The sequence below is a fragment of the Serratia sarumanii genome, assembly GCF_029962605.1.
Classification (GTDB): Bacteria; Pseudomonadota; Gammaproteobacteria; order Enterobacterales; family Enterobacteriaceae; genus Serratia; species Serratia sarumanii.
On record NZ_CP124750.1, the window covers coordinates 3,917,433 to 4,032,775 of the forward strand.

General features: G+C 60.1%; 91 protein-coding genes, 5 tRNA genes and 3 rRNA genes (2 of these 99 cut by a window edge). 33 read left to right on the forward strand and 66 right to left on the reverse strand.

Translation table 11 applies throughout. From position 1 onward, the window contains the following. Nucleotides 1–58: the end of a CDP-diacylglycerol--serine O-phosphatidyltransferase gene (gene pssA / locus SSARUM_RS18645; protein WP_033649759.1), read on the forward strand. Its footprint begins 1,298 nt before the window's first position; the window shows 58 of its 1,356 coding nt (coding positions 1,299–1,356); the start codon falls outside the window, past its left edge; its stop codon occupies nt 56–58. 36 nt (nt 59–94) lie between these two features. On the opposite strand, the gene SSARUM_RS18650 is transcribed toward pssA, so the two are convergent. The 7 genes from SSARUM_RS18650 to gmhB all read right to left on the reverse strand — a co-directional run bounded on the left by SSARUM_RS18650 (nt 95) and on the right by gmhB (nt 8,016). Continuing rightward, nucleotides 95–1,405 carry an MFS family transporter gene (locus SSARUM_RS18650; RefSeq protein WP_033649758.1) on the reverse strand — a complete coding sequence of 437 codons (1,311 nt, stop codon included), beginning with the start codon at nt 1,403–1,405 and terminating at the stop codon, nt 95–97. Nucleotides 1,406–1,917: 512 nt separating this feature from the next. Next, nucleotides 1,918–2,033: ribosomal RNA gene (gene rrf / locus SSARUM_RS18655) — 5S ribosomal RNA — on the reverse strand. Nucleotides 2,034–2,136: 103 nt separating this feature from the next. Continuing rightward, nucleotides 2,137–5,044 (reverse strand): 23S ribosomal RNA (locus tag SSARUM_RS18660). Nucleotides 5,045–5,251: 207 nt separating this feature from the next. Beyond that, nucleotides 5,252–5,327: transfer RNA gene (locus SSARUM_RS18665), tRNA-Ala, on the reverse strand. A gap of 38 nt (nt 5,328–5,365) precedes the next feature. Then, a tRNA-Ile gene (locus SSARUM_RS18670) sits at nt 5,366–5,442 on the reverse strand. A 75-nt stretch (nt 5,443–5,517) separates the two neighbouring features. Beyond that, nucleotides 5,518–7,059 (reverse strand): 16S ribosomal RNA (locus SSARUM_RS18675). The 16S, 23S and 5S rRNA genes sit together here with 2 tRNA genes alongside, the layout of an rRNA operon. 393 nt (nt 7,060–7,452) lie before the next feature. Beyond that, nucleotides 7,453–8,016: a D-glycero-beta-D-manno-heptose 1,7-bisphosphate 7-phosphatase gene (gmhB, locus tag SSARUM_RS18680; protein ID WP_033635715.1), complete on the reverse strand. Its 564-nt coding sequence runs from the start codon at nt 8,014–8,016 to the stop codon at nt 7,453–7,455. Between the two features lie 188 nt (nt 8,017–8,204). On the opposite strand from gmhB, the gene metN reads away from it, so the two are divergent. The 6 genes from metN to proS all read left to right on the forward strand — a co-directional run bounded on the left by metN (nt 8,205) and on the right by proS (nt 13,799). Next, nucleotides 8,205–9,236 (forward strand): methionine ABC transporter ATP-binding protein MetN, encoded by a 1,032-nt coding sequence (gene metN, locus SSARUM_RS18685; RefSeq protein WP_004932012.1) that lies wholly within the window; start codon nt 8,205–8,207, stop codon nt 9,234–9,236. Beyond that, the gene (locus SSARUM_RS18690) at nt 9,229–9,882 is read left to right on the forward strand and encodes a methionine ABC transporter permease MetI (protein WP_004932010.1); all 654 of its coding nucleotides are present in this window, start codon (nt 9,229–9,231) and stop codon (nt 9,880–9,882) included. Before metN ends, SSARUM_RS18690 begins: the two co-directional genes overlap by 8 nt. 39 nt (nt 9,883–9,921) lie before the next feature. Next, nucleotides 9,922–10,737: a MetQ/NlpA family lipoprotein gene (locus SSARUM_RS18695; RefSeq protein WP_049213629.1), complete on the forward strand. Its 816-nt coding sequence runs from the start codon at nt 9,922–9,924 to the stop codon at nt 10,735–10,737. 114 nt (nt 10,738–10,851) lie between these two features. Then, on the forward strand, nt 10,852–11,256 hold the full coding sequence (gene rcsF / locus SSARUM_RS18700) for an Rcs stress response system protein RcsF (RefSeq protein ID WP_033649823.1): 405 nt from the start codon (nt 10,852–10,854) through the stop codon (nt 11,254–11,256). Continuing rightward, complete coding sequence (tsaA, locus tag SSARUM_RS18705) at nt 11,253–11,960, forward strand: tRNA (N6-threonylcarbamoyladenosine(37)-N6)-methyltransferase TrmO (RefSeq protein WP_033649822.1); 708 nt, start codon at nt 11,253–11,255, stop codon at nt 11,958–11,960. Before rcsF ends, tsaA begins: the two co-directional genes overlap by 4 nt. 120 nt (nt 11,961–12,080) lie before the next feature. Then, nucleotides 12,081–13,799, forward strand: coding sequence for a proline--tRNA ligase (proS, locus tag SSARUM_RS18710; protein ID WP_033649821.1), 1,719 nt, complete (start codon nt 12,081–12,083; stop codon nt 13,797–13,799). Between the two features lie 60 nt (nt 13,800–13,859). Here proS and nlpE read toward each other — a convergent pair whose 3' ends face one another. The 3 genes from nlpE to SSARUM_RS18725 are packed head-to-tail and all read right to left on the reverse strand — an operon-like array spanning nt 13,860 to nt 15,538. Further along, nucleotides 13,860–14,543, reverse strand: a complete 684-nt coding sequence (gene nlpE, locus SSARUM_RS18715; RefSeq protein ID WP_033649820.1) for an envelope stress response activation lipoprotein NlpE — start codon at nt 14,541–14,543, stop codon at nt 13,860–13,862. A 29-nt stretch (nt 14,544–14,572) separates the two neighbouring features. Continuing rightward, nucleotides 14,573–14,986 carry an alternative ribosome rescue aminoacyl-tRNA hydrolase ArfB gene (arfB, locus tag SSARUM_RS18720; RefSeq protein WP_028127523.1) on the reverse strand — a complete coding sequence of 138 codons (414 nt, stop codon included), beginning with the start codon at nt 14,984–14,986 and terminating at the stop codon, nt 14,573–14,575. Between the two features lie 3 nt (nt 14,987–14,989). After that, entirely contained in the window at nt 14,990–15,538 is a 549-nt protein-coding gene (locus tag SSARUM_RS18725) for a YaeQ family protein (RefSeq protein WP_033649819.1), read from the reverse strand. Between the two features lie 213 nt (nt 15,539–15,751). On the opposite strand from SSARUM_RS18725, the gene SSARUM_RS18730 reads away from it, so the two are divergent. Together SSARUM_RS18730 and rof are read left to right on the forward strand one after the other, a co-directional pair. Further along, on the forward strand, nt 15,752–15,952 hold the full coding sequence (locus SSARUM_RS18730) for a YaeP family protein (RefSeq protein ID WP_004931993.1): 201 nt from the start codon (nt 15,752–15,754) through the stop codon (nt 15,950–15,952). Then, nucleotides 15,939–16,202: a Rho-binding antiterminator gene (gene rof / locus SSARUM_RS18735; RefSeq protein ID WP_004931991.1), complete on the forward strand. Its 264-nt coding sequence runs from the start codon at nt 15,939–15,941 to the stop codon at nt 16,200–16,202. Before SSARUM_RS18730 ends, rof begins: the two co-directional genes overlap by 14 nt. Nucleotides 16,203–16,252: 50 nt before the next feature. Here rof and SSARUM_RS18740 read toward each other — a convergent pair whose 3' ends face one another. The 25 genes from SSARUM_RS18740 to rpsB all read right to left on the reverse strand — a co-directional run bounded on the left by SSARUM_RS18740 (nt 16,253) and on the right by rpsB (nt 47,533). Next, nucleotides 16,253–16,567, reverse strand: a complete 315-nt coding sequence (locus SSARUM_RS18740) for a c-type cytochrome (protein ID WP_033635721.1) — start codon at nt 16,565–16,567, stop codon at nt 16,253–16,255. Next, entirely contained in the window at nt 16,567–17,898 is a 1,332-nt protein-coding gene (tilS, locus tag SSARUM_RS18745; protein ID WP_060431007.1) for a tRNA lysidine(34) synthetase TilS, read from the reverse strand. Before tilS ends, SSARUM_RS18740 begins: the two co-directional genes overlap by 1 nt. A 56-nt stretch (nt 17,899–17,954) precedes the next feature. After that, the gene (gene dtpD, locus SSARUM_RS18750; RefSeq protein ID WP_060431009.1) at nt 17,955–19,406 is read right to left on the reverse strand and encodes a dipeptide permease DtpD; all 1,452 of its coding nucleotides are present in this window, start codon (nt 19,404–19,406) and stop codon (nt 17,955–17,957) included. Between the two features lie 68 nt (nt 19,407–19,474). Further along, nucleotides 19,475–21,613: a lysine decarboxylase CadA gene (gene cadA / locus SSARUM_RS18755; protein ID WP_038878804.1), complete on the reverse strand. Its 2,139-nt coding sequence runs from the start codon at nt 21,611–21,613 to the stop codon at nt 19,475–19,477. 95 nt (nt 21,614–21,708) lie between these two features. Then, nucleotides 21,709–23,052 carry a cadaverine/lysine antiporter gene (gene cadB / locus SSARUM_RS18760; RefSeq protein ID WP_041036471.1) on the reverse strand — a complete coding sequence of 448 codons (1,344 nt, stop codon included), beginning with the start codon at nt 23,050–23,052 and terminating at the stop codon, nt 21,709–21,711. Between the two features lie 369 nt (nt 23,053–23,421). Beyond that, a complete protein-coding gene (gene cadC, locus SSARUM_RS18765; protein ID WP_060431011.1) occupies nt 23,422–24,975 on the reverse strand; it encodes a lysine decarboxylation/transport transcriptional activator CadC in 1,554 nt (517 codons plus the stop codon). Between the two features lie 89 nt (nt 24,976–25,064). Further along, on the reverse strand, nt 25,065–25,454 hold the full coding sequence (locus SSARUM_RS18770; protein ID WP_033635730.1) for a VOC family protein: 390 nt from the start codon (nt 25,452–25,454) through the stop codon (nt 25,065–25,067). A 105-nt stretch (nt 25,455–25,559) separates the two neighbouring features. After that, complete coding sequence (locus SSARUM_RS18775) at nt 25,560–27,704, reverse strand: lysine decarboxylase LdcC (protein WP_060431013.1); 2,145 nt, start codon at nt 27,702–27,704, stop codon at nt 25,560–25,562. 111 nt (nt 27,705–27,815) lie between these two features. Next, complete coding sequence (accA, locus tag SSARUM_RS18780; RefSeq protein WP_004931972.1) at nt 27,816–28,775, reverse strand: acetyl-CoA carboxylase carboxyl transferase subunit alpha; 960 nt, start codon at nt 28,773–28,775, stop codon at nt 27,816–27,818. A 12-nt stretch (nt 28,776–28,787) separates the two neighbouring features. Beyond that, on the reverse strand, nt 28,788–32,276 hold the full coding sequence (gene dnaE / locus SSARUM_RS18785) for a DNA polymerase III subunit alpha (protein WP_060431015.1): 3,489 nt from the start codon (nt 32,274–32,276) through the stop codon (nt 28,788–28,790). An 82-nt stretch (nt 32,277–32,358) separates the two neighbouring features. Next, nucleotides 32,359–32,952: a ribonuclease HII gene (rnhB, locus tag SSARUM_RS18790; RefSeq protein ID WP_033635733.1), complete on the reverse strand. Its 594-nt coding sequence runs from the start codon at nt 32,950–32,952 to the stop codon at nt 32,359–32,361. Further along, entirely contained in the window at nt 32,949–34,097 is a 1,149-nt protein-coding gene (gene lpxB, locus SSARUM_RS18795) for a lipid-A-disaccharide synthase (protein ID WP_039567417.1), read from the reverse strand. Before lpxB ends, rnhB begins: the two co-directional genes overlap by 4 nt. 3 nt (nt 34,098–34,100) lie before the next feature. Beyond that, entirely contained in the window at nt 34,101–34,889 is a 789-nt protein-coding gene (lpxA, locus tag SSARUM_RS18800; RefSeq protein WP_060388403.1) for an acyl-ACP--UDP-N-acetylglucosamine O-acyltransferase, read from the reverse strand. 3 nt (nt 34,890–34,892) lie between these two features. After that, entirely contained in the window at nt 34,893–35,348 is a 456-nt protein-coding gene (gene fabZ / locus SSARUM_RS18805; RefSeq protein WP_004931962.1) for a 3-hydroxyacyl-ACP dehydratase FabZ, read from the reverse strand. 160 nt (nt 35,349–35,508) lie between these two features. Then, nucleotides 35,509–36,531 carry a UDP-3-O-(3-hydroxymyristoyl)glucosamine N-acyltransferase gene (lpxD, locus tag SSARUM_RS18810; RefSeq protein ID WP_033635735.1) on the reverse strand — a complete coding sequence of 341 codons (1,023 nt, stop codon included), beginning with the start codon at nt 36,529–36,531 and terminating at the stop codon, nt 35,509–35,511. A gap of 3 nt (nt 36,532–36,534) precedes the next feature. Then, nucleotides 36,535–37,032 carry a molecular chaperone Skp gene (gene skp / locus SSARUM_RS18815; protein ID WP_004931958.1) on the reverse strand — a complete coding sequence of 166 codons (498 nt, stop codon included), beginning with the start codon at nt 37,030–37,032 and terminating at the stop codon, nt 36,535–36,537. 156 nt (nt 37,033–37,188) lie between these two features. After that, nucleotides 37,189–39,615, reverse strand: coding sequence for an outer membrane protein assembly factor BamA (bamA, locus tag SSARUM_RS18820; protein ID WP_033649807.1), 2,427 nt, complete (start codon nt 39,613–39,615; stop codon nt 37,189–37,191). A gap of 35 nt (nt 39,616–39,650) precedes the next feature. After that, nucleotides 39,651–41,006, reverse strand: a complete 1,356-nt coding sequence (rseP, locus tag SSARUM_RS18825) for a sigma E protease regulator RseP (protein WP_004931952.1) — start codon at nt 41,004–41,006, stop codon at nt 39,651–39,653. Nucleotides 41,007–41,033: 27 nt separating this feature from the next. Further along, on the reverse strand, nt 41,034–41,876 hold the full coding sequence (cdsA, locus tag SSARUM_RS18830) for a phosphatidate cytidylyltransferase (protein WP_004931949.1): 843 nt from the start codon (nt 41,874–41,876) through the stop codon (nt 41,034–41,036). A 9-nt stretch (nt 41,877–41,885) separates the two neighbouring features. Continuing rightward, complete coding sequence (gene ispU, locus SSARUM_RS18835; RefSeq protein WP_033635737.1) at nt 41,886–42,644, reverse strand: (2E,6E)-farnesyl-diphosphate-specific ditrans,polycis-undecaprenyl-diphosphate synthase; 759 nt, start codon at nt 42,642–42,644, stop codon at nt 41,886–41,888. A 277-nt stretch (nt 42,645–42,921) separates the two neighbouring features. Beyond that, the gene (ispC, locus tag SSARUM_RS18840; RefSeq protein ID WP_033635738.1) at nt 42,922–44,118 is read right to left on the reverse strand and encodes a 1-deoxy-D-xylulose-5-phosphate reductoisomerase; all 1,197 of its coding nucleotides are present in this window, start codon (nt 44,116–44,118) and stop codon (nt 42,922–42,924) included. 157 nt (nt 44,119–44,275) lie between these two features. Further along, nucleotides 44,276–44,833 carry a ribosome recycling factor gene (gene frr / locus SSARUM_RS18845; RefSeq protein WP_004931943.1) on the reverse strand — a complete coding sequence of 186 codons (558 nt, stop codon included), beginning with the start codon at nt 44,831–44,833 and terminating at the stop codon, nt 44,276–44,278. A 119-nt stretch (nt 44,834–44,952) separates the two neighbouring features. After that, nucleotides 44,953–45,678 (reverse strand): UMP kinase, encoded by a 726-nt coding sequence (gene pyrH, locus SSARUM_RS18850; protein WP_004931940.1) that lies wholly within the window; start codon nt 45,676–45,678, stop codon nt 44,953–44,955. 148 nt (nt 45,679–45,826) lie between these two features. After that, nucleotides 45,827–46,678, reverse strand: coding sequence for a translation elongation factor Ts (tsf, locus tag SSARUM_RS18855; RefSeq protein ID WP_033635739.1), 852 nt, complete (start codon nt 46,676–46,678; stop codon nt 45,827–45,829). Between the two features lie 129 nt (nt 46,679–46,807). Next, the gene (gene rpsB / locus SSARUM_RS18860; protein ID WP_016929891.1) at nt 46,808–47,533 is read right to left on the reverse strand and encodes a 30S ribosomal protein S2; all 726 of its coding nucleotides are present in this window, start codon (nt 47,531–47,533) and stop codon (nt 46,808–46,810) included. A gap of 345 nt (nt 47,534–47,878) precedes the next feature. Here rpsB and map point away from each other — a divergent pair, with 345 nt between their 5' ends. The 4 genes from map to SSARUM_RS18880 all read left to right on the forward strand — a co-directional run bounded on the left by map (nt 47,879) and on the right by SSARUM_RS18880 (nt 52,796). Further along, entirely contained in the window at nt 47,879–48,673 is a 795-nt protein-coding gene (gene map, locus SSARUM_RS18865; RefSeq protein ID WP_004931936.1) for a type I methionyl aminopeptidase, read from the forward strand. 73 nt (nt 48,674–48,746) lie between these two features. Continuing rightward, nucleotides 48,747–51,410 (forward strand): bifunctional uridylyltransferase/uridylyl-removing protein GlnD, encoded by a 2,664-nt coding sequence (glnD, locus tag SSARUM_RS18870; RefSeq protein WP_033649826.1) that lies wholly within the window; start codon nt 48,747–48,749, stop codon nt 51,408–51,410. Nucleotides 51,411–51,452: 42 nt separating this feature from the next. Further along, the gene (gene dapD, locus SSARUM_RS18875; protein WP_004931932.1) at nt 51,453–52,277 is read left to right on the forward strand and encodes a 2,3,4,5-tetrahydropyridine-2,6-dicarboxylate N-succinyltransferase; all 825 of its coding nucleotides are present in this window, start codon (nt 51,453–51,455) and stop codon (nt 52,275–52,277) included. A 129-nt stretch (nt 52,278–52,406) separates the two neighbouring features. Beyond that, complete coding sequence (locus SSARUM_RS18880) at nt 52,407–52,796, forward strand: DUF3461 family protein (RefSeq protein ID WP_004931929.1); 390 nt, start codon at nt 52,407–52,409, stop codon at nt 52,794–52,796. A 57-nt stretch (nt 52,797–52,853) separates the two neighbouring features. Here the strand turns inward: SSARUM_RS18880 and SSARUM_RS18885 are convergent, their stop codons facing one another. The 5 genes from SSARUM_RS18885 to SSARUM_RS18905 form a co-directional block, all read right to left on the reverse strand. Beyond that, on the reverse strand, nt 52,854–53,306 hold the full coding sequence (locus tag SSARUM_RS18885; RefSeq protein WP_016929894.1) for a flavodoxin: 453 nt from the start codon (nt 53,304–53,306) through the stop codon (nt 52,854–52,856). 33 nt (nt 53,307–53,339) lie between these two features. Beyond that, nucleotides 53,340–54,110 (reverse strand): tRNA pseudouridine(65) synthase TruC, encoded by a 771-nt coding sequence (truC, locus tag SSARUM_RS18890; RefSeq protein ID WP_060419417.1) that lies wholly within the window; start codon nt 54,108–54,110, stop codon nt 53,340–53,342. Between the two features lie 60 nt (nt 54,111–54,170). Next, nucleotides 54,171–56,519, reverse strand: a complete 2,349-nt coding sequence (pbpC, locus tag SSARUM_RS18895; protein WP_060431016.1) for a penicillin-binding protein 1C — start codon at nt 56,517–56,519, stop codon at nt 54,171–54,173. Between the two features lie 49 nt (nt 56,520–56,568). Next, nucleotides 56,569–62,544, reverse strand: coding sequence for an alpha-2-macroglobulin family protein (locus SSARUM_RS18900; RefSeq protein WP_060431019.1), 5,976 nt, complete (start codon nt 62,542–62,544; stop codon nt 56,569–56,571). 146 nt (nt 62,545–62,690) lie between these two features. Further along, the gene (locus SSARUM_RS18905) at nt 62,691–63,017 is read right to left on the reverse strand and encodes a YqcC family protein (RefSeq protein WP_033638567.1); all 327 of its coding nucleotides are present in this window, start codon (nt 63,015–63,017) and stop codon (nt 62,691–62,693) included. Between the two features lie 178 nt (nt 63,018–63,195). On the opposite strand from SSARUM_RS18905, the gene SSARUM_RS18910 reads away from it, so the two are divergent. Continuing rightward, nucleotides 63,196–64,434, forward strand: a complete 1,239-nt coding sequence (locus SSARUM_RS18910; protein ID WP_039567400.1) for an MFS transporter — start codon at nt 63,196–63,198, stop codon at nt 64,432–64,434. Between the two features lie 610 nt (nt 64,435–65,044). Here the strand turns inward: SSARUM_RS18910 and syd are convergent. Then, on the reverse strand, nt 65,045–65,593 hold the full coding sequence (gene syd / locus SSARUM_RS18915; protein ID WP_060388399.1) for a SecY-interacting protein: 549 nt from the start codon (nt 65,591–65,593) through the stop codon (nt 65,045–65,047). Between the two features lie 63 nt (nt 65,594–65,656). Between syd and queF the strand changes: the two genes are divergently transcribed. The 3 genes from queF (at nt 65,657) to xni (ending at nt 68,870) form a co-directional block, all read left to right on the forward strand. Next, nucleotides 65,657–66,502 (forward strand): NADPH-dependent 7-cyano-7-deazaguanine reductase QueF, encoded by an 846-nt coding sequence (gene queF / locus SSARUM_RS18920; RefSeq protein WP_060426859.1) that lies wholly within the window; start codon nt 65,657–65,659, stop codon nt 66,500–66,502. 192 nt (nt 66,503–66,694) lie between these two features. Further along, nucleotides 66,695–68,059: a nucleotide 5'-monophosphate nucleosidase PpnN gene (gene ppnN, locus SSARUM_RS18925; RefSeq protein WP_019455737.1), complete on the forward strand. Its 1,365-nt coding sequence runs from the start codon at nt 66,695–66,697 to the stop codon at nt 68,057–68,059. A gap of 52 nt (nt 68,060–68,111) precedes the next feature. Further along, entirely contained in the window at nt 68,112–68,870 is a 759-nt protein-coding gene (xni, locus tag SSARUM_RS18930) for a flap endonuclease Xni (RefSeq protein WP_060429304.1), read from the forward strand. A 39-nt stretch (nt 68,871–68,909) separates the two neighbouring features. Here the strand turns inward: xni and rlmM are convergent, their stop codons facing one another. From rlmM to SSARUM_RS18950, 4 genes are all read right to left on the reverse strand, one after another. Beyond that, nucleotides 68,910–70,013, reverse strand: a complete 1,104-nt coding sequence (gene rlmM / locus SSARUM_RS18935; RefSeq protein WP_060429303.1) for a 23S rRNA (cytidine(2498)-2'-O)-methyltransferase RlmM — start codon at nt 70,011–70,013, stop codon at nt 68,910–68,912. Continuing rightward, nucleotides 70,006–70,401: a DUF423 domain-containing protein gene (locus tag SSARUM_RS18940; protein ID WP_086556952.1), complete on the reverse strand. Its 396-nt coding sequence runs from the start codon at nt 70,399–70,401 to the stop codon at nt 70,006–70,008. Before SSARUM_RS18940 ends, rlmM begins: the two co-directional genes overlap by 8 nt. Before the next feature lie 51 nt (nt 70,402–70,452). Continuing rightward, nucleotides 70,453–71,370 carry a transcriptional regulator GcvA gene (locus tag SSARUM_RS18945; protein ID WP_025304049.1) on the reverse strand — a complete coding sequence of 306 codons (918 nt, stop codon included), beginning with the start codon at nt 71,368–71,370 and terminating at the stop codon, nt 70,453–70,455. A 385-nt stretch (nt 71,371–71,755) separates the two neighbouring features. After that, nucleotides 71,756–71,980: a YgdI/YgdR family lipoprotein gene (locus SSARUM_RS18950; protein ID WP_025304050.1), complete on the reverse strand. Its 225-nt coding sequence runs from the start codon at nt 71,978–71,980 to the stop codon at nt 71,756–71,758. Nucleotides 71,981–72,176: 196 nt separating this feature from the next. Between SSARUM_RS18950 and csdA the strand changes: the two genes are divergently transcribed. Continuing rightward, nucleotides 72,177–73,382, forward strand: coding sequence for a cysteine desulfurase CsdA (gene csdA / locus SSARUM_RS18955; RefSeq protein WP_060431021.1), 1,206 nt, complete (start codon nt 72,177–72,179; stop codon nt 73,380–73,382). A 19-nt stretch (nt 73,383–73,401) separates the two neighbouring features. After that, on the forward strand, nt 73,402–73,836 hold the full coding sequence (gene csdE, locus SSARUM_RS18960; RefSeq protein WP_033649797.1) for a cysteine desulfurase sulfur acceptor subunit CsdE: 435 nt from the start codon (nt 73,402–73,404) through the stop codon (nt 73,834–73,836). Here csdE and tcdA read toward each other — a convergent pair. Further along, on the reverse strand, nt 73,827–74,633 hold the full coding sequence (gene tcdA, locus SSARUM_RS18965; RefSeq protein WP_004931886.1) for a tRNA cyclic N6-threonylcarbamoyladenosine(37) synthase TcdA: 807 nt from the start codon (nt 74,631–74,633) through the stop codon (nt 73,827–73,829). The two genes, csdE and tcdA, sit on opposite strands and share 10 nt — an antisense overlap. Before the next feature lie 84 nt (nt 74,634–74,717). Continuing rightward, nucleotides 74,718–75,854, reverse strand: coding sequence for a murein transglycosylase A (gene mltA / locus SSARUM_RS18970; RefSeq protein ID WP_033635751.1), 1,137 nt, complete (start codon nt 75,852–75,854; stop codon nt 74,718–74,720). 216 nt (nt 75,855–76,070) lie between these two features. Here mltA and SSARUM_RS18975 point away from each other — a divergent pair. From SSARUM_RS18975 to SSARUM_RS18985, 3 genes are all read left to right on the forward strand, one after another. Continuing rightward, nucleotides 76,071–76,147: transfer RNA gene (locus SSARUM_RS18975), tRNA-Met, on the forward strand. Nucleotides 76,148–76,205: 58 nt separating this feature from the next. Beyond that, nucleotides 76,206–76,282, forward strand: a tRNA-Met gene (locus SSARUM_RS18980). Nucleotides 76,283–76,346: 64 nt separating this feature from the next. Next, nucleotides 76,347–76,423, forward strand: a tRNA-Met gene (locus SSARUM_RS18985). Nucleotides 76,424–76,513: 90 nt separating this feature from the next. Here SSARUM_RS18985 and amiC read toward each other — a convergent pair. After that, entirely contained in the window at nt 76,514–77,767 is a 1,254-nt protein-coding gene (amiC, locus tag SSARUM_RS18990) for an N-acetylmuramoyl-L-alanine amidase AmiC (protein WP_033635752.1), read from the reverse strand. A gap of 221 nt (nt 77,768–77,988) precedes the next feature. Between amiC and argA the strand changes: the two genes are divergently transcribed. Beyond that, complete coding sequence (gene argA / locus SSARUM_RS18995) at nt 77,989–79,332, forward strand: amino-acid N-acetyltransferase (RefSeq protein ID WP_049232224.1); 1,344 nt, start codon at nt 77,989–77,991, stop codon at nt 79,330–79,332. A gap of 37 nt (nt 79,333–79,369) precedes the next feature. Here the strand turns inward: argA and recD are convergent, their stop codons facing one another. The 12 genes from recD to rppH all read right to left on the reverse strand — a co-directional run bounded on the left by recD (nt 79,370) and on the right by rppH (nt 98,011). Further along, the gene (gene recD / locus SSARUM_RS19000; RefSeq protein WP_041036497.1) at nt 79,370–81,220 is read right to left on the reverse strand and encodes an exodeoxyribonuclease V subunit alpha; all 1,851 of its coding nucleotides are present in this window, start codon (nt 81,218–81,220) and stop codon (nt 79,370–79,372) included. Beyond that, entirely contained in the window at nt 81,217–84,768 is a 3,552-nt protein-coding gene (gene recB, locus SSARUM_RS19005; protein ID WP_060431023.1) for an exodeoxyribonuclease V subunit beta, read from the reverse strand. Before recB ends, recD begins: the two co-directional genes overlap by 4 nt. After that, nucleotides 84,765–87,653: a pitrilysin gene (gene ptrA, locus SSARUM_RS19010; RefSeq protein WP_060388412.1), complete on the reverse strand. Its 2,889-nt coding sequence runs from the start codon at nt 87,651–87,653 to the stop codon at nt 84,765–84,767. The genes recB and ptrA overlap by 4 nt, the downstream gene beginning before the upstream one ends. A gap of 231 nt (nt 87,654–87,884) precedes the next feature. Beyond that, nucleotides 87,885–91,256, reverse strand: a complete 3,372-nt coding sequence (gene recC, locus SSARUM_RS19015; RefSeq protein ID WP_060431026.1) for an exodeoxyribonuclease V subunit gamma — start codon at nt 91,254–91,256, stop codon at nt 87,885–87,887. A gap of 32 nt (nt 91,257–91,288) precedes the next feature. Then, nucleotides 91,289–91,645: a prepilin-type N-terminal cleavage/methylation domain-containing protein gene (locus SSARUM_RS19020; RefSeq protein ID WP_033649504.1), complete on the reverse strand. Its 357-nt coding sequence runs from the start codon at nt 91,643–91,645 to the stop codon at nt 91,289–91,291. After that, complete coding sequence (locus tag SSARUM_RS19025; RefSeq protein WP_033649503.1) at nt 91,635–92,081, reverse strand: YgdB family protein; 447 nt, start codon at nt 92,079–92,081, stop codon at nt 91,635–91,637. Before SSARUM_RS19025 ends, SSARUM_RS19020 begins: the two co-directional genes overlap by 11 nt. After that, the gene (locus SSARUM_RS19030; RefSeq protein ID WP_048321902.1) at nt 92,078–92,656 is read right to left on the reverse strand and encodes a prepilin peptidase-dependent protein; all 579 of its coding nucleotides are present in this window, start codon (nt 92,654–92,656) and stop codon (nt 92,078–92,080) included. The genes SSARUM_RS19025 and SSARUM_RS19030 overlap by 4 nt, the downstream gene beginning before the upstream one ends. Continuing rightward, nucleotides 92,650–93,153 (reverse strand): prepilin peptidase-dependent protein, encoded by a 504-nt coding sequence (locus SSARUM_RS19035; protein WP_048321903.1) that lies wholly within the window; start codon nt 93,151–93,153, stop codon nt 92,650–92,652. Before SSARUM_RS19035 ends, SSARUM_RS19030 begins: the two co-directional genes overlap by 7 nt. Nucleotides 93,154–93,327: 174 nt before the next feature. After that, entirely contained in the window at nt 93,328–94,122 is a 795-nt protein-coding gene (gene thyA / locus SSARUM_RS19040; protein ID WP_048321904.1) for a thymidylate synthase, read from the reverse strand. Nucleotides 94,123–94,129: 7 nt separating this feature from the next. Continuing rightward, entirely contained in the window at nt 94,130–95,002 is an 873-nt protein-coding gene (lgt, locus tag SSARUM_RS19045; protein WP_033635761.1) for a prolipoprotein diacylglyceryl transferase, read from the reverse strand. Nucleotides 95,003–95,224: 222 nt separating this feature from the next. Continuing rightward, nucleotides 95,225–97,471 (reverse strand): phosphoenolpyruvate--protein phosphotransferase, encoded by a 2,247-nt coding sequence (ptsP, locus tag SSARUM_RS19050; protein ID WP_033649500.1) that lies wholly within the window; start codon nt 97,469–97,471, stop codon nt 95,225–95,227. A 12-nt stretch (nt 97,472–97,483) separates the two neighbouring features. Continuing rightward, complete coding sequence (gene rppH, locus SSARUM_RS19055) at nt 97,484–98,011, reverse strand: RNA pyrophosphohydrolase (protein ID WP_004931849.1); 528 nt, start codon at nt 98,009–98,011, stop codon at nt 97,484–97,486. A gap of 696 nt (nt 98,012–98,707) precedes the next feature. Here rppH and mutH point away from each other — a divergent pair. From mutH to SSARUM_RS19075, 4 genes are all read left to right on the forward strand, one after another. After that, nucleotides 98,708–99,394: a DNA mismatch repair endonuclease MutH gene (mutH, locus tag SSARUM_RS19060; protein WP_033635764.1), complete on the forward strand. Its 687-nt coding sequence runs from the start codon at nt 98,708–98,710 to the stop codon at nt 99,392–99,394. A 103-nt stretch (nt 99,395–99,497) separates the two neighbouring features. Further along, nucleotides 99,498–100,214 carry a TerC family protein gene (locus SSARUM_RS19065; protein ID WP_033635765.1) on the forward strand — a complete coding sequence of 239 codons (717 nt, stop codon included), beginning with the start codon at nt 99,498–99,500 and terminating at the stop codon, nt 100,212–100,214. Nucleotides 100,215–100,373: 159 nt separating this feature from the next. Further along, nucleotides 100,374–100,592, forward strand: a complete 219-nt coding sequence (locus SSARUM_RS19070; protein WP_033635766.1) for a YgdI/YgdR family lipoprotein — start codon at nt 100,374–100,376, stop codon at nt 100,590–100,592. A gap of 206 nt (nt 100,593–100,798) precedes the next feature. Continuing rightward, entirely contained in the window at nt 100,799–101,839 is a 1,041-nt protein-coding gene (locus SSARUM_RS19075; protein ID WP_060431031.1) for an NADP(H)-dependent aldo-keto reductase, read from the forward strand. Between the two features lie 33 nt (nt 101,840–101,872). Here the strand turns inward: SSARUM_RS19075 and lplT are convergent, their stop codons facing one another. The 3 genes from lplT to SSARUM_RS19090 form a co-directional block, all read right to left on the reverse strand. Beyond that, nucleotides 101,873–103,057: a lysophospholipid transporter LplT gene (gene lplT / locus SSARUM_RS19080; RefSeq protein ID WP_033635770.1), complete on the reverse strand. Its 1,185-nt coding sequence runs from the start codon at nt 103,055–103,057 to the stop codon at nt 101,873–101,875. After that, nucleotides 103,054–105,210: a bifunctional acyl-ACP--phospholipid O-acyltransferase/long-chain-fatty-acid--ACP ligase gene (gene aas / locus SSARUM_RS19085; RefSeq protein WP_033635771.1), complete on the reverse strand. Its 2,157-nt coding sequence runs from the start codon at nt 105,208–105,210 to the stop codon at nt 103,054–103,056. Before aas ends, lplT begins: the two co-directional genes overlap by 4 nt. 348 nt (nt 105,211–105,558) lie before the next feature. Beyond that, nucleotides 105,559–107,817, reverse strand: coding sequence for a molybdopterin guanine dinucleotide-containing S/N-oxide reductase (locus tag SSARUM_RS19090; protein WP_048321906.1), 2,259 nt, complete (start codon nt 107,815–107,817; stop codon nt 105,559–105,561). Nucleotides 107,818–108,037: 220 nt separating this feature from the next. Between SSARUM_RS19090 and galR the strand changes: the two genes are divergently transcribed. The 3 genes from galR to SSARUM_RS19105 all read left to right on the forward strand — a co-directional run bounded on the left by galR (nt 108,038) and on the right by SSARUM_RS19105 (nt 109,869). Beyond that, the gene (gene galR, locus SSARUM_RS19095; protein ID WP_033649496.1) at nt 108,038–109,057 is read left to right on the forward strand and encodes an HTH-type transcriptional regulator GalR; all 1,020 of its coding nucleotides are present in this window, start codon (nt 108,038–108,040) and stop codon (nt 109,055–109,057) included. Nucleotides 109,058–109,216: 159 nt separating this feature from the next. Then, the gene (locus tag SSARUM_RS19100; RefSeq protein WP_033635775.1) at nt 109,217–109,561 is read left to right on the forward strand and encodes a type II toxin-antitoxin system RelE/ParE family toxin; all 345 of its coding nucleotides are present in this window, start codon (nt 109,217–109,219) and stop codon (nt 109,559–109,561) included. 5 nt (nt 109,562–109,566) lie between these two features. Beyond that, nucleotides 109,567–109,869, forward strand: coding sequence for a helix-turn-helix domain-containing protein (locus SSARUM_RS19105; protein WP_004931828.1), 303 nt, complete (start codon nt 109,567–109,569; stop codon nt 109,867–109,869). A 27-nt stretch (nt 109,870–109,896) separates the two neighbouring features. Here SSARUM_RS19105 and lysA read toward each other — a convergent pair whose 3' ends face one another. Then, nucleotides 109,897–111,159: a diaminopimelate decarboxylase gene (lysA, locus tag SSARUM_RS19110; protein WP_033649495.1), complete on the reverse strand. Its 1,263-nt coding sequence runs from the start codon at nt 111,157–111,159 to the stop codon at nt 109,897–109,899. Between the two features lie 133 nt (nt 111,160–111,292). On the opposite strand from lysA, the gene SSARUM_RS19115 reads away from it, so the two are divergent. After that, a complete protein-coding gene (locus SSARUM_RS19115) occupies nt 111,293–112,216 on the forward strand; it encodes a LysR family transcriptional regulator (RefSeq protein ID WP_033649494.1) in 924 nt (307 codons plus the stop codon). A 27-nt stretch (nt 112,217–112,243) separates the two neighbouring features. Here the strand turns inward: SSARUM_RS19115 and SSARUM_RS19120 are convergent, their stop codons facing one another. Beyond that, complete coding sequence (locus tag SSARUM_RS19120; protein WP_015378928.1) at nt 112,244–113,152, reverse strand: LysR family transcriptional regulator; 909 nt, start codon at nt 113,150–113,152, stop codon at nt 112,244–112,246. 108 nt (nt 113,153–113,260) lie between these two features. Between SSARUM_RS19120 and SSARUM_RS19125 the strand changes: the two genes are divergently transcribed. Further along, nucleotides 113,261–114,145 (forward strand): MBL fold metallo-hydrolase, encoded by an 885-nt coding sequence (locus SSARUM_RS19125; protein ID WP_033635778.1) that lies wholly within the window; start codon nt 113,261–113,263, stop codon nt 114,143–114,145. A 68-nt stretch (nt 114,146–114,213) separates the two neighbouring features. Then, nucleotides 114,214–114,861: a DsbA family protein gene (locus SSARUM_RS19130; protein ID WP_033649493.1), complete on the forward strand. Its 648-nt coding sequence runs from the start codon at nt 114,214–114,216 to the stop codon at nt 114,859–114,861. A 32-nt stretch (nt 114,862–114,893) separates the two neighbouring features. Here the strand turns inward: SSARUM_RS19130 and SSARUM_RS19135 are convergent, their stop codons facing one another. Further along, a protein-coding gene (locus SSARUM_RS19135) for a hypothetical protein (RefSeq protein WP_033635780.1) crosses the window boundary here: on the reverse strand, nt 114,894–115,343 show its 3' portion. Its footprint extends 258 nt past the window's final position; the window shows 450 of its 708 coding nt (coding positions 259–708); its start codon lies off the right edge, out of view; its stop codon occupies nt 114,894–114,896.

Sequence of the window (115,343 nt, forward strand, 5' to 3'; positions counted from 1 at the left end):
GCTGATTCGCCGTCTGCGGCGTATCCGCATCGATCGGTTGATTAGCCGTATCCTGTAAGATCTACTCTGACCCCGGCCAAGGCCGGGGTTTTTATTACAGCTGTATTTCCTTGCCTTTACGATGCAGCCGGAGCGAGACCAGCAACGCCAGCAGGCACATGCCGGAAACATACCAGAAGAAGGCATTTTCCACGCCGAACGATTTAAGCGACAGCGCGACATATTCCGCCGAACCGCCGAACAGGGCATTCGCTACCGCATAAGACAAGCCTACCCCTAACGCACGCACCTCCGGCGGGAACATCTCGGCTTTAAGCAGCCCGCTGATCGAGGTGTAAAAGCTGACAACGAACAGCGCCAGTACGATCAGGCCGAACGCCATAAAGGGGTTGCTCACCCCTTTCAGGGCGAACAGGATCGGCACCGTCAACAGGGTGGCCAATGCCGAGAAGATCAGCATCGAGCTGCGACGGCCGATTTTGTCCGAGAACGCGCCTGCCGCCGGCTGCAGCAGCATGAAGACGAACAGCGCGGCGGTCATGATGCCGCTGGCCAGCTTGGCGTCCATACCGGCGGTGTTCACCAGATATTTCTGCATATAGGTGGTAAAAGTGTAAAAGGTCAGTGAACCGGCGGCGGTAAAGCCCAACACCATCACAAACGCCTTGCGGTTTTTCCATAGCCCCGTCAGCGAACCGGCATCTTGGTGGTTACGTGTTTTCGCATCGGAGGTTTCATTCAGCGAGCGGCGCAGGTACAGCGCCACCACCGCCAACAGCGCACCGAGCGCAAACGGGATACGCCAGCCCCACGCCTTCAGCTCTTCACCGGACAATATTTGCTGCAGGATCACCAATACCAGCAGCGCCAGCAGTTGCCCGCCGATCAGCGTAACATACTGGAACGACGCGTAGAAGCCGCGCCGCCCCTTGATTGCCACCTCGCTCATGTAGGTGGCGCTGGTGCCGTACTCGCCGCCCACAGACAGCCCCTGGAACAATCGCGCGATCAGCAGCAGCGCCGGCGCCCAGCTGCCGATCGACTCATACGTCGGCAGGCAGGCGATCACCAACGATCCGGCGCACATCATGCAGACCGAAAGCAGCATCGAGTTTTTCCGGCCGTGTTTGTCGGCGATGTAGCCGAACAGCCAGCCGCCGATAGGTCGCATAAAGAAGCCGGCGGCGAACACCCCGGCGGTTTGCAGCAGCTGTGTGGTGCTGTTGCCCGCCGGAAAAAATGAGGCAGCAAAATAGATTGAGCAGAAGGAGTAAACGTAAAAATCAAACCACTCCACCAGATTGCCTGATGAAGCCCCGACGATGGCAAAAATGCGTTTTTTGTTATCCAGCGCCCCCTGTTCGACGCCGCGTTCATCCTCAAGAACCGAGGTTGTTTCTGTCATGGTATTTTCTCCGAGCCATAGCAATGATGAAATTCGGCGTCCTGCCGCTCTAGTTGTTACTTTATTGTTATTTATAAGTTAACAGCCAAACTTAATAGCGGACGAAGAATATCTGGCGTTTGAAAGGACAATGCGCGGAATTTGTGATGAATATTAAACCGCACGCTGAAAGCTGAAGCGGATTGCAACGGGGATTTTCCGTTTTACGCATAGCAAAAAGCCCTGAACGTCAGTTCAGGGCTTTCGGCTTGGTTTGATGCCTGGCAGTTTATGGCGGGCGTCCTGCCCGCCCCCCTTCGGGCCGTTGCTTCGCAACGTTCAAATCCGCTCCCGGCGGATTTGTCCTACAAAATTCCTCTCATCCTGAGACTCTCCCCTCCGGGGCCGCCGCACGCGGCGTTAAGGCCCGTTCCCGACGGGCCTTTCGCATGGCCATGCTCGAGCAGAACGCCAGATAACAGACAAAACAAAAAGCCCCATGCTTTCGCATGAGGCTTGTTGTTTTATTTGATGCCTGGCAGTGTCCTACTCTCGCATGGGGAGACCCCACACTACCATCGGCGCTACGGCGTTTCACTTCTGAGTTCGGCATGGGGTCAGGTGGGACCACCGCGCTATTGCCGCCAGGCAAATTCGTTTCATTCCAACCGCGTCACTCTCGTGTCGCCATCAGAACCAATCTCGGAACTTCGCTGAAAATCTCTTCGTCTCTAAAACACCTTCGGTGTTGTAAGGTTAAGCCTCACGGATCATTAGTACTGGTTAGCTCAATGCATCGCTGCACTTACACACCCAGCCTATCAACGTCTTAGTCTTAAACGTTCCTTCAGGGACCTTAAAGGCCCAGGGAAGACTCATCTTGAGGCAAGTTTCGCGCTTAGATGCTTTCAGCGCTTATCTTTTCCGCACTTAGCTACCGGGCAATGCCATTGGCATGACAACCCGAACACCAGTGGTGCGTTCACTCCGGTCCTCTCGTACTAGGAGCAACCCCTCTCAATCTTCCAACGCCCACGGCAGATAGGGACCGAACTGTCTCACGACGTTCTAAACCCAGCTCGCGTACCACTTTAAATGGCGAACAGCCATACCCTTGGGACCTACTTCAGCCCCAGGATGTGATGAGCCGACATCGAGGTGCCAAACACCGCCGTCGATATGAACTCTTGGGCGGTATCAGCCTGTTATCCCCGGAGTACCTTTTATCCGTTGAGCGATGGCCCTTCCATTCAGAACCACCGGATCACTAAGACCTACTTTCGTACCTGCTCGAGCCGTCACTCTCGCAGTCAAGCTAGCTTATGCCTTTGCACTAACCTCACGATGTCCGACCGTGATTAGCTAACCTTCGTGCTCCTCCGTTACTCTTTGGGAGGAGACCGCCCCAGTCAAACTACCCACCAGACACTGTCCTCACCCCAGATTATGGGGCCGAGTTAGAACATCAAACATTAAAGGGTGGTATTTCAAGGATGGCTCCACGCAGACTGGCGTCCACGCTTCAAAGCCTCCCACCTATCCTACACATCAAGGCTCAATGTTCAGTGTCAAGCTATAGTAAAGGTTCACGGGGTCTTTCCGTCTTGCCGCGGGTACACTGCATCTTCACAGCGAGTTCAATTTCACTGAGTCTCGGGTGGAGACAGCCTGGCCATCATTACGCCATTCGTGCAGGTCGGAACTTACCCGACAAGGAATTTCGCTACCTTAGGACCGTTATAGTTACGGCCGCCGTTTACTGGGGCTTCGATCAAGAGCTTCGCCTTGCGGCTGACCCCATCAATTAACCTTCCAGCACCGGGCAGGCGTCACACCGTATACGTCCACTTTCGTGTTTGCACAGTGCTGTGTTTTTATTAAACAGTTGCAGCCAGCTGGTATCTTCGACTGGCTTCAGCTCCATCCGCAAGGGACTTCACCTACATGCCAGCGTGCCTTCTCCCGAAGTTACGGCACCATTTTGCCTAGTTCCTTCACCCGAGTTCTCTCAAGCGCCTTGGTATTCTCTACCTGACCACCTGTGTCGGTTTGGGGTACGATTCAATGTTACCTGGAGCTTAGAGGATTTTCCTGGAAGCAGGGCATCAACTACTTCTGCACCGTAGTGCATCGTCATCACGCCTCAGGGTTAGTATGCAACCGGATTTACCAGGTCACACCCCCTACACGCTTAAACCGGGACAACCGTCGCCCGGCTAGCCTAGCCTTCTCCGTCCCCCCTTCGCAGTAACACCAAGTACAGGAATATTAACCTGTTTCCCATCGACTACGCTTTTCAGCCTCGCCTTAGGGGTCGACTCACCCTGCCCCGATTAACGTTGGACAGGAACCCTTGGTCTTCCGGCGAGCGGGCTTTTCACCCGCTTTATCGTTACTTATGTCAGCATTCGCACTTCTGATACCTCCAGCAACCCTCACAGGCCACCTTCAACGGCTTACAGAACGCTCCCCTACCCAACAACGCCTAAGCGTCGCTGCCGCAGCTTCGGTGCATGGTTTAGCCCCGTTACATCTTCCGCGCAGGCCGACTCGACCAGTGAGCTATTACGCTTTCTTTAAATGATGGCTGCTTCTAAGCCAACATCCTGGCTGTCTATGCCTTCCCACATCGTTTCCCACTTAACCATGACTTTGGGACCTTAGCTGGCGGTCTGGGTTGTTTCCCTCTTCACGACGGACGTTAGCACCCGCCGTGTGTCTCCCGTGATAACATTCTTCGGTATTCGGAGTTTGCATCGGTTTGGTAAGCCGGGATGGCCCCCTAGCCGAAACAGTGCTCTACCCCCGAAGATGAGTTCACGAGGCGCTACCTAAATAGCTTTCGGGGAGAACCAGCTATCTCCCGGTTTGATTGGCCTTTCACCCCCAGCCACAAGTCATCCGCTAATTTTTCAACATTAGTCGGTTCGGTCCTCCAGTTAGTGTTACCCAACCTTCAACCTGCCCATGGCTAGATCACCGGGTTTCGGGTCTATACCTTGCAACTATTCGCCCAGTTAAGACTCGGTTTCCCTACGGCTCCCCTATACGGTTAACCTTGCTACAAAATATAAGTCGCTGACCCATTATACAAAAGGTACGCAGTCACACCACGAAGGTGCTCCCACTGCTTGTACGTACACGGTTTCAGGTTCTATTTCACTCCCCTCGCCGGGGTTCTTTTCGCCTTTCCCTCACGGTACTGGTTCACTATCGGTCAGTCAGGAGTATTTAGCCTTGGAGGATGGTCCCCCCATATTCAGACAGGATGTCACGTGTCCCGCCCTACTCATCGAACTCACGACCTGTGCATTTTAGTGTACGGGGCTATCACCCTTTGCTGCGCGACTTTCCAGACGCTTCCACTAACACACAAGCCGATTCAGGTTCTGGGCTCCTCCCCGTTCGCTCGCCGCTACTGGGGGAATCTCGGTTGATTTCTTTTCCTCGGGGTACTTAGATGTTTCAGTTCCCCCGGTTCGCCTCATGCCACTATGTATTCATGACATGATAGTGTGTCGAAACACACTGGGTTTCCCCATTCGGGTATCGCCGGTTATAACGGTTCATATCACCTTACCGACGCTTTTCGCAGATTAGCACGCCCTTCATCGCCTCTGACTGCCTAGGCATCCACCGTGTACGCTTAGTCACTTAACCTCACAACCCGAAGATGTTTCCATCGTTCAAGTTGCAAACATTTGAGAGACTCTATGACAGGTTACTCTTCATTCCGGTACTTCTACGGAGGAATGAATTTCAGCCGTCATGTTTCAATTTTCAGCTTGTTCCAGATTGTTAAAGAGCAAAATACTTCGCAGCATACTGTTGCCAATATACTCTGAAGTAGTGAAATACCGGACTATATGGTGGAGCTAAGCGGGATCGAACCGCTGACCTCCTGCGTGCAAGGCAGGCGCTCTCCCAGCTGAGCTATAGCCCCATACAGTCACGCGCAGTACCTTTTCCACTTCCGAGAAGTGGTAGGCCTGAGTGGACTTGAACCACCGACCTCACCCTTATCAGGGGTGCGCTCTAACCACCTGAGCTACAAGCCTATAAAGGTATTTCTGCTCGTTACTTTTTCATCAGACAATCTGTGTGAGCACGCCACGCGAACTAATATCTTTAGGTAAGGAGGTGATCCAACCGCAGGTTCCCCTACGGTTACCTTGTTACGACTTCACCCCAGTCATGAATCACAAAGTGGTAAGCGCCCTCCCGAAGGTTAAGCTACCTACTTCTTTTGCAACCCACTCCCATGGTGTGACGGGCGGTGTGTACAAGGCCCGGGAACGTATTCACCGTAGCATTCTGATCTACGATTACTAGCGATTCCGACTTCATGGAGTCGAGTTGCAGACTCCAATCCGGACTACGACGTACTTTATGAGGTCCGCTTGCTCTCGCGAGGTCGCTTCTCTTTGTATACGCCATTGTAGCACGTGTGTAGCCCTACTCGTAAGGGCCATGATGACTTGACGTCATCCCCACCTTCCTCCAGTTTATCACTGGCAGTCTCCTTTGAGTTCCCGGCCGAACCGCTGGCAACAAAGGATAAGGGTTGCGCTCGTTGCGGGACTTAACCCAACATTTCACAACACGAGCTGACGACAGCCATGCAGCACCTGTCTCAGAGTTCCCGAAGGCACCAATCCATCTCTGGAAAGTTCTCTGGATGTCAAGAGTAGGTAAGGTTCTTCGCGTTGCATCGAATTAAACCACATGCTCCACCGCTTGTGCGGGCCCCCGTCAATTCATTTGAGTTTTAACCTTGCGGCCGTACTCCCCAGGCGGTCGATTTAACGCGTTAGCTCCGGAAGCCACGCCTCAAGGGCACAACCTCCAAATCGACATCGTTTACAGCGTGGACTACCAGGGTATCTAATCCTGTTTGCTCCCCACGCTTTCGCACCTGAGCGTCAGTCTTCGTCCAGGGGGCCGCCTTCGCCACCGGTATTCCTCCAGATCTCTACGCATTTCACCGCTACACCTGGAATTCTACCCCCCTCTACGAGACTCTAGCTTGCCAGTTTCAAATGCAGTTCCCAGGTTGAGCCCGGGGATTTCACATCTGACTTAACAAACCGCCTGCGTGCGCTTTACGCCCAGTAATTCCGATTAACGCTTGCACCCTCCGTATTACCGCGGCTGCTGGCACGGAGTTAGCCGGTGCTTCTTCTGCGAGTAACGTCAATTGATGAGCGTATTAAGCTCACCACCTTCCTCCTCGCTGAAAGTGCTTTACAACCCGAAGGCCTTCTTCACACACGCGGCATGGCTGCATCAGGCTTGCGCCCATTGTGCAATATTCCCCACTGCTGCCTCCCGTAGGAGTCTGGACCGTGTCTCAGTTCCAGTGTGGCTGGTCATCCTCTCAGACCAGCTAGGGATCGTCGCCTAGGTGAGCCATTACCCCACCTACTAGCTAATCCCATCTGGGCACATCTGATGGCAAGAGGCCCGAAGGTCCCCCTCTTTGGTCTTGCGACGTTATGCGGTATTAGCTACCGTTTCCAGTAGTTATCCCCCTCCATCAGGCAGTTTCCCAGACATTACTCACCCGTCCGCCGCTCGTCACCCAGGGAGCAAGCTCCCCTGTGCTACCGCTCGACTTGCATGTGTTAAGCCTGCCGCCAGCGTTCAATCTGAGCCATGATCAAACTCTTCAATTAAAAGCTTGATGTGCTTCCACTCGAGAAGCGATGCTCAAAGATTTACTGCATGAATTTTACTTCAGTTAGTCACTCTTCAAGACTTGATATTTTTTTGCATCCGAGGATGCTGGATATCGTCTTGTGGAGTGCCCACACAGATTGTCTGATAAATTGTTAAAGAGCAGTGAGTTAGGCGCTTTCGCTTGCTAACTCGAGGTGGCGTATATTACGCCTTCCTCTTTCAGAGTCAACCCTAATTTTCAGGATTTTTTCTCTGCGACCCCCGGATACTCTGTGAAGTTGTTCACATGTTCCGTGTCGATGGAGGCGCATTATAGGGAGCCGGTTCAGAATGACAAGCGATAATATGCATTTTTTATCTGACCGCTCACTATTCATTCGTAACGCCTATTAAACCCGCTTTTTGATGGCTTCAGGCAGGTCCGCCAGGCTATTTAGCACCCAATCGGCCAGCTTTTCGCCCTGCTCCGTCACCGGCTTGCCGGTACGCACCAGCACCTTGGTGCCGACGCCGGCCGCGATCGCCGCCTGCATATCTTCCGGTTTATCGCCCACCATATAAGAAGCGGCCATATCGATGTTCAATTCCTGCTGCGCTTGCAGCAGCATGCCCGGCTGCGGTTTACGGCAGTCACACACCTGACGATACTCTTCTACTACCGCCTCCGGATGGTGCGGGCAGAAATAGATGCCGTCGAAGTCAACGTCGCGATCGGCCAGCGACCAGTCCATCCACTCGGTCAGGTACATGAATTGGTCTTCGCTGAACTTGCCGCGCGCAATGCCGGACTGATTGGTCACCATTACCAGCGCGAAGCCCATCTTTTTGAGTTCGCGACAGGCGTCAATCACGCCGTCAATAAAGTGGAAGTTGTCGATTTCATGGACATAGCCATGGTCAACGTTAATCGTACCGTCACGATCGAGAAAAATTGCTGGAACGCTTTGTGTCACCGCTTTGCTCCTGAGGGCCTGTATACGCTGACAGTATCGCATGTTTTACCCCACGCTGAGAACGCCGGAGAACGTCGCAGGCCGTTGACTTGGACGTCTAGACGCCTTAACATCTGATCCATACCTTGGTTCCACGCCGAGGTTTACTTTTATCTAGCCACGGGCAACCACGCTAAAATAAGAAGAATATGATTAAACTTTCTAACATCACTAAAGTGTTCCAGCAGGGTTCGCGCACCATTACCGCGCTCTCTGACGTGACCCTTCACGTCCCTGCCGGGCAAATCTATGGCGTCATCGGTTCCTCCGGCGCCGGTAAAAGCACGCTGATTCGCTGCGCCAACATGCTGGAGCGCCCAACGTCCGGCCAGGTGCTGGTCGATGGTCAGGATCTGACCTCGCTGTCGGAAAGCGAACTGACGCGCGCCCGTCGCCAAATCGGCATGATCTTCCAGCACTTCAACCTGCTCTCTTCCCGCACGGTGTTCGGCAACGTGGCGCTGCCGCTGGAGCTGGACAATACGCCGCGCGCCGAGATCAAAAAGCGCGTGACCGAACTGCTGGAGCTGGTCGGCCTGGCGGACAAGCACGACGCCTACCCGGCCAATCTGTCCGGCGGCCAGAAACAGCGCGTGGCGATCGCCCGCGCGCTGGCCAGCAATCCTAAAGTGCTGCTGTGCGATGAAGCCACCAGCGCGTTGGATCCGGCCACCACCCGTTCCATCCTGGAACTGCTGAAAGACATCAACCGCCGGCTGGGCCTGACCATTCTGCTGATCACCCATGAAATGGACGTGGTGAAACGCATCTGCGACCAGGTCGCGGTCATCAGCCAGGGGCAACTGATCGAAAAAGACAGCGTCAGCGAAGTGTTCTCGCACCCAAAAACCCCGCTGGCCCAGCAGTTCATTCAGTCCACGCTGCATCTGGATATCCCGGACGACTACGCCGCGCGCCTGTCGCCGGAGCGTCAGGGCGACCGCCAACCGCTGCTGCGCCTGGAGTTCACCGGCCAGTCGGTCGATGCGCCGCTGCTGTCTGAAGCCGCTCGCCGCTTCAACGTGAACAACAACATTATCAGCGCCCAGATGGATTATGCCGGCGGCGTGAAATTCGGCGTGATGCTGGCGGAGCTGCACGGCAGCGACGAAGACGCGCTGGCGACGATTAAGTTCCTGCAGGAAAATCAGGTAAAAGTAGAGGTTCTGGGTTATGTCTGAGGCAATGATGTGGTTGATGGCGCGTGGCGTGTGGGAAACCGTCATGATGACCTTTGTCTCCGGCTTCTTCGGTTTCGTGCTCGGCCTGCCGGTAGGTGTGCTGTTGTATGTCACCCGCCCGGGGCAGATCATCGCCAACAACTCGCTGTATAAAATCCTGTCCGGGCTGGTGAACATCTTCCGTTCTATCCCGTTCATTATCCTGCTGGTTTGGATGATTCCGTTTACCCGCATGATCGTCGGCACCTCTATCGGTCTGCAGGCGGCCATCGTGCCGTTGACCGTGGGCGCCGCGCCGTTCATCGCGCGCATGGTGGAAAACGCCCTGCTGGAGATCCCGTCCGGTCTGGTGGAAGCGGCGCGCGCCATGGGCGCCACGCCGATGCAGATCATCAAGAAAGTGTTGCTGCCGGAAGCCCTGCCGGGCCTGGTCAACGCTGCAACCATCACGCTGATCACCCTGGTGGGCTACTCCGCCATGGGCGGCGCAGTCGGCGCCGGCGGTCTGGGCCAAATCGGTTACCAATACGGTTATATCGGTTATAACGCCACAGTGATGAATACCGTATTAGTATTACTGGTAGTTTTGGTTTATCTGATCCAATTCTGCGGCGATCGCATCGTCAAAGCCGTTACCCATAAATAGTTTCACAGCATGTTAATGCGAGTCTAATGAGGAAGGGATATGTCGTTAAAATTTAAATCCATCGCGGCAATTGGCGCACTGATCGGCTCTCTGGCTCTGGTGGGCTGCGGCCAGGATGAAAAGAATCCGAACCACATCAAGGTCGGCGTGATCGTCGGCGCTGAGCAGCAAGTGGCCGAAGTGGCTCAGAAAGTGGCTAAAGAGAAATACGGTCTGGACGTTGAGCTGGTCACTTTCAACGACTACGTGCTGCCTAACGAAGCGTTGAGCAAAGGCGATATCGACCTGAACGCCTTCCAGCACAAGCCATATCTGGATCAGCAGATCAAAGATCGCGGCTACAAGCTGGTGCCGGTCGGCAACACCTTTGTTTACCCGATCGCCGGTTACTCCAAGAAAATCAAATCGCTGGACGAGCTGAAAGAGGGGTCTCAGATCGCACTGCCTAACGATCCGACCAACCTGGGCCGTTCGCTGCTGCTGCTGCAGAAAGTCGGCCTGATCAAACTGAAAGACGGCGTTGGCCTGCTGCCGACCGTGTTGGACGTGACCGAGAACCCGAAAAACCTGAAGCTGGTTGAGCTGGAAGCGCCTCAGCTGCCGCGTTCCCTGGACGATCAGCAGATCGCACTGGCGGTGATCAACACCACCTACGCCAGCCAGATCGGCCTGACGCCGGCGAAAGACGGCCTGTTCGTGGAAGATAAAGACTCGCCTTACGTCAACCTGCTGGTTGCACGCGAAGATAACAAAGATGCGGAAAACGTGAAGAAATTCGTGCAGGCCTATCAGTCTGACGAAGTGGACGCCGCCGCCAACAAAATCTTCAACGGCGGTGCGGTGAAAGGCTGGTAAGCGCTTATTCGCCAATTTTATTCCTATAATTGCAAGACGGGCCAAGGCTCGTCTTGTTATTTCCGCCATAGATTGCTTCAATAGCGCCACTTTCATTAAGGCAGAGGAATCTCAATGCGTGTTTTACCTCTCTGTTTGTTAGCGCTCGCGCTGGCCGGATGTTCATCGCAGCGTATCGCGCCGTCCTCAACAAACAGCACCAGCAAGCCGACCACCACCAGCCCGGCCAAGACCACGCCGGCCGCCCGCCCCGCTCCGGTAAAACTGTACAAAAGTGCAGAAGAGCTCGTGGGCAAGCCGTTCCGCGATCTGGGTGAAGTGTCTGGCGAATCGTGCCAAACCACCGTACAAGACTCCCCACCGAATCTGGCCACCGCCCGTAAACGCATGCAAATCCGCGCGTCTTACATGAAGGCCAACGCCGTGCTGCTGCACGACTGCCAGATCGTCAGCGGCGTCGCCGGTTGTTACCAGCAGGCCGTCTGCCAGGGCTCGGCGCTTAACGTCTCGTCCAAATGACCGAATTCGTTTTCGAGCAGATCGGCGTGATCCGCTCGCCGTATAAAGAAAAATTCGCCGTTCCCCGCCAGCCGGGGCTGGTCGAAGACGGTGGCGGCGAACTGCTGCTGCTGCCGCCCTACAACCAGGCGGAGGCGGTACGCGGCCTCAGCGATTTCAGCCATCTGTGGGTGATGTTCATTTTCCATCAAACCCTGGAAGGCGGCTGGCGGCCGACGGTGCGACCGCCGCGTTTAGGCGGCAATGCCCGCATGGGCGTGTTCGCCACCCGCTCCACCTTCCGCCCCAACCCGCTCGGCATGTCCCTGATCGAACTGAAAGGCGTGCGGGTAAAAAACGGCGACGTGGTGCTGGAGCTGGGCAGCCTCGATCTGGTCGACGGCACCCCGGTGGTGGACATCAAGCCTTATCTGCCGTTCGCCGAGAGCCAGCCGCAGGCCCGCGCCGGCTTTGCCCAGGCCGCGCCCGCCGGCGACATGCCGGTGCGCTTCGCGCCACAGGCCGAACAGCAGCTGCAGCAACATCAGGCGCGTTACCCACAATTAAGGCGTTTTATCAGCCAGGTGCTGGCGCAAGACCCCCGTCCCGCCTATCGTAAAGGAGAGGACGTCGAACGGGATTACGCCGTCTGGCTGCTGGATTTCAACGTGCGCTGGCGCGTCGTGGACGGTCATACCGAAGTGTTGGCACTCGACCCGCGTTAAAATTCCGCCGCCTCTCTTTTGGCGACCCGCTCGCGCTGGTAAACTAAACCACTTTTGTCACTTTTGGCCGCCACTCTGGCAGCCCGATGCAATTTGCAGTTCTAACGGAACCAAAACACCATGCGTACTAGCCAATATCTGCTCTCCACTCTGAAGGAGACACCTGCCGACGCCGAAGTGATCAGCCACCAGCTGATGCTGCGCGCCGGGATGATCCGCAAGCTGGCCTCCGGTCTTTACACCTGGCTGCCGACCGGCCTGCGCGTTCTGAAAAAGGTTGAAAACATCGTTCGCGAAGAAATGAACAATGCTAATGCGATCGAAGTGTCTATGCCGGTGGTTCAGCCTGCCGACCTGTGGCAGGAAAGCGGCCGTTGGGAGCAATACGGCCCCGAGCTGCTGCGCTTTGTCGACCGCGGCGACCGTCCGTTCGTGCTGGGCCCGACGCACGAAGAAGTGATCACCGATCTGATCCGCAACGAGATCAGCTCGTACAAACAGCTGCCGCTGAACTTCTTCCAGATCCAGACCAAGTTCCGCGATGAAGTGCGCCCGCGTTTCGGCGTGATGCGTTCCCGTGAGTTCCTGATGAAGGATGCCTACTCCTTCCATACCTCACAGGAGTCTCTGCAGGAGACTTACGACGCGATGTACGAAGCGTACAGCAAAATCTTCAGCCGCATGGGCCTGGATTTCCGCCCGGTGCAGGCCGATACCGGCTCGATCGGCGGCAGCGCCTCGCACGAATTCCAGGTGCTGGCAGACAGCGGTGAAGACGATATCGTGTTCTCCACCGGCTCCGACTTCGCCGCCAACATCGAGCTGGCGGAAGCGGTCGCGCCGGCGGCTCCACGCTCGGCGGCCAGCGAAGCGCTGCGCCTGGTGGATACGCCAAACGCCAAAACCATCGTTGAGCTGGTCGAGCAGTTCCAGCTGCCGGTGGAAAAAACCGTGAAGACGCTGATGGTGCGCGCCACCGAAGAGAGCGGCCACAAGCTGGTTGCCCTGCTGGTGCGCGGCGATCACGAGCTGAACGAAATCAAGGCCGAGAAGCTGGCGCAGGTTGCCGCGCCGCTGACCTTCGCCACCGAAGAAGAAATTCGCGCCATCGTCGGCGCCGGCCCGGGTTCACTCGGCCCGGTCAACCTGCCGATGCCGGTGGTTGCTGACCGCAGCGTAGCGGCGATGAGCGACTTTGGCGCCGGTGCCAACGTTGACGGCAAACACTACTTCGGCATCAACTGGGAGCGCGACTTGCCGCTGCCACAGGTGGCCGATATCCGTAACGTGGTGGAAGGCGACGCCAGCCCGGACGGTCAGGGCACGCTGCTGATCAAACGCGGCATCGAAGTGGGCCATATCTTCCAGCTCGGCACCAAGTACTCGGAAGCGATGAAAGCGACCGTGCAGGGCGAAGACGGCCGTAACCAGGTGCTGACCATGGGCTGCTACGGCATCGGGGTTACGCGCGTCGTGGCCGCCGCCATCGAGCAGAACCATGACGAACGCGGCATCATCTGGCCGGACGCCATCGCGCCGTTCCAGGTAGCGATCCTGCCGATGAACATGCACAAGTCGTTCCGCGTGCAGGCGCTGGCCGAAGAGCTGTACAACACCCTGCGCTCCCACGGCATCGACGTGATCCTCGATGACCGCAAAGAGCGCCCGGGCGTGATGTTCGCGGATATGGAGCTGATCGGCGTGCCGCACTCTATCGTTATCGGCGATCGCAACCTCGACAACGAAGAGATCGAGTACAAGAACCGCCGCGTCGGCGAGAAGCAAATGATCAAAACCGGCGAAATCGTTGATTTCCTGCTGGGCCAGATCAAACGCTAAGCGACGAACGTCAGAAAATAAAAAACCCGCTCAGGCGGGTTTTTTTATATCCGAAATTGCTTATTTGCTGCTGCAGTTCTTGCTGCGGTCGAACGCGATTTTACCGTCCGGCACCAGCGCCTTTTCGGTCAGACCTTCCTCCATCGACGGCTGCACGCTGAAGTGCGCACTGAACGTCAGGAATACCGGCTCACCGGCGGTCTTGTATGCTTTGGCGTAACCTTGCTCCAGCGCGATGTTGTTGTCCACCGGGAAGGTTTTGCCGGTCGCGCAGTCCTTGAAGACGGCCGCGTCCGCCATATAGGTGTAGCTGCCTTTCAACGTCATCGGCGTTTTAGGCAACGGCTTCTCAACCGGATCCAGGCGGTAATTCAGCTTGGACTCGATCGGCACGCCGCTGCGATCCAGCATTTCCAGGCTCTTGCCCACCGGGCGGAAGTAGCGTTTTTCGCCGTTGCTGTCGGTCAGCACCAGTTTATCCGCGGTGCGCGCCCATTTACCGTAATCGGCAAAGGTCTGATCGCCGTCTTTGGTGCCGCGATAGGTTTCCTGCAGCACGAAGGTGCCGTCCTCATCCAGGAACAGCGCCGTATCCAGACCGCCGCAATCGGCGCAAGGCAACACCCCTTGATAGCTCTGCGGCATCGGCTGCAGCGGTTGTTCCTTCGGTTGATAATGATTGTTGCATCCCAACAACGAGAGTGCGCCTGCCGCGAGGAACAGGGCTACCGTAATTTTTTTCACAGTTATTCTCCTACTGTGTTCATGTATTCCTAAGTGCGAACCTTGCCACGCAGCGCCTTGGTGGCGCCTTTACGCGCCTTGCCTTCCAGGCGACGCAGTTTGGCCCCTTTCGTGGGCTTGGTCGCCTTGCGCGTTTTTTCCACCACCATCGCCTGCCGAATCAGCGCGGCCAGCCTGGCCAACGCCGCTTCGCGATTCAATTCCTGGCTGCGATACTCTTGCGCCTTGATAATCACCACGCCATCAGCGGTAATAAGATGATGATTCAGCGCCAGCAGCCTTTCCTTATAATACTCTGGCAGGCTGGATGCCCGGATGTCAAAGCGCAAATGGATCGCCGTTGAGGTTTTGTTCACGTGCTGGCCGCCCGCGCCCTGCGCGCGGATCGCCGTCAATTCCAGCTCATTATCCGGTATGGCTACGTTTCTTGACAGTTCAAGCACCGGTCACACCTGTGCCTGCTGCCACTCGGCAAACTGGATTTCCAGACTATTCTGAGCATCGGACAGCCAAATAGTTCCCTCTTGCAACGTCGCCTGCAGCGTCATGGTGCGGCTGGCCAATGCCGTCAGGCGCGCCAGCTGTTCGTCGTCGAGGAAACGCACGCTCAGGTTCTTGTGGCCGGCCACCTTGCCCTGCATTCCCTGCCACCATACGTGCGCGGCGCGCTCGCCGTAAGCGTACAGCACCACGCGCGGCGACTGGTTGCAGGCCTTGCGAATGCGCTTCTCGTCGGGCAATCCCATCTCGATCCACATTTCCAGCCCATTGTGGTCGTTGCGCTGCCAGATCTCCGGCTCGTCGTCGGCGCTCAGCCCTTTGGTGAACACCAGCCGTTCGTCCGCATGGCAGATCCAGGCCAGCAAGCGCAGCATCATGCGCTGCTCGTTTTCGGACGGGTGTTGCGCCAGCGTCAGCGTGGCGTCGTGGTAGAAGTGACGATCCATATCAGCAATATTGACCGCGGCTTTATAAATGGTTGCTTTCAGCGCCATGGGTGACCTCGTTATTATCCGGCGACAGTGTACTTGATCAGGGCCGAACGCCGCCAGCGCGGCCCGGCCGCGGCAGTGCGAAAGGCGTGCCGGGGTGCTGATAACTCCATAACAGCTGTGCTATAGTCGTCTGGGATAGGATAAAACTCCAAGAGCCTGCGCCTCATCGCGATAGTAGTCTTGATGATGCAGAGGTTCTTAAGGGAGGAAACTGTGCAACAATACTGTGAGTTAGTACGCCGTACTTACGCCGAGATTGGCAGTGGAGATCTTGGCTACGTGCCCGATGCGCTGGCTTGTGCGTTAAAGGCATTGGACGATGTCGCAGCGAACGATGCGCTACCGTCCTCCGTTAGGGAACAGGCGGCCTTTGCCGCCGCTAACTTATTGGTGAGCGACTATGTTGATGAATGATGAGTACCAACCCATCAATTGCGATGACTACGACAATCTGGAACTCGCCTGTCAGCATAAACTTATTCTGAAGCTGGAGTTACGCGACGGAGAAGTGATCGAGGCCAAGGCGATCGACCTGCTGCAAAAGAAACGCGTTGAGTATCTGACCATCGAACAGAATGGCCAACAGCGCGACCTGCGTCTGGACCATATCAGCAGTTTCAGTCATCCGGAAATCGGTACCGTGGTCGTCAGTCTGTCGGACTGAGCAGCGGTAACCCCATCCCAACAGGGCAGCCCAACGGCTGCCCTCGTCATTTACGGCTTCAGGCTGGCGTAAAAGGCCGCCAGATCGGCGATATCGTCATCCGACAGCCCCGACACGTAGGCCTTCATCACCTCGGCCTGGCCGCCGTTGCGCTCCCCTTTCTTGTACGCCTGCAACGCGTGCTGCAGGTACATGGCGTTCTGCCCGGCCAGATTCGGGTACATCGGCACCGTCACCTTGCCCTGCGCGCCGTGGCACGCCGCGCAGGCGGCGGCTTTCGCCTGGCCGGCCGCCGCATCCCCCGCCGCCAACGCCGGCAGGCTGAACAGGCCGGCGGCCAACAGCGTGATCCCCACAAACTTCATTATTGCTCCTCGCGATTATGATTTTTCTCCCAGCGCAGCCGCCACGGACGTTCGCCTTCCGGCACCTGCCCCGCCTCACAGACGAATACGCCCAGCGCGGCGATCAGCTGCTCATCATAATAAATCAACGGGATGCGTTCACGCTGCCAGGGTGGGATCCCCAGCTCCTGCCACAATTTTTTTATCGGCCGCGAATGGGCGCGCCCCACGATGCGCACCGCGCCCTGCACGCCGCCGAAACGAATGCTGATCCGCTGCGACGGCTGCGGCGCGCGCAGCGCCAGCTCGCCCTCACCCGCGACAAGCCGCCCCAGCCCGTCCGGCAGCGCCAGCGGCTGATCAGGCTGCCAGGGCAGATGCACATCGCGCAGCGCCGCCAGCGGCGGCAACAGGTGCAACCGGCCGCGGAAACGGCGAATCTGATAGGCGCCGAGCTGCAGCTGCGGTTCGGCATCCTCCCGGCTGAGCGCCACCTCCTCCCACAGGCGCTGAAGCTGCTCACGCGCCGGCATGGTGACGTTAAACAACGCGATCCAGCGCCGCAGCAAGGCGAAGCGCCGCACCGGCGAACAGTCCGTCAGGCCGTCGATCGCCAATGAGCGATCCGCCGCCAACAGGCTTTGCAGCGGTTCCGCCAGCAGTTCGTCCAGCAGCTGCTCCTGCTCGGCGCACAGGCCGGCGCTGCGCGCCACCGCCGAGGCGAAGTGCGGCCAGCGTTGATTGAGCTGCGGCAACACCTGCAAGCGCAGGAAATTGCGATCGAAGCGCGTGTCCTGATTGCTGTCGTCATCTATCCAGGCTAGGGCGTAGCGTTGCGCGTAGTTTTCCAACGTCTGGCGTGAGCAACCCAACAGCGGCCGCAACAGCAGGTGCTCGCCCAACGCGGTGCGCGCCGCCATCGCCGACAGCCCCGCCGGCCCGCTGCCGCGCTTGAGCGCCAGCAGGAAGGTTTCGCTTTGATCGTCGAGGTGTTGGGCGGTGAGCAGCGCTTCGCCCTCCGTTAGCGCGGCGCTGAAGGCGGCATAGCGCGCCGCGCGCGCCGCCGCTTCGATGCCGCCCTGGCGGGCGTCCACCTGCACGTGCGTCACCGTCAGCGGGATCTGCCAGTCGGCGCAGCGGCTGCGGCAATGCTCAACCCAGCGGTCGGCGAAGGCGCTCAGGCCGTGATGCACATGCAGCGCGCGCAGTTGCATTCCCGGACGCCGGCGGCGCAACGCCGCCAGCACATGCAGCAGTACGCTGGAATCCAGGCCGCCGCTGAACGCCACCAGCAGCCGCTGCTGCGCGCCCAACTGGTCTGCCACCCGCGTCGTTAATTGATCAGTATTCATCGGTCGGCTTTGTCACTTCTACATAGCTGCACGTTAACCCCGCCTACCGTCATCAATCAAGCATTAACCGTCCGTGCCTGGCGCCGCGTCAGCAGCCACCAACCGCCCAGCACCGCGATCACCGCCAGCGCGCATCCGGCCGCTCCCCAGCCAATCTGGGCGAAAATGCGGCCATACGCCTGCATCGCCGCCCCCTCGATGTGATCCTCGGCGGTCTGATTGGCGATAATGCCCGCCAGATAGTTGGCGATCGAGCCGGTCGCCAGCATATAGATGCCGGTCAGCACGCCGGTGGCGCCGGGGATATTCAGCCGGGTGATCTGCGCCATCGCCACCGGATCGATAAACAGTTCGGCGAAGCCCATCACCGCCAGGCCGGCGATCATCAGCCCCATCGATCCCGGCCCGTGCAGCCGCGTATTGAGCGCCATCAGCGTAAAGCCGACGCCGATCAACAGCAGACCGAAGGCGAACTTGCACCAGATGCGCAGCGTGCGATCGCCCGTACCGTCGCCGTTCGCCAGCCATGCCAGCGCCACGCCGCCCAGCATCACCGCGCAGGCGTTAACCGACTGGAACAGCGCGGTCGGCACCGTCCAGCCGAACCAGCGCCGATCGACGAAGTGATCGATAAACAGGCTGATGGAGCTGCCGCCCTGCTGGGCGAAAGCCCAGAACAGCGTGCCCAGCAGCATCAGCACAACGATCTGCCACAGTCCCCGGCGCTGGCCGGCGTCCGCACGCAGCATAATGCGTGCCACCAGCACCACCGCCGCCACGCACACCAGCCCGAGCAAATAGCCGGCCCAGTCGTGCACAAACAGCAGCGTGAAGAACAGCGGCGATGCCAGCAGCGCCGCCAGCAGCAAACCCCAGTGCGGCAAACCCAGGCTTTTGGCGCGCATCAGCGGTGCATTCACGCCGCGGGTATGGCGGAAGTGGCGCCCGCCGAGCAGGAAGATCGCCAGGCCGGCGAACATGCCGATCCCGGCCAACGCAAAGCCGACGTGCCAGCCATAGCGCTCGGCCGCCAACCCACAGGCGATCGGCGCCAAAATGGAACCGACGTTGCCGGCGGCGTACAGCAGCGAGAAGCCCCCTTCGCGGCGCGAGTCGTGCGCCGGATACAGCTCGCCCAGCAGGCAGCTGATATTGGATTTGAACAGGCCGTAGCCGCAGATGATGATGGCCAGAGCCAGATAGAGCGACTGGGCGGAGACCGCACTCAGGCCGAGCACGATATGCCCCAGCGTCATCAGCGCCGCGCCGGCGATCACCGCGACGCGATTGCCCAGCAGGCGGTCGGCGAGCCAGCCGCCCAAAATAGGAGTGACATAAACTAACGAAGCGTAAGCGCTGTAGAGATCGATGGCGTGGCTGTCGGTATAGCCGAGTTGGTGGGTCAGATAGAGAATCAGTAACGCACGCATGCCGTAAAAGCTGAAATATTCCCAAATTTGTATGGCTACGACATAGTAAATTGCGCGCGGCTGTGAGGGTGTTTTCATGGAGGTCTCCCATCAGTCGGTGAACGGCAAAGGGGAAGCGCGAGCGCCTCCCCTGTTATTGGCTGCGGTTATTTCGCCTTCAGCACTTTCACCCGATAACGTCCGTCCGCCTGACGATAGGCGCCGTGAATGTCGGTTTCAAAGCCCGGATAATGCGCGCCGATTTCGCACAGCATCTGCAGGAACTCCAGCACCGGCCGGCTCTCCTCGGTCAGCATTTCGCCCGGCATCACCAGCGGCACGCCCGGTGGGTATGGGAGGATCATATTGGCGTTGACCTTGCCGACCATCTCTTCCAGATAAACCTCTTCCACTTCGCCGTGCAGCTCTTTCTGGAACGCCTGGTATGGGTTCATCACCATGGTTGGCAGCACTTCGAACGCGCGGTACATCAGGTCCGGCAGGTTGTGCTGCTCCACCAGGCGGTGAATGTTCTGCGCCAGATCCTGAATGCGCATGTTTTCATAGAAATCAGGCGCTTCCTGATACAGCGAAGGCAGCATGTTCTTCACCCGCAGGTTCAGATCGAACGAGCGTTTGAAGTCGGTCATCGCGCGCAGCAGGCTGAGCGCCTTGGTTTTGTCGATGCCGATGCTGAACAGGAACAGCAGGTTGTACGGCCCGGTTTTCTCGACGATGATGCCGCGTTCGTCGAGGTATTTCGCCACGATGCTGGCCGGGATGCCGAACGGCTGCATCTCGCCTTCCTTGCTCATCCCCGGCGTCAGAATGGTGACCTTGATCGGGTCGAGGTACATGTGTTCGTTATCGATGTTCTTGAAGCCGTGCCAGGCGCTGTCGGAACGCAGCGGCCAGCATTCCGGCTCATCGATATGCTCCGGCTGCCAGACGTCGAAGAACCAGCCGTCGGACTCGACTTTCAGGCGTTTGATCTCTTTGCGGAACTTGATCGCGCGCTCGATAGAGCCGTTGATCAGGCGCTTGCCGGCGTTGCCTTTCATCATCGCCGCGGCGGTTTCGGTCGACGCCACGATGCCGTAGTGCGGCGAGGTGGTGGTGTGCATCATGTAGGCTTCGTTGAAGGTTTCTTCGTTGATATCGCCCTTCACGTGAATCATCGAAGCCTGCGAGAAGGCCGCCAGCAGTTTGTGGGTGGACTGGGTTTCATAGATCACCTTGCCCTCCACGCGGCCGCCGCTCATGCCGCACTTGCCTTTATAGATCGGGTGGAAGTTGGTGTAAGGCACCCAGGCGGAATCGAAGTGGATAGACTTCACGTCCAGGGTGTTCTTGATAAAGTCGGTGTTGTACAGCAGGCCGTCATAGGTGGAGTTGGTGATCACCGCGTGTACCGGCCAGGTGGCGTTCGGGGTATCCTTCACACGTTTGGCGATGGTGGCGCGCTGGAACTCGCTCTGCGGAATGCCGCCGAGGATGCCGTAGGCGTTGCGGGTCGGGCGGAAGTAGATCGGCGTGATGTCACTCATCATCATCAGGTGAGTCAGCGACTTGTGGCAGTTACGGTCAATCAGCACCGTGCTGCCCGCCGGCGCCGAATACATGCCGACGATCTTGTTGGCGGTGGAGGTGCCGTTGGTGACCATGTAGCTGCGTTCGGCGTTGAACACGCGGGAAATGTACTCTTCCGCCTCTTTGTGCGGGCCGGAGTGATCCAGCAGCGATCCCAGTTCGGACACCGAAATCGAGATATCCGACTTCATGGTGTTCGGGCCGAAGAAATCGTAGAACAGGCTGCCCACCGGGCTCTTCTGGAACGCGGTGCCGCCCATGTGGCCCGGCGTACAGAAGGTGTATTTGCCTTCGCGCACGTATTTGAACAGCGCCTTGGTCAACGGCGGCAGGATGGTGTCGATGTACTCGTCGGTGTTCTGTTTGATCTTGGCGGCGATGTCGGTTGCCGCGCCGAGCGCATATTCGAAGAAGCGCACCTGCATGCGCAGATCGTTCAGGCTGACGTCCAGCGTCGAATAGGTGTTGGCGAACGCATACAGTGGCATGTATTCGTTCAGCTGGCTGATCTCTTCGCACAGCTCCAGGTTGTATTTGTCCCAGTCGAAGATCACCCCGCACAAGCGGGCGTTGTTCTCGATCAGTTTCAGCAGGTCTTCGCGATCGTTAGGGTAAACGATGCGGAAATCCAGACTTTCCAGCGCCTGATGCAGTTCACGGATAGGCTCTTCTTTGAAGTAGACACCCATGTGATTCATGATGGCGATAACGTTCATATGCATTTCTCCTGGCAAAGCAAGCCCCTTCCCGTCGCGGCTGACAGGTCGGAAAGAAAGGGGCTGGGTAAATTCAGTCGGTCAGCGGACGCGAATCAGTGCGCTTTGGCCGTGGTGTTTTCATCGACCGCCGCGGCGTTGGCAGCCTGGCGGGTATTCATTTTCCGGGCGTAGAACATCAGGATAATCAGGCTGATGATAAAGGTGCCGGACAGTTCGAATGAGTTGGCGCCCATCAGCGCGATGAAGCAGAAACCGCAGCCGCACACCGAAGCGATCAGGCTCAGCAGGTTGCGCACGTTGACCCCTTCGAAGCGGATCAGGTCTACGCAGGAGTAGAAGTAAGGCAGCATGGTCAGCAGCACCGCGATGCCGGTCAGTTCGCCGAACAGGTCGGACGCTTTGCCGCCGGCGGAGCTCATCAGTGTGATCAGCACCATCAGCGCGGTCATTTTGCAGCCGGCCAGCAGCAGGCCTTTCTTCGGAATGCCGTTTTTATCCAGCTCGCCGTACACTTTCGGGAAGTTGCCGTCGTTGGCGGCGCGTACCCCGGCCTGGCCGACCAGCATCATCCACGAACCGAGCGACGTCAGGCAGGCGAAGGCAGTGAAGGCGGAAACCATCGGTGCGGCCCAGTTGCCCATAATCGCCGAGGCGCTGATGGCGAACGGCGCGCCGCTGGCGGCCATTTCAGACGCCGGGAACATACCGCTGATCACCTGAGTGGCGGCGATGTAGATAATGCCCGCCAGGCCGGTGCCGAGCATGGTCGCCAGCGGCACGGTGCGTTTCGGGTTTTTCACCATGCCGGTGCTGACCGCTGCGGATTCCACACCGATAAATGCCCACAGGCACAGCAGGATACTTTTAATCACCGCATGGCTGTCGGTGGTACCGGAGGTATTCCAGTTAGCCTGGTAGGTGGCGACGTCAAACCAGTGCCAGCCGAGGGTGGCAGTCACGATCACCGGGATCAGCACCAGCACCAGGCCCAGGGTGGTCAAACGGCTGACCCAGGTTCCGCCCAGCATGTTGACGAAGGTGAAGATCCACACGATGGCGATACAGGCGATGCCGGCAGGTACCGGGTTGTTCAGCGCCGGGAAGAAGGTGGAGAGATAAGAAACGGCGGTAATGCCGATGGCCAGGTTACCGATCCAGTTGGCATGGTAATAAAGCACGCCGGTCTGGAAACCGAAGGCCGGGGAAATTTCACCCGCATAAGCGATAGGGCCGCCCTGCTGCGGGTTTTTGGTGGCGAGGCGGGCATACACATAGGCCAGCGACATCGCCCCGATAATCGAGATCACCCATCCCCAAATGGCGATAGATCCGAGACTCGCCAGGTTGGCGGGCAATAAGGCAATCCCGCTCCCCATCATATTACCGGCGACGACGCCGGTGCAGGCAATAAGCCCTATTTTCTTGGGTGAAGCCATGGTCAGTTTCTCCTGATTTACGTTTCTTATAAGCCACACCCATAAATGAAAGATTTTAATGAGCCGGCTTGATAGTCAGGATGCTAACCATCGGGGGGAATAAAGTCCTAAAGATAAAGTGAGTTTACGCTCATGATCATACAAATGATAACCTGAGGTTTTTCATTAACACATCAAGATAAAAAGGTAAGCTAAAGAAAAGATAAACATCATTTAAAAACAGCAAAATAGCGAGGTTAATCACGCATAACAAACGGCAAAAAAAGAGCAATATTGCGCAGAAAAATAATACATTCATGCAACATGACTTCACCAATAAATAACGCCGCCATGATCCCCGGAGAATAATGGCGGCGTGATAGCGGTTAATTATTGGCGCTGATAGTTATTTAAATAAGGCACCACGTTGGTCAATGACGTCTGGAATACGCCATTGGTGATCCAATGCAAAGTGTCCTCGCCGGGGCGAAGATTGAATGCGGTAATATAAGAATCCGCCGCCAAATGGTTCTGCCCCTGCATTTCATACACTTTCCCCAGCAACACATAATTCAGCCACGACATTTGCAATTCAATCCCCAGATCGATCGCCCGGTGCGCCTCGTCAATGCGCCCCTGCGTCAATGCATCTACCGCCAGAACTTGCTGCATGATTGGCGTGTTTTTCAGTTCGGGGATGGTCGCCAAATGACTGATATCGGCGCGCAGTTGCGCCAAGGCCTGGCTGTCGAACGGTTGATAAGAATTGCGCAGCAGATCCACCAGCGCTTTTTCCGCCAGCAGGTAGTGGAAATCCGGCGCGCTTTTAATCAACTCGCTCAGCTGGGCGCTGGCGCGGGTCAACGAATCGGCGTCGCCGTGGATCAGCAACTGATGCGCCTGGTAGAAGCGCTGCAGCAGCGGCCCGTTGTCGGGCAGCAGCTGCGCCAGACGCTGCTCCAGCTGTGGCGGCCAGGGCTGCTTCAGCGCTGCGGACAGGCTGGAGAGGAAGTCGGTCTGGATCTTCAGCTGGTTATCGGCGGTAATGAAGTAACGCTTGTCCAGCATGACTGAGCTGTCGGCGTTATCCACCAGCCGCACGGACAGGAAACACTGCTGGGCGCGGTAGTGGCGCTGATTGACGAACTCGATATACAGCGACTTGCCCGAGTTGCTGGGGCCGGAATAGTTGTAGTTGGTCTGGTCGTGCACCAGGAAGGTCGAGTAGGTGTTCAGCGAATCGGTGATCAGCTCGCTGACGCCAACCACATAGGAGAGCTGCGGCATCCAGTTGCTGCAGCTCTCGCCGCCCTGGATGCGAATATCGATATCGCGCGGGTTGAGCAGCACCGGCATGGTCGATACCGGCACGCGCTGCGACAGCGTGGCGATGCCGACAAACGCCACGCAGACGCTGAGCGCCGCCAGAAACGCCAGCCACACCCAGAAGGTCGAGCGGCGATAAAAGCGCGGCTTCTTTTCGCCGGGCGCGGCAACCGGCGCGCTTGCCCGGCGCGGCGGCACATACGGCGTCTCGTCTTCCTCGCTGCCGTCTTCCGGTTCATGCATGATCACCGCGATCTGCGGCGCCGGTGCGGGAGCGGGTTGCGTCTCCCCCTCTTCACACCAGATCACCGACGTCGCCAGCTTATATCCGCGCTTGGGCACGGTGATAATGTATTCCGGGCTGTCGCTGTCGCCGTCTTTCAGGTATTTGCGCAGCTCCGAAATACATTGGGTCACCACGTGGTTGGTGACGATATTGCGCTTCCAGACGTTGTCGATCAGCTCGTCGCGGCTCAGCACCACGTCCGGATGGCGGGCGAAATAGCACAGCATGTCGATCAGGCGCGGTTCCAGCGTTTTTAGGCGTCCGTCGCGGCTGATGGTGTTGTCGGCAGGGGTAACCAGCCACTCCCCGACGCGAAAAGCAGGCTCTTGCATGGCGGAAATAACTCTGTAGGCATGTAGGGCAAGGGCGCGATCATAGCATAACCGCCCCCGGCTGTGGCCGCCGGGAGGCGATTAAGCCGTTAACTCTCGTATAATTCTAACGGTAAACCATCGGGATCGCTGAAAAAGGTAAAGCGGGATTGGGTGTAAGGATCGACGCGTACCGGTTCGCAGGCGACGCCGGCCGCCTGCAGATGGGCGATGGCCTGGTCAATGTCGTCAACGCTGAACGCCAAATGGCGCAGGCCGCAGGCCTCCGGGCGGCTGACGCGAGCCGGCGGCGAAGGGAAAGAAAACAGCTCGATGGCGTATTGCCCGTTGAGCGCCAGATCCGCTTTCCAGGAGCCGCGCTCCTCGCGGTAGACTTCGCTCAGCAGGGTGAATCCGAGAATGTCGCAGTAAAAACGCTTGCTGGCGGCGTAATCCGCGCCAATGATCGCGATATGGTGTACCTGACGTAACGCCAGCATGGCGGCCTCTCCTGTTCGGTCTGATGAGGCAAGGTATCCGGCGGCGGCGGTGCCGTCAATGAGAACGCCCGGCATATCTTTCCAAACTGCCGGGCGTGTTATGCATTATGGCTGTGGGGCTTTCAACACCTTCACCAGATAGCGCCCGTCCTCCGTCAGTCTGGCGCCGTGGATGTCGGTTTCAAAACCGGGGTAACGTTCGCCGATCGAGCACAACATCAGCAGAAAATCGAGTACCGCCCGGCTCTCTTCGGTGATCATTTCCCCCGGCATCACCAGCGGCACGCCCGGCGGATACGGCAGGATCATATTGGCCGCCACCTTGCCAACCAGCTGATCCAGCTCACAGGTTTCCACGTTGCCCCGCACCTGCTCCTGGAACATCTGGTGCGGCGTCAGCTTCATTTCCGGCAGCACGTCGAACGCCCGCTGCATCAGGCGCGGCAGATCGTGCTGGCAGATCAGGCGATGAATGCCGGCGGCCAGATCCTGAATGCGCATGTTGCGATAGAAATCCGGATCCTCGGCGTACAGATCCGGCAGCATGTTCTTCACCCGCAGGTTGAGATCGTAGGCGCGCTTGAAGTCGGTCAGGCCGCGCAGCAGGCTCATCGCCTTGGTTTTGTCGATGCCGATGCTGAACAGGAACAGCAGGTTGTACGGCCCGGTCTTCTCCACCACGATGCCGCGCTCGTCGAGGTACTTCGCCACCAGCGCCGCCGGGATCCCCTCCTCCTCGAGCGCACCCAGCTCGTTCATGCCCGGCGTCAGGATCGTCACCTTGATCGGATCGAGGTACATGTGATCGCGATCGGTCTGGCCGAAGCCGTGCCAGTTGTCGTCCGGATCCAATGGCCAGCATTGCGCTTCATCGATCTCTTCCGGCTGCCAAATGTCGAAGAACCAACTGTCGCTCTCCTCGCGCAGCCGCTGCACTTCACGGCGAAAATGCAGCGCGCGCTCCACCGAGCGGTTGATCAAGCGGCGCCCCGGGTTGCCGCGCAGCATGGCGGCCGCGGTCTCCATCGACGCCACGATGCCGTAGTGCGGCGAGGTGGTGGTGTGCATCATGTAGGCTTCGTTGAAGGTGCTCTCGTCGTAGTCGCCTTTGATATGAATCATCGAGGCCTGCGAGAAGGCCGCCAGCAGCTTGTGCGTCGACTGGGTCTCGTAGAAAACCTTACCGGGCACCCGCTCGCCGCTCATGCCGCTCTTGCCGTCGTAAATCGGATGGAAGTTGGTGTAAGGCACCCAGGCGGAGTCAAAGTGGATCGATGGCACCTCCAGCGTCTGCTTGATGTAGTCGGTGTTGTACAGCAGGCCGTCATAGGTGGAATTGGTGATCACCGCATGCACCGGCCAGGTGGCGTTCTCGGTCTCCTGCACCCGGGCGGCGATGCTTTCGCGGGTGAACTCGCGCTGCGGAATGCCGCCGAGGATGCCGTAGGCGTTGCGCAGCGGGCGCAGATAGATCGGCACGATATCGCTCATCATCAGCAGGTGGCACAGCGATTTGTGGCAGTTGCGGTCGATCAGCACGGTGCTGCCGGCCGGTGCCGAATACATGCCGACGATCTTGTTGGCGGTGGAGGTGCCGTTGGTGACCAGATAGCTCTGCTCGGCGTTAAAGGTGCGCGCGATATACTCTTCGGCCTCCAGGTGCGGCCCGGTGTGATCCAGCAGCGAACCGAGCTCGGTAACCGAAATCGAGATGTCGGCCTTCAGGGTATTGGCGCCGAAAAAGTCATAGAACAGGCAGCCCACCGGGCTTTTTTGAAACGCGGTGCCGGCCATGTGGCCCGGCGTGCAGAAGGTGTACTTCCCTTCGCGCACATAGTTGAACAGCGCCTTGGTCAGCGGCGGCGTAATGGTATCGATGTATTCCGCGGTGTACTGCTGGATGCGCTGCGCGATATCGTCCGCCGCATTCAGGCCATACTCGAAGAAATAGAGCACCATGCGCATTTCATGCAGGCTGACGTCGAAGGTGGAATGGGTATTGATAAAGGCGTACAGCGGCAGGTATTCATTCAGCTCGTTGATTTCGCTGCACAGCTCCAGGCTGTAGTCGTCCCAGTCGAAGATCACCCCGCAAATGCGGGCATTGGCTTCGATCAGCTTCAGCAGATCACCGCTGTTTTTGGGGTACACCAGCTGGAATCCCATGGCGGCCAGCGCCGCGTGGAGCTCGCGGATCGGCTCATCTTTGTAGTAGACGCCCGTCGGGCCCATGATGGCGATGATATTCATCGGCAGCTCCTGTCAGTTAACGGCCAAGTCTCTATAACACCACGAAAATCCGGTGGTGTGTAGCCAAAAAAAAACCGCCCGGAGGCGGTTTCTTGCAGCGAAGAACAGAACTCAGCAGTAGCCGTAGTTCATCAGACGCTGGTAGCGGCGGTTGAGCAACTCTTCGTCGTTCAGACCGTCCAGATCTTTCAGATCGGCCAGCAGCTGCGCTTTCAGCGCGGCGGCCATTGCCGGTACGTCGCGGTGCGCGGAACCCAGCGGCTCCGGGATCACCGAGTCGATCAGCTTCAGCTCTTTCAGACGCGGCGCGGTGATGCCCATCGCTTCTGCGGCCAGCGGCGCCTTATCGGCGCTCTTCCACAGAATGGAGGCACAGCCTTCCGGCGAAATCACCGAGTAGGTGCTGTACTGCAGCATATTCACCTTATCGCCCACGCCGATCGCCAGCGCGCCGCCGGAGCCGCCTTCGCCGATGACGGTGCAGATGACCGGCACGTTCAGGCGCGACATCTCACGCAGGTTGCGCGCGATGGCTTCGGACTGGCCGCGCTCTTCCGCGCCCACGCCCGGATAAGCGCCCGGGGTATCGATAAAGGTGATGATCGGCATCTTGAAGCGCGCGGCCATTTCCATCAGGCGCAGCGCCTTGCGGTAGCCTTCCGGCGCCGGCATGCCGAAGTTGCGGCGGATCTTCTCTTTGGTTTCACGGCCTTTCTGGTGCCCGATGATCATCACCGGGCGGCCATCCAGGCGCGCAATACCGCCGACGATCGCTTTGTCGTCGGCGTAAGCGCGATCGCCCGCCAACTCTTCGAAGTCGGTAAAGATGTGTTTGATATAATCCAGGGTATAAGGACGGCGCGGGTGGCGTGCCAATTGGGCAATCTGCCAGGCCCCAAGATCGGCAAAAATCTTGCGCGTCAGCTCAACGCTCTTTTCACGCAGGCGCTGAACCTCTTCGTCCAGATTAATATCTAATTTTTCGTCTTGACGGCTGACTGCAGTCAGCGAGTCAATTTTCGCTTCCAGCTCTGCAATCGGCTGTTCAAAATCAAGAAAATTCAGACTCATAGCATTCCTATTTTAGTCAAATTCCAAGTCCACCTGCTCATTGCCTACCAACGTCCGCAAGTCGATCAACAAGCGGTCGGTGGGCGTCACGCGCCAGGTTGCGCCAAAACGCAGCTTGGCTCGCGCATCTTCCCGTTGATAGTAGAGATGCACTGGAATCGTCCCCGATCGATGGGGTTCCAACGACTGGCGGAGACGGTTCAAAAGCTGGTCATCAATTTGCCTGTCAGTCAGCGAGATAGCAAGCCCGCGAGCGTATTTTTCCCGGGCTTCACTGATGTCCATTACCTCGCGGGCCATCATTTTAAGCCCGCCGCTAAAGTCATCAAAGCTGACCTGTCCACTGGCGATAAGGATACGGTCTTTTTCCAACAAATGCTGGTATTTTTCTAACGCTTCGGTGAATAACATCACTTCCAGGCGGCCCGAACGGTCATCCAATGTACAGATGCCGATGCGGTTGCCGCGCTTGGTCACCATCACCCGCGCGGCGACCACCAGCCCGACGGCGGTGGTCATTTTGCCCCGATCCGTCGGGTGCATGTCTTTCAAACGCTGGCCACCGGCGTAACGTTCGATCTCCTTCAGGTACTGGGTGATCGGGTGGCCGGTCAGGTACAGCCCCAGCGTCTCCCTTTCACCGTCCAGCACCACCTGCTCCGGCCAGGGCGCGATATTGGCGTAGGATTGCTCCACCTGCTCCGGCGCTTCCGCCAGCACGCCAAACATATCCACCTGGCCGATCGCTTCGGCTTTCGCATGCTGATCCGCCGCTTTCAACGCGTCGCCGAGCGAATTCATCAGCGCGGCGCGGTGCGGCCCGAGGCGATCGAACGCGCCGGACATGATCAGTTTTTCCAGAATGCGGCGGTTCAGTTTCTTGATGTCTGAGCGCGCGCAGAGATCGAACAGGTCTTTGAAGTAACCCTGCTCGCCGCTGTTGCGCGCCTCGATGATGGCTTCGATCGGCCCTTCCCCCACGCCCTTGATGGCGCCGATGCCATAAACGATCTCGCCGTCGTCGTTGACGTGGAAGTGATACAGGCCGCTGTTGATGTCCGGCGGCAGGATCTTCAGCCCCATGCGCCAGCATTCGTCCACCAGCCCCACCACCTTATCGGTGTTGTCCATATCGGCGGTCATCACCGCCGCCATAAACTCGGCCGGGTAGTGCGCTTTCAGCCACAGCGTCTGATACGACACCAGCGCATAGGCGGCGGAGTGCGATTTGTTGAAGCCGTATCCGGCGAATTTCTCCACCAGGTCGAAGATTTTCACCGACAGTTCGCCGTCGATGCCGCGCGCTTTGGCGCCATCTTCAAAGCCGCCGCGCTGCTTGGCCATCTCGACCGGGTTCTTTTTACCCATCGCACGGCGCAGCATGTCCGCGCCGCCCAGCGTATAGCCCGCCAGCACCTGGGCAATCTGCATCACCTGTTCCTGATACAGGATGATGCCATAGGTGGGTTCCAGCACCGGCTTGAGCGACTCGTGCTGCCACTGGATGTCCGGGTAGGAGATCTCTTCGCGGCCGTGCTTGCGGTCGATGAAGTTATCCACCATCCCCGACTGCAGCGGCCCCGGACGGAACAGCGCCACCAGTGCGATCATGTCTTCGAAGCAGTCGGGCTTCAGACGTTTGATCAGGTCTTTCATGCCGCGCGATTCAAGCTGGAACACCGCCGTGGTTTCCGAGCGCTGCAGCATATCGAAGCTTTTCTTGTCGTCGAGCGGAATGGCGGCGATGTCGATCGGCTCCAGCCCGGTCTTGGCGCGCCGGGCGTTGATCATCTCCAGCGCCCAGTCGATGATGGTCAGGGTGCGCAGACCGAGGAAGTCGAACTTCACCAGCCCGGCGTATTCCACGTCGTTCTTATCGAACTGGGTCACCGGGTGCTGCCCTTCGGCGTCGCAGTACAGCGGCGCGAAGTCGGTGATTTTGGTCGGCGCGATTACCACGCCCCCGGCGTGTTTACCGGCGTTACGCGTCACCCCTTCCAGCTTGCGCGCCATGTCGATCAGCGCCTTGACCTCTTCGTCTGCCTCGTAAATTTCCGGCAGCTGCGGTTCGGCAGCGAAGGCTTTTTCCAGCGTCATGCCCGGATCCGGCGGCACCAGCTTGGAGATGCGATCGACGAAGCCATACGGGTGCCCCAGCACGCGGCCCACGTCGCGGATAACCGCTTTCGCCGCCATGGTGCCGAAGGTGATGATCTGCGATACCGCTTCGCGGCCGTACATCTCCGCCACGTGCTCAATTACCTGATCGCGCTTCTCCATGCAGAAGTCGACGTCGAAGTCGGGCATCGAGACACGTTCCGGGTTCAGGAAACGTTCGAACAGCAGGTCGAACTCCAGCGGATCGAGGTCGGTGATTTTCAACGCATAGGCCACCAGCGAACCGGCACCGGAGCCGCGCCCCGGCCCCACCGGCACGTTGTTGTCCTTCGACCACTGGATAAACTCCATCACGATCAGGAAGTAGCCGGGGAACCCCATCTGGTTGATCACCTTCAGCTCGACGTCCAGACGCTCGTCGTATTCCGGGCGGCGCTGCGCGCGCACTTCAGGATCGGGGAACAGGAACTCGAGACGCTCTTCCAGCCCCTCTTTCGATTTGAGTACCAGGAAGTCCTCGGTGCTCATGTCGCCGGTCGGGAACTGCGGCAGGAAGTATTCGCCGAGGCGAATGGTGACGTTGCAGCGCTTGGCGATCTCGACGCTGTTCAGCAGCGCTTCCGGAATGTCGGCGAACAGCTCGCACATCTCGTCTTCGCTGCGCATGTATTGCTGCGGGCTGTAGTTGCGCGGCCGCTTGGGATCGTCCAGCGTAAAGCCGTCGTGGATGGCGACGCGAATTTCATGGGCGTCGAAGTCATCTTCCACCAGGAAGCGCACGTCGTTGGTGGCCACCACCGGCAAACCGCGCTCGGTGGCCAGCGCCACCGCCGCATGCAGGTAGTTCTCTTCGTCCGGGCGGCCGGTGCGGATCAGTTCCAGGTAGTAACAGTCCGGGAAGTACTGCTGGTAGAAGCCCAGACACTGATCCACCTGCGCCTGGTTGCCGCGCAGCAGAAACTTGCCGACGTCGCCCTGACGCGCGCCGGAGAGCAGAATCAGCCCTTCGCGATGTTCAATCAGCCAGTCGCGATCGATGATCGGGCCGGCGGCGCCGTAGCCGCGCTGATAGGCGCGGGAAATCAGCAGCGTCAGGTTCTGGTAGCCTTCGTTGTTGCTGGCCAGCACCGTCAGCTGAGCCAGCTCGTCGCCCAGCTCTTCGCTTTGCACATGGAAATCCGCGCCGATGATCGGTTTGATCCCGGCGCCGTGCGCGCTGCCGTAGAACTTCACCAATCCGCACAGGTTGGTGAAATCGGTAATTGCCAGAGCAGGCATGGCTAACGCGGCGGCTCTTTTCACCAGCGGCGCCGTCTTGGCCAATCCATCAATCATGGAATAGTCACTGTGGACGCGCAGGTGAATAAAACGAGGTTCGGCCATCTCCAGATACCTGATTGAAGGGGCTCAGCAGGCTGAACCCGGGTTAATGCTATCGTCGGGCCTGGTCAACCAGGCCCGCAGGCTACAGCGCCAGCGCCCTTTTCACCGGCGCGAAGCTGCGGCGGTGATGCTCGGTGGCGCCCAGCGCGGCCAGCCGCTCCAGGTGGAAGGCGGTCGGGTAACCCTTATGCTGCGCGAAACCGTAGTCCGGGAACTCGCTGTCCAGCGCGGCCATTTCACGATCGCGCGTGACCTTCGCCAGAATGGACGCCGCGCTGATCTCCGCCACGCGGCTGTCGCCCTTCACCACCGCCTGCGAACGCATCGGCAGGTTCGGGCAACGGTTACCGTCGATTAAAACCATGTCCGGCGCGATATGCAACCCGGCCACCGCCCGCTGCATCGCCAGCATGGTGGCGTGCAAAATGTTCAGTTGGTCGATTTCCGCCGGCTCGGCGCGCCCCAGGCTCCAGGAGAGCGCCTTGGCGACGATTTCGTCATACAGCGCCAGGCGGCGTTTTTCACTGAGTTTCTTGGAATCCGCCAGCCCGACGATCGGCTGCGCCGGATCGAGGATCACGGCGGCGGTAACCACCGCGCCGACCAACGGCCCGCGGCCCACTTCGTCCACGCCGGCAATCAGCGTGGCAGCGGGATAGATAAAGGGTTCAATCATGCTTTCGCCAGCTCCAACACAGCCTGAGCGGCCTGTTCGTCCGCACCGCAACGGATGCTTTGGTGCAAGGTAAGGAAAGTCTGTTTCAGCGCTTCGGTTTGCGGGCTCTCTTCCAGCAGCGGCATCACGGCGGCGGCCAGTTTGTCCGGCACGCAGTCATGCTGCAGCAGCTCGATAACGATCTCCCGCCCCGCCAGCAGATTCGGCAGCGAAACGTAAGGCGTTTTCACCAGCTTCTGCGCCAGCCAGAAAGTGAACGGCTTCATGCGATAGCCCACCACCATCGGGCACTTGGCCAGCATGCACTCCAGCGCCGCCGTGCCGGATGCCAGCAGCGCCGCGTCGCTGGCGATCATCGCCTCGCGCCCCTGACCGTTCAGCAGGTGTACGGTCAGATCCGGCGCCACTTCCGCCTTGATGCGCTCAAACTGCTCGCGCCGTTTGGCGTTGACCAGCGGCACCACCACTTCCAGCTCGGGATAACGGGTGCGCAGCAGCTGCGCGGTCTTGAGGAAGTCGGCGCTCAGCATCTCGACTTCGGCGCCGCGGCTGCCCGGCAGCAACGCCAGACAGCGCGCCTGCGGATCGATGCCAAGCTGAGCGCGCGCCGCCAGCCGATCGGGCTGCAACGGCATGGCGTCCGCCATGGTGTGGCCGATAAACCGGCAGGGCACGTTGAAACGATCGTAAAACGCTTTTTCGAAAGGGAGAAAGGCCAGCACCAGATCGGTGGCTTTGCCAATTTTGAAAACGCGCTTTTGCCGCCAGGCCCACACGGAAGGGCTGACGTAGTGAATGGTACGGATACCGCGCTGCTTGAGGCGGCCTTCCAGCGTGATGTTGAAGTCCGGCGCGTCGATGCCGACAAACACGTCCGGCCGCAGCTCGCCGAAGCGGCGGGTAAGATCCTTGCGGATCTTCAACAGGCGTGGCAAACGCTCGAGCACTTCTACCACGCCCATTACCGCCAGCTCTTCCATTTCGTACCAGGCTTCGCAGCCTTCGGCCTGCATCAGCGGGCCGGCGACGCCAACGAAACGCGCGTCGGGGATCTGCGCCTTGAGCGCGCGGATCAAACCGGCGCCGAGAATGTCACCGGAGGTTTCTCCGGCGACCAATCCGATAGTCAATGGACGATTCGACATAACTCAGCGAATGATACCGCGGGTGGAACGGGTAAAGAAATCGAGGTACTGCTGCACCACCGGCTGTTCTTTGGCCAGGGATTCGATTTCCGCTTTCGCTTCATCCAGCGTTTTCTCGCTGCGATACAGGATCTTGTAGGCGTTGCGGATCGCCTGCATTTCATCCTTGTCAAAACCGCGACGCTTCAGGCCGACCGCGTTGACGCCGAACGGCGTCGCGTGGTTACCCTGAGCGATGACGAATGGAGGCACGTCCTGAGCGACGCCGGAACAACCGCCTACCATCACATGCGCGCCGATAATGCAGAACTGGTGGATCGCCGTCATGCCGCCGATGATGGCGTGATCGTCGATTTCCACATGCCCCGCCAGCGTGGCGTTGTTGGCCAGCACGCAAGCGTTGCCGACCACGCAGTCGTGGGCGACGTGCACGTTGACCATCAGCAGGTTGTCATTGCCCACTTTGGTCAGGCCGGTGCCCTGCGCGGTGCCGCGGTGAATGGTCACGCTTTCGCGGATGCGGTTGCGATCGCCCACTTCAACGCGCGTCGGTTCGCCCGCGTATTTCAGATCCTGGTTCACTTCACCGATGGAAGCGAACTGATAAATCTGGTTATCGCAGCCAATCTTGGTAATGCCGTTCACCACCACGTGGGATTTCAGCACCGTGCCGGCACCGATTTCCACCTGGGAACCGACGTAGCAGAAAGGGCCGATATGCACGTTGGCGCCGATCACGGCGCCTTCTTCGACTATCGCGCTAGGATGGATAAAGGCGGTTTGGTCAATCACGGATTAAGCCTCCCGGCTGCGGGCACACATCATGGTTGCTTCGCAGACAATTTTACCGTCAACGGTCGCCACGCCTTTGAAGCGAGTCAGGCCGCGGCGAGTTTTCTCGAAGGTGACTTCCATGACCATCTGATCGCCTGGCACCACAGGGCGTTTGAAGCGTGCTTCATCGATACCGGCGAAGTAATACAGCTCGCCCGGCTCCAGTTTGCCGACGCTTTTAAACGCCAGGATACCGGTGGCCTGCGCCATGGCTTCCAGAATCAATACGCCTGGGAAAATCGGTTTGCCAGGGAAGTGGCCCTGGAAAAACGGTTCGTTCACCGATACGTTCTTCACCGCACGCAGATATTTGTGCTCTTCAAACTCGAGGACGCGGTCGACCAGCAAGAACGGGTAACGGTGAGGAAGCAGATCCAAAATTTCTGCAATATCCAGAGTATGAGTGTCAGTAGTCAAAATACTCTTCCTGTCTCTAAAAACTGATGGCATCAACAACACGGCCTGCGCTGACCCCAAAAGGAGATCATTATGCAGGCCGCAAATTAACATCTCTTTGCGCTTTTGGTCTCACGACCAACGCGTTTCGTTTTGTACCCGCCAGGGCGGGCGGCAATGATTAGTCTTTTCCGACTTTACGTTCGACAGCTTTCAAGCGTTTGCTGATCTCATCGATATTCATCACCAACGCAGCGGTTTTACGCCAAACCTTGTTAGGCTGCAACGGAATGCCCGAAGAGTATACCCCAGGTTCGGTGATTGGTCGCATAACCATTCCCATTCCGGTAACAACAACCTTGTCGGCAATTTCCATGTGACCGTTGATCACGCTGGCACCGCCGATCTGGCAGTAGCGGCCGATTTTCAGGCTGCCGGCCATGATCACACCGCCGGCGACGGCGGTATTGTCGCCAATCACGACGTTATGTGCAATCTGGCATTGGTTGTCGATGATAACACCATTCCCGATTTGGGTGTTATCCAAAGCGCCGCGGTCGATGGTAGTGCAGGCGCCGATTTCGACGCGATCGCCGATAATCACCGTGCCCAACTGAGGGATTTTGATCCACTCGCCGCGCTCATTGGCATAGCCGAAACCGTCCGCGCCGATCACGGTGCCGGACTGGATCAGGCAGCGCTGGCCGATTTCAACCGCATGATAAATCGTGACGTTCGCCCACAGACGCGTTCCCGCGCCGATGCGTGCGTGTTTGCCGATGAAGCAGCCCGGGCCGATAACCACGTTATCGCCAAGCACCGCACCCGACTCAATCACCGCGTTCGCCCCAATGGCGACGTTCTGCCCCAGTTGCGCTTCAGGCGAGACAACCGCGCTTGGCGCAATATCCTGCGCCGGCGCCGGCGTGGTGTCCATCAGCTGCGCCATGCGCGCGTAGGTCAGGTAAGGGTTTTTAACCACCAGCGCCGCAGTACGGCAGTGTGGTAAATCCGCTTCGGTAAGCACCACGGCGCTTGCCTGGCAGGAAGACAGTTGCTCTTGATAGCGGCTGTTTGACAAAAACGTGATTTGGCCAGGCTGTGCCGAATGCATAGAAGCAATGCCGGTGATGACGAGATCGCCATCACCGTGCAATTGTGCATCCAACTGCTGCGCTAAATCAGCCAGTCGAATTGAAAGCATGTGTTATTTAACCTGTTTCAGCACGTCAGCAGTGATATCTTTGGAAGAGTCTGCATAGGCAACGGCGTTGGCGTCGATCACCACGTCATAACCGCCTTTGCTGGCGACAGATTTCACAGCGTCCTGAATGCGGCTCAGGATCTTGTTACGCTCTTCCATCTGGCGACGACGGTTGTCCTGCTCGAAAGCCTGGGCTTTCTGAGAGAACTGCTCGCGCTGCGCCATCACGTCTTTTTCCAACTTGCTGCGATCGCTGGCTTTCATGGTAGCGCCGTCACGCTGCAGACGTTGCATTTTGGTCTGCAGGCTACGTTCCATGTTCTGGAGTTCGCTTGCACGGCCTTTAAACTCGTTTTCCAGCTGTTTAGCGACCGCTTCGCGGGCCGGCAGCTGTTGGAAAATGCTGGAGACGTTAACGACAGCGATCTTATCTGCTGCCTGAACGCCAGCTGAAGCAGCCATTGCTAAACCGAGGCCTGCGGCACACAACCACTTTTTCACTATAAACTCCTTACCATCACCCATTTGTGTCATATGACACTGAAGTACACAATTTGCCAGACTTATCCCACCAAACAATGAGAATCATCTCCCTCTGCCGGCGGGCGCCTGGCCATTGCGATTCTTAATAACTTTTATGCCCAGAGGCGAGACCCGTTACCAGGTCTTACCGATGTTAAACTGGAACTGTTCGGACTTGTCGCCTTCGTATTTCTTGATCGGGTTGGCGTAAGAGAACACCAATGGCCCCAGCGGCGACATCCACTGCAGCGCGATACCGGCGGAAGAGCGAATATTGCTGGCCTTGCTGTAGTCCGGCACGCCGTACATCAGCGTTTCGTCGGTATTCTTCCACTTGGTATCCCACACGGTACCGGCATCGATGAACAGCGACGTCCGCACCGAGTTGGCGTATTTCTCGCTGATGAACGGCGTCGGGGTGATCAGCTCCAGGCTGGCGACCGCCATGGCGTTACCGCCCACCGCGTCATCCGAGCTACAGATGTTCTGACGCGTGGTCGTGCTGCCGGCGTTGAACTGACACTGGTACGAGTTGGAGTTGTAGTACACCGCCTTCGGACCAATGGTGTTGGACTGGAAGCCACGCACGGTGCTCGAACCACCGGCGTAGAAGTTCTCGTAGAACGGCATTTCCTTGCCGCCCAAGCCATCCGCGTAACCCAGACGGCCACGGCCCAACAGCACCCAGGTGCGATCGTCGTTGATCGGCACGTACTGTACGCTGTCCAGCGTCACCTTGTAGTATTCGTTGTCCGAGCCCGGAATGGTGACCTTGCCGTTCAACGTAGTGCGGTTACCCGACGTCGGGAAGTAGCCGCGGTCCAGGTTGTTGTAGGTCCAACCCAGGTTCAGCGTAAAGTCGTCCGTCGAGTAGCTGGCGCGATCGGTCTTGTTCGCATCCACGCCCATCGAGTCGAGGTAACGCCACATCGCGATCTGCGGCTGCATGTTCGACAGGCCGTTGTGGACGTAGCCCAGGCCGGTACGCAACGAGTTGTTTTCGTTGATCGGGAAGCCCAGCGTGCCGTCGATACCGTAACTCTTGTTGGTATAGTCCGACAGATCCGCGTCATCCGCCTTAAAGTCGTTGTAGAAGATGCGGCCGCCCAGGCTCACACCGTCAACGGTGAAGTACGGGTTGGTGACCGACAGTTCGGTATAGGTCTGGTAGTCGTTCTTGGTGCCGCTGATGCCCACCGAGTAGCCGGTACCCAACCAGTTATCCTGCTGCACGCCCGCCTGGAAGCTGACGCCGCTCTCGGTGCCGTAACCGACGCCGAAGTTGAAGGTACCGGTGTTGCGCTCTTTCACCTTGTAGGTGACGTCGACCTGATCGGCGGTGCCCGGCACGCGCTGGGTTTCCACGTCAACCGTTTCGAAGTAGCCCAGACGGTTCAGACGCTCCTTACCCTGTTCGACCTGCTCGTTGCCGAGCCAGGCGCCTTCCATCTGGCGCATTTCGCGACGCAGTACGGAATCCTTGCTGGTGTCGTTGCCTTCGAACTTGATGCGACGCACGTAGAAGCGGTTGCCCGCGTCGACGTTGACGTGCAGTTTGACGGTTTTATCCGCGTCGTTGATCTCAGGCTGAGTGCCGACGCGCGGGTAGGCGTAACCATAACGGCCCAACATCGTTTTGATGTTGTCTTCCATTTTGGTCACCTTGCTGCCGTTGTACAGCTCGCCCGGTTCGATTTTGGTGATCTGAGCGACTTCCGCCGAGTGGCCGGCCAGGTTGCCGTTCACGACAACATCGGAAAGCTTGTACTGATCGCCTTCGGTGATGTTGATGGTGATGTAGATGCCTTTTTTATCCGGCGTCAGGCTCACCTGGGTAGAATCGATGTTGAAGCGGGCATAGCCGCGATCCAGATAGAAGCTGCGCAGGGTTTCGAGATCGCCCGCCAGTTTCTGCTTCTGGTATTTGCGATCGCCGACCAGGTTCCACCACGGCACTTCGTCACGCAGCTGGAAGCGCGAGATCAGTTCGTCGTTGGTGAAGGCATGGTTGCCGACGATGTTGATTTGTTGAATCTTGGCGGAGACCCCTTCCGTGAACACCAGTTTCAGGTCGACACGGTTGCGCGGCAGCGGCGTGACTACGGCTTTCACCGAGGCGCTGTATTTACCGACGCTGTAGTAGAAGTCTTCCAGCCCTTTTTCAATGCTGGAGATCGTGGTGCGGTCGAGCGCCTCGCCCACCCGGACGCCGGAGGCTTCCAGGTTCTGCTTGAGCATGTCATCCTTCACCGACTTGTTGCCGGAGAAAGTGATGCTGGCGATGGTAGGACGTTCCTTCACCTGCACGATCAAGGTATTACCATCGCGCAGTACGCGCACGTCCTCGAAGTTGCCGGTGGCAAACAAGGCACGGATGGTATTACTGATGTCATCGTCAGTGACGGTATCGCCGACGCGAACCGGCATGTTGAGTAACGCCGCACCGACGGCGACTCGCTGCAGGCCTTCGAAATGAATATCTTTCACTACGAACCCGTCTGCACCGTATACGGTGGCGCTGCCAAACAGCAGCGACGCTATGAGCAACTTTTTCATCGCCATCGTTGTTATGCGTTCTTCCTAACCTATCCCCGCCCCTAGAGGCGGGAAAAATCATTGAAAAGTGCAAGACCCATCAACAACACCAGCACGATCGAACCTATGCGGTAGCTGTAGTCCTGTACTCGCTCGGAAACCGGCCCACCCTTCAGCTTTTCTATCGCCAGGAAGAGGAGATGCCCACCATCTAACACCGGTAATGGGAACAGGTTGATGATACCCAGGTTGACGCTAATCAACGCCAGGAACATCAGATAATACACGAACCCGACTCCGGCTGACGCCCCTGCTCCCTGTGCAATCGAGATCGGGCCACTCAGGTTGTTCAGCTTTACATCACCGGTTATTAATTTGCCCAGCATGTTGACCGTCAGCCGCATCAGCTGCCAGGTCTTGTCGCCGGCCTGATACAGCGCCGGGAACGGTCCATACTGGCGAATCGTTTTATACTCGTCCGGCAGCGGCAGCACCTTTGGAATGATGCCTGCAAACCCCACCGATTTGTCTTTTCCCACCGGCTTTGTATCCGGTATCAGCGTCAAAGACAAGGGGGCGCCGTTTCTTTCAATCTCCAAAGCCAGCGGTTGCCCCGGGCCATCGTGGATACGCTTCACCAGCGTCTGCCAACGACCCAACGGCTGACCATCGACTTTAACGATCCTGTCCCCCGCTTGTAAACCCGCCTTTTGCGCCGCCGAGTTAGGCTGCACTTCCGCCAACACGGATTCTATCTGCGGGCCGCGCGGCATAATGCCCAGCGCGACAACGGGATCCTGCTTGTCCGGTTCAAAGTTCCACTGGCGCAAATCCAGGGTTTTGGTCACCACCTGCGAAGAACCGAACGGCGCGACGCCGACTTCGGTTTGCGCATCGCCAATCTTCGCCACCAGCGCCAGACGAACTGATTCCCAATCAGGCGTTTCGATGCCGTCAACCGACTTTAGTTCCATGCCAGACGAAATTTCAGCCTTGGCGGCGATGGATTGCGGCGCGATTTCGCCGATCACCGGACGGAAACTCGGCACGCCGATGATGAACACCAGCCAATAGGCAAGGATAGCAAACAGGAAGTTGGCGATGGGGCCGGCGCTGATGATGGCCGCGCGCTGCCAGACGGTTTTGTTGTTGAAGGCCTGATGGCGCATTTCCGGCGCCACCGACTCCACGCGCTCGTCCAGCATCTTCACGTAGCCGCCGAGCGGAATCAAGGCGATGACGTACTCGGTGCCCTGGCGATCGGTGCGGCGCCACAGCGCCCGGCCGAAGCCGATGGAGAAGCGTTCAACGCGCACGCCGCAACGGCGGGCAACCCAAAAGTGTCCGAACTCGTGCACGGTGATCAAAATACCGAGCGCAATCAGAAACGCCACCAGGTTCCAAAGCACGCTGACCATCATCCCTCACTTTCCGTCATCGACGGATTAAAACACCAACAGCATCAGGCAGGCAAACACCGGCACCGCCGCGGTCAGGCTGTCGATACGATCCAGTATGCCACCGTGACCGGGGATCAAGTGACCGCTGTCCTTGATGCCCGCTTCGCGTTTGAACATGCTTTCGGTCAAATCGCCCAGCACCGAAGCCAGCGCGGCGATCACCGAACAGGCCAACAGCGTGGTCGGCACCACGTTCAGCGGCGCGTAGCGGCCGAACAGCCAGGAAATGACCGCCGACGTCAGCAGCCCGCCAATCAGCCCTTCCCAGGTTTTACCCGGAGAGACCTTCGGCGCCAGCTTATGCTTGCCGAACAGCTTGCCGAACATATAGGCGCCGGAATCCGCGCCCCACACCAGCAGCATCACGTACAGCAGCCACCAGGCGCCGGTAAACGGGTTTTGCTCGTAGCCGAACTGGCGCAGCGCCAGCATGCCCCAGAAGAACGGCACGATGGTCAGTAGGCCGAACAGCAGGCGCAGCGGGCGCGAGTTGCGCCAGATGGCGGCCGAGCCGGGGTAGAACAGCACCAGCAGCAGCGCCGCCAGCCACCAGGCCAGCGACAGCCACAGCGAGCCGCTCACCTGCGGCACGGATTGATGGTACGCGGGAACGCTGAGCATCATCAGCGCCAGCAGAAAACCGCACAGTATCGCCAGCCAGATGCGCTGCGAACGGGAGGTAAAACCGGCCAGTTGGCCCCACTCCCAGGCTGCTAACATGCACACGACGAGCGTTACCAGAGCAAAGGCCAGCGGCGGCAACAGGAACAGCGCCGCGATAACGATCGGGATTAAAATCAGAGCAGTTATGAGGCGATACTTCAGCAAAAGTTCTCCCTAGGACGCATCGGCGCCGATAGGTGTTGTTCCCCCGAAGCGGCGCTCACGTTGTGCAAATGCATTCAGCGCACCTTCAAAGACAAGTTCATCGAAATCAGGCCAGAGCACATCAGTAAAGTAAAGTTCAGCATAGGCGATTTGCCACAGCAGGAAGTTACTGATGCGATGCTCGCCACCGGTGCGGATAACCAGATCCACCGGCGCCAGGTCGCTCATGCAAACCCGCTCGTTCAATAATTCCTCGCTGATCTGATCCGGGTGCAACTCCCCCACCCGTACCCGTTCGGCCAGTTCCCTTACTCCCTGAATGATATCCCAACGGCCACCGTAGTTGGCAGCGATATTGAGCGTCAGGCCATCGTTATTTTCCGTCAGTGCTTCAGAGCGGCGGATCCGCTCCTGCAAACGCGAGCTGAAGCGGCTGATATCGCCGATCACCCGCAGCCTGACGTTATGTTTATGCAGGCTTTTTACTTCACTATCCAGAGCACGGACAAAAAGCTCCATCAGGGCGGAGACTTCCTGCACCGGACGGTTCCAGTTTTCGCTGCTGAAGGCATAAAGCGTGAGCGCATCTAAATGGTGGCTGGCGGCAAAACTGACCGCGCGGCGAACCGATTTCACCCCTGCTTTATGACCGAAGACACGTAACTTGCCCTGACGTTTGGCCCAGCGTCCGTTACCGTCCATGATGATGGCGACATGACGCGGCCCCGGGGAAGATGGATTAGCCTCTTGTTGGTTTGCGGACGACATAACTCGTACTTATTTCCTCAATAGAAATATAACTGCCTTTCCGGAACATCAGGCCCTTACGCGCAAAAAAAGCCGTGTGCCCGACACGGCTTTCAGCCAGCCCTCGCGATGCCCGGCGCAGCCGGGCCGCCATTGGCGCACAAGGCGCCAATCAGGCCATAATTCAACGGTATAACCGCTGACAGGTGGCGCAGACTATACCACCTCAGCGGGGCATGAACAAACGGCCCCGCTGCGGCACGCGTGAATTACGAGCAAAATCGGATAATCGCCGTCCTCAACCGCGCAACGTGCGAACGCGCTCCTCGGCGGCGGCGCGCGCCTGGCGGTCAATGTCTAAGACCGCTTCGATGCTGGTCGGTTCCTGCAGCGCAAGGCGCTCCACCACCTGGCGGTTGACCGCCGCAATGTCGGTAAAGCGAATCTGCTGCTGCAAAAATGCCGCCACGGCGATTTCGTTGGCCGCGTTCAGCGCAGTGGTCGCCGCCTGGCCGGCATCGAACGCTTCAATCGCCAGATACAGGCAAGGATAACGCTCGCGCTCCGGTTCGGCGAAGGTCAACGAACCGATGCGACAGAAGTCCAGCGCCTCCACGCCGGAGTTCACGCGCTGCGGATACGCCATCGCGTGGGCGATCGGCGTGCGCATATCCGGCGTACCCAGCTGCGCCAGCACGCTGCCGTCGGCATAGCGCACCATCGAGTGAATCACCGACTGCGGATGCAGGATCACTTCCATTTGCTCGGCCGAGGCGTTAAACAGCCAGCGGGCCTCAATGTATTCCAGACCTTTGTTCATCATGGTGGCGGAATCCACCGAGATCTTGCGCCCCATCGACCAGTTCGGGTGGGCGCAGGCTTGATCCGGGGTCATCGCGGCGAACTGCTCCAGCGGCGTGGTGCGGAACGGGCCGCCGGAGCCGGTAAGCACGATGCGCGAAACACCATGACTGTCCAGGGAAGAGTATCCCAACTGACGCTGAATGCTCTCAGGCAAACTCTGAAAAATCGCGTTGTGCTCGCTGTCGAGCGGCAGCAACTGCGCCTGGCTTTGCCGTACCGCATCCATAAACAGACGGCCGCAGGTGACCAGCGACTCTTTGTTGGCCAGCAGCACCTGCTTGCCTGCGCGGATCGCCGCCAGCGTCGGCAACAGCCCCGCGGCGCCGACGATGGCCGCCGTCACTTGATCGACGTCGTCCAACGCCGCCAGTTCGCAGGCCGCTTGCTCCCCGGCCAATACCTCGGTAGCGACGCCGTTTTCCGCCAGAATGGCGCGCAGTTCGCGCGCGGCGCTTTCATCCGCCATCGCGGCGAAGGCGGGCCGAAATTCCATGCATTGCTGCGCCATGACCGCGACGTTGCGGCCGGCCACCAGCGCTTTGATCGCAAAAAGGTCGGGATTTGCCCTGACCACGGCCAGGGTGCTGGTCCCTACCGAGCCGGTCGAGCCAAGAATGGTCAGTTGCTTCATGAGTTCACTCTGAATAACTGTCTGATGAGATCGGAGGTGTTCCAGTGTGGAACCTTGGACACCGCTTGTCCATGATCTTTCAGTACGATGAAACGGGATCTGCGCCACAAAAAACAAAGCGCCGCCCAGGCGACGCTTTTTTTCTGCGCGATGCTGATTAGAAATCCATCAGCTCTTTTTCTTTCTCCGCCAGCGCGGCGTCGACCAGCTTGATGTAAGCGTCGGTCATTTTCTGAATCTCGTCTTGTGAACGACGTTCTTCGTCTTCGCTGATCTCTTTGTCTTTCAGCAGCGCCTTGACCTTGTCGTTGGCGTCGCGACGCACGTTACGCACCGCTACGCGGCCCTGCTCGGCCTCGCCGCGCACGATCTTGATCAGATCCTTACGGCGTTCTTCGGTCAGCGGAGGCAGCGGAACGCGAATGTCAGAACCGGCGGAAGACGGGTTGAGGCCCAGATCGGAGCTCATGATCGCTTTCTCAACGGCCTGGCTCAGGCTGCGGTCGAACACGTTGATTTTCAGCGTGCGGGAGTCTTCCACGGTCACGTTGGCCAGCTGGCGCAGCGGCGTAGCGGCGCCGTAGTATTCCACCATGATGCCGTCCAGAATGCTTGGAGAAGCGCGGCCGGTGCGGATCTTGCTGATTTGGTTTTTGAATGCTTCTACGCTTTTTTCCATGCGTGAATCAGCATCTTTTCTGATTTCATTAGTCACGTTGCAAACCCTTGGAAGCTGGTTACTTGGCAGGCGATACTCAAGTATAGCCCGTAATCGTACTCGGAGAGCGCGCGGCGCATGGCGTCACGCGCACCGAAAAAGGGGTGTGAACAGCCTTATTTGCTGATCAGCGTACCTTCGTTCTCACCCATCACCACGCGGCGCAGCGCGCCAGGCTTGTTCATGTTGAACACGCGGATCGGCAGACCGTGATCGCGGGCCAGCGTAAACGCAGCCAGATCCATCACTTTCAGCTCGCGCTCCAGCACGTCCTGATAGGTTAATTGTTCATACAGCGTCGCATCCGGGTTTTTCACCGGATCGGCGGAGTATACGCCATCCACTTTGGTGGCTTTCAGCACCACGTCCGCTTCGATCTCGATGCCGCGCAGGCAAGCGGCGGAATCGGTGGTGAAGAACGGGTTGCCGGTACCGGCGGAGAAGATCACCACGCGGTTGTTGCGCAGCAGGCTGATCGCCTCTGCCCAGCTGTAATTGTCACACACGCCGTTCAGCGGGATCGCCGACATCAGGCGGGCGTTCACATAGGCACGGTGCAGTGCATCACGCATAGCCAGGCCGTTCATCACGGTAGCCAGCATTCCCATGTGGTCGCCCACTACGCGGTTCATGCCGGCTTGCGCCAGGCCCGCGCCGCGGAACAGGTTCCCGCCGCCAATAACTACACCGACCTGAATTCCCAGTTCGACCAGCTCTTTCACTTCCTGAGCCATGCGATCCAAAACGCTGGCGTCGATACCAAAACCTTCTGCACCTTGCAGGGCTTCGCCACTCAGTTTAAGCAGAATACGCTGATATACGGGTTTTGCATTGGTTGCCATGGTGTTCTGTCCTAAGAAGCAGTATTAGTATTGGGGATTTCAGCCGATGAAACGCGCCTGAGGTGAGCATCACGCTGCAGGGCCTGCCACCGGTGTAATTCTGGCTGGATAGTATGGAACCGCCAGACGGCGGTTCCATCGACAGTCATTAAGACTGTTTGCTCATCGCGGCAACTTCAGCAGCGAAGTCGGTTTCGACTTTCTCGATGCCTTCGCCCACTTCGAAGCGAATGAAGTTGGTCACGTCAGCGTTGTGCTCTTTCAGCACCTGAGCAACGGATTTGCTCGGATCCATAACGAAAGGCTGACCGGTCAGAGAAACTTCGCCGGTGAATTTCTTCATGCGGCCTTCAACCATTTTCTCTGCGATTTCTTTCGGCTTGCCGGACTGCATGGCGATGTCCAGCTGAACCTGGTACTCTTTTTCTACCACTTCAGCAGACACGTCTTCCGGCTTCACGAACTCTGGCTTGCTTGCCGCAATGTGCATTGCGATTTGCTTAACCAGCTCTTCGTCAGCGCCTTTAGCCGCAACCAGAACGCCGATACGCGCGCCGTGCAGGTAGCTGCCCAGCACTTCGCCTTCCAGGGAAGCAACGCGACGAATGTTGATGTTTTCGCCGATTTTTGCCACCAGCGCTACGCGCTCTTCTTCGAACTGTGCTTTCAGCACGTCAACGTCAGTGATTTTGCCGGCCATGGCCGCATCCAGCACTTTGTCGGCGAACGCCTGGAAACCGGCGTCTTTCGCTACGAAGTCAGTCTGGCAGTTAACTTCCAGAATGATGCCGTAGTTGCCTTCGATCTTGGTTTTGATCACGCCGTCAGCAGCTACGTTGCCTGCTTTTTTAGCGGCTTTGATCGCACCGGACTTACGCATGTTTTCGATTGCCAGTTCGATGTCGCCGTTGGATTCAACCAGCGCCTTCTTGCAATCCATCATGCCAGCGCCGGTACGCTCGCGCAGTTCTTTTACCAGGGCAGCGGTAATATCAGCCATTTATTTTTCCTCGGTTATCTCGCGTGGAGACAGTTCTCATTCAGATAAGCAAAGGGGGCCTTAACAGGCCCCCCTAACCAACATATGTCAATACCTGGTTAATAAGGGCTCAGTGACGAGCTTGCCTTATTATTCAGCTTCTACGAAGCCTTCTTCCGCCTGAACGGCCAGATCTTGAGAACGACCTTCACGCACAGCGGCAGCAACGGCAGTCAGGTACAGGTTTACTGCACGGATTGCGTCGTCGTTACCAGGGATGATGAAGTCAACGCCGTCTGGGTTGGAGTTGGTATCAACGATAGAGAATACCGGGATACCCAGGTTGTTGGCTTCTTTGATCGCGATGTGCTCGTGATCGGCATCGATAACGAACAGTGCGTCTGGCAGACCGCCCATATCTTTGATACCGCCCAGGGAGTTTTCCAGCTTGGCCAGTTCACGAGTGCGCATCAGCGCTTCTTTCTTGGTCAGCTTGTCCAGGGTGCCGTCTTGAGACTGGATTTCCAGATCTTTCAAACGCTTGATGGACTGACGAACGGTTTTCCAGTTAGTCAGCATGCCGCCCAACCAGCGGTGGTTCACGAAGAACTGGTCACAGCTGTTAGCAGCGTCTTTTACCGCTTCGCTTGCTGCGCGCTTGGTACCTACGAACAGGATCTTGCCTTTACGGGAAGAGATCTTGCTCAGTTCAGCCAGAGCGGCGTTGAACATTGGTACGGTCTGCTCCAGGTTGATGATGTGAACCTTGTTACGAGCGCCGAAGATGAAAGGCTTCATTTTCGGGTTCCAGTAACGGGTCTGGTGACCGAAGTGAACACCAGCCTTGAGCATGTCGCGCATGGAAACAGTTGCCATGATTAAACCTCTATAGATTAATTGGGGTTATGCCTCCACGTATCCCATAACGCCGACCCTGGCGGCGACAAGTCACCTCAGGGCACCCCGGCGGATGTGCCGATACGTGTGTGTTATTTACACAAAATGAGTGCAGTTAAAGTATTTTCGGCCAATTCCTGCCAGGTCACAAGAACCAAGTCGCGGATCGCCGGCGCGCTTTATACCATAAACCCGCCGCCGACACCAACTTTTGTTGCTTTGCGCCGGGCATCGGGAAATGAAATTTGGCAGCCCCCGGCCGGGCTGATACCATAAGTCACTGCTTCTTATTGTCGACGATAACGACACCTGCGGACGAATTTCATGGCAATCTCAATTAAAACACCTGATGACATCCAAAAAATGCGCGTGGCCGGCCGCCTGGCCGCCGAAGTGCTGGAAATCATCGAGCCGCACGTCAAACCTGGCGTGACCACCGGCGAGCTGGACCGTATCTGTCACGAGTACATCACCAACGAGCAGCAGGCCATCTCCGCCTGCCTCGGCTACCACGGCTTCCCGAAATCCGTGTGCATCTCGGTGAACGAAGTGGTGTGCCACGGCATCCCGAGCGACGACAAAACGCTGAAAGACGGCGACATCGTCAATATCGACGTGACCGTGATTAAAGACGGCTTCCACGGCGACACCTCAAAGATGTTCATCGTCGGCAAACCGACCATTCTGGGCGAGCGCCTGTGCCGCGTCACTCAGGAAAGCCTGTATCTGGCGCTGAAGATGGTCAAGCCGGGCATCCGCCTGCGCACCCTGGGCAAGGCTATCCAGCAATTCGTCGAGGCCGAGAAATTCTCCGTGGTGCGCGAGTACTGCGGCCACGGCATCGGCGAAGTGTTCCACGAAGAGCCGCAGGTGCTGCACTATGATGCCGACGACGGCGGCGTGGTGCTGCAGGCGGGCATGGCCTTCACCATCGAACCGATGGTCAACGCCGGCGACTACCGCATCCGCACCATGAAAGACGGCTGGACGGTAAAAACCAAAGATCGCAGCTTGTCGGCGCAGTATGAGCATACTATTGTGGTCACTGATAACGGCTGCGAGATAATGACGTTGCGCAAGGATGACACCATCCCCAACATCATTACGCACGAGATGTAAGCACCGCGGCGCACGCCGCGTGCAGAATATCACCAGGCCGGCTTTTGCCGGCCTTTTTTATGGGCTGCGCACTATGTCTGACAATCTCCTTCAACAGGCGGCCCCGGCCGTGCCGATGCCGCCCGCCTCCCCCAGCACCTACGGCGACGAAGAGCTCACCTGCCCGATGCTGAAACAGCGGCTGGAGCAGTTCCAGCTGTGGCTGGCGGCGGCTTTCGACGCCGGCTCCAGCGCCGAAAGCCTGGTGGCGGCGCGCAGCGACTTTATCGATCGCCTGCTGCGCCGGCTGTGGACGTTCTACGGCTTCGAAGATATCCCGGAAACCGCGCTGGTGGCGGTCGGCGGCTACGGCCGCGGCGAACTGCACCCGCTGTCGGACATCGACGTGCTGGTGCTCAGCCAGCGCCGGCTGACGGAACAGCAGTCGCAGCGGGTCGGCGAATTCATCACCCTGCTGTGGGATCTCAAGCTGGAAGTGGGCCACAGCGTGCGCACTCTGGAAGAGTGCCTGCTGGAAGGGTTGGCGGATCTGACCGTAGCCACCAACCTGATCGAATCGCGCATGATCTGCGGCGACGTCGCGCTGTTTCTGCAGATGCAAAAACATATCTTCAGCGACGGCTTCTGGCCTTCACCGCAGTTTTTCCACGCCAAGATCAACGAGCAGCAGGAGCGCCACCAGCGCTACCACGGCACCAGCTATAACCTGGAGCCGGATATCAAAAGCAGCCCCGGCGGCCTGCGTGACATCCACACGCTGCTGTGGGTGGCGCGCCGCCACTTCGGCGCCACCTCGCTGGACGAAATGGTCGGCTTCGGTTTCCTCACCCAGGCCGAGCGCAACGAGCTGAACGAGTGCCAGAGCTTCCTGTGGCGCATCCGCTTCGCGCTGCACCTGGTGCTGCCGCGTTACGACAACCGCCTGCTGTTCGATCGCCAGCTCAGCGTCGCGCAGCTGCTGCGCTATGAAGGCGAAGGCAACGAGCCGGTCGAACGCATGATGAAAGACTTCTACCGCATGACGCGGCGCGTCAGCGAGCTGAACCACATGCTGCTGCAGCTGTTCGACGAGGCCATCCTGGCGCTGGACGCTACCGAGAAGCCGCGCCCGCTGAACGACGATTTCCAGCTGCGTGGCGATCTGATCGATCTGCGCGACGAAACGCTGTTTATCCGCGAGCCGCAAGCCATCATGCGCATGTTCTACCTGATGGTGCGCAACCGCGAGATCAAGGGCATTTACTCCACCACGGTGCGCCAGCTGCGCCACGCGCGCCGCCATCTGAAACAGCCGCTGTGCACCATTCCGGAAGCGCGCGATCTGTTTATGGCCATCCTGCGCCACCCCGGCGCGGTGTCGCGCGCGCTGGTGCCGATGCACCGTCACAGCGTGCTGTGGGCCTATATGCCGCAGTGGGGCAAGATCGTCGGGCAGATGCAGTTCGACCTGTTCCACGCCTATACCGTGGATGAACACACCATCCGCGTGCTGCAGAAGCTGGAGAGTTTCGCCGACGACCAGACTCGGCCGCGCCATCCGCTGTGCGTGGAGCTATATCCGCGCCTGCCGCACCCGGAACTGCTGCTGCTGGCGGCGTTGTTCCACGATATCGCCAAAGGGCGCGGCGGCGACCACTCGATCCTCGGCGCGGAAGACGTGGTGGAGTTCGCCGAACTTCACGGCCTCAACTCGCGTGAAACCCAGCTGGTGGCCTGGCTGGTGCGCTGCCACCTGCTGATGTCGGTCACCGCGCAGCGCCGCGATATCCAGGATCCGACGGTGATCCAGCAGTTCAGCAGCGAAGTGCAGAGCGAAACCCGCCTGCGCTATCTGGTATGCCTGACGGTGGCCGACATCTGCGCCACCAACGAAACCCTGTGGAACAGCTGGAAACAGAGCCTGCTGCGCGAGCTGTATTTCGCCACCGAGAAGCAGCTGCGCCGCGGCATGCAAAACAGCCCGGATCTGCGCGAACGCGTGCGCCATCACCGCCTGCAGGCGCTGGCGCTGCTACGCATGGACAACATCGACGAAGAGGCGCTGCACCGCATCTGGAGCCGCTGCCGCGCCGACTATTTCCTGCGCCACTCGCCGAATCAGCTGGCCTGGCACGCCCGCCACCTGCTGGCCCACGATTCCACCCAGCCGCTGGTGCTGGTCAGCCGCCAGGCGACGCGCGGCGGCACCGAGATCTTCATCTGGAGCCCGGACCGCCCTTATCTGTTCGCCGCCGTCGCAGGCGAGATGGATCGCCGCAATCTGAGCGTGCACGACGCCCAGATCTTCACCAACCGCGACGGCATGGCGATGGACACCTTTATCGTGCTGGAGCCGGACGGCAGCCCGCTGGCGCAGGATCGCCACGCGGCGATCCGCCAGGCGCTGCTGCAGGCCATCACCCAGCGGGAGTATCAGCCGCCGCGCGTGCGCCGGCCCTCTTCCAAGCTGCGTCACTTCAGCGTGCCGACCGAGGTCACTTTCCTGCCGACCCATACCGATCGCCGCAGCTACCTGGAGCTGACCGCACTCGACCAGCCCGGCCTGCTGGCGCGGGTGGGCGAAGTGTTCGCTGACCTGGGGCTGTCGCTGCACGGCGCGCGCATTTCCACCATCGGCGAGCGGGTCGAGGACTTGTTTATCCTGGCCGACGGCGAGCGGCGCGCGCTCGACCAGGAAACGCGCAGAAAGTTGGAGCAACGGTTGACAGAGGCCCTCACCCCAAACGATAAAATGTGATACAAGTAACTTTTTACCGACAACATCAGGAAAGAGAACAGCATGCAGCAATTACAGAACGTTATTGAAAGCGCCTTCGAGCGCCGTGCGGACATCACCCCGGCGAACGTAGACACCGTAACGCGCGAAGCGGTAAACCAGGTGATCGGCCTGCTGGACAGTGGCGCCCTGCGCGTCGCCGAGAAGATCGACGGTCAATGGGTCACCCATCAGTGGCTGAAGAAAGCCGTGCTGCTCTCTTTCCGCATCAACGACAACAAGGTGATGGACGGCGCGGAAACCCGCTACTACGACAAGGTGCCGATGAAGTTCGCCGACTACGATGAAGCGCGCTTCCAGAAGGAAGGTTTCCGCGTCGTGCCGCCGGCCACCGTGCGCCAGGGCGCGTTCATCGCGCGCAACACCGTGCTGATGCCGTCTTACGTTAACATCGGCGCCTACGTCGACGAAGGCACCATGGTCGACACCTGGGCCACAGTCGGTTCTTGCGCGCAGATCGGCAAAAACGTTCACCTGTCCGGCGGCGTCGGCATCGGCGGCGTGCTGGAGCCGCTGCAGGCCAACCCGACCATCATCGAAGACAACTGCTTCATCGGCGCGCGCTCCGAAGTGGTGGAAGGCGTGATCGTGGAAGAAGGCTCGGTGATTTCGATGGGCGTATACCTCGGCCAGAGCACCCGTATCTATGACCGCGAGACCGGCGAAATCCATTACGGCCGCGTGCCGGCGGGTTCGGTGGTGGTTTCCGGCAACCTGCCGTCGAAAGACGGTTCCTACAGCCTGTACTGCGCGGTGATCGTCAAGAAAGTCGACGCCAAAACGCGCGGTAAAGTCGGCATTAATGAGTTATTGCGCACTATCGACTAAATTGAAATAGCGGGTGATTCACCCGCTATTTTTTTGTCTGCGTTTCGCTGGCAGTCACAGTCGCAGACCTCGCTTTCCGCCATAATCGCAGTCGTGGAATATAACGATCACATCTAAAGAGGGCGCAGTATGTACGATAACTTGAAGAGTTTGGGCATCAATCAACCGGAAGACGTCGATCGCTATAGCCTGCGTCAAGAGGCCAACAACGACATCCTCAAGATCTATTTCCGCAAGGACAAGGGCGAGTTCTTCGCTAAAAGCGTGAAGTTCAAGTACCCACGCCAGCGTAAAACCGTGGTGGCGGACAACGCCGGCCAGGGCTACAAGGAAATTCACGAGATCAACCCGAACCTGCGTTACGTGATCGACGAACTGGATCAGCTGTGCCAACGCGATCAGGTGGAAGTGGATCTGAAGCGTAAAATCCTCGACGACCTGCGCCATCTCGAAGGAGTGGTGTCGCACAAGATTGCCGAGATCGAAGCCGATCTGGAAAAACTCACCCGCGGCAAGTAATGCGGATCGGTTGATCCGCATCATCGCCAAGGCGCCCTTTCGCGGCGCCTTTTTACTTTACGATTGCAGCAGCGTGCCCCACTGCTCGACCCACGGGCAGGCGGCCACTTCCGGCTCCGGCTGTTCCATCGCATCGATCTCCAGCACTTCACCAACGCGGGTAGCGCCCTGCTCCTGCAGCAGCGCGTCGAACGCGCGCCCGGCGCCGCAGAAGTTGTCATAGCTGCTGTCGCCGAGGGCGATCAGCCCATAGCGCAGCTCCGGCTGGTAGCCGACCTGATCGCGAATGGCGTGGAACAGCGGCGCGATGCTGTCCGGCAGATCGCCCTGCCCGGTGGTGGAGGTAATCACCAGCGCGTAGTGCTGACGGTAATACTGCCAGGCCTCCAGCGTGCCCTCTTCGAACAGTTTGACCTCATGGCCCTGTTCGCTGAGGATGTTTTGCGCCTCTTCCGCCACCAGCAGCGAATTGCCGTAGACCGTTCCCACGAAGATACCAACCTGAGCCATGGCTCCTACTCCCTTCATTACCTTTAAAAATTGTCAGCTATCCTGACCGTTAGCCGCGCTAAACTCAACCCCGGCAAGTTCAGGGAATACTCCCGCCCAGCCGAACTGCGTCATCACCCCTTGCCAGTCTTCGTCCCAGCGCGCCGTCACCCGCAGCGCCTCACCGGTCACCGGGTGCGTCAGCTGCAGATGGCTGGCGTGCAGCATCAGGCGCGGGCAGCCGAAATGCTGCGCCATGCCACGGTTCTGCCGCAGATCGCCGTGCTTGCTGTCGCCGATGATCGGATGGCGAAGATGCGCCATGTGGCGCCGCAGCTGGTGCTTGCGGCCGGTTTCCGGCTGCAGCTCCACCAGGCTGTAGCGCGCGCTGTCGTAGCGGCCGACGGCCACCGGCATCTCTACCTGCGCCAGCGGCCGGTAGTGCGTCACCGCCGGCTGCGGTCCCTTATCGGCATCGGCATGTTTATCGGCGATTTTGTCCAGCTCCGCCGTCAGCGGGTAGTCGAGGGTCGCCCCCTCCTGCACGTAGCCGCGCACCACCGCATGGTAGGTTTTCTGCACCTGATGCTGCTCGAACTGCTGCGACAGCAGGCGCGCCACCTCGCTGGAGAGCGCCATCAGCAGCACGCCGGACGTCGGGCGATCGAGACGGTGCACGGTAAAGACGTGCTGCCCGAGCTGATCGCGCACCGTCTGCATCATAAAGCGGGTCTCATGACGATCCAGCCAACTGCGGTGCACCAACCAACCCGACGGCTTGTTCACCGCCACCAGGTGTTCATCCTGATACAAAATCTCAATCACATCGCTTTCCCAGGTAAATAGCCGTTTCGGGCGCGAGTATAACAGGCGTGCGGCTCAGCGCTAGTTCACCCATTCGATGGTCACCAGCCGCATATCGGCGCGGCCGCGATCGTCCACCGCCCGAATGCGGTAGCGCCCGTTGTCGATCGGCCGCCAGTCGATCGGCTTTTTGCTGGCGCTGCTGCCGAGATAGATATCGTCAACGAACCAGTACACCGTCTTGCTGTCGGCGTCCGTCACCGCGTTGAAGGCGATTTTATCTCGCCCCTGCTGCGACTGGCGCAGGGTATAGGTGGTGTTTTTCAGCGGCGAAGTGATGCGCGGCGCGTTGCCGCCGACGGCGATGCCGTTGTCCTTGCAGCGGTTGACCGGCGGCGCCCGCTTCGGCAGCCCGGCCTGGGCGAACACGTTGGCCAGATCGGAAGGCCAGAACTCAAAAATTTCGGTACGGGTCTGCGCCGCGTCATACGGCGGGCAAACGACCTCGCCGCTGTGAATATCCAGCACCACCGGCCGATAGACGCTGTCGACCTTGATCGGCGACTTGCCGGGAATGAACCAGGTCTTGCCCTTCTGCTGGCACCACGGCGTCGGCAGATCGCCGCTGGCGAGACAAATATCCACCCGCCGCAGCCGTTGGGGGAACGGGTGCTTCGGTTCCCGCAGGCCGGGGTAACTGGCATTGACGCTGTCGATGATGTTGAAGAACAGCGGCGCGGCCGCCTCGGCGCCGACCAACGCATTGTTGCCGCGCCCGTCGAAGTTGCCTTCCCACACCACCAGCACGTAAGGGCCGAAAATCCCGACGCTCCAGGCGTCGCGAAAGCCCCAGGAAGTGCCGGTCTTCCAGTACACCGGCAGCGAAGAAGAACGCTGCGCCAGCGTATCGCCCGGCCGCCGATGCTGGCGCAGCATATCCAGCGTGATGAAACTGGCCTCCTCGCTCAGCAGCCGAACCGGCGTCGATTCGGCCTCGTTCAGCTGCATACGAAGCGGCCGCAGCTCGCCGCGGTTCGCCAGCAGCGCATACAGCTTCGCCAATTCCTGCGCCGTCACCTCGCCGCCGCCCAGCACCAGCGACAGCCCGTAGTGGCTTTCGTTGGCCATATTGGCGACGCCGGTCAGGCGTAAAAACTGATAAAAGGTCGGCTGGCGTAGCTGCGAGGCGACATACACCGCCGGGATGTTGCGGCTGAAATTCAGCGCGTCAGTGGCGGTCACCGGGCCAAGAAAGCGCCGGTCGAAGTTTTCCGGCGCATAGGCGCCGAACGACGAAGGCACGTCCTTCAGGATGGTCATCGGATGCAGCACGCCCTGCTCCATGCCCAGCGCGTAGATGAACGGTTTGAGCGTCGAACCCGGCGAGCGTTTGGCGTTGGTGCCGTTCACCTGCCCCTGAATCGGACGGTTGTAATAGTCCGCCGATCCCACCAGCGCGCGCACCCCCATATCACGGCTGTCCACCAGCAGCACCGCGGCGTTTTGGATGCCGCGGCTGCGGTTGCGGGCAATAAAGGCATTGACCTGCCGCTCAACCAGCCGCTGCAACCCGGCGTCCAGCGTGGTGTCGACGCGGGTATCGCGCTGCACCAGTTGCTGCGTCTGCTGGCGCAGCTGTTCGATAAAGTGCGGCGCGATATAGGGCACTTGCTCGGGCTGGCGCAGCGCCAGCGGCAGGCGGAACAGCGTTTGCTGGCTGGCGTCGGTGGGGTAAACCCGCTGCCAGCGCTGGAACAGACGGTTGCGCGCCTGCGTCAACGCGGCGCCGAGCACGCCGGTTTTCGGCTCCAGACGGTAGCTGGGCGACTGCGGCAGCACCGCCAGCGTCAGCGCCTCCGGCAGGGTCAAATCCTTCGGCGACTTGGCGAAATAGATCAGGCTGGCGGCGCCGATGCTTTCGATGTTGCGGCCGTAAGGGGCGTAATTCAGGTAGGCTTCCAGGATATCGCGCTTGGAGTAGCTCAGTTCCAGCTGCACCGCACGCAGCACCTGCAGCAGCTTGCCGCCCGGCGTGCGGGTGTTGAGATGCCAGCGCATGCGCGCCAGCTGCATGCTGATGGTCGATCCGCCCTGCATTTTGCCGCCGGCGACATAGCTGCGCCAGAAGCCGCGCATTAGGCTGACGGGGTTAAAACCGGGGTTGTAGTAGAACCAGCGGTCTTCGTGCAGCAGCAGCCCGCGCACCGCCAACGGCGACACCTGCTCCAGCGGCGTCCACAGCCGGTAGCGGTCGTCGTTGGCCAGGGTGATGCGCAGCAGAGCGCCGTGCCTGTCGTAATAGACGGAAGACTGCGGCAGCCCATGCCACAGGGGCGGATGCGGCCACAGCCGAATCGCGGCCAGCAGCAGCGCCAGTAAAAACACCGCCATCAAGCCGTTTTGCAGCACGCGCCCGGTCAGGATCTTCATACGTTCTCACCACCCCGGCGCCAGACGCTGGCCTGGCGCCGGAGCCGGCCTAGTCGTTGCCCGCCGGCACCACCACCAGCTTGCCGCCACCGGCCGACATCGCCTGTACTTCACGATCGTACATGGCTTCGCCGTAGGCCGGTGGAACAATAAAGCTGCCGGTATTGGTGGCCTTGATCTGATAGACGAACTCCTGTACCTCGGTGCCGGCGCTGCCATAGATAATCACCCGATCTTCACGGATATCGCTGTAATCCGGCGCCCAGGTGGAGCCAGAGGCGGCCAGTGGCGACTGCCAACCGCCGCGATCGTCGCTCTCCTCGCCGGCGTCGGCCGGTTCCGGCGGCGTCTGCTGCACCACTTCGAACCCGCCCGGCAGCAGATCGACGATCGCCAGGTTGCTCTGCCCCTCTTTCGAGTTGGCGCGCACCTTCAGATGGACGTTGATCTTCTGCCCCAGCGTCACCTGCGTCACCGGCTTGCCCTGTTCGTCGGTGTAATCGCGGACGATCTCAATGCCGCGCGACAGCGCTTTTTGCGGCGCATTCAGGTCGTAACCGGCCTGCGTCACCACATACCAGGCCGGCGCGCTACCGCCGTTGGTGAAGCGCACCGCGGTAGCATCGGCGTTGAACTGCCCCTGAACGAACAACCCCTGCAGCTCACTGATGCGCTGCGGCTCGCCGCCGGCTTTGCCTACCTGCACGATGCCCAAGGCATCCGCATTGGCGGATTGCGCCGCCACCTGGGCCGAATAGCTTTCCAGCGCCAGAATGCTCATCGCGGAGGAGTAGGTGGTGTAACGCTCTTCTTTCAGCGCCTTGACCATATTCTCCAGCACCTGCGGCGGGATCGACGCCATCTTCTCCGGGAAGTGACGGGTAATCAGATACAGCCGCGTCGCATCCTGCACCAGCGGATCGAAATAGTTCTGCGTCCACCAGGCGCTGTCATACGCCTTGCTCAGCTGCTGCCAGCTCGGTTGCAACAGCGCGGCGGCTTCGTCGTCCATCTTCAACAGGCGATAGGAAGAAGCCAGATACAGCGCGCTCAGATCGGTTTTCCACCCTTCGCCATAGCGTTTTTGCAGCGTATCCTGCACCGCCGCCAGCGAGTTGGTGGTCACCTCGCCTTGCAGCGTCAGCAGGTAAACCGCCCAGCTGCGCAGGCGCAGCAGATACAAATCGTCGAATCCGCTGGCCGCCAGCTCGCGCAATGCGCCGTTGGCCTCGTCCAGCATGCCTTCCGGCAGGGCGTAGCCCGCCGCTTTGGCTTCGAGCAGATACTGCACCACATAAGGCGTGACGAAAGGATCGGCATCCGGCGACGAACGCCAGGCGCCGATCGCTCCGCTGTCGTTCTGGCGCGCGCGCAGCACGCCAAGCAGGTTGCGCAGCTGCTTGCTGACTTCCGCCTGGCTCAGGCTGCTTTTCATCTCGGGGTGGCGGCTCTGCAGCATCAGCGGAATGGAGCGGCTGACGATCTGCTCGGAACAGTAATACGGGTAATCCGCCAGGTATTGCGCCAGCCCGCTGGTCAGCACCAGCGGCGAATTCGACACCGCCGCCCGACGCTGCGCGAAAGCGTCGAACATCTGGCGCAGGCCATCGACGTTCTGACTGCCGCCGCTCATGCGCCCCATCACCGACTGGGTACGGTACGGCGCCGCCGGCCGCACCGAGGTGCTGACGGTGCGGCGGCTGGCCTGGTCGCCGTAACGGGCGTCGAACACCAGCGGCGCATCGCCCAGCACGGCTTTGGCACGCAGGCGGAAAGCGATCACGCCTTCGCGTTTTTCCGCCAGCGTCAGGCTTTGCGTCGCGTTGCCCACCACCTCCAACTGCGGCGGCGGCGTCAGCAGAACGTTGATGGCCACCGACTGTCCGTTCAGCCCGTCGAGGTTGTTGCTGACGCCCACGCTGACGTCGAACTCGTCACCCGGCGCCACCATCGCCGGCACGTTCGGCGTCATGATGAAATTGTCGCGCACCGTGGCGGCGGTTTGCGCCTTGCCGATTTTCTCCGGGGTCACCGAAATCGCCATCACGCGGATCTTGCCGTTGAAGTAGTCCGGCACCGGGTAGACGAACTGCTTCTCGCCGCTGACCTCGGTAATGCCGGACCAATAGGCCACCGGCTTGTCGCGCTTGCGCTTGAACGGGTTGAGGTTGAGATCCAGCCCTTCGCCCGCATCGCCGCCCGGCGCCGCGGTCAGCGCCATCAGCTTGCTGAACTCCGGCAGGATCAGATCGAGGATCTGCGAGCTGCTCACATTCAGTTCGCGCTTGCTGAAGAAGAACTCCAGCGGATCCTTCAGGCGGTAACGCGCCACCTGCAGAATGCCCTCATCGACGGCGAACAGCGCCACCTGCTGCGGCGCGTCGGTCTTGACGGTCATCGTCAGGTTTTCACCCGGCTTGATGACCTCCGGCGCCGTCACCTCGAGGCTGTTTTGCCGCGCCTTGGTGCTGATCTTGAACGGCATCACGCCATAGCTCAGCGGGCTCATGAAGATTTCGCTGGAGTTGATGTCGCGCACGAACTGCACGTTGATGTAGCCGTTGCCCTCCATGCCGGCCGGCACGCGGATCTTCTGCACCGAGCTGGTGGTGTCGGTGTGGAACCACTGCCAGGCGTAAACCTTGTCCTTCTCGATGGTGATCAAGCCGCTGCCGGTATAAGGCGCGTTGATCGCCACCTCGATCTCTTCGCCCGGCTGGTATTCCGCCTGGTTCAGTTTCAGCTTCAGTTCGGCGTTGCGATCCAGCGAACGGCTCAGGTTGGCGTTGCCGGCCACGCTGTAGGCAACGCGGTTGAGCGTCTTGCCCTGCGCATCTTCAATCACCAGCACGAAGTCGCCCGGCTTATCGGTCGCCAGCCGCAGATCCGCGCCCTGCCCGCTCAGCGCCAGCGGCTGTTCCGACAGCTGCACTTCCTTCATCTTCGACTGGTATTTGTAAACGCCCGAATCCTGTTTGGTCAGCACCGAAATGTATTTCTGCTCGATCAACACCTGCTTAAGGTTCGGCAGGGCGATCTGTTGCAGATTCGGATCGATGGCGATCACGTTCAGATGCCGCTCCGCGTCGCGGTTGATGTAGCCCAGATCGCCGTCCGCCTTCACCCCGATCAGGTAATCGTAAGGCGAAACCAGCGTGCGGGCGGTCGCCGCCACCGAGCGCCCACCGCCGGCGACGAACGCCTCCGACAGCAGCTGCAGCTGATAGGTGGCGTCGGCGTAGGATTTCAGATCGAGCGGGATTTCGGCCGCGCCGTGCTCATCGGTGGTGCGATCTTCCAGCTCGGTTTCGAACCCGTCGCTGTTTTGCCGATTTTCATAGAACGCATAATCCGGGAAGCGATCGAAGCTCGGATACATCGGCCGCAGCGTCAGCCTGGTGCTCACACGGCGATCCTGCGCCGGAGTGCCGAACAGGTTCTGCACATCGATGCTGGCCTTCAGCTCGGACGGTTTGACCCAGCCTTGCTGGCGGTTCGGCGTCAGCGCCAGCTTCACTTTCAGCTGATCCGGTTCGAACTCCTTCACATTGACCGCGGTATGGCCGAGCAGCGTGGAGGTATCGTTGTTTTTGCCGATCAGATACAGATAGACGTTCCACTCGCCGGTGGGCGAGTTTTCATCGGTGGTATAGCTCAGCTCGTTGAAACCGCTGGCGCCCAGCGTCAGCGGCACGGTGGTCATCAGCTTGTCGCGCGGATCGCGGACTTCGGCACGCACCGGCACGCCGGCCAGGCCAACGCGCCAGTCGGCGGCGCGGGTAATCAGGCCGATGTTAAAGGTATCCCCCGGCCGATAAACGCCGCGATCGGAGAACAGGTAGCTGCCGAGCGTGCGCGGATCGGTCGGCGTTTGTTCACCGGCGACGTCGAAGCGCGAAAAGTCCAGCCCGCGATCGTTATAGCTGCCGGTCGGCAGGAAGGAAACATCCCCCTCCTTTTCCACCAGGAACATCACCGGCTGGCGCTCGTTGGTGTACACGTCGAGCGCCGGGAAACGCACGTGGCCGTCGGCCCCGGTGGTTTGGCTGAGCAGCGTCACGCCATTTTTGGCCACCACCGACACGTTGGCGCCGCTGACCGGCGCACCGCTTTGGATCGACTGCACAAAGACGTCGCGCGTCTTATCCTGCGAGCTCTTGGCGACGATGCCCAGATCGGTCACCACCACAAAGCGCGAATCGCCGACGTCGGGCTGGTCATCCCCGGCGCTCTCGTCCGGTTCCTGTTCTGGCTCGGCGCCCGCCTCTTCCGCCGCCGGTTTCCGGTTCGGCTGCCATTCAGACAGCGTCAGCAGGAATACTCCGCGATGCGAACTGGCGTTGGTGGAGAGATAACGGGAGAGATCGATGCCCTGATAGTTCACTTCCCCCGGCCGCTCGTTGTTGAGCGCCGTCTGGTATTTGAAATGCTCGGTGAAATATTCGTCGTTGAGCCGGTTGAATTCCGTGGACGAGTATTCCCGGCTTTTGAAGGAAACAATGTGCTGCAGCTGACTCGGGATCACCCGCTTGATGTCCAGCCGCAGGCCCGCCACGTTGCGCGCCGCCACGCTGATCTGTTTGTCGCCGTTGACCGACAACAGCGAGCCTGCGGACATGAACTGCAGCGATTTCGGGAACTCCGGCACTTCGACCACCCGGTAAACCTTCTTCGGCATTTTGTAACCGCCGACGGAGACCAGCTGGTTGTCTATCTCGATCAGCACGAAGCGGTGCGCCGGGGCTTCGAAACGGAAGCTGAACTGCGGCTGGTAGGCCTCTTCCGCCTCGTTAAGCGTCAATGGCAATGCCGTCGCCTGCGCCAGCACGTTTTTGCCGACGCTGTCGAGCGTCCATTGATAGAAATCTTCGGCATCGTTGGCGGTCTCGGCATCGCTCGGATCGTGCTGCGGCAGCAGCCAGGCTTTGGTGGCCCGCGCCAGCTCTTTATCCTTCACCGCATCGCTGAAGCCGACCACCAGCGCACGCTGCCCTTGGCCGCCGTCGGTATCCACCACCTGGGCGCTGGCGTCGCTCAGCGCCAGGCTGTACAGCGTCGGTACTTTGACCCAGTTGCTTTTCGCCTCAGCGACCGCATTGCCGGCCGCCGTCGATTTAACGCCTTTGCCGATGGTCAGATGCACAGCGCCGCCCTGATCCAGCGCCTGCAGCGGCTCGGAATGCACCCAAGCGTTCAGTTTTTTCTCGTCATAGACCAGGGAGAAGTTCAGCTTTTTCTCGGAAGAAGCGCTGCCCTCTTTCAATCCCAGCGAAATCTGTTTTTCAAAGCTGGCGACGTCGACCGGCGCATTGAACTGCAAATTGAAAATCGCGCTGCGTTTCTGCGCATCTTGCGGATCGCGGTAATACTCGGCCTGCCCCAGGCGGTAATCGAACGCGGGCACGGTGAAGGCATAGCGGGTTTTGGCGAGCTTGACCTGCGGCGCCAGCAAGGTGGCGGGCTCGAGGGTTACGTCATATTTCGCGCCCATCGGCAGCGGTTTTTTCGGCGTGAACACCAGCGTCGACTCATTGCGCCACGCCCACTGCCCTTCCGCAGCCGGTTTGAGGATGATGCCGGCGCTCACGGTTTTACCCACCGCGCTTATTGCCGCGGCCGAGCCGCTGAAGGTCAGGCTCACCGTTTGCGGCGCCTGCCGGGCGGCGGCGTAGTCTATCGGCTCGGGGTTGGCCAACTCGGCGCTGATCTCCTGAACCGCCATCGGCGCCGGTTCGATGGGCTGGGGCCGGTTTTGCCACCAGTGCCAGCCGTAAAACGCGCCGCCTGCGGCGCCCGCCAGCAGCAGCAAGCCCAAACCGATCGCTTTCGGGTGTTTATCCACGCCGCTTTCGAGCCGCAAAAAACCGCGCGGCAACGCAGCCCACCAGGCCGGCGCACGCCAGCTGAGGTTGCCGACCAGCGGTCTCAGCAACCGCCCCAACAGCGACAAAATCCCGCCCAGCAGGCGGCAAACGCCCTTAACCAGGGTAAAAGGCAAACGCAGGATAACCCTTAATAAATCCATTATTGCAGCACCTCATCATCCTAATGCAGCCCCCGGTCAACCGCCGCGGTTCAACCGAGCCGAAAGACGCCTTCGGCTCTCCTGCCCGGCATCTGCGCGAGTACTCTACACTGCCAGGCGGCAAAAATCTGCGCGCCGCCGGCGAATTACGGCTCTTTATTCAACATCAAATCCAGCTGTTGCAGCAGCACCAGCAGCGGCAGGCTGCTCGGCTCACGATCTTTCAACGCCTCTTCGAAATAAGGCGTAATGGCGAAGCGCGTCGGCAGCGGCGCTTCGGCGTCCAGCAACGCATACATGCGCGGCAAGAACACCCACTGCAGCCAGGCTTCGGCCGACATGCTGTCGATGCAGAACGGCTCGGTGCTGGAGAAAGCCTCATGATCAGGCGGCGCGGCCTGCCACAGCGCCAGATCGCGCATGGATTGTTCAATCGCCTGCAAACTGCGGCGCACCTGGTTATGTATACTCATCTGCATTCCCGATCTCTTTTCATCATGGTATTCAGCACGCTGGCTGAAAGGCGGCAAAGCATAGCATTTTTATAGCCCAAATTCGGCGCGTCTGAGGCAGCCCACCGTTTTTATCTGGTGGCGTCCGCCGCCGCGCGGCACAATAGGCCCACCGAATTCACCACACAGATAAAGATTCATGTCCGTAATAACAGAGAAAAAAAACCACGCGACGCCCGGTAAGGCCATGCTGGCTTCGGTCACCGGTTACGCCATGGACGGGTTTGACCTGCTGATCCTCGGCTTTATGCTGCCGGCCATCAGCATCGAATTGGGATTAACCTCATCGGCCGCCGGTTCGCTGGTCACCTGGACGCTGATCGGCGCGGTGCTGGGCGGCGTGATCTTCGGCCACCTCAGCGATCGCTTCGGCCGAATCCGGGTGCTCACGATCACCATCCTGATGTTTTCCCTGTTCACCGGCCTGTGCGCCGTGGCGCAAGGATATTGGGATCTGCTGGTCTATCGCACCCTGGCGGGCATCGGGCTGGGCGGCGAATTCGGCATCGGCATGGCGCTGATCGCCGAAGCCTGGCCGGCGGAGAAGCGCAACCGCGCTTCGGCTTACGTCGGCATGGGTTGGCAACTGGGCGTGCTAGCGGCCGCCTTCCTGACGCCGCTGCTGCTGGAACACATCGGCTGGCGCGGCATGTTTTTGGTCGGCCTGCTGCCGGCGCTGGCGTCATTCCTGATCCGCCGCACTCTGGGCGAACCGGAGGAATTCGTACGGCAGAAAGACGCTGGGCAATCGCTCTCCTTCCTGCAGCGTTTGCGCCTGCTGTTTAAGGATCGCGCCACCAGCAAGGCCAGCATCGGCATCTTCATTCTCTGTTCGGTGCAGAACTTCGGCTACTACGGGCTGATGATCTGGATGCCGACTTACCTGGCGAAAAACTTCGGCTTCTCGCTCACCAAGTCCGGCCTGTGGACGGCGGTGACGGTGATCGGCATGACGTTCGGCATCTGGCTGTTTGGCGTACTGGCCGACCGCTTTCCCCGCTGGAAGATCTTCGTGCTGTATCAGGTCGGCGCCGTGGTGATGGTGATCGGTTACGCCCAGTTGAGCGACCCGACGCTGATGCTGTTCGCCGGCGCCGTGATGGGCATGTTCGTCAACGGCATGATCGGCGGCTACGGCGCGTTAATTTCCGATACCTACCCGGTGCAGGCGCGCGCCACCGCGCAGAACATCCTGTTCAATCTCGGGCGCGGCGTCGGCGGCCTGGGGCCATTGGTAATCGGTGCGCTGGTGACGCAGGTGTCGTTTACCGCGGCCATCAGCCTGCTGGCGGCAATTTACCTGCTGGATATCTACGCCACGCTGTTCCTGCTGCCGAAAAAACAGGGCGCAGGCGATACGCTGGGCGCGATTGGTTAACGCTGAAGAGGGATTAAGGCAGGGCCGCACGCGCGGCGGAATGGAACAAAAAGTTGGGGGCACTGCGTTAACAGTGCCCCCGGTTCGTTTTATAGCCATCCCGCTACACAGCGTGCTCCCTGCTCAATCCTTGAAAACTTTTCCTGCGGCCATCCTGACCAAGCGATCCTTGCATCATCCTGCAGCATCGTCCTGACGCGGTTCCTCAGCCTTCCTGACCCGCCGACAGTCCTGTGCCGGCTCTCAATCTCCGTCCTGGAGGTGTCCCTGGTTTCTATCCTGAAACATCCTGGGCATCTCCTGACGCCATCCTTCGCTCTTGCCTGAGCGCATCCCTTTCTTCTTCCTGAAGCTGCATCATCCTGATGCTTTCCTGCTCCGCCGGTTCCGTTCCGGTAACGATAAGATCGCTTAAATTCCCCGGAATCACAAGGGTTTGGGAGGTGTCTCACACTAAATTAAGCCTAAGAGTTATCCTAAAGAAATTCTAACCAATTGATCTGGATAACAATAATCTCATCGCCTGGAGAAAGGCGGGAAAAATTAAGAGCGATCTCTCACAGCCCGTGTGAGAGATCTCGCACACGGGCGACGGCGAATCCGTCGCCATTCAGTCCAGCACCGGGCGCAGCGCATCGAGGAAATTCCCCAGCGTCGCCGCCAGCAGGGTACGCTTATCGCTGCCGAACTGTTCCAGCACCACGTTGCCGCTGACGTTGCACAACGACACCATCGTCATCTCGGATTCGGTGGTCGCCAGGAACAGCGTTGGCGGCAGCTTGAGGCGCTTTTGCGTCACCAGATGGCCGATCAGGTTCTCCTGCAGGCGGATAAAATCCTCTTCGCTCCAGACCTGCAGCAGGCTCAGACGATGCTCGCCGAACTGCGCGCTCATGTCGCCGGCGTATTGCTGCGTGTAGAAACGGTGCGCGTCCGACTGCAAACGCAGCTCCAGCGCGGCTTCTACCTTTTCCAACGTCGCCGCCGGTTCGAAAGGCTGTGGCAACCACAACACTTCGTCCTCGCGGTTCTCCACGATGCAGGGCGACGGCACGCCGTACAGCGCCTGGCTGGCCGGCGCGTGGCCGCGCTCTTGCTGCCACAACTCGACATAGCGTTGAGTGAATTCACGCAGAGCGTGCGATACATCATGGTCCATATTCTTTCCCGCATACGTTAAACTAACGGCCATTGTACCTATCTCTGACCAAGGTGACAGCAGATGTCCTCATATCAAGACCACCAGGCCCTGTCGGGGCTGACGCTGGGCAAACCCACCGCCTACCGCGATCGCTACGACGCCTCGCTGCTGCAGGCGGTGCCGCGCAGCATGAACCGCGAGCCGCTGGGGCTGTACCCCGATAACCTCCCCTTCCACGGCGCGGACATCTGGACGCTGTACGAGCTCTCCTGGCTGAACGCCAACGGGCTGCCGCAGGTGGCGGTCGGTGAAATCAGCCTCAACGCCGACAGCCTGAACCTGATCGAATCGAAAAGCTTCAAGCTGTATCTCAACAGCTTCAACCAAACCCCGTTCGCCGATTGGGAAACGGTGCGCAGCACGCTGCAGCGCGATCTGTCCGCCTGCGCCCAGGGCGAGGTGAGCGTCACCCTGTTCAGCGTCGAGCAGTTGGAAAGCACGCCGATCGCCCGCCTGGCCGGCGACTGCATCGATCAGCAGGATATCCGCATCGACAATTATGAGTTCAACGCCGACTACCTGCTGAACGCCGCCGGTGAAGAGGTGGTGGAAGAGCAATTGGTCAGCCACCTGCTGAAGTCCAACTGCCTGATCACCCATCAACCGGACTGGGGCTCGGTGCAGATAAGCTACCGCGGCGGCAAGATCGATCGCGAAGCGCTGCTGCGCTACCTGGTCTCCTTCCGCCACCACAACGAATTCCACGAGCAGTGCGTCGAGCGCATCTTTAACGATTTGATGCGCTACTGCCGGCCGCAAAGCCTGACGGTTTACGCCCGCTACACCCGCCGCGGCGGGCTGGATATCAACCCGTGGCGCAGCAACGTCGAATTCGCCCCCGAGCGCGGCCGCCTGGCGCGCCAATAAGTGCGAAACATTGCTCAACAACTGAGCTAACGAGCGGTTTATGTTGGTAAAAGCGCAGGGACGGCGGTAAGGTTAAAACGAGGCTGCGGCCGGGCGGAACGCCCGCTGCGCCGCAGCACGCCAACCATAACGAGATGCTGTTTTGCTGCGTATGGATTACTACCGCCCCGCACCGGGTGCAAAGGAGTTACCTTGATTACACACATCAGCCCGCTTGGCTCTATGGATTTATTGTCGCAGCTGGAAGTAGACATGCTGAAGCGCACCGCCAGCAGCGACCTGTACCGCCTGTTCCGCAACTGTTCGCTGGCCGTGTTGAACTCCGGCAGCCAAACCGACAACAGCAAGCAGCTGCTGTCACGCTATGAAACCTTCGACATCAACGTGCTGCGCCGCGAACGCGGGGTGAAGCTGGAGCTGGTCAACCCGCCGGAAGAGGCGTTCGTCGACGGCCGCATCATCCGCTCGCTGCAGGCCAACCTGTTCGCCGTACTACGCGACATCCTGTTCGTGCACGGCCAAATCGCCAGCGCCGGCCGTTTCCAGCACCTGAACCTGGAAAACTCGGCCCATATCACCAACCTGGTATTCTCGATCCTGCGCAATGCACGCACGCTGCATCTGGATGAAGATCCCAATATGGTGGTGTGCTGGGGCGGCCACTCGATCAACGAGAACGAATACCTGTACGCGCGCAAGGTCGGCAGCCAGCTGGGCCTGCGCGAGCTGAACATCTGCACCGGCTGCGGGCCGGGCGCGATGGAAGCGCCGATGAAAGGCGCGGCGGTCGGTCACGCGCAGCAGCGTTACCGCAACAGCCGTTTCATCGGCATGACCGAGCCGTCGATCATCGCCGCCGAGCCGCCAAACCCGCTGGTGAACGAGCTGGTGATCATGCCGGACATCGAAAAGCGCCTGGAAGCCTTCGTGCGCATCGCGCACGGCATCATCATCTTCCCGGGCGGCGTCGGCACCGCCGAAGAGCTGCTGTACCTGCTGGGTATTCTGATGAACCCGGAGAACAGCGAACAGGTGCTGCCGCTGATCCTGACCGGGCCGAAAGAGAGCGCCGATTACTTCCGCGTGCTGGACGAGTTCATCATGAACACGCTGGGCGATGCCGCGCGCCGTCACTACACCATCATCATCGACGATCCGGCGGAAGTGGCGCGGCAGATGAAGAAAGCCATGCCGCTGGTGAAGGAAAACCGCCGCAATACCGGCGACGCCTACAGCTTCAACTGGTCGATTCGCATCGCGCCGGATCTGCAGCTGCCGTTCGAGCCGACCCACGAGAACATGGCGAACCTCAACCTGTATCCGAACCAGCCGCCGGAGCAATTGGCCGCCGCGCTGCGCCGCGCGTTCTCCGGCATCGTGGCCGGCAACGTGAAGGAAAACGGCATCCACGCCATCGAGCAGTTCGGCCCGTACAAGCTGCACGGCGAGCCGCAGATGATGAAACAGATGGACAGCCTGCTGCAGGGCTTTGTCGCCCAGCACCGCATGAAGCTGCCGGGCAGCGCCTATGTGCCCTGCTACGAAATCGTCGCCTGACCCTCAATCCCGGGCGGCGTAACGGCCGCCCCGTTTTCTGACCTTGCCGCCCATGATGATACACCTACTGATTGTCGACGCCCTGAACCTCATCCGCCGCATTCACGCCGTGCAGGGTTCCCCTTGCGTCAACGCCTGTCGCCACGCGCTGCAGCAGTTGATCCAGCACAGCCGCCCGACCCACGCGGTGGCGGTCTTCGACGAGGACGATCGCCGCGACAGCTGGCGTCACCAAATTCTGCCGGACTACAAGGCCGGGCGTTCGCCGATGCCGGAAAACCTGCAGCAGGAGATGCCGCAGCTGCGCGAGGCCTTCGCCGAACTGGGCGTCGCCAGCTGGCATTCTCCCGGCAACGAGGCGGACGATCTGGCGGCCACGCTGGCGGCGAAGGTCGCCGGCGGCGGCCACCAGGTGACCATCGTCTCCACCGACAAAGGTTACTGCCAGCTTTTGGCGCCGAACGTGCAGATCCGTGATTACTTCCAGAAACGCTGGCTGGATATGCCTTTCGTGCAGCAGGAATTCGGCGTGCAGCCGCAGCAGCTGCCGGACTATTGGGGGCTGGCGGGGATCGGCAGCAGCAAGATCCCCGGCGTGGCGGGGATCGGGCCGAAAACCGCCGTACTGCTGTTGCAGCAGTCGGGCAGCCTGGACGGGCTCTATCAGCAGCTGGAACAGGTGCCGGAGAAATGGCGCGGCAAGCTGGAGCGGCACCGCGAGCTGGCCTACGTCAGCAAACACGTCGCCACGTTGCGCACCGATCTGTCGCTGGACGGCAACCTGCAGCAGTTGCGCCTGCCGATACAATAAGGGCGCTGCAAGCAGCGCCCTTCATCAAGCTTAACGCGATTAATCGCGCTCATCGCGCCGGCCCGGCACCGCCGACCACATGCGGCGCACGTGTACGGTGATCTCTTCGCGGTCGTGATACAGCTGCTTGGCATGCACTTCGACGCTGATGCCGGCAGCGCCCAGCGCTTCGCGGATACTCATCAGGTTTTGCGACACTTCCTCATAGCGCTTTTTCATCGGCAGCTTGAGGTTAAAAATCGCTTCGCGGCACCAGCCTTTCACCAGCCACTGAATCATCAGGCTGGTTACCTTCGCCGGCTTCTCCACCATGTCGCACACCAGCCAGTAGATCTTGCTGCTGTTCGGCTCGAACTTGAAGCCGTCGGCGCGGTGGTGCGTCACCTGGCCGGTTTCCATCAGGCTCGGCGCCATCGGGCCGTTATCCACCGAATGCACCATCATGCTGCGTTTTACCAGCTGATAGGTCCAGCCGCCCGGGCAGGCCCCCAGATCGACCGCGTGCATGCCGCTGGCCAGGCGTTCGTCCCACTCGTCGGCGGGGATGAACACGTGGAACGCTTCTTCCAGCTTCAGCGTCGAACGGCTCGGCGCATCGGCCGGGAAGCGCAGACGCGGAATGCCCATGTAGAACGGCGAGTTGTTGTTGCTGTAGGAGTAACCGACGTAGCAGCAGCCCGGCGCGATGAAGAACACGTGCACCACCGGGCGAGTGGGGTTCTCGCGCGCCATCAGCACCTTCTGCTCGCGCATCGCGGCGCGCAGCGGCACCGTCAGCTTGCGGCAGAACTTCATCAGCTCTTTGCTTTCGTTGGTGTCCGGCACTTCCACCCGCAGCTCGCCGCCGCGGTCAACCACGCCGATCAGCATGCCGACAATCGGCGATACCCGATCTTCCGGCGGCAGATCGCGCAGCAGCTCGCCCACCACGATCATCTGGCGGGCGAAAATCAGTTCGCGGAACGGAATTTCCCGCGCCAGGCGATCGGCATCGTCCGGCTGATAGCATTCGAACAACACGTAACCGCTGTGCTCTTTTACCCGCGCAAAGCCGAAAATCTCCCGCTGGGCGGCTTTGTCGGTGATCTCCGCCGCACACTCTTTTTCAAAGCCAGGGCGGCAGTACAACGCAATCTTATTCATGGCGCTCGGCCTTTTTCCTCAGACGCAAAGCGCCAATCAACATCAATATCCAGCCGATCAGGAAGCACATGCCGCCAACCGGCGTGATGTATACCCAGACCTTCAGGTGCGACAGCGCCAGGCAATAGAGGCTGCCGCTGAACAACACGGTGCCGAACGCCAACAGCGCTCCGCTCCAGTAAAACCACAGGCTCACGCGGCGCTGCATCGCGACCGCCAGCGCCAGGATGGCCAGGGTGTGGAACCCCTGATACTCCAGCCCGGTGCGGATCCAGGCCATTTCGTTGGCGCCGAGCGTGCCGCTTAATACATGCGCGCCGAATGCGCCCAACGCGACAAACACAAAGCCGCTGATAGCGGCGAAAACCAGCATGGAACGGCTGCTCATCGTGATTTATCCCATTTAAAATCACCGGCCGCGGCAAGGCGGCGGCCGGTCTTATTGTTCGTAGCGGAAGCGGAACTTCTCTTGTTCGCTGGCGGCGCGCGCCAGGATCCACTGCCGGAAGGCGGCTATTTTACCCAGTTCTGCCTGGCTGTCATGACATACCAGATAAAAAGCGTTTTTACTGACCAGCACATCGTTGAACGGGCACACCAGGCGACCGGCTTCGATCTCGGTTTGCGCCATCACGTTGTTCACCAGCGCCACGCCCTGGCCGTGCACCGCCGCCTGCACCACCATCGCGCTATGGCTGAAGATCGGCCCCTGCTGCACATTAATGTGCTGCAACCCCAGCTGGCGCGTATAGGCCAGCCAGTCGCGGCGTGAAACGTCATGCAGCAGCGTATGATAAGCCAGATCCTCTGCGGTTTTCAGCGGATGATCGCCGGTCAGCAGGCTCGGCGAACACACCGGCAGCAGATATTCCGCATACAGGCGCTCGGCGCGCAGCCCCGGCCAGTTGCCGCGGCCGTAGAAAATCGCCACATCGACGTCGTCCGCCAGCTTGTCTTCTTCGCGATCCACCGCCTGGATGCGCACGTCGATCCCCGGATAAGCTGAGTTAAAGCCGGACAGGCGCGGCACCAGCCACTGAATGGCGAAGCTCGGCGGCAAACTGACGGTCAATGCCCCCTTGGCGCTGCGCGCCTGCAGCTTGCGCGTCGCCTCGTTGATCGAAGAGAAGATCTCCTTGATATCGAGGTAGTAACTTTGCCCCTCTTCGGTCAGCAGCAGCGAGCGGTTACGCCGGCGAAACAGCTTCAGCCCGAGGAAGTCCTCCAGCGACTTGATCTGGTGGCTCACCGCGGCCTGGGTCACGAACAACTCTTCCGCCGCCTTGGTGAAACTCAGGTGGCGAGCGGCCGCATCGAACACGCGCAGCGCATTGAGGGGAGGTAAGCGTTTAGACATTAAATTAGCTACTTTTGTGTAACATTAATCCGAATGATTCGGCGCCGAAAATCGGGCGGCTTTGTGTGGCAAGCCATCGGTAAACGCTAACGGCGTATTGCCATTAGTTTTTTTAATCCGAGCCATTATAATTTGTCCGTTGAGGATGCGCCAGCAAATACCTATAGTGGCGGCACTTCCCGGGCCGGAACGAAAAGGGAGTGGGTGTCGAGGACGCCGATGAACTTTTGGCTTGTGGTTGTGATGTTGTGTTTGCAAATTGTCCGGCGATTCCGGACATGGTAGCTAGGCTACTGTTTTTTCACTTCCTGTACATTTACCCTGTCTGTCCATAGTGATTTTATGCAGCACCGCAAAACTTGCGGTGCTTTTTTTTGCCTGACGGTTACTGGTTGCTTTCAACCATCTCTTTCACATCGGCGCGGTTGATCTGCTGCTCGACGCCGTTGGCGTCTTTATAGCTGATCATGCCGGTATCGTTGTCCACTTTAGGCTTGCCGTCAGCGACAATGGTGCGTCCGTCATTGGTATGCATCACGTAGTTGCTGGAACAGGCGGCCAGGGTGAACGTAAGCATCAGGGCAGAGAGAACTGCGGCTGTTTTCTTCATTGAGGACTCCTTTTTAGTTTTAAATGCTGATAAATACCTTTTATGTGTATAGATGCGATTAATAAGCGCACATTTAATAGCATAACAAACTTTCCCAATTTTGCCAGGCGATAAGTCCTAATAGGCAGGATCGCTTGTCTCCGGCGGCAAAATAGGACAGGATCCCCCATCGACTCAAGCCAGTGACAATCAGGGTATGACGCCTTTTAACCCCAGCCTTTTTCGCCAACAGTTTCCCGCGCTCGCGCAGGACGGCATCTATCTGGACAGCGCCGCCACCGCGTTGAAACCGCAGGCGGTGATCGACGCCACGCAGCAATTTTATCGCGATGACGCCGCCACCGTGCACCGCAGCCAGCATCGGGCGGCGCAGGATCTGACCGCCCGTTTCGAACGAGCGCGCGGCCAGGTGGCGCAGCTGATCAATGCGCCGTCGGCCGACGACATTGTCTGGACGCGCGGCACCACCGAGGCGATCAACCTGGTGGCGCAGAGCTACCTGCGTCCGCGCCTGCAGCCGGGCGATGAAATCCTGGTGAGCGAAGCGGAACACCACGCCAACCTGATCCCCTGGCTGATGGTGGCAGAGCAAACCGGCGCGCGGGTGGTGAAACTGCCGATCGGCGCCGATCGGTTGCCGGATTTGACGCAGCTGCCCACCCTGCTCAATGACAAAACCCGCCTGTTGGCGCTGGGGCAAATGTCCAACGTCACCGGCGGCTGCCCGGATCTGGCGCCGACTATCGCGATGGCGCATGCCGCCGGCGCACGCGTGATGATCGACGGCGCACAGGGCGTGGTTCACGGCCCGGCCGACGTACGGCTGCTCGACATCGACTTCTACGCCTTTTCCGGCCACAAGCTGTATGGCCCGACTGGCATCGGCGCGCTGTACGGCAAAGCCGAGCTGCTGGCGCAGATGGCACCCTGGCAAGGCGGCGGCAAGATGCTGACCCAGGCATCGTTCGACGGCTTTGCCCCGCAAAAGCCGCCGCATCGCTTCGAAGCCGGCACGCCAAATATCGCCGGCGTGCTGGGGTTGGCCGCGGCGCTCACCTGGCTCAGCGAGCAGGACATGGCGGCGGCGGAGCGCTACAGCCGCGAGCTGGCGGACCAGGCGGAACAGCGGCTGGCACAGTTGCCGGGCTTTCGCAGCTTCCGCAGCTCCGGCTCCAGCCTGCTGGCGTTCGACATCGCCGGCGTACACCACAGCGACATCGTCACCCTGCTGGCGGAGCAAGGCATTGCGCTGCGCGCCGGCCAACACTGCGCGCAGCCGCTGATGGCGGCGTTGGGCGTCATCGGCACGCTGCGCGCGTCGTTCGCCCCCTACAATACGCAACAGGACGTCGATACGCTGGTCAGCGCGTTGACTCACGCCCTCGATCTGCTGGCCGACTGACTTGATTCCCGGAGACGCTATGCTCGCCCCCCATCCTTTTGGCCGAGAGGTCACCGCCGAGGCGTTGATCGCCACCTTCAGCACGCTGAAACAGTGGGAAGATCGCTACCGCCAGCTGATTATGCTCGCGAAACGGCTGCCGCCGCTGCCGGAGGCCTTGCGCAGTGAAGAAATGGCGTTGAGCGGGTGTGAAAACCGCGTCTGGTTGGGGCACCAGTTGCTGGAAGACGGCACGCTGCACTTCTATGGCGACAGCGAAGGCCGCATCGTGCGCGGCCTGCTGGCGGTGCTGCTGACCGAAGTGGAAGGGAAAACGCCGCAGCAGATCGCCGCATTGGATCCGCTGGCGCTGTTCGACCGGTTAGCGCTGCGCGCCCAGCTGAGCGCCACCCGCGCCGGCGGCCTGGCGGCATTGGCCGCCGCCGTCAAGGCGATCGCCGCCCGTTACGCCTGACGCGCCGCCTTCGCCACCATCTTTTTCAGCGCGTGCGACACGGCGACGAAGCCGAAAGTAGCGGTGACCATGGTCGCCGCGCCGAACCCCGCGCTGCAATCCATTCTTTTCGGCCCTTCCGCCGTGCTGCGTGAAGCGCACACCGAACCGTCCGGCTGCGGGTAAACCAACGGCTCGCTGGAGAAGACGCAGTCGATGCCCAGCTTGCCCTTGCCGTTTTTCACCACGTTGAAATCGTGCTTCAGCCGCTCGCGCAGCTTGGCGGCCAGCGGATCCTGGATGGTTTTCGCCAGATCGGCCACTTCGATCTTGGTCGGGTCAATCTGCCCGCCGGCGCCGCCGGTGGTCACCACCGGGATCTTGAAGCGGCGGCAGTATGACAGCAACGCCGCCTTCGGCCGCACGCTGTCGATCGCGTCGATGACGTAGCTGAAGTTATGGTCCAGCAGCTCGGCGACGTTGTCCGGGGTGATGAAATCGTCGATGCAGGTCACCCGGCATTCCGGGTTAATCGCCAGGATACGCTCCGCCATCACCTCGGTTTTCGATTGCCCGACGTGTTGGCGCAACGCGTGGATCTGGCGGTTGGTATTGGTGACGCAAACATCATCCATGTCGATCAGGGTGATGGCGCCGATGCCGGTGCGCGCCAGCGCCTCAGCCGCCCAGGAACCCACGCCGCCGATGCCGATCACGCAGACGTGCGCCTGCGCGAACACCGCCAGCGCCTGCTGGCCGTACAACCGCGCCGTGCCGCCGAAACGCTGCAGATAGGCTTCCGAATAAGCTGTGCTCATAACGCTTTAATTACCTTCGTAATGCAAATGATAAGGGCCGGAAAATCCGGCCCTTGCGGGTCACTCTTTTCACGCCGTATGCGTTTACCGGGTGGCCAGCAACGAACCGCCGCCATTTGACTGATTGGCGCTGAACAGCTGACCGCCGCCGTTGTTCTTCAGCACCCAGACGCGGCCGTAGTGGTTGTAGTACCCCGCCGAGTGGCCGGCTTCCGGCCCGATGCCCTGATACATGTCAAAATGCTGGCCCTTGATGGCGCCGCCCACGTCGAGCGCGACCATCAGACGCATCTCGTATTTTCCCGTGAATTTACCCTTGTTGTCCAGCAGCGGCACTTCGGCCAGCAGCGTGGTGCCCGCCGGGATCAGCGAACGATCGGAGGCCACCGAGGCTTTGGCGATCAGCGGCACCGCGCTGGCACCTCTCACCGGCGCAAAAGCTTCCGGGCGGAAGAACACGAACGATGGGTTTTGCTCCAGCAGCTCACGCACCTCTGCGGCGCTGTGAGTATCCGCCCACTGACGGATCGCCTGCATCGACATGTCCGCCTTGGCCACTTCACCGCGATCGATCAGCACCTTGCCGATGCTGCGATAGGCGTGGCCGTTCTTGCCGCCGTAGCCGAAGAACACCAGCGGCTGGCCGTTGCCGTAGTCGACATAGCCGCTGCCCTGGACTTCCATCATGAAGTTGTCCATCAGCGAGTTGGTGTAAGCGATGATATAGCGATCGTCGAGCGCGCCGGAATAGATGCCCGCGCGATCCGGCAAGCGGCCCCTGCCCTTCGGCGGCATGCGGTACAGCGGATAGCGGAACTCGCCCTGTTGGGTATAGCGCGCCTGCACCACCGGCGTGTAGTAGCCGGTAAACTGCACGTTGCCGTAATTGTCGACGCCTTCCATCTGGTAAGCGCTGAGGCCGTACTGGCTCAGCATGCGCGTGTCAGCGCCGGACGCCATCCAATTTTGTACCGCCTGATAGGTGCCGTTGTTGCGGTTGAACAGCGAAGGCGACGCGTACTTGATCTCCATCAGCTGATCCGAATAATCCTTGGCGTTGACCGGCGAACCTTTGGCGTTGGGCTGATTGACCAGCTCCAGCGACTGATCCAGACGGCCGTCTTTATATTGCTGACCCCGATCGGTCGGCTTGGACGAACAGCCCGCCAACACCGCCACCATCAACCCGCCCAGCAGGTATTTGCCCCAACGTCCTTTCATCGCGCACACTCTCAAACTGATATGATCTACCGGCTGAACGATAACAAACGCTCATTGATAAAGGAATCGCTGCAAATAAAAAAAGCCGCACGGAGGATGGTGATGAAAAAGAAGGCAAATTGCGGGCAAATTCAGCAGAAAAACGGGTTTAGGCCAATAAAATGCAAAAAGGGTTTGCAACAAAACGCATGGAGAGTATAGTGCGCATCCATCGGACGCGGGGTGGAGCAGCCTGGTAGCTCGTCGGGCTCATAACCCGAAGGTCGTCGGTTCAAATCCGGCCCCCGCAACCAACCGATGCCGCAGCGGCGGTATTTTGCGTTTGGTTTCGATAACAAAGTATTACACGGACGCGGGGTGGAGCAGCCTGGTAGCTCGTCGGGCTCATAACCCGAAGGTCGTCGGTTCAAATCCGGCCCCCGCAACCAACCGAATGTCGTACCAGCGGCATAACATGCACGGTGGTTCGTAGTAATACAGCACCAAGACGGACGCGGGGTGGAGCAGCCTGGTAGCTCGTCGGGCTCATAACCCGAAGGTCGTCGGTTCAAATCCGGCCCCCGCAACCAACTCTTGATGACAACAGACAAGCACCCTGACGGGTGTTTTTTTGTATCTGCAATCCGCGAAACTAGCCGGACTCGCGCCCGGCCCTGCTTCTATCGGCTCGCCAGCGCGCCGCCGTTGGCGAAATAAGCCTTGATGCCCGCCAGAATCGACTCCGCCACCTGCTGCTGGAAATGGCTGGTGCGCAGCTTGCGCTCCTCTTCGATATTGCTGATAAACGCCGTCTCCACCAAGATCGACGGGATATCCGGCGCCTTTAACACCGCAAAACCGGCCTGATCGACGCGATTCTTGTGCAGCCGGTTGATTTTCCCCATCCGATTCAACACTTCCTTGCCGAACTTCAGGCTGTCGTTGATGGTCGCGGTCTGGATCAGATCGAACATGGTGTGGTCGAGATAACGGTCGCCGCTCTTGCTGACGCCGCCGATTTGGTCCGAGGCGTTCTGCGTCTGCGCCAGGAACTTGGCCGCCGAGCTGGTGGCGCCCTTGGTGGACAGCGCGAACACCGACGAACCGCGCGCGGCGCGGCTGGTGAAGGCGTCGGCGTGAATCGAAACGAACAAATCCGCGCGCTGCTTGCGCGCCTTGGCGACGCGCACCTTGAGCGGGATAAACACGTCTTCGTTGCGCGTCATGAACACTTTCATGTTCGGCTCGCGCTTGATCATGGCGCTCAGCTTGCGGGCAATCTGCAACACAATGTCTTTCTCGCGCGTCTTGTACTTGCCGATAGCGCCGGGATCTTCGCCGCCGTGGCCGGGATCCAGCATGATGACGATCGGCCGATCGCGCCCCGCCTTGCCGGCCTGCGGCGCTTCCGGCGGCAGCGTGCGCTCCAGATCGCCCTTGTTGTAATCTTCCAGTAACGCCAGCAGCGGATCATACTCCTCGCCGCCGCTGCTGCCCTTGGTCGGATAGAGATCCATCACCAGACGGTTGCGATACTCCGGCACCGGCGCCAGCGTGAAAATATGCGGGCTGACGCTCTGCTTGAGCTCCAGCACCAGCCGCACGGTATTCTGATCGAACTGGCCGACGCGCGCCTGCTTGAGATACGGATCGTCGGCGCGCACCTGCCCGGCGATGCCTTTCAGCACGCTGTTGAGGTGGACGCCTTCGATATCCACCACCACGCGATCGGGATTGGTCAGGGCAAACTGCTTGTATTTCAGCTCGACGTTGGATTCCAGCGTGACGCGGGTATAGGTGGAGGATGGCCAGACGCGCACGGCGATCACGTGCGATGACGCGGCGAAGCCCGTGCGACTCACACTCAGCAACCAGCTGGCGGCAACGCCCTGTAATAAACGACGGCGGCCCAGATTGTGATTAGAGTTTGGCATGCGGCTCCGGCAGTAATAGCTGTTTACAACAGATGAAAAAAACATCAATAAAATGGGGATGCCGAAAACTTTAACCAATCATTCCAGCCCTGTCATCAGAAAATCTTTTTATGGTTTTTCAATTTATTAACGATTTAGCGCCCTTAGCGCACTCTTCATGATGATTTCTCGCTTGCCATCGGCGCCATAAAAGAATAAAAATACAAAAATACCGTATAAATATGCAAAAGAGGTTTGTCGTGAAGGAACGTAGTACAGAGCTGGTGCAAGGATTCCGTCACTCAGTCCCCTATATCAACGCCCACCGCGGCAAAACGTTTGTCATCATGCTCGGCGGGGAAGCCATCGAACACGAGAATTTCTCCAACATCGTCAATGATATCGGGCTGCTGCATAGTCTGGGCATTCGCCTGGTGGTGGTTTACGGCGCGCGGCCGCAGATCGACGCTAACCTGGCGCAGCATAACTTTGAGCCGATCTACCACAAGCACACCCGCGTGACCGACGCCCATACGCTCGAACTGGTCAAGCAAGCTGCCGGTTTGTTGCAGCTCGACATCACCGCCCGGCTGTCGATGAGCCTCAACAATACGCCGCTGCAGGGCGCGCATATCAACGTGGTCAGCGGCAACTTCATCATCGCGCAACCGCTGGGCATCGATGACGGTATCGACTACTGTCACAGCGGCCGCATTCGCCGCATCGATGAAGACGCGATCCACCGCCAGCTCGACAGCAACGCCATCGTGCTGATCGGCCCGGTCGCGGTTTCCGTTACCGGCGAGAGCTTCAACCTGACCTCGGAAGAAGTGGCCACCCAGCTGGCAATAAAGCTGAAAGCGGAAAAAATGATCGGCTTCTGCTCCTCGCAGGGCGTGACCGACGCGGAGGGTAACATCCTTTCCGAGCTGTTCCCCAACGACGCGCAAAAGCGCCTTGAAGAGCTGGAAGAAGGCGGCGATTACCATTCCGGCACCGTGCGCTTCCTGCGCGGCGCGGTGAAAGGCTGCCGCAGCGGCGTGCGCCGCAGCCACCTGATCAGCTATCAAGAGGACGGTGCGCTGGTGCAGGAACTGTTCTCGCGCGACGGCATCGGCACCCAAATCGTGATGGAGAGCGCCGAACAGGTGCGCCGGGCGACGATCAACGACATCGGCGGCATCCTGGAGCTGATTCGGCCACTCGAGCAGCAGGGTATTCTGGTGCGCCGTTCGCGTGAACAGCTGGAGATGGAAATCGACAAGTTCACCATTATCGAACGCGACAACCTGACCATCGCCTGCGCGGCGCTGTACCCGTTCTTGGAGGAAAAAATCGGTGAGATGGCCTGTGTCGCGGTGCATCCCGATTACCGCAGCTCATCACGCGGCGAGATGCTGCTGCAGCGGGTGGAAAATCAGGCGCGGCAGATGGGGCTGAAGAAGCTGTTCGTGCTGACCACCCGCAGCATCCACTGGTTCCAGGAGCGTGGCTTTACCCCGGCGGAGGTCGATGTGCTGCCGATGCAGAAACAGGCGTTGTACAACTACCAACGCCGCTCCAAAATTCTGCTGGCGGATCTGTAATCCCTGCGGGCGCGGCCGTTGCCGCGCCCCTCAGCGCTTATTCCGTCGCCTGCAGCCGTTCAGCCAATCCGCTGCGGCGCTGGGTCGGCGTGCGAATGGCCCGCAGCAGCACCGCCTCCGTAGCGTACAGCGAAAGCAGCTTACGCGCGCGAGTGATCGCGGTATAGACCAGCTCACGCGTCAGCACCGGCAGGAAGTGATTCGGCAACACCAGAACCGTATGGTCAAACTCCGATCCCTGAGATTTGTGCACCGTCATCGCATAAGCGGTTTCATGCGCCGGCAAACGGCTTGGCTGTACCGACTTGATGCTGCCGTCGGGCAGTTGGAAATGCACGCGCAGATCGCCGTGCTCATCCGGCAGCGTAATGCCGATATCCCCATTGAACAGCCCCAGCGCGCTGTCGTTGCGGCCAATCATCACCGGCCGCCCCCGGTACCAGCGGCCGAGCACGCCCGGCTTGCGGTCAATTAAACCGGCGCGCTGCAGCCCGAGCTCAATGCGCTCGTTCAGGCCGGCGACGCCGAACGGCCCTTCACGCAGCGCGCACAGCACCTGGAAACGGCCAAAGGCCGCCAGCACCGTCGCCGCGTCCGCCCCTTCTGCGGTCAGCCGCAAATAGTCGCGGTAGCCCGCCACGCAGGCATCCAACAGCGCCTGATACTCTTCGCTCGTCGCCAGCGCATAGCCCGCAACATCACCGAAACTGCCGTTTAATGCCGCCAGCGCGCGATCCCCCGCTCCGGCGTTAACCGCCAACGCCAGCTGACCGATGCCGGAACGGGCGTCGAAGCGATAGCTCTTGCGCAGCAGGCACAGGCTGTCGCGCACCGCCGCTTCCGCGTCGGCCTGCTGCCCCGTGAGCGAACAACCGGTCAGGCGGCTCAGCTCAGCGGCGCGCGCATCGCTGTATCCCTGCTCGGCAAAACGGCAAATATCGCCCAGCACCGCGCCGGCCTCCACCGAAGCCAGCTGATCGCGGTCGCCGAGGAAAATCACCCGCGCCCGATCGGGCAGCGCGGCAATCAGGCGCGCCATCATCGGCAGGTCGACCATCGAGGCCTCATCCACCACCAGCACATCCAAATGCAGCCGGTTGCCACGGTGATAACGCATGCGCTGACTGTTCGGTTGCGCCCCCAACAGACGGTGCAACGTCGCCGCCTCCGTCGGGAACAGCGCCTGCTGCGCCGGGGTCAACGCCAGCTGGCGGCTGGCGCTGCCAAGCGACTCCGTCAGGCGCGCCGCCGCCTTACCGGTCGGCGCCGCCAGCTGAATGCGCAAGCGCGCGCTTTCATCCAGCTGCACCAGCGCCGCCAACAGTTTGGCGACGGTGGTGGTTTTACCGGTGCCCGGCCCGCCGGAAATGACCGCAATGCGCCGCGTGGCGGCCACCGCGGCGGCGATTTTCTGCCAGTCGGGCTCGTCGCTCGCGGCGCCGAACAAGCTGTCGAGAATGGTGCGCAGCTCAGCCTCCGGCACCGCCAACGACTCGCCTTCGCCGCCGATAAACGCCGCCACTTCGCCTTCGTTTTGCCACATGCGCTGCAGATACAGGCGCGGCCCGCGCAGCACCAGCGGCGTAGCGCCGCTGCCGTCCCCAACCGCCGCGCTGGCCGCCAAACGCTGCTGCCAACGCGCGCTATCCGGCCGCCCGGCCGCCTCCCACACCGCCAGCGCCAACGCCGGCTGGCGCCCTTCAAACAGCGTGTCCGCCTGCAGCTGCTCCAGCATCAGGCAGACGTGACCGGCCCCCGCCTCTGCGCTCAGGCAGGCGGCGGCCAGCAAAATATCGGGCTCGTCTTCGCTCGCCACCACGCGGGCGAACTGCACGTCCAGCGGGCGCAGCACGCCAAGCGCCACCGCCTGCTCCAGCAGTGCGATCATGATCCTTCCTCCGTCGCCGCAGCTTCGCCGCTGAACAAGCGATCCATCCCCTCCACCAGCTCAAGCTCGGGGAGACAGGTGAAAATGCCGTTGCCCGGGTGCGCCGCATCCACGCCGCGCAGGAACAGATAAATCACCCCGCCAAAATGGCGCCGATAATCGTAATCCGGCAACCGATGACGCAGATAACGATGCAGCGCCAGCGTATACAGCTGGTATTGCAGATCGTAACGATGCTCCGCCATCGCCTGCTCCATCGCCGGCCGGGTATAGGCGCTACTGTCTTCCCCCAGCCAGTTGGACTTGTAGTCCAGCAGGTAGTATTTGCCCTGCCAGCAGAACACCAGGTCGATAAAGCCTTTCAGCATGCCCTGCACCTGATGAAAATCTAGCGCCGGGCAGCGGGCGGAAAGCGGATCGTAACGCTTCACCAGGGCATCGAGCGCCTTCGCCTGCAACAACCGGTTAATCGGCAAATAGAACTGCAGCTCGGCCTGCTTGTGCTGCGGCGTCAGCGCCGACAACGTCACGCCGCTGGCGGCGAGCGGCGTGTTGAGCAACACCTGCATCCACGCCAGCAAAATTGGCTGCCAGTGCTCGGCAAATCCTTGCTGTTGCAGCTGTGCCAGCAGCCACTGTTCGTCCAGCGGCTGGGTGAAGTCCAGCGTTTCAAACAGGCTGTGCAGGAAGGTGCCGGGCGTTGCGCCGCGCGGGAAGGTATGCGGTGTGAGCGCTGGCTCACTCTCCTCACCCCGCTCGCCCGCGGCGTCGACATCCAGACGCGGCAGCAGATCCTGCATCAGGCTCGAACCGTGCTGTTGCAAACCGGTATAGCTGGTCACCCGCCAAAAATCCTGGATCCGTCGGGTAAAGCTTTTCGCCGCCAGCGTAGCGGCCAGCGATGCCTGGGGCAGCCAGGGCGCCTCGTCCGGCGGTTCCACCAGCGACAGCGCGATGCCGCCGCCCGCCAATTGCTGCAGGCGCTCCTGCAGATACGCGGCGTCGCCGGCCTGCCCGCCCTGCACCAGATAACCCAATGCGCTGCGGTGCAGATCGGTATCGCCCTGTTTCTTGCGCGTGCCCTGGAACAGCGGCGCGATACCGATGCTGCAGTGGTACACCGAGCGGGTCAGCGCCACGTACAACAGGCGCAGGTCTTCCGCCAACCGCTCTTCCTCCGCCCAGGCCTGGCTCTCTTCATTGGCGTCGAGATCCAGCAACGCCTGGAAACTGTGGCGATCGTGATACAGCGCCTGCTGCTGCTGGCGGAAATTGCCGACGAACGGCAGCCACACCAGATCGAACTCCAGCCCCTTGGATTTATGAATCGTGATCACCTGCACCAGATGCCGGTCGCTCTCCAGCCGCAGTTGCTGATTATCGGACTGGCGATTAGGCTGGGCGATCTGCTGTGCCAGCCAGCGCACCAGCGCATGTTCGCTGTCGAGTTGCGCCGCCGCCTCTTGCAACAACTCCCCCAGATGCAGCACGTCGGTCAAACGACGCTCGCCACCGGCGCTGGCCAGCAGGTTCTCCGCCAGCTGGCGCGCTTTCATCACCTCGCTCAGCATCGGCAGCACGCCGCGGCGCAGCCAGAGCGTGCGGTAATCATCGAATTCGTTAACCAGCTCGTCCCAGGCACGCTCATCGCGGCTCAGGCCGTCCAGCGTCGGCGCGTCCAGCCCCATCAGCCCGGTGGCCATGGCGCTGCGCAGCGTGCGCTCCTGCTCCGGCGCCAACACCGCCTGCAGCAACCACAGCAGGTCTTTGGCCTCCGGGGTGTCGAACACGCTGTCGCGGTTAGACAGGTAGACCGACGGAATGGACAGCGCGCTCAGCGCATCGCGCACCAGCGCCGCCTCATTGCGGCTGCGCACCAGCACCGTGATATCGGAAGCTTGTACCGGCCTTGGCTCCTTGCCGCCCTGCAGCCACGCCTGGCCCTGCTGCCCGGCGCTGAGCCAGTCGCGAATTTGCGTGGCGCACAGGCGCGCCATCAACTGTTGGTAATCACTTACACCGGCGCCTTCCCCCTGCTGCAGCCAGAACTGCATCGCCGGTTGCGGCTTGCCGTGCAGGTCAAACGCCAACCCTTGGTTCTTTTCCGCCGCGCTGACCTCGATAAAGGGGATTTGGCCGAACAGGAAAGGCTTTTCTACCTGAGAAAACAGGTGATTGACGCTGGCGACCATCGACGGCGACGAGCGCCAGTTGGTCTCCAGCGTATAGTGGGCGCTCACTTCTGAGCGCGCCCGCATGTAGGTAAAGATGTCGGCACCGCGGAAGGCGTAAATCGCCTGCTTGGGATCGCCGATCAACAGCAGGCCGCAATCGGGCCGGCCGACGTAAAGTTTTTGGAAAATGCGGTATTGCTGCGGATCGGTATCCTGGAATTCATCGATCATCGCCACCGGGTAACGCTGGCGGATCGCCTGCGCCAGCTGTTCGCCGCCGCCGCTTTGCAGGGCGCCGTCCAGCCGGCTGAGCAGGTCGTCAAACCCCAGCTCGGCGCGCTGGCGCTTTTCTTGTTGAATGGAAGTGCGGATCTCGCTGAGCGCGCGCGCCATGATCAGGTCGCGCAGCGTCAAGGGTTCATCGAACAGCTCGTCGATCGCCGTGAACAGCGCATGCCGCGGCGGCTCGCCTTTCTTGGTCTTATCCAGCAGCACCGACTGGCGAAATTTATCCAGTTCCTTCGGCAACTGGTAGTCCTGGGTCTCCTGCCCGCTCCATTCGCCGACCTTGTTCAGCCAGTTCGGCAGGTGTTTGCTGCTGTAGCTGCGCTTATCGACGCCGGACTGGGCGATCAGCGCCTCCAGATCGCCCGCCGCCGCACGCCATTGCGCCTTGATGGCATCGATGCGCGCGACGATCTGCTCGTGGCGCATCAGGACGGTTTCTTCGTCCTTCGGCGGCCGGCGCAGCGCCGGCGCCTCACCGTGCAGGTAACCGGAAAGGTCGGCCAGCAACGCTTCCGGGCCGCTCCACTCCTGGCTGACCGCACGCGCCACGCCCAGCGGCAACGGATAGCAGTGGCGACGCCAGAAATCAGCACAGGCCTGCCGCCGCAGCGGCAACTCGTCCTGCACCAGCGTTTGTTCAAACAGCATGCCGGATTCGAAGGCGTTGTGCGTCAGCATTCGTTGGCAAAAGCCGTGAATGGTGTAGATCGCCGCTTCATCCATCTGCCGCTCCGCCGCCAGCAGCTGCGAGGCGGCGTCGGTCAAATCGTCAATTTCAGCCATCAGCGCCGAAAACAGCGGGTTGGCGCTGACGCCCCGCACGCAGGCGATGCGCAGCCCGTGGATATTGTCGCGGATACGCCCGCGCAGCTCCTCGGTGGCGGCCTCGGTAAAGGTCACCACCAGGATTTCTTCAACCGTCAGCGGGCGAGGAAACGCCGCTTCACCGCCCAGCCCCAGCAGCAAACGCAGGTACAGCGCGCCGATGGTAAAGGTTTTGCCGGTGCCCGCCGACGCCTCGATCAGGCGTTCGCCGAACAGCGGCAGCGTCAGCGGCTCCAGTCTCTGCGGGGCAGTTTCCGTCATGGCGTCGCCACTTTGCGCGGCAGGATCTGCTGCAATGCAGACGCGTTCGGATAGGTGACCCAGCCCTTAGGCGCCGCGTAATCCGCCTTGTCTTGCCCGCTGCCGCTCACCTGCGACAGCACAGCCAGCCCCTGTGGCTGGATCACCGCCTGGTGGAAATAATCCGCCAGTTTGGCCGGCGTCAGCTGTTGCACCTGCGCGATCAGCTTCTGACGAGTATCGAAGGCGAAATTGCCGCGATCGAAATCGTTGGCGAACCGGCTGGCCTCTTCGCTCAGGGTTTGCGGCCGCTGCTTCAGCTCATTGATGAGCGCCTGTTTGTACTGCTCAAAGTCCGCTTCGCTCATGTCGCGCAAGCGTTTCTCGGTTTTCGGGTAGAAATCCTGATAGCGCTGGTACAGGTATGCCGGCTGTTTGCTGTTGCTCTGCAACAGGAAGCCCACGCCCCATTGGCGCCCCACCGACATTGGGAAGGCGAAGACCGCATATCCCAATTGCTCCTGAGTGCGCAGCTGGCTATAGAACCACGGCTGAATAATCTGCCCCAGCAATGAGCTGTAGGCCATGCCGGCCACTTCGTCGTAACCGGTCGGCACATAGACCGCCGCCAGTGCCGAATCGGTGCTGCTGCCCACCTGTTGCAGATTGGCCAGATGATTTTTGTCCACTACCACGTCTTCGCCGTGCCACCATTCGATGCCGGTACAGCCCAGGCGATGTTTCAGCGTCGACGCCAGCGTGTCGACCTGCTGCTTGCTCATATTGCCCACCACCAGCAGCTCCGGCGTAGCCTCGGCCAGCAGGCTGTCGCGATAGGCCAGCACGTCTTTCAGCGTCAGCGTCTTCAGCACTTCGCGGCGTTCGCTGCGTTCGGAATACGGCACGCGGGAAACCATCTGCACCGGCTGAATGGCCAATTCAAACGCCTTGCCCTTCTCGGCGGCGTCCAACTGCTCCAGATACCAGGACTTGGCCTGCGCCAGCTGATCTTCCGTCGGCGTGAAGCTGGAATAGCCTTCGATCAGCGCCGTCAGCAACTGCGGCAGGCGCTGGGTAAAGCCGTTGGCGTTAAACATCAGGCCGTTGTTCGGCGAGGTCGAGAAGCTCAGCCCGCCAACCGATGCCTGATAGCTCAGCTGATCCAGCGCGAGGCCGGCCAGATAATCCGTCAGTGAGAACAGCACCTGGTTGCGCGCGGAATCCATGGTCTTGGCGTTGCGGAAAGCGACGGTGACGTCGGCCTTCGGCTCATCGGCGAAGTAACGGCTCGGCATGTACAGCACGCGCAGGCCGGGGTTATCCACCACCATTTCCGGCTTTTTGAACTCGTGCGACGGCTTGGTCAGGGTAAAGTCATCCGGGATGTACGGATTGAGCGTCGGTAACGACAGGGAAATCCCACTCCCTAACTGCTGCCACTGCGTAAAGCGCTGCGGCGTGATTTTGTCGACCTGGTAAGGCGCGTTGACGAAATAGGCCGTCTTGTTGTGCGGCTCATCCGGACTGACGAACCAGATGCGGGCGTTTTGCGGCGTCATGCCGTCCAGGCGTTCGGCGATCGCCTTAGGATCATAGCGATCGGCCAGGTAAGGCGCGTCCAGCGTATGTTCAACCGGCACGCGCAGCATGGTGTCCACCAGCCATTCGATGTAGTCCATGTCGCGCGTGATCGACGGATAACGGAAATCCAGATTCAGAACATGCGAGATTTCGTCGAAGTAACTTTGCTTGATGCCTTCGCTGCGCAGCATTTTCAGGTAGTTGAAAATGGCGGCGACGACCTCGTCGCGCTTGGCCAGGCCTTTGTCGGTCAGTGAAACGCTGATGGCGAAGACGCCGCCGTTGCGATCCACCATCGGATCGGCGCCGGCATTGATGGCGTCCGCCAGCCCCTGCTTCTGCAACCAGTCAGACAGGGTGTTCTTGCTGCGGTTGCCGATCAGGTAGCTGATGTAGGTATCGGTTTTGCTGCGAAACGCGGCGCTGTTGTTATCGATGCGAAACTCGACCTTCAACTGTTTGCGCGGCTGTGCTGGCACATAGTGAATGATGATGCCCTGCTGTTCCGGCGTCACGGCCGGCACGGTGATCGGCGGCACGGTGGCGTCGTGATTTGGCACGCGGCCAAAGGTTTTCGCCGCAATATCAGCCAGCTGCGGCAGCGGCTGATTGCCGTACAAAACGCCCATCATCAAATTGGCGGAATAGTAGCGCTTATAGAAGCCGGTCAGCTCATCGTGCAGCTTGCTGTCCGGCTTGTCTTTCAGCGTATCGAGATTGCCGCCGGAGAAGCGCGCGCTCGGGTGCGCCGGGTTAAGGGTTTCCGCGCCCACCTGCGCCATACGCATACCGTCGCGCGAACGCGCCATCGTCAACTCGGCGTTAACCGCGTTGCGCTCACGGTCGGCATTGCCCGGATCCAGCAGCGGCTCGGCAATGGCGTCGGCCATGCGATCGACCGCCGGCTCCAGCGCGTCATTTTCCACTTCCAGATAGAAGGCGGTGCGATAAGAAGCCGTGCTGGCGTTGTGGCTGCCGCCATGCTTTTTCAGGAATTCGGACAGGTTTTCCGGCTCTGGATAGCGCTTGGAGCCCATCAGCACCATATGTTCCAGATAGTGCGCCAAACCCAGTTGGCTGTTCGGATCTTCAAGCGAGCCGACCGGCAATGCCAGCGCCGCCAGCGATTTCGGCGCCTGGGCATCGGACACCAGCAACACCGTCATGCCGTTAGTCAATTTGATCGCCTCATACTGACGCGGATCGTGTTCGCTTTTGTTGATCTTCTCCGCCAGCGGTTGCCATCCTTGCGCGGCCCAACTCAACGGCGCCCAACACATAGCCAATAATACCAGCCCGGTGATACGGGCCAACTGTCTGCGCATATCCAAAATAAACCCCTATTCTGACGTCGCTGCGCCCACTCCCTGACGGTGGCGACGTTCATCAAAACCACATAACCAAATCTGTACTCACCGGGTTCTTCGCCAATATGGCGACCCGAACTCGGCGGGTATATTCCTGTACGTTATGTAAGACCGGGAATTACCCCAATGGTTGAATATAACCTTCGTTATTTTTACCACCTCCCGCCGCACAGCACCACCGGGGGATTGTTACCCCAGGTTATGCCGCGCCACCGGCAGCAGATAACGCTCTGTTTCGGCCAGTATTTGCGCTAAGTATTCATTATCCATTTGGCGGAACACTCGCTGCACGTAGGGATCTTCCCCTTCTCCGGGAATGCGCTGATCGCCCTGCCAGGCCTGCAGCAATTTGGCGCGCGCCTTGATTTGCGCTTCTTCCTCCCAGTCGATTTGCTGCGTTTCCGGCAGATAGCACTGACTCAGCCACGCCCAGCCGCTCTTGTTCAGCAACAGCAGCGGCTGACTCAGACCGCGCTGATAGCCCGTCAGCAGTTCCGCCAGCTGCGCCTGTGCCTCTTCAGGCGCCAGCGCGGCAAAGCGCCAGGCGGAGTTCTTGCGGCCATACATGCGGCTCTCGCCGGTGCCGCCGGCGCAGCAGTACACCAGGTGCTCCAGCCACAGCAATATGCCATCCACCGCCGACAGCGTCGCGGGCCGCCAGCGCAACAGGCCGTCACCCTGCACCTGATGCAGCCAGCCGCTGAGGCGCACGCCGGCGATATCGATATCCAGCTCCAGGCTATGGCTCTCTGCGCGTTCCGCACGCACCTGCTCGGCCAGTTCGCTCATCTCTTCCTGCTGCTTTTGCCAATAAATTTCGCCGAAGGCGCCATAGGGCAAGCCGCCGGCGGCGCGCACCCGCTGGAACAGCCGTTCGGGATCGTCACCGTCGATCAGCGTATTCAGCAGTTGGCTGTTGAACTGGTAGCGGCTGAGGTTATCCAGCGTGAAGGGTTCTTCGTCGGGCAGCTCGGTCTCTTCCAGGATAAAACTGACGCCCAGCCGCAGTTGGAAAAACGCGCGAATCGGATGGCGGTAAAACCGCAGCAGTTCATCCAGCGATATTTGCTGCAGCGCTTCGGCGGGCAGCGGCTGGTTGAACGCCGGATGCGCCGCACCCCGCCCATCGGCGGCGGGCAGCCACTCGGCGGCATAGCTTTGCTCCTCCGAGCCCGGCAAGAAGTTCTCGGCGGCGAACGGCATGCGCGCGTGCCACTTCAGCAAGTGCTCACCAACCCGCCGGGCGCTGTCGTCTGCGCTAAGCTCTTCATCTCCCGGCAGGCAATAGCTTTGTTCCAGGTACTCCAGCAGCTCGGTGACCAGTACCGAAGGGTAGCGCGGGCTGTTGTCCTGAATGGAACGGCCGATGAAACTGATATACAGCCGCTGCTGAGCGGACAAAATCGCTTCCAGGAACAGATAACGGTCGTCATCGCGTCGGCTGCGATCGCCGCGTTTGACCTGCTGCGCCATCAGATCGAAACCCAGCGGCGGCAGCGTGCGCGGATACACGCCGTCGTTCATGCCCAACAGGCACACCACCTTGAACGGAATGGAACGCATCGGCATCAGCGTACAGAAGTTGATTTGCCCGGCGAGGAAGCGCTGGCTGATGCGCTCCTGATCGAGACGCGCCGCCAGATCGTCCCGCAGAATGGTCAACGGCACCTCATCGGGATAGCGCGCCGCCAGGCCAAAATTGATGGCCTGCTGCCACTGCTGTTCGATCAGCGCCAGCACCACCTCGGTGTCGCTGTCCGCAGCGAAGAAAGCATCCAGCAGTTGCCGGCAGAGCGGCAGCCACGCTTCGAGCGGGCGCGCTTCGCTCAAGATTTGCCGCCAGTGGCTGAGCTGCGCCAGCAGGTCTGCCAGCTGCCCCGCCAGTTCGGCGACCAATCCGCTCGATTCGTCGTAAGGCAAAATGCCCTGCCAATCGCCGGCATTGCTGTCCATCGCGTAGCCAAGCAACATGCGCGTGATGCCAAAGCGCCAGGTATGTTGGCCGGTAGCGGGCAGATCCAGTTCGCGCACGTTATCGTCGTCCAGGCCCCAGCGCACGCCGGATTCACCGACCCAATGGCGCAGCAGGCGCAGCCCCTCTTCGCCAATGGCGAAACGGGCGGCCAGGGCCGGCACCTCAAGCAGCGCCAGCACCTGTTCCGAGGTAAAACGGCTTTGCGGCAGATCGAGCAGTGAAATGAACGCCTGCAGCGCGGGATGCGCCTGGCGCGCTTTACGGTCGGAAATGGCGAACGGCAGGTAGCGCTCGGCAGGGGCATTGCCGAACACCGCCTGAATGTAAGGCGTGTAGCTGTCGATATCCGCGACCATCACGATGATGTCGCGCGGCGTCAACGACGGATCCTGCGCCAGCATGGTCAGCAGTTGATCGTGCAGCACCTCCACTTCCCGCTGCGGGCTGTGGCAGGCATGCAGGCTGAGGGAACGGTCGTTCTCATCTAGCGGACGTTTGCTGAAGCTGCTTTCCAGCGTTTCCGCGGTAATACCGATCACCGCATGGTCTTCCAGCTCCAGCATGTCGCGCTGAACGGCGTGCAGCATGGTATCGGCCGGGATATCGACAAAGGCGTCAACCTCTTGCGCCCCTTCCATCTGCGACAGCAGATAGAGGTGATCGCGCCCCAGCTTGCCCCAAGAGGCCAGCAGTGGGTTGCTGAGCTGCTGCTGGCCTTCGGCGTCAAACAGGCGCGCCGCATCATCCGGCTGGCGGAACAGCCCCTGCTCGCGTGCCTGATGGTAGTGACGGCGCTTGCGGCTCTGCAAGCGGGCCAGGAAAGCGTAATCCTGAATATCGCCCCAATAGTAGCGACAGGGGTTGGTGAACATCAGGTGGATATCTATATGCCGCCCCAGCGCCTGCAGCGCCTCCAAATAGACCGGCGGCAACGCCGAGATGCCGCAGATAAACACCCGCGGCGGCAAACCGGGCGGGCAGGTTTTTGCCTGCTCCAGCGCGTGGATAAATCGGCTGTACAGATTGGCGCGGTGCCATTCCGGCTGCCCCAGCTCGCGCGTGTACTCCACCAGCCGCGCCCAGAGCGGCGCCTGCCATTGCTGAGCCTCCGCCAGGCCGTCGATGCGCTCCCCGCGCTGCCAGCTCTCCAGCCACTGCGGGCGATAAACCAAATATTGGTCGAACAGGTCGGCGACCCGGCCGGCCAACTGGTGAATCTTGCGCTTGTCACCGTCATCGGTCAGATAGTGCTGCAGTGGCGCAAACGCCGGCTGAGTCAGCATCTCCGGCAGCAACCACATCAGCTTCCAGGTCATGGCGTCCTTGCTGAAGGCGCTCTCTTTCGGGATATCCGGCAACACCCGGGTGAACATGTCCCAAATAAAGGTCGCCGGCAGCGGAAACGCAATATTGGCGGCGATGCCGAACTGTTCCGCCAACTGCATCTGCAGCCATTGCGCCATACCGGGGCTCTGCACCAGCACCACTTCCTGTTGAAAAGGATCGGCCAACGGATCTCTGGCTATCAGTGCGCTGGTCAGCGTTTTCAACAAATCCAGCTGATTGGAATGATAAACCGTGAACATCAAGGCTCCTTTAAAACAAAAGACATACCGGCTTAAAAGCGGGTGCAATACCAGCGGCTCAGCGTCGCCCACTGCCGCTGCGGCGTTTGGACTCTAACCGTCAATCGGCGGCAATCACTCTCCGCATCGTCAAGCGCGGTCTCGCGTCGCCAACCTTCCGGCGGCGATTCGGCCTCGAGCCGCCCGGTGACGGCGAACGCTTCTAACTGCTGATGCGCCAGCGCCCAGGCTTGCCGGTAGTGCCACTGGCGCTGAAACGACTGCAACAGCACCTGATGATACTGTAACAAGCCAAGCAGCGACACCGAGAACAGCAAGGCCGCCACCAACACTTCCGGCAGGCTGAAGCCGTTGCGGGATAGCCGCCCTGCCCGAGCGTTAGCCGTCACAGTCGGTCAGCCTTTTCTCTGGGCAAAAATCCAGCCGACCGCCCGGCTGAGCTTGCACCTTGCCAGCGGTCTCTGCGCCGTTAAAGGTACCCCACTGATACAGCCAAAGCGGTTCACCGCCGCGCATCTCACCAAGGCCGCGTATCGTCACAACGCCCGCTCTGGCAGACAGCCGGGCGCAGGCCGTCAGTTCCGCGCGCTGCCTGCATAACCAGGCCGCCGCACTCAGCTCGGCGCGTGGCCAGCGCTGGCTCATGCCCCAACTCAGCGCCGAAGCGGCCTGATTATAAGCCTGAAGGTAACGCTGCTGATCGGCGGCCAGTAACAGCGCGTTATCCAACTGCCGATGCTGAGCGTTAAGCAACATCAGCCCCAGCGCCAACAGCAACATCACCGCCGCCAGAGTGCTACCGCCCCGCTGGGTTCGCCAATTCATGGCAGCGCCGCCATTTCGACGCTCGCACTCAGGCTGCGCCTGATACGCGTATCGCTGGCGGAGCGCCCCGCCAGCGTCAGGCGAGCCAAGGTCGCGCCATGATCGCCCCGCTCGATCGCCACATGAAACCGCTCAATGCGCACTTCGTCATAATCGAGCAACCGCTCCCAGCCACCGCTATCGCATTGGCTCACGCCGCGCTGCCCTTCCAAGCCGCCATTGCGCAGCCGGTAACCGAAATAGCCCGCATCCTCGCCCGAAGCGAGCCATTGCCCGCTGCGAGCGATGTCGTAGGCAACGATAACGCAACTGCCCGCCGCTTCTCCCGATGCCTGACCGATCAGCAACGGACGGCCGGCGCACTGCCCGGCGCAAAAACCGGCGCGGCGCAGATCTTTCTCAATGCCGAACGCCAGTTGCCGCAGCGTTGACTCCAGCCGAAAGTGCTGGCTGACGACCACGCTTTGCTGGCGCAACAACGGATAGGTTTTCGCCGCGCCGAGCGCGATCACGCTGCCGAAGACCAACGCCAACATCACCTCCGGCAAGGTAAAACCGCGTTCTAAAGTCAACATAGCGCAATGCCCCTGACCCGCTGCCCTTCGCTGCACAAACGCAGCCGCCCACGGGCGGACAGCACCAGCCGCAGGCTGCCTGCGTCGTTGCTGAGAAGGATGTGCCCCGCCTGCGCAGTATTGCGCAAACCGTAAAACCCAATCTCTTTGCCGGTGTAGCCGCTCAAAGCGACGTCACGATAAGACGGCGAGAAAACGGCGCCTTCGGCGGAAGCGCAATCCGTCGGCGGCACGCCACCGCCCAGACACCAGGGCGTGCCGTTCTTGAACCACAGCAGCGTCGCGCGGTTACGCCAGTTGGCGTCCACCTGCAATCGCAGCAAAAACGCCAGCAGCTGCTGAGCCGTGTGTTCCAGCCGCAGCGCTTGCTGATGATAACGCCATTGCCCGACGCCCCAGCCGGTGAGCATGCCAGCGATCAATATCGCCGCCAACAGCTCAATCAGCGTCATGCCACGCTGGCGATCATCGATATTCGAGAGAGTATTGTCTTTCATGCCGCCAGTGTAAGGATCGCCACAACGCGGTAAAGCCGCATGCGTAATCGCTGCGGCAAGCTGCGCAATGTTTTATTTACGACGGCAGAGGACGACAAAAAAATGCGGCGCGGTGCGCAATGCGGATAAAAAAAGGGGTGCAATCGCTGCCCCCCTGGTGTGATGCGGTTAAGGTTAGATCGCGACCGGCGCCTTGATGGCCGGGTGCGGATCGTAACCTTCGATCTCGAAGTCTTCGAAACGGTAATCGAACAGCGAAGCCGGCTTGCGTTTGATCACCAGTTTCGGCAACGGACGCGGTTCACGCGTCAGCTGCAGCTGAGTCTGTTCCATGTGGTTGCTGTACAGGTGGGTATCGCCGCCGGTCCAGACGAAATCGCCCACTTCCAGATCGCACTGCTGCGCCATCATATGCACCAGCAGCGCGTAGCTGGCGATGTTGAACGGCAGGCCGAGGAACACGTCGCAGGAACGCTGGTACAGCTGGCAAGAGAGCTTGCCGTCCGCGACGTAGAACTGGAAGAACGCGTGGCACGGCGCCAACGCCATCTGATCCAGCTCGCCGACGTTCCAGGCGGAAACGATGATGCGGCGCGAATCCGGATCCTGCCTCAGCTGTTGGAGCACGTTGCTCAGTTGATCGATCTGACGGCCGTCCGCCGCGCCCCAGGCGCGCCACTGTTTGCCGTACACCGGGCCGAGATCGCCGTTTTCATCAGCCCACTCGTCCCAAATGGTGACCTTGTTGTCACGCAGGTAGGCGATGTTGGTATCGCCGTTCAGGAACCACAACAGCTCATGAATGATCGAACGAAGATGACATTTCTTGGTGGTCACCAACGGGAAACCTTCCTGCAAGTTGAAACGCATCTGATGGCCGAAAATCGACAGCGTGCCAGTGCCGGTACGGTCGGCTTTAGGGGTGCCCTCGGCGAGCACCTTGTTCATCAAATCCAGATACTGTTTCATTTGTCCCTCACGACATTTGTTGCTGCGGGCGACGACGGTACGCCCAAATCATCATAATAATACCGGCCACCACCATCGGGATGGACAGGATCTGCCCCATGCTGATCACGCCGTCGAACAGGCCGAGCTGGGCATCCGGCTGGCGGAACGCTTCAACGATGATGCGGAATGCGCCATAACCGATCAGGAACAGGCCCGAGACGGCGCCCATCGGCCGCGGCTTGCGAATAAACAGGTTCAGAATGATAAACAGCACCACGCCTTCCAGCAGCAGTTCATACAGCTGCGACGGGTGGCGCGGCAGTACGCCGTACTGATTCAATAACGGCAGCAAAGAAGGATCGGTGGCGGCGAGGGCCACGTCTTCGCTGCGCGAACTTGGGAACAGCATCGCCCAAGGGGTATCGGTGGTCACGCGGCCCCACAGTTCACCGTTGATGAAGTTGCCGAGGCGGCCGGCGCCCAGGCCGAATGGGATCAATGGCGCGATAAAATCGGAAACCTGGAAGAAGGTGCGTTTGGTGCGGCGAGCGAACCAGAACATCACCAGAATCACCCCCATCAAGCCGCCGTGGAACGACATGCCGCCATCCCAGACCTTGAACAGATAGAGCGGGTTATCCAGGAACAGCGGCAGGTTATAGAACAGCACATAGCCTACGCGGCCGCCGACGAATACGCCCAGGAAACCGGCGTAGAGCAGGTTTTCAACTTCGTCTTTGGTCCAGCCGCTGCCCGGCTTGTTGGCACGGCGCACCGCCAGCCACATGGCAAAAACGAAGCCGACCAGGTACATCAGGCCGTACCAATGCAGAGAAACCGGGCCAATGGAGAAAATGACCGGATCAAATTTAGGAAACGCCAGATAGCTATTGCTCATCTATCACCACAACATGTCTGTTATTTTTCCCCATGCGGGGGCGGCAGGTGCCAAGCGGCGGCGGAGATTGTCCCGCGTCTTGCAAGCAGCAGCATTGGCCGCTGCGGTGTGCAAGGCGACGAGCCTGCGCCGCACTGAGGTTGCGCATCATAACATAGGCTTAGCGCGGTCCGGTCCGGCAGGCCGGGAAAAGTTCTGTAAAAAAATCACAACGCGCGGCGGCTACCGGCCCCCACGGATCAACCCGCCCATGCCGCGCCGCTCCATAAACGCCGCCACCAGATGGCGCACTTCCGTGGTCATCTGGGTGTTCAACACCCGCTGCGCCAACATTTCGGCGTCGGCAAGGTCGATATGCCGCAGCAGGTATTTGATGCGCGCCACGCTGCGGCCGTTCATGCTCAGATTGCGATAGCCCATGCCCACCAGCAACAGCGCGCCCATGGGATCGCCGGCCAGTTCACCGCACAGGCTAAGCTGCAACCCGGCCGCGTTCCCCTGCTCGGCGATCAATTTCAGCACCTGCAGCATCGCGGGGTGCAAACTGTCATACAGCGAGGCGACTCGGGTATTGTTGCGATCCACCGCCAACAGGTACTGGGTCAAATCGTTGGTGCCGACCGAGATGAAATCAACGCGCCCGGCCAGATGCGGGATCAGGAAAATCATCGACGGCACTTCCAGCATCACGCCGATTTTCGGTTTCGGGATCGCATAGCCAAGCACCTCTTCCACCTCGCGCCCGGCGCGGTCAATCAGGCGTTTGGCCTCATCGACCTCTTCCAGGCTGGTGATCATCGGCAACAAAATGCCCAGATTGCCGGTGCCGGCGTTGGCGCGCAGCATCGCGCGCACCTGAATCAAAAAGATCTCCGGCTGATCCAGGGTGATGCGGATGCCGCGCCAGCCCAGGCAGGGGTTCTCTTCGCTGATCGGCATATAAGGCAGCTGCTTGTCGGCGCCGATATCCAGAGTGCGCAGCGTAACCGGCTTGCTCGGGTAAAGCTGCAGCATGCCCTGGTACTGCGCGACCTGTTCCTCTTCGGAGGGGAAGCCGCTTTGCAACATGAACGGGATTTCGGTGCGGTATAACCCCACGCCATCTACCCGGCCGCCCAACAGCTGTTCATGTTCCGGGCTGAGGCCGGCATTCAGCATCACCTGAATGCGCTCGCCGCTTTTCAACTGCGCCGGCTGCTCGACGTCGTCTTCCGCCAGCTTGCTCAGCTCCAGCTCTTCGCTGATCAGCCGTTGATATTCCTGCACCAGCACCGGTTCAGGATCGACCAGCAGTTCACCGCGATAACCGTCGACGATCAGCAGCCGTTGGCTGAGCAGAGAAGGTTGGATGTCGGCGCCCATCACCGTCGGCACCCCCATCGCCCGCACCAGAATCGCCGCATGCGAGTTGGCGGCACCGTCGCGCACCACCACGCCGACCAGGCGATCCTGCGGCACTTCGGCCAGCAATGTCGCGGTCAGCTCATCCGCCACCAGCACAAAACGCGCCGGCCACTGGGTAGCGCCCTGAGTGGTGTCGTCGAGGTGGAACAGCAGGCGCTGGCCCAGCGCGCGCAGGTCGCTGCCGCGCTCGCGCATGTAGGTGTCCTGCAGTTTGGCAAACTGCTCGGCAAAGGTTTCTATCACCTGTTTCACCGCCCACTCCGCCACCGAACCGTTGTCGATTTCGGCGAACAGTTCGCGCTTGAGGCGGGCGTCGTTTAGCAGGTGAGAGTAAAGATCGAAGATCGCCGCGCTCTCTTTTTGCGAGCTGGCGGCAAAACGCTTGCTGAAGCGGCGAAACTCCGCGCCGGCCTCTTCCAGCGCCAGAGTCAGGCGCTCGCGCTCGCTGGCGGTGTCCAGCGTCGAAGCGCGGTAAACCTGATCGAGCGAAGGCTGGCTGCTGTCCTGCCACCCTTCCGCCACCGCCACGCCGGGCGAGGCCGCCAGCGCGCGCACGCGCGTTTGGCGATACTGGCCGAAAATGGCGTTAAGCTGCGACTGTGACAGGATCCCGGCCATCTGCGTGGCCAGTGTGACCATGAAAGACTCTTCGCTTTCGTCGAACTGGCGCAGCTCGCGCTGCTGCACCACCAGCACACCCAGCAGCTGGCGCCGATGAATGATCGGCACCCCGAGGAAGGATCGGAAACGATCCTCTTTCACCTGCGGGACGTATTTGAAACTGGGGTGGCTTTGGGCATCGGCCAGGTTGATAGGCTCGGCTCTGCGGCCGACCAACCCGACGACGCCCTCGTCAAACGCCAATGCGATAGTGCGCCCGCGCGGCTTTTTCAGCCCGCGCGTGGCCATCAGGTAGTAGCAGCGGCGATCGTTGTCCGCCAGATAGATGGAACACACTTCGGTGTCCATCGCCAGACAGGTTTCATTGACCAGCAGATCCAGCGCATCCGTCAGACTGGCCGCCGCAGCCACCTTCTCTACAATTTCTCGCAAGCGCGTGAGCATAGTCGGCTTAACTTAACCTCTCTTTCGGCGATAAGCAGGAGCCTGCCGCGGCGCCGCCTGTTCTTGCATCGGCATCACGGTCACGGCGAATTCTTTCATCACCCGGCGGTAGACGTCGCGTTTGAACGACACCACCTGGCGTACCGGATACCAGAAGCTCACCCAGCGCCAACCGTCGAACTCCGGCGTGCTGCTGCGCTGCATATTGATATCAGCGTCATTGCACAGTAGCTGCAACAAAAACCATTTTTGCTTTTGGCCGATACAAACCGGCTTTGTGTCCCAACGCACCAAACGTTTCGGCAATTTATAGCGCAACCAGTTGCGGGTCGAAGCCAGGATGCGCACATCCTTTTTACTCAGCCCCACTTCTTCGAACAGCTCACGGTACATCGCCTGCTCCGCAGTTTCGCCAGGGTTAATCCCACCTTGGGGAAACTGCCAGGAGTGCTGACCGTAACGGCGGGCCCATAAGACCTGCCCCTGACGATTACAGATTACGATACCAACATTCGGGCGGTAGCCATCATCATCGATCACCGGACTACCTCGATAAGCTTAAATTCGCATAGATGTCCTGATTGTTTCACACAAGCTACAGGCGGTAAACCACTGCTTTACGGCGCTGCGGGCCGAATAACATTGGGATAACTCACAGATATAGGCAAAGTTATAAACATACCCTAGCCTTTCAGACCGGTTTTATTCACTTTTTCTGTGGATAGGTGTGTGCAGAACTCGAGGAATAAGTCGGTAAAACTCTTAACCCCCAAAATCCCCCCTCAACACTAAAAACGCATATTTATTTTAAAAACATACAATTATGTATTAACGCATCGTTATATCCAGGGCAAAAATGTGATCTGTGCACGGTAAGGATCTTACCCTGGCGAAAGATCCACCAACGTCGTTTTTATCCACAGATTATCCGGGCAAGTTACGCACAAAACGGACAAATTCGTAAAAAACCGCCCGAGTCAAGGCTGTAAATTGAACCAGTGATCGGCAAAAATTTGGGTTATCCCAAAAATCTGTGGATAAATAGGTGTAAGATCCTGTTTATTGTCGGTGGCTTCAGGTGAACAAGCCCCGCCAGTGCATTGTCCACCACGCCAAGAAAGGAAAAAAGTCATGTAAAATCATGCTACTATTATTCTTTTCCCCAAGCGATGGCGGTTATCGCTCACCGTGCATAATTGCAGTACGTTTTTCAACCAAACTAGACAGGCTTGATTTATGGCGTTTTTATCCCCTTTGCCGCCCCCGCCGGAAAATGAACGGCAGCTGTTCGAGCGCGCTCAGGCGCTGGCCGGCGCCAGCTTTGGCGAACTGGCCGCTCGCGCGCAGCTGCCGATCCCCAAGGATCTGAAACGCGATAAAGGTTGGGTAGGCATGCTGCTGGAGCTGTATCTCGGCGCCATGGCCGGCAGCAAACCGGAGCAGGACTTTCCCGAGCTGGGCATCGAGCTGAAAACCATTCCTGTCGACGCCGCCGGCAAACCGCTGGAAACCACTTTTGTCTGCGTCGCTCCGCTCACCGGCAACAGCGGCGTCACCTGGGCCAACAGCCACGTTCGCTACAAGCTGGCGCGCGTGTTGTGGATACCGGTAGAAGGCGAACGCCAGATCCCGCTGGCCGAACGCCGCGTCGGTTCGCCGCTGCTGTGGAGCCCAAGCGCGGCAGAAGACGAAATGCTGCGCCGCGATTGGGAAGAATTGATGGATCTGATCGTGCTCGGCCACGTAGAGCGCATCACCGCACGCCACGGCGAAGTGCTGCAGCTGCGCCCCAAAGCGGCTAACAGCAAGGCGCTCACCGAAGCCATCGGCGAACAAGGGCAACCGATCATGACGCTGCCGCGCGGCTTCTATCTGAAAAAGAGTTTTACCGGCGCGCTGCTGGCAAGACATTTCTCAATCTAAGCGATTTCGTTTAACTCTGGTTTAGCTGCCCCTATCAGCGCCATGATAAACGCGTATAATTCACGCTTTGCATTTATTAAGTATTAATAAGGTGTGTCGAGCAATGTTCGAATGGATTATGGATCCCAATGCCTGGTTAGCGTTAGGCACGCTAACCATTCTTGAGATCGTACTGGGTATTGATAACATCATTTTTCTGTCGCTGGTGGTGGCCAAGCTCCCCAAAGCGCAACAGAACAAAGCTCGCCGGATCGGGCTGGCCGCCGCCATGCTTATGCGCCTGGCGCTGCTGGCTTCCATCGCCTGGGTGATTCGCCTGACCCACCCGCTGTTTACCGTGATGGAGCACAGCGTATCCGCTCGCGATCTGATCCTGCTGCTGGGCGGGCTGTTCCTGATCTGGAAAGCCAGCAAAGAGATCCACGAAACCATCGAAGGGTCGGAAGAAGAGCACCACACCAAGGTGCACAGCTTCTTCGGCGCGATCGTACAGATCATGCTGTTGGATATTATCTTCAGCCTGGATTCGGTGATTACCGCCGTGGGCCTTTCCGACCATCTGTTCATCATGATGGCGGCAGTGGTGATCGCCGTCGGCGTGATGATGTTCGCTGCCCGACCGATCGGCGAATTCGTCAACCGCCATCCATCGGTGAAAATGCTGGCGCTGGCGTTCCTGATCCTGGTGGGCTTCACGCTGATGCTGGAAAGCTTCCAGGTGCACGTGCCAAAAGGCTACATCTACTTCGCCATGTTCTTCTCGATGTCGGTAGAAGCGCTCAATCTGATGCGCAGCAAAAAAAATCGCGCGCCGGAATAACGCTATCTATATGAAAGCCGCCATTGGCGGCTTTCATCACTTTGTTGACCTCTCATTTCACTTTTTCTTATCAGATAAAGACTTATCTGAGACGCGCTTCGCCGAGAGTTTGCTAATCTTGAAAGAACATTATTTTCTGCATAATCGAGGATCCGCAGGATGAAAAAGTGGGTAATGGCAGTGTCTGCGCTGGTGATGGTGGCTGGCCTGGCGGGGTGTTCCAGCGACTACGTGATGGCGACCAAAGATGGCAACATGATCCTGACGCAAGGCAAACCGGAGATCGATGAAGATACCGGCCTCATCAGCTATAAAGACGAGAAAGGCAACCAGCGCCAGATCAACGGCGATCAAGTTTCTCAGGTTATCGAACGCTAATCACCGCCCGCCGGCTATCGCCCGTTCAAGCGCGGTAGCCCCCATTCGCGTTCGCACGGAATCCGCTTCCCCCATCTTCACCGCTTGGTTATAGTCAGGAAAGGCGACATCGCCGCCCGACGGACTCTGCGCCGTCTTCTGACATTGGGCTCCTGTTTCACCGGGCCGCGCGGCCCGTAAGCGCTAACAAGAAAGGAAGGCCGTTAATGCAATACCACCGTATTCCCCACAGTTCTTTAGAAGTGAGCGTGCTGGGACTGGGCACCATGACCTTTGGCGAACAGAACAGCGAAGCCGACGCCCATGCGCAACTGGACTATGCATTGGCCGCAGGCGTCAACCTGATAGACACCGCCGAACTGTACCCAGTGCCGCCCCGTCCGGAAATCCAGGGCCTGACCGAAAGCTATATCGGCAGCTGGCTCAAGGCGCGCGGCAATCGCGAAAAAATCGTCCTGGCCAGCAAAGTCTCGGGCCCGGTGCGCGGCACCGACAGCAGCATTCGCCCGCAGCAGGCGCTCGATCGCAAAAACATCCGCGCCGCGCTGGACGCCAGCCTCAAGCGGCTGAATACCGATTATCTCGATCTCTACCAATTGCACTGGCCGCAGCGCGCCACCAACTGTTTTGGCAAACTCAACTATCAATACACCGACGACAAAGCCACGGTCACGCTGCTGGAAACGCTGGAGGCGCTGACCGAGCAGGTGCGCGCCGGCAAGATCCGCTATATCGGGGTTTCCAATGAAACGCCCTGGGGCGTGATGCGCTACCTGCAGTTGGCGGAGAAACACGAGCTGCCGCGCATCGTGTCGATTCAAAACCCGTACAGCCTGCTGAACCGCAGCTTTGAGATTGGCCTGGCCGAGATCAGCCAGCACGAAGGGGTGGAACTGCTGGCCTATTCCAGCCTGGCGTTCGGTACCCTGAGCGGTAAATACCTCAATGGCGCAAAACCGGCCGGTGCGCGCAATACGCTGTTCACCCGCTTCAACCGTTATTCAGGACAGCAAACCCAGCTGGCGATCGCCGAGTACGTGGCGCTGGCCAAAAAACACGGGCTGGATCCTTCGCAGATGGCGTTGGCCTTCGTGCGTCAACAGCCGTTCGTCGCCAGCACCCTGCTGGGCGCCACCACGGTGGATCAGTTGAAAATCAACATCGACAGCCTCGATGTGGTATTGGATGAAGACGTGCTGCAGGCGCTCGAAGAAATCCATACCCGGTTTACCATTCCGGCGCCTTAATACAGCAAGGGCGCAGCCTGGCTGCGCCCCGTTTCACCGCCGCTGCGACCACCATAGCGCGCTAATCGCCAGCGCAAACACCACGCCAAACCCTACGCCGACGCCCACCACCGGCACGCCCAGCTTCACCACCAGCGAATACAGCGCCAGCATCAGCAACATGGCGGCGTTTTCACCCAGGTTTTGCACCGCGATCGCATTGCCGGCACCGACCGAATGCTTGCCCCGCTCCTGCAGCAACGCATTGAGCGGCACCACGAAGAAGCCTCCCAGCATGCCGATGATCGCCAACAAGACATAGGCATTGAGCATGGTGGTTTGCAGCGCGAATACCGCGACCGCAACGCCGATCAGGATCCCGGCCGGCATGCAGCGCTTCACCGTCTTCAGCGTGACAAAGCGCGCGGCGGCGCCGGCTCCCACCACGATACCGACGGCTACCATGGCGTTCAGCAGCGTCGGCGTGGCGTTATCGGCGATGCCGAGCGCCACCGGCACCCACAGCACCAGCAGAAAACGCAGCGTCACGCCGGCCCCCCAGAACAGGCTGGTGCCGATCAAGGAAAAACGCGTCTGCCCATCGCGCCATAACGTGACGCAGGCGGTAAAGAAGCTGTTCGTCATGGCCCGCGGGCGCCAGGAAGCTCCCGGGCGCGCCGCCGCCAGGCGCGGAATATACAGGTTGGCGACCACCGCCCCCGCGTAAACCAAGGCGCAGACCGCCAGCGCCGCCACCACATGCCAGTCCGCCAGAATGCCGCCGGCCACCGAACCGGTCAGAATGGCGGCGATGGTCGAGGCCTCCATCAGGCCGTTAGCCTTGACCAGCTTCTCGCCGCTGGTGATCTCGCCCAGAATGCCGTATTTGGCCGGCGAATACGCGGCGGCTCCCACCCCGACCAGGCTGTAGCCGAGGAACGGGTTTCCCCCAAAACAGATCACCAACGCCCCCGCCAATTTTAAGGCGTTGGCGAACATCATCACCCGCCCTTTGGCAAAGCTGTCGGCCACCTGGCCGACAAACGGCGCCAGGATGATGTAGGTAGCGACGAAGGCCATCTGCAGGATTGGCTGGCTCCAGTCCGGATACAGCTGCTGCTTGATCAACGCCAGCGTGGCGAACAGCAACGCATTGTCGCCGAACGCCGAGAGGAACTGCGCGCTGATGACGGCGATCATGCCGCGTGACAGCAAAGGGGACTCGGTCGAAGGATTCATCGGGCACTCTCCGGCTGTTCGGCCATATGACGCAGGGTGACGAAATCGGGTTTGCCGCTGCCGAGCACCGGCAGCGTTTTCAACAGGCGAATATCGCGCGGCACCGCCAGCTCCGGGCTGCCCAGCTCACGCGCCACCCGCAGCAATGCTTCACGAGTGATGGCGGGATCGGTGGTGAACAGCACCAGCGCCTCGCCTTTGCTACTGTCGCCTTTGGCCGTGGCGGCATGCATTTTTTCCGGCGACAGCCGTTGCGCCAGCAATTCGACGCTCTCCAGCGACACCATCTCGCCCGCCAGCTTGGCGAAGCGTTTCACGCGGCCGCGAATGGTGCAATAGCCCTGCTCATCCAGGCTGACGATATCGCCGGTGTCGTACCAGCCCGGCTGCAGCACGCCGTTCGCATCTTCCGCCGCCGGCGGTTCCAGCTCGCCGGGGCGCTCAACCCGCAGATAGCCTTTCATGATGTTCGGCCCCTTCAGCTGCAGGCGCCCGCCGTTATCGATGCCCGGCACCGCAATCAGGCGCGCCTCCATCTGCGGCATGATGCGGCCGACGGTGCCCACCTTGGTCGCCAACGGCACGTTAATGGACACCACCGGCGCACATTCGGTCACGCCATAGCCTTCCAGAATGCGGATGCCGTATTTGTCCTGGTAGATCTGTTTGGTGCTGTCCGCCAGTTTCTCCGCGCCGGCCACCACGTAGCGCAGGCGGGCGAAATCATACGGATGCGCGAAGCGCGCATAGTTGTTGAGGAAGGTCGCCGTGCCGAACAGCACCGTGCAGTTGCGGTCATACACCAGCTCCGGCACCACGCGATAGTGCAGCGGGCTGGGGTAGAGGAAAATGCGGCTGCCGGTGATCAGCGGCGTAAGCAGCCCCACCGTCAGGCCGAACGAGTGGAACAGCGGCAGCGACGACATGAAACGGTCGCGCGGCGTGAAGTCGGCGATGGTGCGAATTTGTTCTACGTTAGCCAGCAGGCTGGCATGCGAATGCACCACGCCCTTGGGGTGGCCTTCGGAACCGGAAGTGAACAGGATCAGCGCCGCGTCCTCCGGGCGTTGCGGCAACGCCGCGCGCTGCGGCTGCAGCAAGTGCCGCAAAATCCACAGCTTGTCCGCCAGCGTAACGGTGTCTTTCAGATCTTCCAGATACACCCAGTTGGCCTGCGTCACCTGCTCCGGCAGGTGGGTCAGCTTGCCCTTCTCCAGAAACTGGCGCGAGGTGACGATGGTCTTGATGCCGGCGGCGAGCATCGCGCTGTTCAGGCCGTTGGCGCCGGCGGTGTAGTTGAGCATCGCCGGAATGCGGTTACGCAGCGAAGCGCCGAAGATCGCCGCCGCGGTGATGGTGGCGTTCGGCAACAGCAGCCCGACGTGTTCCCCTTCGGCGGTAAAGCGCTGCAGAATGCGGCTGACGCCCAGCGATTTCTTGATCAGCGTCTGGTAACTGTCTTCTTTGAAAGCGATGTCTTCGATACAGGGCTTGCGGCGCCCGTAGCGGTGCTGCGCCGCCAGCAAGGCATGGAACAGCGTCTGCGGTTCGCGCGTATCCATTCGCGCCCGCATCATGATCTGCATCAGCCGATCGCCCGCCAGCGCCCGGCGTTCACGCGCGCGCGGCGCTTCCGGCATCGGCAGCGTGGTCGGTGGCAAGATGCGGATGCTGATTTGCGGGAACCAGCGGATCTTGAACACCCCGGCCATGCGGCCGAACGGGCTGAACTCGGGGCCGTCGATCCGCACCGGCACCACGGTGGCGCCCGATTTGGCAGCGATAAACGCCGCGCCGTCGTAGATTTTCATCAGCGCGCCGGTCACGGTGATGCGCCCTTCAGGGAACACCACGATCGGCCGCCCCTGCTCGACCATGCGCACCAGTTGCTTGATGGCCATCGGCTTGGTGGGATCGAGCGAGACGAAATCAATGTAGGGCCGCAGCCAGCGCATAAACCAGCTTTCGCCGATGCTGGCGTAAACCGCAAACACCGGTTTAATCGGCAGGAACAGCGCCAGCAGCACGCCGTCGAGGAAAGAGACGTGGTTCGGCGTAATCAGCAGTTTTTGCCGCTCGAAGTGCTGAACGTCCCCTTCGACCCGTACCCGAAACAGCAGGCGAAACAGCGCGCGCAGCAGTGAAAAGATCATGCCCTTCTCCCTTGGCCATGGAGGCGTAAATCGTTGTAGGAAAAAGAATACTATATGGCAGGCAAAAAAAAACCTACGCATCCGCGTAGGTTGGTGCAATTGAAAATGGCTTCAACATACAGAGTATGCTGATTTCTCACCAATCAATACCTCTGGGATCACCTACTCTAGAGAGATGGCGTGCAGGAAACTACCGGCGAATCGCAAGAGTTCTGCTCCAAATGCAACCAGCTGTAAATTTCCCGCGATCTGCTGTAATAACTCAATGAAACTTAAACCTTCCCGCAGCGGCGAAAAAATAAATACAGCCGCGACGGCGAGCCGGTTATCCCGACGTGAAACCTTCACTCATCGCGCGCTGACCTCCACCAGGCAACTCATGGCGTTCGGCCCCTGCGTCAGCGGCGAGGTGCCGATATCCAGCGTCAGCACGTTCGGGTTGCCCGCCTGCTCGACCGGCCGGCGCTGCGCGTCGTAACCCGGCTCGAACCAGGCGCCGGTCGCCATCAGCACCACGCCGCGCGTCACGCCGTCGGTGAGGGAGGCCCCCGCCAGACAGCTGCCGCGCGCATTGCTGACCAGCACTTCGGCGCCGTCCGCCACGCCGCGCTGCGCCGCGTCCTCCGGATGCATATACAGGGTTTCGCGCCCGGCGGTCTTATTGCCCTGCGCCAGCGGCGCCGGATCCATCTGGCTGTGCAGACGATCGCTCGGTTGAATGGAGATCAGATGCAGCGGCCAGGTTTTGGCCTGCGGCGCCCCCAGCCACTCGACCGGCGGCCGCCACTGCGGATGCGGAGCGAAATCCTCGTAGCGATAACCGGCGAGCCGCTCGCTGAACAGTTCGATCTTGCCGCTGGGCGTCTGAAGCGGGTTAGCCTGCGGATCGGCGCGAAACTCGTCAAAAAACACGAACTCCTTGGCCGGCGCGGGCAGTTCGACATAGCCCCGGCGCCAAAAATCCTCAAACTCGGGCCAGGCGACGCCGGCGCGCCGCTGCGCCGCGCCGCATTGCCGATAGATATCTTCGATCCAGGCCCGCTCGCCGCGGTTTTCGGTAAAGCGCTCGCGATAGCCCAGGCGCTCCGCCAGATCGGCGAAGATATCGAAATCGTTGCGCGCCTGATGCTGCGGCGCAATCGCCTGATGCATCGCCAGCACGTAGCGATCGCGCGAGGAGCCGCCGATGTCGTTGCGCTCCAGCGAACTGGTGACCGGCAACACGATATCCGCCATTTTGGCCGCCGCCGTCCACCAGATATCTTGTACGATCACCGTATCCGGCTTCTGCCAGCCTTCCACCAGCCGGTTCAGCTGCTGATGGTGATGGAACGGGTTGCCGCCGGCCCAGTGCACCAGGTGGATATCCGGGTACTGCCGCGTCTCGCCGCAAAATTGATAGGTTTCGCCGGGGTGCAGCAGCATGTCGCAGATGCGCGCCACCGGGATCGCCAGCCCGGCCGGGTTTTCCCCTACCGGCATGGTCGGCGCGGGGGTGTCCACGCGCGGGTTGCCGACGCCGTTCATCGAGCCGTGGCCGAACGAGAAGCCGCCGCCCGGCAGGCCCACCTGGCCCAACATCGACGACAGCGCGATCATCATCCAATAAGGTTGCTCGCCGCGGTGCGCGCGCTGTACGGAGTAGGAACAGGTGATAAAACTGCGCACGCCGATCAGCTGCCGCGCCAGCAGGGCGATGCGCGCCGCCGGAATGCCGGTAATGGCGCTGGCCCAGGCCGGCGTTTTCGCCACACCGTCGCTCACGCCGTTCAGGTAATCCGCCAACTGTTGATAGCCCACGCAGTGGCTGCGCAGGAAGGCTTCGTCCTGCGCGCCCAGCCGCTGAATTTCGTAAGCCAGCGCCAGCATCAGCGCCACGTCGGTATTCGGCCGGATCGGGATCCACTCCGCGTTGACGAACCCGGGGCAGTCGTCGCGCATCGGGCTGATGTTGACAACCGGCGTGCCCTTGTGCGCCAGCTTTTGCAGCCAGGGTTTGAGCGCATGCTCCGCCGCGCCGCCGGAAGAGACCTGGGCATTTTTCAGCGCCAGCCCGCCAAACGCCACAAACAGCTCGCAATGCTCCACCACGCTTGGCCAACTGGTGACGCGCCCGGTCAACGGCGAGAAAGTGCCGATCACATACGGCAGGAAAAACTGCGCCGCGCCCCAGCTGTAGTTGCCCTGCTGATCGACCCCGCCGCCGCCGCTGAAATAGAACCGTCGCACCAGCGAGCGCGCATGATGCAAGCGCCCGGCCGACGACCAGCCATAAGAGCCGGTAAACAGCCCGGAGGCGCCGTAGCGATCGCGCACCCGGCGATTCTCCTGCGCCACCAAATCGAGCGCCAGTTCCCAGTCCACTTCGACGAAATCTTCCCTGCCGCGCAGCGTGCGGTCGCTGCCCTCGCGCTTTTGCAGCCACGAGCGGCGCACCGCCGGCTTGCGGATACGTTTGTCGGAGTAAACCATCGGTACGATGGAATCGAGCAACGGCGAAGGGTCGGGATCGTCGGCGAAGGGTTCACAGCGGATAAGCCGGCCGTCTTCAACCACGGCGGTATAGGCGCCCCAATGGGCGAGCTGCGGATAGCGTTTAATGGACATGGCGTTCTCGGCGCAAATCGGAATGCACAGACGTTACCTCAGCCCGTCGCCAGTGCCAACGTACAAATTGCGCTATCGTTCGGCGGCCGACGGTTATGCGCGCAGCCGCGAAAAGATTCTGCAACGGCCGCCACAAGTTGCGCACAACACCGCTTGCAGCCCCGGTTTTTTTCCGCAAAACTGGGGGATGTAAGCGATTACCCAGGATGTGTTGACTGATATGGCTACGATAAAGGATGTTGCCAGGCTGGCGGGTGTTTCCGTGGCCACGGTATCCCGCGTGATAAACAATTCCCCCAAGGCCAGCGAAGGGTCGCGCACCGCGGTGCTGGCCGCCATGGAACAGCTGCAGTATCACCCCAATGCCAACGCACGGGCGCTGGCGCAGCAGTCCACCGAAACGCTGGGCCTGATCGTCTCCGACGTTTCCGACCCCTTCTTCGGGGCGATGGTCAAAGCGGTCGAGCAGGTGGCCTACGCCACCCACAATTTTCTGCTGATTGGCAACGGTTACCACGACGCCGAAAAAGAGCGCCAGGCGATTGAACAGCTGGTGCGACATCGCTGCGAGGCGCTGGTGGTGCACGCCAAAAGTCTGAGCGATCGGGAACTTGGCGGCTGGATGCAGCAGATCCCGGGCATGGTGCTGATCAACCGCACGCTGCCGGGTTTTGAAACGCGCTGCGTGGCGCTCGACGATCGCTACGGCGCCTGGCTGGCGACCCGTCATCTGATCCAGCAAGGGCATCAGCGCATCGCCATCATCTGCTCCACCCACCAGATTTCCGACGCCACCGATCGCCTGCAAGGCTATCTCGACGCTCTGCAGGAGCACGGCATTGCGGTGGATGAAAAGCTGATCGCCTACGGCGAACCGGACGAGATCGGCGGCGAACAGGCGATGACCGAATTGCTCGGCCGCGGCCGCTCTTTCTCCGCCGTTACCTGCTACAACGATCCGATGGCCGCCGGCGCGCTTTCGGTGCTGAGCGACAACAGCGTCGACGTACCGGGGCAAATTTCGCTGATCGGTTTCGACGACGTACTGATTTCGCGCTACCTGCGGCCGCGCCTGACCACCGTTCGCTACCCGATCGTGGCGATGGCGACCCAGGCGGCGGAACTGGCCCTGGCCTTGGCCAATCGTCAACCGCTGCCGGAAATCACCAACATGTTCAGCCCGACGCTGGTGCGCCGCCACTCGGTCGCCACCCTCAACAACGCGCACGAACAGCCGTAATTCGCGCCGCCGCATGGGTGAGCCATCACCCATGCGCTCAGATTGCGCAGCCCGCCGCATTTCCCGCTTTTGGATTTTTTCCGCTCCCAGCGTTCGTGCATATTGTTGGCACAATAACCTTTACACTATATAGCATAAACGCTATGTTCGGAGCGCATCATGTGGCAAGTGGTGACCGTCGAACGGTTCGACGACTGGTTTTTAGCGCTGAACAACGCCCAGCAAACAAGCATCCTGGCGGCGATCTTCAAATTGCAGACGTTCGGCCCGCAGTTGACGCGGCCGCATGCCGATACGCTGTATTTTTCCGACGCGGTCCGGCAGTTGAAGGAGCTGCGCGTTCAACATCGCGGGCGCCCTTTCAGGGTGTTTTTCGCCTTTGACCCACAGCGGCAAGCGGTATTGCTGTGCGGTGGCGATAAAACCGGCGACAAACGCTTTTACCAGCGCATGTTGCCCATCGCCGCCATGGAGTTTTCACATTATCTGGCAACCCGGAGGTAGTGCAGATGGCCAAACCTTTATCCCAACTGATCGATAAACTCGATCCCGCCGTCGTTGCCGCCGCCAGGCAAAAAGCGGATCAGGAAATTTTCGAGCTGCGGCTGGCGATGCTGAGGGAAGAGCTGGCGGTCTCTCAGGTTGAATTGGCGAAGCGGCTCGGCATCAGCCAACCCTCCGTCGCCAATTTGGAAAAGCGCGGCAGCGAAATAAAGCTGTCGTCGCTCAAACGCTATATCGAGGCCATGGGCGGCACGCTGTCGCTGGATGTGCAATTGCCCAATGGCCAACACCGCCGCATGACGCTGTGAAGCGAGCGCAAGGCGCCCGCCCGCTTATCAGATAAGCTCCAGCGCGATCAGCTCTTCGATGGTCTGGCGGCGGCGGATCAGCCGCGGTTCGCCGTTTTCGAACAGCACTTCGGGCAACAGCGGGCGGCTGTTGTAGTTGGAGGACATCGATGCGCCGTAGGCGCCGGTGTCGTGGAACACCAGATAATCGCCGATCTGCACCGGCGGCAGTTCGCGGGTTTCCACGCCGCCGCCCGCCTGCTGGGTGAACACGTCGCCGGATTCGCACAGCGGCCCGGCAATTACCGTCTCGCGCAGCGCTTGCCGCGAGGTGTCGCGCCCATCGGCCGGCAACAGCGAAATATGGTGATAGCTGCCGTACATTGCCGGGCGCATCAGATCGTTAAAACCGGCGTCCACCAGCACGAAGTGGCGGCTGCCCATGTCTTTTACCGCCCGCACCTCGGCCACCAAGACGCCCGCTTCCGCCATCAGGAAACGCCCCGGTTCGATCTCCAACTGCACCGGATGCCCCAGATGCGCGGCGATGCGTTCACGCGCCCGGTTCCACAACCCGAAATAGTGTTCGGTATCGATCGCCTCTTCGCCGTACTGGTACGGGATAGACAGGCCACCGCCGGCGGAAATGGCGCTGATATCATGACCGAGATCGATCACCTGCTGCACCATCGCATCGCAGACGCGCTCCAGATGCTGGTAATCGACGCCGGAACCGATGTGCATGTGCACGCCGACAAGCTTCAGGCCGTAGCGGCGAATTTTCTCCACCGCCTGCGGCAGGTCGGCATACCAGATACCGTGCTTGCTATTCTCGCCGCCGGTGTTGGTTTTCTGGCTATGGCCGTGGCCAAACCCCGGGTTAATGCGCAGCCACACCGGGTGCCCTGCGGAAACCTGGCCGAGCTGATCCAGCATGTCGATGGAACCGGCGTTGACCGGGATCTTCAATTCGCTGACGCGCGCCAGCGTGGCGTGATCCAACACGTCCGCGGTAAACACGATTTCGCTCGGTTCGCCGCCCGGCTGAAAACCGGCCTGCAGCGCCCGCTCGATCTCGCCCAGCGACACCGAATCCACCTTCACGCCCTGCTCGCGCATCAAGCGCAAAATATGAATGTTCGAACAGGCCTTCTGTGCGAAACGGATAGTGTCGAAATGGCGCAGCTGAGCGATGCGCTGGCTGATGATGTCCGCATCATAGGCCCAAACCGGGCAGCCGAAACGCTGCGGCAAGGCCAACAGGTTAGCGGCGTTCAACGCAGTGGAGGTGTCGTGCAACGGGCGTGGCATGGCGATATTCCCAATTCGAAAATGACGGCAGATAACGCCATAGTGCCGCACGCTGAATCGGGTGGAAAATATCTATTTAGCCGTAGTCTATTCATTTATGATATGGGTTTCCCCTTAATCGAGCGGCCTCGCCATGCACAGCATCTCTTTGCGGCAGATCGAAATCTTTCGGGCGGTGATGACCACCGGCAACCTGACCGAGGCGGCGGCCCTGCTGCAGACCTCGCAACCGACCGTCAGCCGTGAGCTGGCGCGTTTTGAAAAGCTGATTCGGCTGCAGCTGTTCGATCGGGTGCGCGGGCGCTTGTCCCCTACCGTGCAGGGATTGCGGCTGTTCGAAGAGGTGCAGCGCTCCTATTACGGCCTCGATCGCATCGTCAACGCCGCCGCCGGCATCCGCCAGTTTCAGCAGGCGCAGCTGTCGATCGTGTGCCTGCCGGTATTTTCCCAATCGCTGCTGCCGGCGGTGTGCCGGCCCTTTATCGAACGTTACCCGGAAGTCAGCTTTAGCGTTATCCCGCAAGAGTCGCCGCTGCTGGAAGAGTGGTTGTCGGCCCAGCGCCACGATCTCGGGCTGACGGAAACCACCCTGACGCCGGCGGGCACCGAGCGAGTGACGCTGATGACGTTGAACGAAGTGTGCGTGCTGCCGACGGGCCACCCGCTGCTGCTGAAAGATCGGCTGACGCCGCAGGACTTCGCCGGGCAGAACTTTATCAGCCTGTCGAGCACCGACAGCTATCGCCACCTGCTGGATGCTTTGTTCGGCGAACAGGGCGTCGAGCGCCGCATGGTGATGGAAACGCACAGCGCGGCATCGGTATGCGCCATGGTGAGGGCCGGCGTGGGGGTGTCGATCGTCAACCCGCTGACGGCGCTCGACTATGCCGGCAACGGCGTGCACGTGCGGCCGTTCAGCATCGACGTGCCGTTCACCGTCAGCCTTATTCGGCCGCTACACCGCCCCTCGTCGGCGCTGGTGACGGCCTTTATCGACCACCTTCATCAGCAGGCCGCCACCTTTGTCGCCCGGCTGGCCGCCGCCGTCAGGCGCTGAAAGCGGCGTGGGAATATTGCCGAAGCATCAGCGCAGCGTCGCCTGCCACTGCGGATCGGTGGCGAACCACTCCACCAAAAAGTCCAGCATGGTGCGCAAGGTGGCGGGCATCTGGCGGCGTGAGGTATAGATGCCGTAGATGCCCATCGACTGCGGCCGGTAATCCGGCAACAGTTCGACCAGTTCGCCGCTGGCCAGCAGCGGCGCCGCCGAATAATAGGGCTGCATGGAAATGCCCGCCCCCTGCACCGTGCCGGCCATCAGCACCACCGACTCGTTGGCACTCAGGTTGCCGCTGACCGCCACCGCCGATTTCACGCCCTGAGCATCGAAGTGCCACAGGCTTTTGCCGAAATAGGAGTAGGTCAGGCAGTTGTGCAACGCCAGATCCTGCGGTTGACGCGGGGTGCCGTGCGCCGCCAGATATGCCGGCGCGGCGCACACCACCGATGCGCAGGTGGACAGCGGGCGGGCGATCAGGTTGGGATCCAGCTCGTTGGTGATGCGCAGCGCCAGATCGATGCGCTCTTCCACCAGGTTCACCGCCCGGTTGTTCATCTGCAGATCGACCGCCACCTGCGGGTGACGCTTCAGATACTGAGCGACCGCCCCCACCAGCGCCGTTTGCCCGAGCGATTGCGAACAGGTGATGCGCAGCAGGCCGCGCAACTCGTCGCTCTGCCCTTCCTCCACCAGGTCGATCTCCCCCGCCAGCGCCAGCATTTGCCGGCAGCGTTCCAGAGTGCGCTCCCCGGCGTCGGTCAGACTAAGCTTACGGGTAGTGCGGTGCAGTAAACGCGCCCCGGCCCATTGCTCCATCTGCGCCAGGTAGCGCGTCACCATCGCGCGCGACATCTCCAGCGTTTCCGCGGCGGCGATCATGCTGCCGCGATCGACGATGGTGACAAAAACCTCAGCGGCGGTAATGCGATCCATAATTAGTCCGATTTATGCAACGAATAATTGCTTATTATCCGGTTTTTCTATCGCTTTATGCAACCTAACATCATTACAACATTAACCGATACCTAAGGACCTCTGCCCATGTTTAAGAAATCACTGTTAACTCTGGCCTTCACCGGCGTCGCCACCCTCAGCACCTACGCCACCGCGGCCGACACCCTGACCATGGAAGTGTATAACCCGGGCGAGAAAAGCGTGTTCCCGGTGTCTTCCGAAATCATCAGCGGCAAACACGAAGTGGCGCTGATCGACGCTCAGTTCCAGCGTAACGACGCCGAAGCGCTGGTTAAAAAGATCAAAGCGACCGGCAAGAAACTGACCACCGTTTACATCAGCCACTCAGACCCGGATTTCTATTTCGGTCTGGACGTGATTAAAGCGGCCTTCCCGGAGGCGAAAATCATCGCTTCGCCAGGCACTATCAAGGACATCAACGCTACCAAAGACGGTAAAGTCGCCTATTGGGGCCCGATCCTGAAAGACAACGCGCCGAAAACCGTGATCGTGCCGCAGCCGCTGCAGGGCGACAGCTTCACCATCGACGGCCAGAAAGTGGAAGTGAAAGGCCTGAATGGCCCGACCCCCGATCGCACCTTCGTGTGGATCCCGGCGCTGAAGGCGGTCGTTGGCGGTGTCGCCGTCGCCGGTGACAACATCCACCCGTGGATCGCCGACAACCAGAGCGTGGAATCGCGCCAGCACTGGCAGCAGACGCTGAAAAACATCGAAGCGCTGAAGCCGCAGGTCGTGGTGCCGGGCCACTTCCTGCCGGGCGCAGCGCAAACGCTGGCATCGGTGCACTTTACCCAGAAATACCTGACCACGCTGGAAGCCGAGCTGCCGAAGGCCAAGGATTCCGCCGCGCTGATTGAGGCGATGAAAAAGCACTACCCGACGCTGAAAGACGAGTCGAGCCTGGAACTGAGCGCGAAAGTGCTGAAAGGCGAGATGAAGTGGCCGCAATAAGCGCCCGTGCGTGATTGAACCAGCCCTGGCGCCGCGGTGAGCTGCCGCGCGCCAGGCGAGGAGTAAAGATGACCGAAACCACTCTGCATTACATTTTCGATCCGCTGTGCGGCTGGTGCTACGGCGCCGCGCCGCTGGTGAAAGCGGCTCAGAGCCTCCCTGGGCTGAAGGTTGTGCCGCACGCCGGCGGCATGATGACCGGCAACAACCGCCGTCAGATTACCGACGAATGGCGCAACTACGTCATTCCGCACGACAAACGCATCGCCGAGATGACGGGCCAGCCTTTTGGCGAAGCCTATTTCAACGGCCTGCTGCGCGACACCACGGCAGTGATGGATTCCGAGCCGCCGATCACCGCTATCCTGGCGGCGGAAAAGCTGGCGGGCCGCGGGCTGGACATGCTGCACCGCATTCAGCAGGCGCACTATCAAGAAGGCCGGCGCATCGCCGATACGCCGGTGCTGGAAGCGTTGGCGAAAGAGCTGGGGTTGCCTTCGGCGGCGTTTATCGCCGAAATGCGTTTCAACACCGGCGCACCAACCGCGCAGCACATCGCGGAAAGCCGGGCGCTGCTGGCCAAAGTGCAAGGCCAGGGCTTCCCGACCTTTGCGCTGCAGGACAGCGAAGGCCGTCTGCATCTGCTGCCGGCCGGCAACTATCTGGGTAACGTGGAAGCCTGGAAAAACCTGCTGGGCGCCGCCGCGCTGGCGTAACCTACCTTTCCCGCCCCGGCTGCCGGGGCGGGTCATTCGACCCGCACGAACCGCCCTTCCGCGCGCACGTTGTGACCGAACCCGCAATCCCCCCGCGTGTGCATCTCCAGCGCTTGCTCGCCAAATTCCAGCGTGACGTCGCAGACCTGCGCGCTTTCCGAGTCATGCTGATGGTAGACCGCTTTGCCGTGCTCGATTGGCAGCTCGGCGGTGAAGTCACCCATGTTCGGCCCGTAATACAGCCCCATCTGCGGCATGGCGTAGCCGGAAAAATCGATCAGCCAGCGCTCGCCCTGCGGCTTCACCGCCACTTCGCTCCACACGCCACGCCCGGCGTATTGCCAATACACGCCGCCCGGCCCCTGCGGCTGCGGCCGCTGCGCCAGGCGTTGGCGCAACAGGCTCATGTTGTGCTGCGATTTGTCATCGTGCGGCGCCAGCGCCAGGTAGGCCTGTGCCTTGAGCAATTCCCCGGCGCGCAT

Excerpts from the sequence above, each read along its gene's own strand:
- SSARUM_RS18650 (WP_033649758.1), bottom strand. The coding sequence starts at position 1,405 with ATGACAGAAACAACCTCGGTTCTTGAGGATGAACGCGGCGTCGAACAG.
- metN (WP_004932012.1), top strand. The coding sequence starts at position 8,205 with ATGATTAAACTTTCTAACATCACTAAAGTGTTCCAGCAGGGTTCGCGC.
- SSARUM_RS18690 (WP_004932010.1), top strand. The coding sequence starts at position 9,229 with ATGTCTGAGGCAATGATGTGGTTGATGGCGCGTGGCGTGTGGGAAACC.
- SSARUM_RS18695 (WP_049213629.1), top strand. The coding sequence starts at position 9,922 with ATGTCGTTAAAATTTAAATCCATCGCGGCAATTGGCGCACTGATCGGC.
- rcsF (WP_033649823.1), top strand. The coding sequence starts at position 10,852 with ATGCGTGTTTTACCTCTCTGTTTGTTAGCGCTCGCGCTGGCCGGATGT.
- tsaA (WP_033649822.1), top strand. The coding sequence starts at position 11,253 with ATGACCGAATTCGTTTTCGAGCAGATCGGCGTGATCCGCTCGCCGTAT.
- proS (WP_033649821.1), top strand. The coding sequence starts at position 12,081 with ATGCGTACTAGCCAATATCTGCTCTCCACTCTGAAGGAGACACCTGCC.
- SSARUM_RS18725 (WP_033649819.1), bottom strand. The coding sequence starts at position 15,538 with ATGGCGCTGAAAGCAACCATTTATAAAGCCGCGGTCAATATTGCTGAT.
- rof (WP_004931991.1), top strand. The coding sequence starts at position 15,939 with ATGTTGATGAATGATGAGTACCAACCCATCAATTGCGATGACTACGAC.
- SSARUM_RS18740 (WP_033635721.1), bottom strand. The coding sequence starts at position 16,567 with ATGAAGTTTGTGGGGATCACGCTGTTGGCCGCCGGCCTGTTCAGCCTG.
- tilS (WP_060431007.1), bottom strand. The coding sequence starts at position 17,898 with ATGAATACTGATCAATTAACGACGCGGGTGGCAGACCAGTTGGGCGCG.
- dtpD (WP_060431009.1), bottom strand. The coding sequence starts at position 19,406 with ATGAAAACACCCTCACAGCCGCGCGCAATTTACTATGTCGTAGCCATA.
- cadA (WP_038878804.1), bottom strand. The coding sequence starts at position 21,613 with ATGAACGTTATCGCCATCATGAATCACATGGGTGTCTACTTCAAAGAA.
- cadB (WP_041036471.1), bottom strand. The coding sequence starts at position 23,052 with ATGGCTTCACCCAAGAAAATAGGGCTTATTGCCTGCACCGGCGTCGTC.
- cadC (WP_060431011.1), bottom strand. The coding sequence starts at position 24,975 with ATGCAAGAGCCTGCTTTTCGCGTCGGGGAGTGGCTGGTTACCCCTGCC.
- SSARUM_RS18770 (WP_033635730.1), bottom strand. The coding sequence starts at position 25,454 with ATGCTGGCGTTACGTCAGGTACACCATATCGCGATCATTGGCGCGGAT.
- SSARUM_RS18775 (WP_060431013.1), bottom strand. The coding sequence starts at position 27,704 with ATGAATATCATCGCCATCATGGGCCCGACGGGCGTCTACTACAAAGAT.
- accA (WP_004931972.1), bottom strand. The coding sequence starts at position 28,775 with ATGAGTCTGAATTTTCTTGATTTTGAACAGCCGATTGCAGAGCTGGAA.
- dnaE (WP_060431015.1), bottom strand. The coding sequence starts at position 32,276 with ATGGCCGAACCTCGTTTTATTCACCTGCGCGTCCACAGTGACTATTCC.
- rnhB (WP_033635733.1), bottom strand. The coding sequence starts at position 32,952 with ATGATTGAACCCTTTATCTATCCCGCTGCCACGCTGATTGCCGGCGTG.
- lpxB (WP_039567417.1), bottom strand. The coding sequence starts at position 34,097 with ATGTCGAATCGTCCATTGACTATCGGATTGGTCGCCGGAGAAACCTCC.
- lpxD (WP_033635735.1), bottom strand. The coding sequence starts at position 36,531 with ATGCTTTCAATTCGACTGGCTGATTTAGCGCAGCAGTTGGATGCACAA.
- bamA (WP_033649807.1), bottom strand. The coding sequence starts at position 39,615 with ATGGCGATGAAAAAGTTGCTCATAGCGTCGCTGCTGTTTGGCAGCGCC.
- rseP (WP_004931952.1), bottom strand. The coding sequence starts at position 41,006 with ATGGTCAGCGTGCTTTGGAACCTGGTGGCGTTTCTGATTGCGCTCGGT.
- ispU (WP_033635737.1), bottom strand. The coding sequence starts at position 42,644 with ATGTCGTCCGCAAACCAACAAGAGGCTAATCCATCTTCCCCGGGGCCG.
- ispC (WP_033635738.1), bottom strand. The coding sequence starts at position 44,118 with ATGAAGCAACTGACCATTCTTGGCTCGACCGGCTCGGTAGGGACCAGC.
- pyrH (WP_004931940.1), bottom strand. The coding sequence starts at position 45,678 with ATGGCAACCAATGCAAAACCCGTATATCAGCGTATTCTGCTTAAACTG.
- tsf (WP_033635739.1), bottom strand. The coding sequence starts at position 46,678 with ATGGCTGATATTACCGCTGCCCTGGTAAAAGAACTGCGCGAGCGTACC.
- rpsB (WP_016929891.1), bottom strand. The coding sequence starts at position 47,533 with ATGGCAACTGTTTCCATGCGCGACATGCTCAAGGCTGGTGTTCACTTC.
- map (WP_004931936.1), top strand. The coding sequence starts at position 47,879 with ATGGCAATCTCAATTAAAACACCTGATGACATCCAAAAAATGCGCGTG.
- glnD (WP_033649826.1), top strand. The coding sequence starts at position 48,747 with ATGTCTGACAATCTCCTTCAACAGGCGGCCCCGGCCGTGCCGATGCCG.
- dapD (WP_004931932.1), top strand. The coding sequence starts at position 51,453 with ATGCAGCAATTACAGAACGTTATTGAAAGCGCCTTCGAGCGCCGTGCG.
- SSARUM_RS18880 (WP_004931929.1), top strand. The coding sequence starts at position 52,407 with ATGTACGATAACTTGAAGAGTTTGGGCATCAATCAACCGGAAGACGTC.
- SSARUM_RS18885 (WP_016929894.1), bottom strand. The coding sequence starts at position 53,306 with ATGGCTCAGGTTGGTATCTTCGTGGGAACGGTCTACGGCAATTCGCTG.
- pbpC (WP_060431016.1), bottom strand. The coding sequence starts at position 56,519 with ATGAAGATCCTGACCGGGCGCGTGCTGCAAAACGGCTTGATGGCGGTG.
- SSARUM_RS18900 (WP_060431019.1), bottom strand. The coding sequence starts at position 62,544 with ATGGATTTATTAAGGGTTATCCTGCGTTTGCCTTTTACCCTGGTTAAG.
- SSARUM_RS18905 (WP_033638567.1), bottom strand. The coding sequence starts at position 63,017 with ATGAGTATACATAACCAGGTGCGCCGCAGTTTGCAGGCGATTGAACAA.
- SSARUM_RS18910 (WP_039567400.1), top strand. The coding sequence starts at position 63,196 with ATGTCCGTAATAACAGAGAAAAAAAACCACGCGACGCCCGGTAAGGCC.
- syd (WP_060388399.1), bottom strand. The coding sequence starts at position 65,593 with ATGGACCATGATGTATCGCACGCTCTGCGTGAATTCACTCAACGCTAT.
- queF (WP_060426859.1), top strand. The coding sequence starts at position 65,657 with ATGTCCTCATATCAAGACCACCAGGCCCTGTCGGGGCTGACGCTGGGC.
- xni (WP_060429304.1), top strand. The coding sequence starts at position 68,112 with ATGATGATACACCTACTGATTGTCGACGCCCTGAACCTCATCCGCCGC.
- rlmM (WP_060429303.1), bottom strand. The coding sequence starts at position 70,013 with ATGAATAAGATTGCGTTGTACTGCCGCCCTGGCTTTGAAAAAGAGTGT.
- SSARUM_RS18940 (WP_086556952.1), bottom strand. The coding sequence starts at position 70,401 with ATGAGCAGCCGTTCCATGCTGGTTTTCGCCGCTATCAGCGGCTTTGTG.
- SSARUM_RS18945 (WP_025304049.1), bottom strand. The coding sequence starts at position 71,370 with ATGTCTAAACGCTTACCTCCCCTCAATGCGCTGCGCGTGTTCGATGCG.
- SSARUM_RS18950 (WP_025304050.1), bottom strand. The coding sequence starts at position 71,980 with ATGAAGAAAACAGCCGCAGTTCTCTCTGCCCTGATGCTTACGTTCACC.
- csdA (WP_060431021.1), top strand. The coding sequence starts at position 72,177 with ATGACGCCTTTTAACCCCAGCCTTTTTCGCCAACAGTTTCCCGCGCTC.
- csdE (WP_033649797.1), top strand. The coding sequence starts at position 73,402 with ATGCTCGCCCCCCATCCTTTTGGCCGAGAGGTCACCGCCGAGGCGTTG.
- tcdA (WP_004931886.1), bottom strand. The coding sequence starts at position 74,633 with ATGAGCACAGCTTATTCGGAAGCCTATCTGCAGCGTTTCGGCGGCACG.
- mltA (WP_033635751.1), bottom strand. The coding sequence starts at position 75,854 with ATGAAAGGACGTTGGGGCAAATACCTGCTGGGCGGGTTGATGGTGGCG.
- amiC (WP_033635752.1), bottom strand. The coding sequence starts at position 77,767 with ATGCCAAACTCTAATCACAATCTGGGCCGCCGTCGTTTATTACAGGGC.
- argA (WP_049232224.1), top strand. The coding sequence starts at position 77,989 with ATGCAAAAGAGGTTTGTCGTGAAGGAACGTAGTACAGAGCTGGTGCAA.
- recD (WP_041036497.1), bottom strand. The coding sequence starts at position 81,220 with ATGATCGCACTGCTGGAGCAGGCGGTGGCGCTTGGCGTGCTGCGCCCG.
- recB (WP_060431023.1), bottom strand. The coding sequence starts at position 84,768 with ATGACGGAAACTGCCCCGCAGAGACTGGAGCCGCTGACGCTGCCGCTG.
- ptrA (WP_060388412.1), bottom strand. The coding sequence starts at position 87,653 with ATGCGCAGACAGTTGGCCCGTATCACCGGGCTGGTATTATTGGCTATG.
- recC (WP_060431026.1), bottom strand. The coding sequence starts at position 91,256 with ATGTTCACGGTTTATCATTCCAATCAGCTGGATTTGTTGAAAACGCTG.
- SSARUM_RS19025 (WP_033649503.1), bottom strand. The coding sequence starts at position 92,081 with ATGAATTGGCGAACCCAGCGGGGCGGTAGCACTCTGGCGGCGGTGATG.
- SSARUM_RS19030 (WP_048321902.1), bottom strand. The coding sequence starts at position 92,656 with ATGTTGACTTTAGAACGCGGTTTTACCTTGCCGGAGGTGATGTTGGCG.
- SSARUM_RS19035 (WP_048321903.1), bottom strand. The coding sequence starts at position 93,153 with ATGAAAGACAATACTCTCTCGAATATCGATGATCGCCAGCGTGGCATG.
- thyA (WP_048321904.1), bottom strand. The coding sequence starts at position 94,122 with ATGAAACAGTATCTGGATTTGATGAACAAGGTGCTCGCCGAGGGCACC.
- lgt (WP_033635761.1), bottom strand. The coding sequence starts at position 95,002 with ATGAGCAATAGCTATCTGGCGTTTCCTAAATTTGATCCGGTCATTTTC.
- ptsP (WP_033649500.1), bottom strand. The coding sequence starts at position 97,471 with ATGCTCACGCGCTTGCGAGAAATTGTAGAGAAGGTGGCTGCGGCGGCC.
- mutH (WP_033635764.1), top strand. The coding sequence starts at position 98,708 with ATGGCGTTTTTATCCCCTTTGCCGCCCCCGCCGGAAAATGAACGGCAG.
- SSARUM_RS19065 (WP_033635765.1), top strand. The coding sequence starts at position 99,498 with ATGTTCGAATGGATTATGGATCCCAATGCCTGGTTAGCGTTAGGCACG.
- SSARUM_RS19070 (WP_033635766.1), top strand. The coding sequence starts at position 100,374 with ATGAAAAAGTGGGTAATGGCAGTGTCTGCGCTGGTGATGGTGGCTGGC.
- SSARUM_RS19075 (WP_060431031.1), top strand. The coding sequence starts at position 100,799 with ATGCAATACCACCGTATTCCCCACAGTTCTTTAGAAGTGAGCGTGCTG.
- lplT (WP_033635770.1), bottom strand. The coding sequence starts at position 103,057 with ATGAATCCTTCGACCGAGTCCCCTTTGCTGTCACGCGGCATGATCGCC.
- aas (WP_033635771.1), bottom strand. The coding sequence starts at position 105,210 with ATGATCTTTTCACTGCTGCGCGCGCTGTTTCGCCTGCTGTTTCGGGTA.
- SSARUM_RS19090 (WP_048321906.1), bottom strand. The coding sequence starts at position 107,817 with ATGTCCATTAAACGCTATCCGCAGCTCGCCCATTGGGGCGCCTATACC.
- galR (WP_033649496.1), top strand. The coding sequence starts at position 108,038 with ATGGCTACGATAAAGGATGTTGCCAGGCTGGCGGGTGTTTCCGTGGCC.
- SSARUM_RS19100 (WP_033635775.1), top strand. The coding sequence starts at position 109,217 with ATGTGGCAAGTGGTGACCGTCGAACGGTTCGACGACTGGTTTTTAGCG.
- SSARUM_RS19105 (WP_004931828.1), top strand. The coding sequence starts at position 109,567 with ATGGCCAAACCTTTATCCCAACTGATCGATAAACTCGATCCCGCCGTC.
- lysA (WP_033649495.1), bottom strand. The coding sequence starts at position 111,159 with ATGCCACGCCCGTTGCACGACACCTCCACTGCGTTGAACGCCGCTAAC.
- SSARUM_RS19115 (WP_033649494.1), top strand. The coding sequence starts at position 111,293 with ATGCACAGCATCTCTTTGCGGCAGATCGAAATCTTTCGGGCGGTGATG.
- SSARUM_RS19120 (WP_015378928.1), bottom strand. The coding sequence starts at position 113,152 with ATGGATCGCATTACCGCCGCTGAGGTTTTTGTCACCATCGTCGATCGC.
- SSARUM_RS19125 (WP_033635778.1), top strand. The coding sequence starts at position 113,261 with ATGTTTAAGAAATCACTGTTAACTCTGGCCTTCACCGGCGTCGCCACC.
- SSARUM_RS19130 (WP_033649493.1), top strand. The coding sequence starts at position 114,214 with ATGACCGAAACCACTCTGCATTACATTTTCGATCCGCTGTGCGGCTGG.